Origin of the sequence: Paracoccus sp. PAR01 (genome assembly GCF_014851995.1) — a bacterium.
GTDB lineage: Bacteria > Pseudomonadota > Alphaproteobacteria > Rhodobacterales > Rhodobacteraceae > Paracoccus > Paracoccus litorisediminis.
This window is the reverse complement of sequence record NZ_JACVAW010000005.1, coordinates 1-115343: the sequence shown is the minus strand read 5'-3', so window position 1 is coordinate 115343 and position 115343 is coordinate 1. Positions and strand designations below refer to the sequence as shown.

At 64.0% G+C, this 115343-nt stretch carries 98 protein-coding genes (1 of these 98 running past the window's edge); 52 read left to right on the top strand and 46 right to left on the bottom strand.

Annotation, left to right across the window (positions count from 1 at the left end; genetic code table 11):
* From IB235_RS10790 to IB235_RS10750, 9 genes are all read right to left on the bottom strand, one after another.
* Positions 1-431 carry the start of a nucleoside hydrolase gene (locus IB235_RS10790; RefSeq protein WP_192336726.1) on the bottom strand. The gene continues 478 nt to the left of window position 1, outside the view, so 431 of the gene's 909 nt are visible here — the first part of the coding sequence; its start codon is at positions 429-431; its stop codon lies beyond the left edge, outside the window.
* Between the two features lie 51 nt (positions 432-482).
* Complete coding sequence (locus IB235_RS10785) at positions 483-8816, bottom strand: GH36-type glycosyl hydrolase domain-containing protein (protein ID WP_192336725.1); 8334 nt, start codon at positions 8814-8816, stop codon at positions 483-485.
* 127 nt (positions 8817-8943) lie between these two features.
* Entirely contained in the window at positions 8944-9693 is a 750-nt protein-coding gene (gene nagB / locus IB235_RS10780) for a glucosamine-6-phosphate deaminase (protein WP_192336724.1), read from the bottom strand.
* An 18-nt stretch (positions 9694-9711) separates the two neighbouring features.
* Positions 9712-10833: an ABC transporter ATP-binding protein gene (locus tag IB235_RS10775; RefSeq protein WP_192336723.1), complete on the bottom strand. Its 1122-nt coding sequence runs from the start codon at positions 10831-10833 to the stop codon at positions 9712-9714.
* A gap of 53 nt (positions 10834-10886) precedes the next feature.
* Entirely contained in the window at positions 10887-12095 is a 1209-nt protein-coding gene (locus IB235_RS10770; protein ID WP_192336722.1) for an extracellular solute-binding protein, read from the bottom strand.
* 34 nt (positions 12096-12129) lie between these two features.
* Positions 12130-12972 (bottom strand): carbohydrate ABC transporter permease, encoded by an 843-nt coding sequence (locus tag IB235_RS10765; protein ID WP_192336721.1) that lies wholly within the window; start codon positions 12970-12972, stop codon positions 12130-12132.
* Positions 12969-13847: a carbohydrate ABC transporter permease gene (locus IB235_RS10760; protein ID WP_192336720.1), complete on the bottom strand. Its 879-nt coding sequence runs from the start codon at positions 13845-13847 to the stop codon at positions 12969-12971. The genes IB235_RS10765 and IB235_RS10760 overlap by 4 nt, the downstream gene beginning before the upstream one ends.
* Complete coding sequence (locus IB235_RS10755) at positions 13844-15007, bottom strand: Gfo/Idh/MocA family protein (protein ID WP_225612206.1); 1164 nt, start codon at positions 15005-15007, stop codon at positions 13844-13846. Before IB235_RS10755 ends, IB235_RS10760 begins: the two co-directional genes overlap by 4 nt.
* Positions 15004-15747 (bottom strand): copper homeostasis protein CutC, encoded by a 744-nt coding sequence (locus IB235_RS10750; protein ID WP_192336719.1) that lies wholly within the window; start codon positions 15745-15747, stop codon positions 15004-15006. The genes IB235_RS10755 and IB235_RS10750 overlap by 4 nt, the downstream gene beginning before the upstream one ends.
* A gap of 162 nt (positions 15748-15909) precedes the next feature.
* Here IB235_RS10750 and IB235_RS10745 point away from each other — a divergent pair, with 162 nt between their 5' ends.
* The 18 genes from IB235_RS10745 to IB235_RS10660 all read left to right on the top strand — a co-directional run bounded on the left by IB235_RS10745 (position 15910) and on the right by IB235_RS10660 (position 37152).
* Positions 15910-16806, top strand: a complete 897-nt coding sequence (locus IB235_RS10745; protein ID WP_192336718.1) for a DeoR/GlpR family DNA-binding transcription regulator — start codon at positions 15910-15912, stop codon at positions 16804-16806.
* Positions 16803-17858 carry a phosphosugar isomerase gene (locus tag IB235_RS10740; protein WP_192336717.1) on the top strand — a complete coding sequence of 352 codons (1056 nt, stop codon included), beginning with the start codon at positions 16803-16805 and terminating at the stop codon, positions 17856-17858. The genes IB235_RS10745 and IB235_RS10740 overlap by 4 nt, the downstream gene beginning before the upstream one ends.
* On the top strand, positions 17846-18766 hold the full coding sequence (locus IB235_RS10735; protein WP_192336716.1) for an ROK family protein: 921 nt from the start codon (positions 17846-17848) through the stop codon (positions 18764-18766). Before IB235_RS10740 ends, IB235_RS10735 begins: the two co-directional genes overlap by 13 nt.
* Positions 18763-20016: a class II D-tagatose-bisphosphate aldolase non-catalytic subunit gene (locus IB235_RS10730; RefSeq protein WP_192336715.1), complete on the top strand. Its 1254-nt coding sequence runs from the start codon at positions 18763-18765 to the stop codon at positions 20014-20016. The genes IB235_RS10735 and IB235_RS10730 overlap by 4 nt, the downstream gene beginning before the upstream one ends.
* Positions 20010-21104, top strand: coding sequence for an N-acetylglucosamine-6-phosphate deacetylase (locus IB235_RS10725; protein ID WP_192336714.1), 1095 nt, complete (start codon positions 20010-20012; stop codon positions 21102-21104). The genes IB235_RS10730 and IB235_RS10725 overlap by 7 nt, the downstream gene beginning before the upstream one ends.
* Positions 21101-22981, top strand: a complete 1881-nt coding sequence (locus IB235_RS10720) for a beta-N-acetylhexosaminidase (protein WP_192336713.1) — start codon at positions 21101-21103, stop codon at positions 22979-22981. The genes IB235_RS10725 and IB235_RS10720 overlap by 4 nt, the downstream gene beginning before the upstream one ends.
* An 8-nt stretch (positions 22982-22989) precedes the next feature.
* Complete coding sequence (locus IB235_RS10715) at positions 22990-24369, top strand: M81 family metallopeptidase (protein ID WP_192336712.1); 1380 nt, start codon at positions 22990-22992, stop codon at positions 24367-24369.
* Between the two features lie 117 nt (positions 24370-24486).
* Positions 24487-25446 (top strand): galactofuranose ABC transporter, galactofuranose-binding protein YtfQ, encoded by a 960-nt coding sequence (gene ytfQ / locus IB235_RS10710; RefSeq protein WP_155040437.1) that lies wholly within the window; start codon positions 24487-24489, stop codon positions 25444-25446.
* Between the two features lie 55 nt (positions 25447-25501).
* The gene (locus tag IB235_RS10705) at positions 25502-27013 is read left to right on the top strand and encodes a sugar ABC transporter ATP-binding protein (RefSeq protein WP_192336711.1); all 1512 of its coding nucleotides are present in this window, start codon (positions 25502-25504) and stop codon (positions 27011-27013) included.
* Positions 27010-28008: an ABC transporter permease gene (locus IB235_RS10700; protein ID WP_192336710.1), complete on the top strand. Its 999-nt coding sequence runs from the start codon at positions 27010-27012 to the stop codon at positions 28006-28008. Before IB235_RS10705 ends, IB235_RS10700 begins: the two co-directional genes overlap by 4 nt.
* Complete coding sequence (yjfF, locus tag IB235_RS10695) at positions 28005-28988, top strand: galactofuranose ABC transporter, permease protein YjfF (RefSeq protein WP_225612204.1); 984 nt, start codon at positions 28005-28007, stop codon at positions 28986-28988. The genes IB235_RS10700 and yjfF overlap by 4 nt, the downstream gene beginning before the upstream one ends.
* Positions 28989-28990: 2 nt before the next feature.
* A complete protein-coding gene (locus IB235_RS10690) occupies positions 28991-29734 on the top strand; it encodes a FadR/GntR family transcriptional regulator (RefSeq protein ID WP_192336709.1) in 744 nt (247 codons plus the stop codon).
* Between the two features lie 56 nt (positions 29735-29790).
* Positions 29791-31074 carry a lytic murein transglycosylase gene (locus IB235_RS10685; protein ID WP_192336708.1) on the top strand — a complete coding sequence of 428 codons (1284 nt, stop codon included), beginning with the start codon at positions 29791-29793 and terminating at the stop codon, positions 31072-31074.
* Between the two features lie 183 nt (positions 31075-31257).
* Positions 31258-33126 (top strand): hypothetical protein, encoded by a 1869-nt coding sequence (locus IB235_RS10680; RefSeq protein WP_192336707.1) that lies wholly within the window; start codon positions 31258-31260, stop codon positions 33124-33126.
* Entirely contained in the window at positions 33123-34301 is a 1179-nt protein-coding gene (locus IB235_RS10675; protein WP_192336706.1) for a hypothetical protein, read from the top strand. The genes IB235_RS10680 and IB235_RS10675 overlap by 4 nt, the downstream gene beginning before the upstream one ends.
* Positions 34301-34981 (top strand): ABC transporter ATP-binding protein, encoded by a 681-nt coding sequence (locus IB235_RS10670; RefSeq protein WP_155040445.1) that lies wholly within the window; start codon positions 34301-34303, stop codon positions 34979-34981. Before IB235_RS10675 ends, IB235_RS10670 begins: the two co-directional genes overlap by 1 nt.
* Positions 34974-35774, top strand: coding sequence for an ABC transporter permease (locus IB235_RS10665; protein WP_192336705.1), 801 nt, complete (start codon positions 34974-34976; stop codon positions 35772-35774). Before IB235_RS10670 ends, IB235_RS10665 begins: the two co-directional genes overlap by 8 nt.
* A 145-nt stretch (positions 35775-35919) precedes the next feature.
* The gene (locus IB235_RS10660) at positions 35920-37152 is read left to right on the top strand and encodes a hypothetical protein (RefSeq protein ID WP_192336704.1); all 1233 of its coding nucleotides are present in this window, start codon (positions 35920-35922) and stop codon (positions 37150-37152) included.
* Here the strand turns inward: IB235_RS10660 and IB235_RS10655 are convergent.
* Together IB235_RS10655 and IB235_RS10650 are read right to left on the bottom strand one after the other, a co-directional pair.
* The gene (locus IB235_RS10655; protein WP_192336703.1) at positions 37121-37468 is read right to left on the bottom strand and encodes a cupin domain-containing protein; all 348 of its coding nucleotides are present in this window, start codon (positions 37466-37468) and stop codon (positions 37121-37123) included. The two genes, IB235_RS10660 and IB235_RS10655, sit on opposite strands and share 32 nt — an antisense overlap.
* A gap of 60 nt (positions 37469-37528) precedes the next feature.
* Entirely contained in the window at positions 37529-39253 is a 1725-nt protein-coding gene (locus IB235_RS10650) for a tetratricopeptide repeat protein (protein WP_370576875.1), read from the bottom strand.
* Positions 39254-39616: 363 nt separating this feature from the next.
* Between IB235_RS10650 and IB235_RS10645 the strand changes: the two genes are divergently transcribed.
* From IB235_RS10645 to IB235_RS25105, 4 genes are all read left to right on the top strand, one after another.
* Positions 39617-39988: a GNAT family N-acetyltransferase gene (locus IB235_RS10645; protein ID WP_192336702.1), complete on the top strand. Its 372-nt coding sequence runs from the start codon at positions 39617-39619 to the stop codon at positions 39986-39988.
* A gap of 57 nt (positions 39989-40045) precedes the next feature.
* Positions 40046-41284 (top strand): YcaO-like family protein, encoded by a 1239-nt coding sequence (locus IB235_RS10640; protein WP_192336701.1) that lies wholly within the window; start codon positions 40046-40048, stop codon positions 41282-41284.
* A complete protein-coding gene (locus tag IB235_RS10635; RefSeq protein ID WP_192336700.1) occupies positions 41281-42573 on the top strand; it encodes a TfuA-like protein in 1293 nt (430 codons plus the stop codon). Before IB235_RS10640 ends, IB235_RS10635 begins: the two co-directional genes overlap by 4 nt.
* Before the next feature lie 151 nt (positions 42574-42724).
* Positions 42725-43384 (top strand): hypothetical protein, encoded by a 660-nt coding sequence (locus IB235_RS25105; protein ID WP_225612200.1) that lies wholly within the window; start codon positions 42725-42727, stop codon positions 43382-43384.
* Between the two features lie 38 nt (positions 43385-43422).
* On the opposite strand, the gene IB235_RS10625 is transcribed toward IB235_RS25105, so the two are convergent.
* Positions 43423-44499, bottom strand: a complete 1077-nt coding sequence (locus tag IB235_RS10625; protein WP_192336699.1) for a hypothetical protein — start codon at positions 44497-44499, stop codon at positions 43423-43425.
* 162 nt (positions 44500-44661) lie between these two features.
* Between IB235_RS10625 and IB235_RS10620 the strand changes: the two genes are divergently transcribed.
* Positions 44662-45333 (top strand): Crp/Fnr family transcriptional regulator, encoded by a 672-nt coding sequence (locus IB235_RS10620; RefSeq protein ID WP_192336698.1) that lies wholly within the window; start codon positions 44662-44664, stop codon positions 45331-45333.
* Between the two features lie 54 nt (positions 45334-45387).
* Here IB235_RS10620 and cysN read toward each other — a convergent pair whose 3' ends face one another.
* Entirely contained in the window at positions 45388-47295 is a 1908-nt protein-coding gene (gene cysN, locus IB235_RS10615) for a sulfate adenylyltransferase subunit CysN (RefSeq protein ID WP_192336697.1), read from the bottom strand.
* Between the two features lie 48 nt (positions 47296-47343).
* Positions 47344-48249, bottom strand: a complete 906-nt coding sequence (cysD, locus tag IB235_RS10610) for a sulfate adenylyltransferase subunit CysD (protein WP_192336696.1) — start codon at positions 48247-48249, stop codon at positions 47344-47346.
* A 219-nt stretch (positions 48250-48468) separates the two neighbouring features.
* On the opposite strand from cysD, the gene IB235_RS10605 reads away from it, so the two are divergent.
* Entirely contained in the window at positions 48469-49344 is an 876-nt protein-coding gene (locus tag IB235_RS10605) for a hypothetical protein (RefSeq protein WP_192336695.1), read from the top strand.
* 2 nt (positions 49345-49346) lie between these two features.
* Here the strand turns inward: IB235_RS10605 and IB235_RS10600 are convergent, their stop codons facing one another.
* Both IB235_RS10600 and IB235_RS10595 read right to left on the bottom strand, forming a co-directional pair.
* Positions 49347-50195 (bottom strand): 2-keto-4-pentenoate hydratase, encoded by an 849-nt coding sequence (locus tag IB235_RS10600; protein WP_192336694.1) that lies wholly within the window; start codon positions 50193-50195, stop codon positions 49347-49349.
* 13 nt (positions 50196-50208) lie between these two features.
* Positions 50209-51321, bottom strand: coding sequence for an alpha/beta hydrolase (locus IB235_RS10595; protein WP_192336693.1), 1113 nt, complete (start codon positions 51319-51321; stop codon positions 50209-50211).
* Positions 51322-51548: 227 nt separating this feature from the next.
* Here IB235_RS10595 and IB235_RS10590 point away from each other — a divergent pair, with 227 nt between their 5' ends.
* Positions 51549-52760 carry an NnrS family protein gene (locus tag IB235_RS10590; RefSeq protein ID WP_192336692.1) on the top strand — a complete coding sequence of 404 codons (1212 nt, stop codon included), beginning with the start codon at positions 51549-51551 and terminating at the stop codon, positions 52758-52760.
* A 13-nt stretch (positions 52761-52773) separates the two neighbouring features.
* On the opposite strand, the gene IB235_RS10585 is transcribed toward IB235_RS10590, so the two are convergent.
* The 7 genes from IB235_RS10585 to IB235_RS10555 are packed head-to-tail and all read right to left on the bottom strand — an operon-like array spanning position 52774 to position 63504.
* Positions 52774-53286, bottom strand: a complete 513-nt coding sequence (locus IB235_RS10585; protein ID WP_155040461.1) for a DUF2478 domain-containing protein — start codon at positions 53284-53286, stop codon at positions 52774-52776.
* 11 nt (positions 53287-53297) lie between these two features.
* A complete protein-coding gene (locus tag IB235_RS10580; RefSeq protein ID WP_192336691.1) occupies positions 53298-54089 on the bottom strand; it encodes a peptidylprolyl isomerase in 792 nt (263 codons plus the stop codon).
* 6 nt (positions 54090-54095) lie between these two features.
* A complete protein-coding gene (gene narI / locus IB235_RS10575; RefSeq protein WP_155040463.1) occupies positions 54096-54782 on the bottom strand; it encodes a respiratory nitrate reductase subunit gamma in 687 nt (228 codons plus the stop codon).
* A gap of 13 nt (positions 54783-54795) precedes the next feature.
* Positions 54796-55485: a nitrate reductase molybdenum cofactor assembly chaperone gene (gene narJ, locus IB235_RS10570; protein ID WP_155040464.1), complete on the bottom strand. Its 690-nt coding sequence runs from the start codon at positions 55483-55485 to the stop codon at positions 54796-54798.
* The gene (narH, locus tag IB235_RS10565) at positions 55482-57005 is read right to left on the bottom strand and encodes a nitrate reductase subunit beta (protein WP_155040465.1); all 1524 of its coding nucleotides are present in this window, start codon (positions 57003-57005) and stop codon (positions 55482-55484) included. The genes narJ and narH overlap by 4 nt, the downstream gene beginning before the upstream one ends.
* The gene (locus IB235_RS10560; protein ID WP_192336690.1) at positions 57002-60766 is read right to left on the bottom strand and encodes a nitrate reductase subunit alpha; all 3765 of its coding nucleotides are present in this window, start codon (positions 60764-60766) and stop codon (positions 57002-57004) included. The genes narH and IB235_RS10560 overlap by 4 nt, the downstream gene beginning before the upstream one ends.
* 20 nt (positions 60767-60786) lie before the next feature.
* Positions 60787-63504: a nitrate/nitrite transporter gene (locus tag IB235_RS10555; protein WP_370576874.1), complete on the bottom strand. Its 2718-nt coding sequence runs from the start codon at positions 63502-63504 to the stop codon at positions 60787-60789.
* 279 nt (positions 63505-63783) lie between these two features.
* On the opposite strand from IB235_RS10555, the gene IB235_RS10550 reads away from it, so the two are divergent.
* Positions 63784-64458 carry a helix-turn-helix domain-containing protein gene (locus IB235_RS10550; protein WP_155040467.1) on the top strand — a complete coding sequence of 225 codons (675 nt, stop codon included), beginning with the start codon at positions 63784-63786 and terminating at the stop codon, positions 64456-64458.
* Here IB235_RS10550 and IB235_RS10545 read toward each other — a convergent pair.
* Positions 64455-65000, bottom strand: coding sequence for a cytochrome b (locus tag IB235_RS10545; RefSeq protein ID WP_192336689.1), 546 nt, complete (start codon positions 64998-65000; stop codon positions 64455-64457). The two genes, IB235_RS10550 and IB235_RS10545, sit on opposite strands and share 4 nt — an antisense overlap.
* 104 nt (positions 65001-65104) lie before the next feature.
* Here IB235_RS10545 and IB235_RS10540 point away from each other — a divergent pair, with 104 nt between their 5' ends.
* From IB235_RS10540 to IB235_RS10515, 6 genes are read left to right on the top strand one after another with little or no spacing between them, the layout of a single operon-like run.
* Positions 65105-65845: a CDP-alcohol phosphatidyltransferase family protein gene (locus tag IB235_RS10540; protein ID WP_225612198.1), complete on the top strand. Its 741-nt coding sequence runs from the start codon at positions 65105-65107 to the stop codon at positions 65843-65845.
* Complete coding sequence (locus tag IB235_RS10535) at positions 65842-67425, top strand: sulfatase-like hydrolase/transferase (protein ID WP_192336688.1); 1584 nt, start codon at positions 65842-65844, stop codon at positions 67423-67425. The genes IB235_RS10540 and IB235_RS10535 overlap by 4 nt, the downstream gene beginning before the upstream one ends.
* Positions 67426-67482: 57 nt before the next feature.
* Positions 67483-68463, top strand: coding sequence for an ABC transporter substrate-binding protein (locus IB235_RS10530; protein WP_192336687.1), 981 nt, complete (start codon positions 67483-67485; stop codon positions 68461-68463).
* On the top strand, positions 68453-69220 hold the full coding sequence (locus IB235_RS10525) for an ABC transporter ATP-binding protein (protein WP_192336686.1): 768 nt from the start codon (positions 68453-68455) through the stop codon (positions 69218-69220). Before IB235_RS10530 ends, IB235_RS10525 begins: the two co-directional genes overlap by 11 nt.
* Positions 69217-70767, top strand: a complete 1551-nt coding sequence (locus tag IB235_RS10520; RefSeq protein ID WP_192336685.1) for an ABC transporter permease — start codon at positions 69217-69219, stop codon at positions 70765-70767. Before IB235_RS10525 ends, IB235_RS10520 begins: the two co-directional genes overlap by 4 nt.
* Positions 70764-71813, top strand: coding sequence for a glycosyltransferase family 4 protein (locus IB235_RS10515; protein ID WP_192336684.1), 1050 nt, complete (start codon positions 70764-70766; stop codon positions 71811-71813). The genes IB235_RS10520 and IB235_RS10515 overlap by 4 nt, the downstream gene beginning before the upstream one ends.
* Here the strand turns inward: IB235_RS10515 and IB235_RS10510 are convergent.
* Positions 71810-73339, bottom strand: a complete 1530-nt coding sequence (locus tag IB235_RS10510; protein ID WP_225612196.1) for an MDR family MFS transporter — start codon at positions 73337-73339, stop codon at positions 71810-71812. The two genes, IB235_RS10515 and IB235_RS10510, sit on opposite strands and share 4 nt — an antisense overlap.
* A 108-nt stretch (positions 73340-73447) precedes the next feature.
* Here IB235_RS10510 and IB235_RS10505 point away from each other — a divergent pair, with 108 nt between their 5' ends.
* Positions 73448-73945: a MarR family winged helix-turn-helix transcriptional regulator gene (locus IB235_RS10505; RefSeq protein ID WP_192336683.1), complete on the top strand. Its 498-nt coding sequence runs from the start codon at positions 73448-73450 to the stop codon at positions 73943-73945.
* A gap of 3 nt (positions 73946-73948) precedes the next feature.
* On the opposite strand, the gene IB235_RS10500 is transcribed toward IB235_RS10505, so the two are convergent.
* The 3 genes from IB235_RS10500 to IB235_RS10490 form a co-directional block, all read right to left on the bottom strand.
* On the bottom strand, positions 73949-74599 hold the full coding sequence (locus IB235_RS10500; RefSeq protein ID WP_192336682.1) for a hypothetical protein: 651 nt from the start codon (positions 74597-74599) through the stop codon (positions 73949-73951).
* Positions 74600-74662: 63 nt separating this feature from the next.
* Entirely contained in the window at positions 74663-75496 is an 834-nt protein-coding gene (locus IB235_RS10495; protein WP_192336681.1) for a GNAT family N-acetyltransferase, read from the bottom strand.
* Entirely contained in the window at positions 75493-76176 is a 684-nt protein-coding gene (locus IB235_RS10490) for a GntR family transcriptional regulator (RefSeq protein WP_192336680.1), read from the bottom strand. The genes IB235_RS10495 and IB235_RS10490 overlap by 4 nt, the downstream gene beginning before the upstream one ends.
* A 231-nt stretch (positions 76177-76407) precedes the next feature.
* Between IB235_RS10490 and IB235_RS10485 the strand changes: the two genes are divergently transcribed.
* From IB235_RS10485 to IB235_RS10465, 5 genes are read left to right on the top strand one after another with little or no spacing between them, the layout of a single operon-like run.
* Positions 76408-77382, top strand: coding sequence for an ABC transporter ATP-binding protein (locus IB235_RS10485; RefSeq protein WP_192336679.1), 975 nt, complete (start codon positions 76408-76410; stop codon positions 77380-77382).
* A 38-nt stretch (positions 77383-77420) separates the two neighbouring features.
* A complete protein-coding gene (locus tag IB235_RS10480; protein ID WP_155040479.1) occupies positions 77421-78686 on the top strand; it encodes a PotD/PotF family extracellular solute-binding protein in 1266 nt (421 codons plus the stop codon).
* A 57-nt stretch (positions 78687-78743) separates the two neighbouring features.
* Positions 78744-79598, top strand: a complete 855-nt coding sequence (locus IB235_RS10475; RefSeq protein ID WP_192336678.1) for an ABC transporter permease — start codon at positions 78744-78746, stop codon at positions 79596-79598.
* A gap of 1 nt (position 79599) precedes the next feature.
* Entirely contained in the window at positions 79600-80418 is an 819-nt protein-coding gene (locus IB235_RS10470; protein WP_192336677.1) for an ABC transporter permease, read from the top strand.
* Complete coding sequence (locus IB235_RS10465; RefSeq protein ID WP_192336676.1) at positions 80418-81071, top strand: aspartate/glutamate racemase family protein; 654 nt, start codon at positions 80418-80420, stop codon at positions 81069-81071. The genes IB235_RS10470 and IB235_RS10465 overlap by 1 nt, the downstream gene beginning before the upstream one ends.
* Here the strand turns inward: IB235_RS10465 and aspT are convergent.
* From aspT to IB235_RS10410, 11 genes are all read right to left on the bottom strand, one after another.
* Positions 81068-82744 carry an aspartate-alanine antiporter gene (gene aspT / locus IB235_RS10460; protein ID WP_155040483.1) on the bottom strand — a complete coding sequence of 559 codons (1677 nt, stop codon included), beginning with the start codon at positions 82742-82744 and terminating at the stop codon, positions 81068-81070. The two genes, IB235_RS10465 and aspT, sit on opposite strands and share 4 nt — an antisense overlap.
* Before the next feature lie 169 nt (positions 82745-82913).
* Complete coding sequence (locus tag IB235_RS10455) at positions 82914-83873, bottom strand: dihydrodipicolinate synthase family protein (RefSeq protein ID WP_192336675.1); 960 nt, start codon at positions 83871-83873, stop codon at positions 82914-82916.
* 162 nt (positions 83874-84035) lie between these two features.
* The gene (locus IB235_RS10450) at positions 84036-84740 is read right to left on the bottom strand and encodes a GntR family transcriptional regulator (protein WP_155040485.1); all 705 of its coding nucleotides are present in this window, start codon (positions 84738-84740) and stop codon (positions 84036-84038) included.
* Positions 84741-84805: 65 nt separating this feature from the next.
* Positions 84806-85834, bottom strand: a complete 1029-nt coding sequence (locus IB235_RS10445) for a proline racemase family protein (protein ID WP_155040486.1) — start codon at positions 85832-85834, stop codon at positions 84806-84808.
* Positions 85835-85850: 16 nt separating this feature from the next.
* Entirely contained in the window at positions 85851-87530 is a 1680-nt protein-coding gene (locus IB235_RS10440; RefSeq protein WP_192336674.1) for an aconitase X, read from the bottom strand.
* Positions 87527-88528 carry a 4-hydroxyproline epimerase gene (locus IB235_RS10435; RefSeq protein WP_192336673.1) on the bottom strand — a complete coding sequence of 334 codons (1002 nt, stop codon included), beginning with the start codon at positions 88526-88528 and terminating at the stop codon, positions 87527-87529. The genes IB235_RS10440 and IB235_RS10435 overlap by 4 nt, the downstream gene beginning before the upstream one ends.
* 3 nt (positions 88529-88531) lie before the next feature.
* Positions 88532-89812, bottom strand: coding sequence for an FAD-binding oxidoreductase (locus IB235_RS10430; RefSeq protein ID WP_192336672.1), 1281 nt, complete (start codon positions 89810-89812; stop codon positions 88532-88534).
* Between the two features lie 2 nt (positions 89813-89814).
* Entirely contained in the window at positions 89815-90537 is a 723-nt protein-coding gene (locus IB235_RS10425; RefSeq protein WP_155040490.1) for an amino acid ABC transporter ATP-binding protein, read from the bottom strand.
* The gene (locus IB235_RS10420; protein ID WP_192336671.1) at positions 90530-91183 is read right to left on the bottom strand and encodes an amino acid ABC transporter permease; all 654 of its coding nucleotides are present in this window, start codon (positions 91181-91183) and stop codon (positions 90530-90532) included. The genes IB235_RS10425 and IB235_RS10420 overlap by 8 nt, the downstream gene beginning before the upstream one ends.
* Positions 91184-91194: 11 nt before the next feature.
* Positions 91195-91860: an amino acid ABC transporter permease gene (locus IB235_RS10415; RefSeq protein ID WP_192336670.1), complete on the bottom strand. Its 666-nt coding sequence runs from the start codon at positions 91858-91860 to the stop codon at positions 91195-91197.
* 72 nt (positions 91861-91932) lie between these two features.
* Complete coding sequence (locus tag IB235_RS10410; protein WP_155040493.1) at positions 91933-92739, bottom strand: transporter substrate-binding domain-containing protein; 807 nt, start codon at positions 92737-92739, stop codon at positions 91933-91935.
* A gap of 301 nt (positions 92740-93040) precedes the next feature.
* Here IB235_RS10410 and ilvD point away from each other — a divergent pair, with 301 nt between their 5' ends.
* Complete coding sequence (gene ilvD, locus IB235_RS10405; RefSeq protein ID WP_155040494.1) at positions 93041-94876, top strand: dihydroxy-acid dehydratase; 1836 nt, start codon at positions 93041-93043, stop codon at positions 94874-94876.
* A gap of 51 nt (positions 94877-94927) precedes the next feature.
* Here ilvD and IB235_RS10400 read toward each other — a convergent pair whose 3' ends face one another.
* The gene (locus tag IB235_RS10400) at positions 94928-95551 is read right to left on the bottom strand and encodes a TetR/AcrR family transcriptional regulator (protein WP_192336669.1); all 624 of its coding nucleotides are present in this window, start codon (positions 95549-95551) and stop codon (positions 94928-94930) included.
* A gap of 181 nt (positions 95552-95732) precedes the next feature.
* Here IB235_RS10400 and IB235_RS10395 point away from each other — a divergent pair, with 181 nt between their 5' ends.
* On the top strand, positions 95733-96944 hold the full coding sequence (locus IB235_RS10395) for an HlyD family secretion protein (RefSeq protein ID WP_192336668.1): 1212 nt from the start codon (positions 95733-95735) through the stop codon (positions 96942-96944).
* Positions 96945-96947: 3 nt separating this feature from the next.
* Positions 96948-98522 (top strand): DHA2 family efflux MFS transporter permease subunit, encoded by a 1575-nt coding sequence (locus IB235_RS10390; RefSeq protein ID WP_192336667.1) that lies wholly within the window; start codon positions 96948-96950, stop codon positions 98520-98522.
* A gap of 19 nt (positions 98523-98541) precedes the next feature.
* Here the strand turns inward: IB235_RS10390 and IB235_RS10385 are convergent, their stop codons facing one another.
* The gene (locus IB235_RS10385; RefSeq protein ID WP_192336666.1) at positions 98542-99012 is read right to left on the bottom strand and encodes a hypothetical protein; all 471 of its coding nucleotides are present in this window, start codon (positions 99010-99012) and stop codon (positions 98542-98544) included.
* A 240-nt stretch (positions 99013-99252) separates the two neighbouring features.
* Between IB235_RS10385 and IB235_RS10380 the strand changes: the two genes are divergently transcribed.
* Together IB235_RS10380 and IB235_RS25540 are read left to right on the top strand one after the other, a co-directional pair.
* A complete protein-coding gene (locus tag IB235_RS10380) occupies positions 99253-100083 on the top strand; it encodes an alpha/beta hydrolase (RefSeq protein ID WP_192336665.1) in 831 nt (276 codons plus the stop codon).
* Between the two features lie 933 nt (positions 100084-101016).
* Complete coding sequence (locus tag IB235_RS25540) at positions 101017-101142, top strand: hypothetical protein (RefSeq protein WP_255524319.1); 126 nt, start codon at positions 101017-101019, stop codon at positions 101140-101142.
* Between the two features lie 481 nt (positions 101143-101623).
* Here the strand turns inward: IB235_RS25540 and IB235_RS10375 are convergent, their stop codons facing one another.
* Positions 101624-102397: an IclR family transcriptional regulator gene (locus IB235_RS10375; protein WP_192336664.1), complete on the bottom strand. Its 774-nt coding sequence runs from the start codon at positions 102395-102397 to the stop codon at positions 101624-101626.
* Between the two features lie 109 nt (positions 102398-102506).
* Between IB235_RS10375 and IB235_RS10370 the strand changes: the two genes are divergently transcribed.
* The 7 genes from IB235_RS10370 (at position 102507) to IB235_RS10340 (ending at position 109713) form a co-directional block, all read left to right on the top strand.
* Entirely contained in the window at positions 102507-103244 is a 738-nt protein-coding gene (locus IB235_RS10370) for an SDR family oxidoreductase (RefSeq protein WP_192336663.1), read from the top strand.
* 33 nt (positions 103245-103277) lie between these two features.
* Positions 103278-104096 (top strand): amidohydrolase, encoded by an 819-nt coding sequence (locus IB235_RS10365; protein WP_192336662.1) that lies wholly within the window; start codon positions 103278-103280, stop codon positions 104094-104096.
* Positions 104093-105598 (top strand): sugar ABC transporter ATP-binding protein, encoded by a 1506-nt coding sequence (locus IB235_RS10360; RefSeq protein WP_192336661.1) that lies wholly within the window; start codon positions 104093-104095, stop codon positions 105596-105598. Before IB235_RS10365 ends, IB235_RS10360 begins: the two co-directional genes overlap by 4 nt.
* Positions 105599-105618: 20 nt before the next feature.
* Positions 105619-106596: an ABC transporter permease gene (locus IB235_RS10355; RefSeq protein WP_192336660.1), complete on the top strand. Its 978-nt coding sequence runs from the start codon at positions 105619-105621 to the stop codon at positions 106594-106596.
* A gap of 28 nt (positions 106597-106624) precedes the next feature.
* Positions 106625-107572 carry an ABC transporter substrate-binding protein gene (locus IB235_RS10350; protein WP_155040505.1) on the top strand — a complete coding sequence of 316 codons (948 nt, stop codon included), beginning with the start codon at positions 106625-106627 and terminating at the stop codon, positions 107570-107572.
* Positions 107573-107665: 93 nt separating this feature from the next.
* A complete protein-coding gene (locus IB235_RS10345; RefSeq protein ID WP_192336659.1) occupies positions 107666-108943 on the top strand; it encodes an L-fuconate dehydratase in 1278 nt (425 codons plus the stop codon).
* Entirely contained in the window at positions 108943-109713 is a 771-nt protein-coding gene (locus tag IB235_RS10340) for an SDR family oxidoreductase (protein WP_155040507.1), read from the top strand. Before IB235_RS10345 ends, IB235_RS10340 begins: the two co-directional genes overlap by 1 nt.
* On the opposite strand, the gene IB235_RS10335 is transcribed toward IB235_RS10340, so the two are convergent.
* Entirely contained in the window at positions 109710-110063 is a 354-nt protein-coding gene (locus IB235_RS10335; RefSeq protein ID WP_155040508.1) for a hypothetical protein, read from the bottom strand. The genes IB235_RS10340 and IB235_RS10335 overlap by 4 nt on opposite strands.
* Before the next feature lie 91 nt (positions 110064-110154).
* Here IB235_RS10335 and IB235_RS10330 point away from each other — a divergent pair, with 91 nt between their 5' ends.
* On the top strand, positions 110155-111069 hold the full coding sequence (locus IB235_RS10330; protein WP_170297683.1) for a LysR family transcriptional regulator: 915 nt from the start codon (positions 110155-110157) through the stop codon (positions 111067-111069).
* 15 nt (positions 111070-111084) lie between these two features.
* Here IB235_RS10330 and IB235_RS10325 read toward each other — a convergent pair whose 3' ends face one another.
* The 3 genes from IB235_RS10325 to IB235_RS10315 are packed head-to-tail and all read right to left on the bottom strand — an operon-like array spanning position 111085 to position 113961.
* Positions 111085-112404, bottom strand: a complete 1320-nt coding sequence (locus tag IB235_RS10325; protein WP_192336658.1) for a TRAP transporter large permease — start codon at positions 112402-112404, stop codon at positions 111085-111087.
* Positions 112401-112919, bottom strand: a complete 519-nt coding sequence (locus tag IB235_RS10320) for a TRAP transporter small permease (RefSeq protein ID WP_192336657.1) — start codon at positions 112917-112919, stop codon at positions 112401-112403. The genes IB235_RS10325 and IB235_RS10320 overlap by 4 nt, the downstream gene beginning before the upstream one ends.
* Before the next feature lie 16 nt (positions 112920-112935).
* The gene (locus IB235_RS10315) at positions 112936-113961 is read right to left on the bottom strand and encodes a TRAP transporter substrate-binding protein (RefSeq protein WP_192336656.1); all 1026 of its coding nucleotides are present in this window, start codon (positions 113959-113961) and stop codon (positions 112936-112938) included.
* Positions 113962-114236: 275 nt separating this feature from the next.
* Between IB235_RS10315 and pcaQ the strand changes: the two genes are divergently transcribed.
* The gene (pcaQ, locus tag IB235_RS10310) at positions 114237-115160 is read left to right on the top strand and encodes a pca operon transcription factor PcaQ (RefSeq protein ID WP_192336655.1); all 924 of its coding nucleotides are present in this window, start codon (positions 114237-114239) and stop codon (positions 115158-115160) included.
* Positions 115161-115343: the final 183 nt, after the last annotated feature.

Genomic DNA, 115343 nt, shown 5'->3' with positions numbered 1-115343 from the left:
CGGGCGATGTTGCGGGCGAAATCCGGGTCCAGCCGGATCGCCTCGGCTACGTTGGTGATCGGACCGATCGGGCAAAGCGTGATCTGACCGGGATTTTCGCGTGCCAGCCGGGTCATGAACGCGGCAGCGGATTCCGGGACCGCCTGCAGGGTCGGGGCCGTGGGCGGCAGATGGCCAAAACCCTCGGCGCCGTGGATATGGGCGGGAAAGTCGAAGGGCGGCAGGACCAGCGGTTGCGCCGCGCCCTGCGCCACCGGGACGTTCAGATCGCAATGCTCGACCAGTGCCAGTGCATTGCGGGTTGCGGTTTCCACCGGGACATTGCCGAAAACCGTGGTCAGGCCGACCAGCTCGATCCCCGGATGGCGGGCGGCAAAGATGATCGCCATGGCATCGTCGATGCCGGGGTCGGTGTCGATCAGAAGTTTCATCGGGTCATCCCTGCTGGTGAAGCGCCGGTTTAGCCCGTGGAGATTATGGGTTCAACGGATCTCGACGCGGGGCTGACCGTCGGCGTCGCGGCTGACCGTGACCTCGCGCAGCTTGCCCGCGACCATGATCCGCGCGCGGTAGCCCGGCCAATGCGAGGGCAAGGCAGGGCTGACCTGCAGCTCGGTTCCGCCACGGATGCGCAGGCCAAGGATATGCTCGACCGCGACCCGGTGCAGCCAACCTGCCGAACCAGTGTACCATGTCCAGCCCGCCCGCCCGGTCTTTTCATCCGCGCCATAGACATCAGCCGCGACGACATAGGGCTCGGCCCGGTAGATGCGCAGGGTTTCGGCATCGCTGGCATGGCTGATCGGATTCAGCATGTGGAACACCCGCCACGCATCGTCGGCGCGGCCTGCGATGCACAGGGCCTGCACCATCCAGATCGCGGCATGGGTATATTGGCCGCCATTCTCGCGCACGCCGGGGGGATAGCCCTTGATATAGCCGGGGTCCTGCGGCGTATGGGCAAAGGGCGGGGTGAACAGGCGCAGCAGCAGGCCTTCAGGGTCCAGAAGCTGCGCCAAGGCCGCGTCCACCGCGATCGGGCGGCGATCCTCGCGGCCGGCACCGGAAATCACCGACCAGCTTTGCGCGATGGAATCGATGCGGCATTCATCGGACCGGGCCGAGCCCAGGGGCGTGCCATCGTCATAGATGCCGCGCAGATACCAACCACCGTCCCATGCGTTGCGGTCGAGCGAATGGGACAGCGCAGCGCGATGCGCCCGCCAGCCGCTGGCCCGTTCCCATTCGCCGCGCGCCTCGGCGATCGGGGCCATCATGTCCAGCGTCTGCGACAGGAACCAGCCCAGCCAGACCGATTGGCCAAGTCCGCCTTCGCCGACACGGTTCATGCCGTCGTTCCAGTCGCCGCCCAGAAACAGCGGTAGCCCCTGTTCGCCCGTGCGCTGTACCGCCAGATCCAGCGCCAGCGCCGCATGTTCGTAAAGCGAGGCGCTGCGATTGAGGGTCTCGGGTGTCAGGAAGGCGTCATGTTCACCGGGGGCAAGGACGCGGCCCTGAATGAAGGGCAGGTCCAGATCAAGGATGGATTCGTCGCCGGTCACCTCAAGGTAGCGGCTCAGGCAATGTCCCAACCAGACCACGTCATCGGCGATCATCGTGCGCACGCCTGCGCCGCTGCCCGGCAGCCACCAATGCTGGACATCCCCTTCCGGGAACTGGCGCGAGGCTGCCTCGATCAGCTGCGCGCGGGCAAGGCCGGGATCATAGATCAGCATGGCCGAGGTATCCTGCAACTGGTCCCGGAACCCGTAGGCCCCGGATGCCTGATAAAACGCCGTCCGCGCCCTGATCCTGCAGGCAATGGCCTGATAGGGCAGCCACCGGTTCACCATCAGATCGAACGCAGGATCGGGCGTTTCGACCTGCAGCTGGCCAAAGACCTTTTGCCAGTCCTGTGCCTGTGCGGCGACGGCTTCCGCGGCGCTGGCCGAGGGCACGGTAGCGGGCGCATGATCGCCGATCCTGTCGGCGGAAAGGCGGAAGGTGATTTCCGTGCTGGCCCCCGGCTCGATCTCAAGCCGGGTTTCCAGCATCATCACCGGATCTCCGTCATGGCGGTGGACAAAACGATGCCCCAGCGTGGAATCGAACCATGCAGGCAGGCAGGTGTCGCGGTTGCGACCCTGCCAGATCAGGCGGGACAGGCACATGCCCGTAACCTCGCGGTCGACCGACAGCACCATGCGCTGCCCGGCATAGTCGATGGAGTAGGGGTTCACGCATTCGATGGCCTGCTCCTTGGGCAGGTAGCGCGGTTGCAGATAGGGCGCGGCCTTGGCGCGCGATCCCCCCATCACCGGATCAAGGAATTGCGCCACATCCAGCGTCAGGCGGCGTTCGGATCGGTTGATGAGGGTCAGCCCGATGATACGCAGGCGCGCATCGGGCAGCATGCTGTGGGTGGACCGCAGTTCCAGTTCGCCCGACCAGGCGGTGAATTCGGAAAACCCGGCGCCGTGTCGGCATTGGTAAAGCGCCGCGCGCTGGCTCGACAGCGCCGCATAGGGCGTATGGACCGCCCCGGTACCGACATCGCGGATCAGCAGCCCTTCTCCGGTCGGATTGCTGACCGGATCGTTGGACCATGGCGTCAGCTGATGATCGCGGGAATTCACCGACCATGAAAAACCCGCCCCCTCGGCCGAGATGTGAAAGCCGAAATCGCTGCGCGCGATGACGTTGATCCACGGGTTCGGCGTGGCTTGGCCATGGCGCAGACGGGTGACGTAATTGCCCGCCGCATCGAAACCGCCGGTGCCGTTCCAGAAACGCAGCTCCTCGGCCGGGAAATCATGGGTCTGGGTCGGACGCTGCAGGGGTCGGGGCGGAGGGCGCACGATGCCGCGTTGCAGCTCTGCCGTGGGCACCCGCCCGATCTGTTCCGCCAGCGAGCCGTTCTGCGCATGGATGACCACGCGCGATACGGCCAGCAGGGTTTCCAGCGTTTCGGTCGGGATGGTATTGGCATCGACGGCAAAGACCGAGGGGCGCGAGTGCAGCAGATGCATGCTGTGGCACAGGTTGTTCAGCGCATCATTCATGCTGGCCGCATAGCTGGCGCGCTGTTCGTTCAGGATCACCAGATCGCAATCCAGACCCCGCATGCGCAGGTATTCCTGCATGCGTATCGCCTGATGCGCGACCGGCATCAGGTCGGGATCATTGATGCGCAGCACCATGATCGGATTGTCGCCCGATACCGACATCGGCCACAGCGCCGATTGCCGCCCCATGGCGTGGCGGATCTGGTGGGGGTTCAGCATCTGGTTGGGATAGACCAGCAGGGCCGCATAGCGCCGGAACAAAGCGGCCTCTTCGGGGGTGATGTCGGCATGATGCAGTTGCACCTGACTGCGCGTCCACGCCATCTGATGTTCGTTGTCGAATGCGGTTTCGTCCGACAGCAGGTTGTGCGCGTCCTCAAGCATCTCGCGCGAGGTGGCGAATACGGTCCAGAAGGTGGCGACGGCCTCTTTGCCCGGTGCCAGCGTCAGCCGTCTTGTCAGGGAAAACACCGGGTCCAGCGTATAGCTTTCCCCCACAGGCGCGGCGGCCAGTTGCGAGGGATCGACCAGCCCGACCGGTTCGCGGATGGTGTGCCCGCGGCCGACGAAGCTGCGCCGGTCGGTGGCCGCCCCGACCACGATCCCCGCGCCTCCGGTCAGATGCAGCAGGTGGCGGTCGGGGTCATGCGGGTTGCGCTTGTTCCTGCGGGCAAAGATACGGGCGCGGTCGGGCTGGGCCTCGGTCGCGACGAACATGCGCGAGAAAGCGGTATGGGCACGGTCGGCAGCATTGTCGTCCAGAACGATCTCGCCAAAGCTGGTCAGCTCGATCTGGCGCGGATGGTCCGAGAAGTTGCGCAGCTTGACGCGGGTGCCACGCGCGTCCAGATCGTCGGACAGGATGATCTCGGTCTCGCAGAAGATGCCGTTTCCGGTGGCGGTGAAATTGGCCTTGTAGTCGAAAAGCCGCGCCGAATAGCTGATCTGGGGATCAAAGCCGGGGGCTGCCGTGGCCGACCACCAGCGCCCGCTGGAGGTGTCGCGCAGGAACAGGAACTCGCCCCAATGGTCCGAAGCAGGGTCGGGCCGCCAGCGCGTTACCGCCGTCGCACCCAGCCGCGACCGCCCCGCACCGCTGGCATCCAGCAGCAGCGATTGCCGCCCGTTCGACATGATCGCCACGGTATGGGGCGCGGCGCGGGCATCCTTGACCTCGACAATCTCGGTATGACCCTCGTCGCTGGTCTGGCCGGCCTTGCGCGTGGGCTGGATGCGCAGCAGCGGCGAAACCTCGCGCGGGGCCTTTTGCTGCAACAGGGTCGAGACACTTTCGATAACCGGATCGGCATGGAAGCGGTCGCGGTGGATGCCGTCCATCAGGCAATTGGCGATGGAAAGCAGGCTCATGCCCTGATGATGCGCCATGATATTGCAGACCACGACCGATCTGCGCCCCTCGGGCAGACGCGAGGGGGTGAAATCCACCGCATCGTAGAACCCGAACTCGCCGCGCGCGCCCAGCTTTGCCAGACGTTGCAGGTTCTTCAGGGCGCTGCTCGGGCGCAGGCCCGCGGCGATGAAGCTGGCATAGGGCGCCACGACCTGATCATCACGCAGCCAGCGGCGCAGTGCCAGTTCCGGCACGCCAAAGGCGTAATACTGATAGTTCATCATGCCGTCGCGGGCGCTATAGGCGCTTTCCGATACACCCCAAGGCCGTCCGTTCCGCGCGCCGTCGCGGATCTGCGCCTCGACCGCGACTTCACATGAGGAAAAAAGGATCGAGCCCGGCGGCTCATCCATGACCAGAGGCGCCATCATGTATTCGAACATCGAACCGGACCAGCTGACCAAGGTGCTGCCATAGGGCATGACGGTCATCGGACGGCCCAGCCGGTTCCAGTGTTCGGTCGGCAGGTCGCCCTTGGCGATCCCAAACAATGAGGCCAGCCGCGCCTCGGATGCCATCAGGTCGTAATAGGCATGGTCCAGCGTGCCTTCGTTGCAATTGTAGCCGATCGACAGCAGGTGGCGTTCGGGGTCGTAGAGAAAGCTGAAATCCATCTCAAAGGCGATGGCGCGGGCACGTTCGGCCAAGGCCTGCATCCGCAGCGACGACACCTGCACCAACGAAGGCTCGATCCGGCCAAGGGCCTCCATCTCGTCGCAGGTGGTGACCAGTCGGTTCGCCCACCAGTCCAGCTCGCGCAGCTGTGCCGTGGGAATTTCGGCCAGAAGGCCCTGAATCAGCATCTGCAGATCGGAACTGGCGCGGGCATAGGTCTGGACATGCAGCGGGGCCAGATGCGGCAGGATGCCGCTGGACATGCTGCGCCACAGCCCTTCGATACGCTCCTCGATCCGGCTGCGCAGCGGGTTCAGGCCGCGGCGTTCACTGGGGATCGCGGCATGCAGGCGGCGCATGATGGTCAGGATGTCCACCGCGCCCGACAGGTCGGGCAGCAGATAAAGCGAGGGGTTGCGCGCCCATTCGCGCAGCGTCGATGACAGCGTGATCAGGTGACCGGCAAGGTTGCCGCTATCCACGGCCGAGATGTAGCGCACCCCGATCGGTTGCAGAGTGTCGGTCGCGTACCAGTTGAACAGATGGCCGCGTTCGCGTTCCATCGCCTCGATACTGGTCAGCGTGGCCTCGATCCGGGTCAGGGTTTCGTTCAGCGTGATCCAGTTGAACTCGCGCGCGGTGACGGTCGACAGCAGATACAGGCCGATATTGGTCGGAGAGGTGCGCTCGGCCAGTTTCGGGGCGGGGTCGATCTGGTAATTGTCGGGCGGCAGGTGGTGGGTGCGTTCGTCGACAAAGGTTTCGAAAAAGCGCCAGATCAGCCGCGCCTCTGCCCGCCATGCCAGGATGTCCTGCGGATGCAGGGGCTGCGCGCCCTCATTCTTGATCGGGCGGGCGCTGACCCATGCGATCAGCGGTGCCCCCAGCCAGAGCAGGGTAAAGAACAGCGTGGGGCCGATGTTTTCGGGCCGCAGCATCGCGACCAGCAGCGTAAAGCCAAGCGCCAGCACGACGCCGCCCTGCATCAGCCGCAGATAGCCCAGAGGCGTTTCCGGCCCCTTGGTGGCCACGGCCTCGGTGGTTGTCCATTCCAGCAATTGCTGCCGCGACACGCGCAGGCGATAGATGGTGCGAAGGGCCGCGTCGGCCATGCTCCATGCCATCTGGGGCAACAGCGTCAATCGCATCATGAAGGCCATCAGCTGGTCGGTCAGCTCGCTTCCTATCACCATCAGGTGGCGCAGCGGCGCGACGCCCGACTGGCGCGGCATCAAGCCCATCAACCAGCCAAGCAGCTGGGCCAGACACATCGAGATCCCCAGCAGCGCCAGCCAGATCACCGCGTCATGGCGCGGCAACCCGACCAGTGCCAGCAATCCGGCCAGCATCAGGCAGATCGGCAGCAGGCTGCGGCGCAGGTTGTCGACCATGCGGAACCGCGCCAGCGCATCCAGCCCATTTCGCAGGTCCAGCAGATAGGGCAGCAATTGCCAGTCGCCACGTGCCCAGCGGTGCTGGCGTGACAGGTCGACGTCGAAGCGGCGGGGATATTCCTCGATGAAATGCACATCCGTCGCCAGAGCCGCGCGCAGCCATGCGCCCTCGATCAGGTCATGGCTAAGGACGCTGTTGGCGCGGACCCCGTCCTGCGCCGCGGCAGCAAAGGCATCGACGTCATAGATGCCCTTGCCGGTATAGGTCCCCTGATCGAACAGGTCCTGATAAAGGTCCGAGACGGTGAAGACATAGGGGTCCAGCCCGCCATCCTGCGACAGGATGCGCTGAAACGGCGAGGTCTGCCGCCCATGCGCCAGCAGCGCCGTGACCCGCGGCTGGATCAGCCCGTGGCCGCGGGTGATCCGGCGCAGGCTGGGATCGTAATGGGGGCGATTGACCGGATGGGCCATCATGCCGACCAGCGTCCGCACCGTCTCGCGCGGCATGCGGGTATCGGCGTCCAGCGTCACGACATAGCGGATATGGTTCCGGGGGCGTGAACCGGTATCGACGAAACTGGTGTCATTGCTGCCACGCAGCAGCGCGTTCAGCTCGACCAGCTTGCCGCGTTTCCGTTCCCACCCCATCCATTTGCCTTCCAGGGCATTCCACTGGCGGCGGCGGTGCAGCAGATAGAAGCGATGGCCGGTATGGGCATATTTGCCCGACAGCGCCTCGATCCCGTTCCGGGCATAGGCCAGAAGCTCGGCGTCGCGTTCGGTCGTCTCATCCGGGGCGTCGGTGAAGTCGGTCAGCAGGGCAAAGCTGATCGCCGGATCGGTATTGGCAAGGTAATGGACCTCAAGATTGTTCACCACATCGTCGATCGTATCCAACCCGGTCAGCAGGCAGGGGATGACGACCAGCGTCGCGTCTTCGGCAGGGATGCCGTCCTCATAGCCATAGGCGGGAAGCTGGGCTGGCGGGATCAGGCGACTTGCGACAAAGCGCAGCAGCGCCAATGAGGCCTCGACGAAGGCGGGCAGCGACAGCAGCAACAGGCACGTTGCCAGCAGCCAGCCGGTACGTTCGGGGACATAGGCAAGGCTGCTGATCAGCGCCAGCCCGACCAGCACCGTCAAGGGGACGATCAGACTGACAATGCCATGCCGACGCAGGAACTGGGTCAGCCGTTCGCGCCAGATCGGGCGATAGCCGCATTCGGCCTCAAAGCCTTGGGCCTCGTCGCTGAGCATGATGGTCGAAACGGGCACATTGCGATGCCCCGCGGCCGCCAGGGCGCGCTCGGCCACCTCGGGTTCGGACAGCCGGGAATGGCGGGCGATCATCTCGACCCGGTTGCGGATCAGGTTGCGGGTGCGGGGAGCAAGGCGCAGATGGTCGGGGTCCTCTCGCAGGATCGCCTCGGTCCGGCTGGTTGCCTCGAACCATTCGCGCCAGTTGATTTCCTCCAAACGTTTCAGCGCGCGAATGACATGGCCCGCGGTCACGTTGTTTGCGGTCTGGCGCGTCTGTTCGGCGATCAGGGCTTGCTCGACCGTGGTGCTGTGCAATTCCAGCCGCGCTGACAGATGTTCGGTCAGCCTATGGCTGCGCTCCAGCCGGGCATGCAGGCGGTAGATGACCTGCGCGACAAAGGCCGGATTCTGCAGCGCCTCTCTCGATACGGATTGATCGAAATCCTCAAGGCCGGGCTCGTTTTTTGCCATCAGCCTGTCGATGGCGGCATTGGCCTCGCGCCGACCCTGACGGGCAGTTTCGGTTTCCTCGCTCAGCCGCAGCATCCGCAGCAGCAGGACATAGCGCAGCATCGAGGGCAGCGACCACAATTCCCCGATGGTCAGCCAGTCGACCTGCTGCGCACCCGAGATGAAGTCGGAAAAGCTGCGCTCGCGCAGGTCGCCATCGGTCAGCGCGACGTAATCCCATGCCAAGGCAAGGACACGCGGGATGGTCTCGGCCCCCGCATAGCGACCGCGTGGCAGGGAACGCAGGAAGCCGGGGCTGAGGTCGCGATGCAGATGACGGAAGGTCTCGGCAATGGTGTGGTAATTGTCCAGAAGCCAGCGCGTCGCGGTGGTGATGTGTTCGCTTTCCGCATCGGCCTTCAGTGCGGCCTGATAGAACTGGCGCTGTTCGCGTTCGGTCTGCGAAATCTCGAACCGCGCCGCGCGCGGATCAAAGCCCGAGGTCTGGATCTGGCCATGCTCAAGGACCGATCTCCCGGCGGCCTCGAAACCCGAGGACGCGGCGGAAAAGGGGACGCCGTCATCCTCGGGGATGAAATCGCTTCCCTCAGCATTCATCACGCCGCCCTCCGCAATCCGCTCCCACAGTCAGAAGGCAGGTTTGCGGTCGGGGGTTCCCCGAAATCACGGTAAGTTGGAGTTGTTCCTTCGGCCTTTCGGCGCGATTGCCGTTTTCCGTGGCAGATCAGGCGGCGCTGGTTGCAGGAAGTTCGTGCAAAAGCGCGCCTGCCGCGCGGTCGGCAATCAGCGTGCAGGACGGATGCAGCCGCAGGTACGAGGCCGGGCAATCCGCGCTGACCGGCCCGTCCAGTGCTGCGGCCAATGCCTCGGCCTTGGCCCCACCGGTCGCCAATGCCACCACCTGCCGCGCCGAGAGGATGGCCGCTGTTCCCATCGTCACCGCATGAGAAGGGACGCTTTCCCCCGCGGCAAAGAAGCGCGCGTTGGCGCTGATCGTATCGGCCAGCAGTTCGACCACGCGGGTGGGGGCATCAAGCGGGGTGCCCGGTTCATTGAAACCGATATGACCGTTGGCACCGATCCCCAGCAATTGCAGGTCAACCGGCCCCAGCCGATCCAGCAGCGCCGAATATTCCGCCGCCGCGCGCTGGGGGTCGATTTCTCCGCGCGGGATGAAGATGTTCTCGGGGGTGACATCAACGTGGTCAAAGAAGTGACGGGCCATGTAGCTGTGATAGGAATTCGGATGGCGCGGATCGAGGCCGACATATTCGTCCAGATTGACCGTCCTGACCCGCGCGAAGCTGAGCCCGTCGCGATGGGCGGCGACCAGACGGGCGTACAGCGGCTCCATCGTGCCGCCTGTCGCCAGTCCCAGCACGGCGTCGGGCTGAGCGGTCACCAGATCGACGATCACCTGCGCTGCCGCGTCAATCGCGTCCTCGGTCTGGGGCAGCAGTTTCAGTTTCAGCATGCGCAACCTCATGGCAGTTCAGGCCGTGCGCGCGGTCGGGATGCGGTCCAGATCGACCGGCACATGGCGACGGGGCAGGGCGCGCCCGTTTTCGGTGAACAGATGCGCGGCCTTGGGATCGAAGCCCAGGCCGATCGCCTCACCGGGCGTGGCGCGGGTGCTGCCATCGGTGACCATGCAGATCTGGCCGCCGCCGGGGGCCACGCAATACAGCACCGTGCTGTTGCCCAGCCTTTCGACCACATCGACCCGGCAGGGCAGGCCGTCGGGATCGGGGCGAAGATCGTCGGGACGGATGCCAAGGCTGAGCGCTGCACCATTGGCGACGTTGCCCTCGACCGGGATCGTGACCCGAGGCCCGTTCTGAATCTGCAACGCGACGCCTTCGGGCGTGGTCCCAAGCCCGGTGGCGGGCAGGAAATTCATGTTCGGATTGCCGATGAAACCAGCGACGAAGCGGTTGACCGGGCGGTGGAACAGCTCGAGCGGGCTGCCGACCTGCTCGACGCGGCCCGCGTTCAGAACCACGATGCGGTCGGCCATGGTCATGGCCTCGATCTGGTCATGGGTGACGTAGATCATCGTGTTCGCCAGCTTTGCGTGAAGGCGCGAAAGCTCGACTCGCATTTCCCCGCGGAGCGCCGCGTCAAGGTTCGACAAGGGTTCGTCGAACAGAAAGACCGAGGGCTCGCGCACGATGGCCCGGCCGATGGCGACGCGCTGACGCTGGCCGCCGGATAGCTCTCCGGGCTTGTGTTGCAAGCGTTCGGTCAGCTTCAGCACCTCGGCGGCGGCGCCGACCTTCTGGCGGACCTCGGCCTCGGGGCGGCGATCGACGCGCAAGGGAAAGGCAATATTTTCATAGACATTCAGGTGCGGATATAGCGCGTAGCTTTGGAAGACCATCGCAATGCCGCGCTTGGATGGTGGCAGGTCGTTGACCTTTTTGCCGTCGATTTCCAGCGTGCCCGAGGTGATGTCCTCAAGCCCCGCGATCATGCGCAGCATGGTGGATTTGCCGCAGCCCGAGGGTCCGACGAAAACGGTGAATTCACCGTCGCGGATCTGCAGGTCGGTCGGGTGGATGACGCGTGCGGTCCCGAAATCCTTGGTCACGCCGGTCAGTTTCAGATCGCCCATCGGCTGCTCCTGCAAGGGAAAGGGGGGCGGGTGCGCCGCCCCCGGTAGGTTCATCAGTTCAGCGCGGACAGGCCGTCATTGATCGATTTCGCGGCTTCCTCGGGGGTTTCCTCATCCGAGATCAGCGCCTGAATGCCCTCGATCGCGGCGTCCTGCATGGCGATGTAGTCCTGCATCAAAGGTTCGGGGCCACCGGTCGGGACGGCGTCGATGAAGGGCTTCCAGTTCGGGTCCTTGGCGACCAGCGCATCGGCACCCGCACCGGCGCGGATCGGGGTCCAGCCGCCAGCCTCGTCAAAGGCGGATTGACGCTCGGGCGCGGTCAGGAACTTGATCAGGTTCTGGGTCGCTTCCTCGACCTTGGTGCCCTTGAAGACGACAAGGCTGTCGGTGATCAGCAGCGTCGAATGCTTGCCCGAGGGGCCAGCTGGGATCAGCGCCACGCCGAAATTCACGCCCTCGGCCTTGCCACGACCCCAGGCGCCCGAGGTATACATCGCGACCTGACCTTCCTTGAACAGCGGCTCGATCTTGCCGCGATCATAGGCGACGGGGCCTTCCTGCGAGTATTTCGCCAGTTCCTGGTAGAATTTCAGCGTCTCGACGTTGTTCTTGCTGTCGAAGGCGACCTTGCCATCGGCATCGACGACCTGACCGCCGTTGGAATACAGGAAGTTCAGGAATTCGTGGAAGGTGTTGTCCATGTCGGCGGCGGGCATCCCGAAACCGGCGGCCTTGGTCTTTTCCTTGATCGCCTTGGCGGCGGTCAGCATCTCGTCGAAGGTCGTCGGGCCGTTCGGCATGTCCAGACCCGCTTCCTTGAACAGGTCCTTGTTCCAGTACAGTGCCTTGGTCGAGAAGGCGCGCGGAAGACCCCAGACCTGACCGTCGAACTGCACGGTCGAGATGACCGAGGGCTCATAGGTCTTCAGCTCGTCCTCGGTCAGGGTGATCGGCAGGATCTGATCGGCGGCGGAAAGCTGTTTCAGCACGCGCGAGCCCATATAGGCGGCGGCGGGCGGCGTTCCGGCGGCGGCCAGCGTCAGGGTTTTTTCCTGGCACTGTTCCCAAGGCAGGAATTCAACGCGGACGGTGTAATCGGGGTTCGCCTTGACCCATTCGTCGATATGGGTCTGCTGGACCGGAGCCTGCGGTTCGTTATCGGCGCCGCAGTTGATCAGGTACAGCTCGGTCGCGGCATTGGCGGCGCTCGACAGGGCGAAAACCGCCGTGCTGGCCAGAATGATGGAACGGATCTTCAATTTTTGACTCCCTGTTTATATGCGACCGTAGCCGTCATTCCTTCACCGCGCCGGCGGTCAGCCCGGCGACGATGTATCGTTGCAGGAAGACGTAGAGCACCAGCACCGGCAGCACGCCGACGATGCTGGCGGCCATCAGTTCGTTCCAGCGAACTTCCTGATGGCCGAAAAACTGGTAAAGGCCGACCGGCAGCGGGTTCAGGTGGTTCTTCGAGTTGAAGGTCAACGCGAACAGGAACTGCTGGGCATAGGCCGTGATGAAGGTGGTGATGGCGACGACGACCATACCGGGTGCTGCAATCGGCAGGATCACCCGGCGCATGGTGTAAAGGCGGGATGCGCCATCGACATAGGCTGCTTCCTCAAGCTCGGCGGGGATGCGCATGAAATAGCTGCGCATCAGGAAGATGCCGGTCGGCACGGTGAAGGCCGCGCCCGGAATGATCATCGCGGCGTAGGTATTGAGCAGCCCCAGCGCCAGCATCAGCTTGTAAAGCGGGATGATCAGCACCGCCGCGCCGACCATCGACACCGCCAGAAACAGCGACAATAGCCCGTCGCGCAGCTTGAACTTGAAGCGGGCGAAGGCATAGGCGGCGGGGATCGAACAGCACATCGATAGGATCGTGACCGCCACCGCGATGCCGAAGCTGTTGATGATCCAGCGCCCCAGCATCGGCTGCGAGATCCAGATCTGGCGGTAATTGGCGAAACTCATCCCCTCGGCGAAGAAGCGATAGGGGATGCGGAAGACCTCGGCCAAGGGCCGCAGCGAGACCATGAAGGCTTCGACAAAGGGGGCCAGCATGAAGGTCAGGAACAGCGCCATGCCGGCATAGATCAGGACGAGTTCCCACCAGCGATAGCGGTTGATCATTTTGCGCGCCCTTTCCGGGTCAGGCGGTTCAGTAGCGCCAGATAGATCGCCGACAGCACCATCAGACAGATCAGGATCATCACCGCGCGGGCCGCGCCCTCGCCATAGCGGAAGCGGGAAATCGCGGTCTTGTAGGTGTCGATGATCATGGTCGTGGTCGAGCCGCGCGGGCCGCCCTCGGTCAGGATCCAGATGATTTCGAAGCTGTTGAAGGTCCAGATCGTGGACAGCAGCGCCATGGTGGTGATCGAGGGCATCAGAAGCGGCAGCGTCACCCGGCGGAAGCGGTAGAAGCGCCCGGCGCCATCGGTCCATGCGGCCTCATATAGGTCCTTGGGGATCGTCTGCATCGCCGCCAGCAGGTAAAGCGAGACCAGCGGCGTGCCGATCCAGACGTCGGTGACGACCGTCGCGATAAACGCCGCCTGCTTGTAGGCAAGGAACTCGAACGGCCCGGAAAACACCCCGAAACGCTGGCCAAGGCCGGAAATCATCCCGAACTGGCCGTTATACATCCACGCCCACATGAAGCAGCCGACAGCGACCGGTACCACCCATGGCGGCATGATCAGGATGCGAAACAGCGCACGTCCCGGCACGGCGGCATTCAGCAGCACCGCGCCCAGCAGACCCATGGCCAGCTTCAGGCTGACCGACAGCGTGGTCCAGACCAACGTCCGGCCTAGGATCGGCCAGAAGTCGCGCTGGAAGAACTTCAGGTAATTTTCGAAGCCGACATAGCTTTGCGTCTGCTTCATCGAGGCGTCGGTGAAGGACAGCCGGAAGGTCTCGACCAAGGGCCAAGCGGCGATGACACCGACCAGTAGAAGCGCCGGGATCAGCAGCAGATAGGGAAAGGAGTCCGTCCGTTTCATGCGACCGCCTTGGCCGAAAGGGCCGCGTCGAACTGTGCCCAGAAGGGGGCCAGATCGACCACGCGCCCCTCGCGCCGGGCTTGGTCCAGCGCCAAGGCGGTCACGCCTGCCTCCAGCGCGTCGGTGACGGTCAGCGGCAGGGCGGTCAGCTCTCCGCGCCAATGGGCGGCAAGATCGCGGCACATCGCCTCATCCGCGCCATAGTGATGGGTCATGTCGCCGGCCTTGCCGATGTTCGGGTCGTCAATCAGCACGGCGCTGTCATGGGCGCGGGTCAGCTTGAAGTAATTGCGGATGAAATCGCCCTCGGCCATCGCGTCGGTGCCGATCACGGCAAAGCGGCGGAACTCGTCGGGCGTGTTCATATTGGTATGAAAGGCCATGCTCGCGCCGTTCTGATATTCGATCAGCGCGGTCTGGTAATCGATCAGATCGCCCTGACCGGAATAGGCGTCGCGGGTGCCACCCCAGCGCGGCGACATGACGTTCAGGTAATCCGGCGCGTCGATGGGGCGATGCGCGGGCAGGTATTTCTTGCGCCCGCCAAAGCTCGCGACCCGAGCTGCCCGCGCCCCGACCGCGCCTTGGTACAGGTCCAGATCGTGGCAGCATTTTTCCAGCATGAAGCCGCCCGACAGCGCGGAATCGCGCCGCCAGTCGCGCATGAAGAAGCTGCCGTGATAGGGGGCGATATGCTCGGATGCCTCGATCGACATGACCTCGCCGATCTGCGGCGCGGCGGCACGCAGCGCGCGATATAGCGCCGAATAGCGTAGCACCATGCCGACAGCGACGCGGTTCACGCCGTCATGCGCGGCCAGCAGACGCGCGAGTTCCAGCGTCTCCTCCAGCGAGATCACCACCGGCTTTTCGGCAAAGATATGGGGCGTGTCACTGGCCAAAGCCTGCCGCAGGTGGTCCAGATGCAGGTGGTTCGGCGAGCCGATCAACAGCAGGTCGAAACGGTGGTTTCCCAGCATCTCGGCGGGGTCTGCATAGGTTTGGGCGGGGGCGGCATCACGCAGTCGCTCCTCATGCGCGGGGCCGGGATCGGCGACGGCGACAAGGTCCAGATCCGGGCAGCTTTCGCGCAGGAAAGGCAGGATCGCGGCAATGCGGTTGCCAAGGCCGATGATGCCGGTCTTCATCCCGTTTTTCATTGCGTCTGCTCCGTCGCCAGTTCCATCGCGTCGCGCAGGGCGCGGACGTTTTCGGCCAGCGTCTGGGGGCGGCTGGCGGCGATATTGATGCGGGTGGCGGGATAGGGGTCCTCGACCATGCTGGTGCAAGAGGCGTGCAACTCATGCACCCCCGCCGCCAGCAAGCGCGCCGCGTTCTCGGGCAGCACGCCTCCGCCTGCCAGAATGGTGATGCGGTCCCCGGCTTGTGCCGCAAGGCGGGCCAGCGTCTCGATGCCTTCGGGGGCGGCGCGGGTGCCACCTGCGGTCAGGATGCGGCTGACGCCCAGTTCAATGGCCTGTTCCAGCGATTTCTCAAGGTCGGGGCCAAGGTCAAAGGCGCGGTGGATGACCAGTTCAAGCCCGTCCGCCGCGTCGCGCAGGCGGGCCAGCGTGTCCAAATCCAGCCGCCCGTCCGGCAGGGTCGCGCCGGTCACGATGCCCGCAAGCCCCGCCGCCTTGACCGCCTTGATGTCATGGAAAGCCGCGTCGAGTTCCTCGGGCGAATAGATGAAGCCGCCGGGCCGGGGCCGGATCATCGCGCAGACCGGGATGGGCGATTCCGCTGCCTGCGCGATCAGACCGGGCGCGGGGGTCAGTCCGCTGACGGCCAGCGCCGCGCAAAGTTCGATCCGATCCGCGCCCCCTGCGATGGCCGCGGCAAGCCCCGCAGGGTCGTCCACACAGACTTCAAGAAGCGGGCGAGTAGGGCGGGCAGGCATCGGACCTCCGGGTCAGGTGATGAAACGAAGGCAACAACAAAACAAAACTTCTGTAAACATATTTTTCAGCACAGCTAACACATCTCTGTCTGGATTTTAGTTTGACAAACATTTCGTGCTGGAAAACATTGTGCAAAACACAGTTAGCCAATGGGACGCGGGATGCAGCAGGCGCCTGACGACAAGCCGCTTCACGGCGCAGCCCTATGGGCGGCGGTGCTTTCGGCCCGCGATTCCTTGCCCGCCAAGCTGCGTGCGATCGCGGCCTTCGTGGCCGAAGATCCGTCGGAATTCATCCGCATGACCTCGCGCGAGATCTGCGCCCGGCTGGGGACGTCCGAGCCGACGCTGATTCGCTTCTGCCGCAGTCTGGGCTTTGCGGGCTTGGCCGAATTCCGCATCGAATTGGCCTTGGCGCTGGCGGCACAAAGCACAGGCGCGGCGGTTCATCCGCAGGCCGCCGACCGCCGGCTGGCCAATCCCGAGGCCAAGCGCCGCATCGCCGCTGCCACGATGGAGCTGCTGGCGGATGACCGGGCGGTGCTGATCGACAATGGCTCGACCGTCGAGCTGGTGGCGGAATCGCTGGGCCAAAGTGACGATCATCCGGCCATGACCATCATGACTTCGGGGCTGATGGTGGCGCAGCACGCGATGCGGAACGGCCGCCATCGGGTAATGCTGACTGGGGGCGTTATCCGTCCCTCGACCGGCTCGCTGACCGGACGACTAGCCGAATCGAGCCTTGCGGGCATGAATTTCGACACCTTCGTCATGGGTGCGGACAGCATCGATCCGGAAGGGGGGCTGTCCACCTATTCCGAGGATGAGGCCCATGTCACCCGCGCCATGGTCGATGCGTCTTCCCGCGTGATCGTGCTGGCCGACCACACCAAATTCCGCGCCTCGCGCCTGCATCGCATCTGCGGGCTGTCGCGCGTGGCGATTCTGATCACCGACCGCGATCCCACCCCCGAGATCCGCGCCGCGCTGGATGCGGCGACGGTCCGGCTGATCGTCGCGAAAGCCGCCGGAATCGAACCGAAGGACAAGGCATGACCACTTTCACCGCCGAGGAAATCAACGCGCAGCCCGCGATCTGGCGCGACTGGGCCGGGCCGCTGGCCGAACAGGCCGCAATCATCCGCGACTGGATCGCGGCGCGCGCGCCGTCTGAAATCTGGCTGTCGGGTGCTGGAACCTCGGCCTATATCGGCGAGGTTCTGGCCCGCCAGTTGGGCGGCAATCTGCGGCCATGGCCGACGACGGATCTGGTCTCGGTGCCGGGGTTGGCCTTTGGCGTAAAGGGTCCGGTCCTGTCGATCCAGTTCGGGCGCAGCGGCGATAGTTCGGAATCCGTCGGGCTGATGGACCTGCTGGACGCGCATCGCCCGGACATCGACCGCTTGCAGATCACCTGTAACGCGGCAAGCGCGATGGGCACGCGCCAGGGGCCGGGGCCGGGAGAAACCCGCGCCCTGATCCTGCCCCCTGCCACGCATGATCGCGGCTTTGCCATGACTTCCAGCTTCACCACGATGTATCTGAGCGCGCTGGCCTGCCTTGATCCCAGCTTCGACGCGACCGATGTGCTGCCCCGCCTTGCCGATGCCGCCCAGCCGTTGCTGCCGCAGCTATGGAGCATCGAACACCCACGCCCCGAACGTGCGATTTTCCTTGGCTCGGGCGCTCTGACCGGGATTGCACGGGAATCGGCGCTGAAGGTTCTGGAACTGACAGCCGGGCAAACCATCACGCAATGGGACAGTACGCTGGGCTTTCGGCACGGGCCGAAGGCGGCGGTGGATCGCGGCACGGCGGTTTTCGTCATGGTCTCATCCGACCCGCAGGTCGCGCGCTATGACCGCGATCTGGCGGATGAGGTGCGGCGGCAATTCCCCGACGCTGACGTGGTGACCATCGGGCCGGGCTGCGACATCGACCTGACCCCCACAGGCACGTCCGCCGATCCGGTGCTTTACGTCCTGCCTGCGCAGATCCTTGCACATCGCTGGTCTCAGGCGCTTGGCCTGCCCGTGGACGATCCCTTCGCGGGTCGGAACCTGACCCGCGTGGTCTCGGGCGTGAAGCTTTACGGGTGGCAGCCTTGATCAGCGGCGCAATCGACCTCGGCGGGACCAAGATCGAGGCCCGGCTGTTCGACGCGTCCGCGAACACGCAAGGCATGCGCCGCGTGCCGACCCCACGCGACGATTTCGACAGCTTCCTTGCCGCGCTGGTCGGCCAGATCCGTTGGCTTGAAGAGCAGTCGGGCGATCCCGCGCTGCCGGTCGCGATCTCGATTGCCGGGTTGATCGACCCGAGGACAGGTATAGCCACGGCCTCGAATATCCCGGTCTCGGGGCGCAATCTAAGCCGCGAGCTGGGCGAGGCTCTGGGGCGCGACCTGCCGCTGATCAATGACTGTATGGCCTTCGCCTATTCCGAGGCGCATGGCGGCGCGGGCGAGGGGGCGGCCACGGTTCTGGGCCTGATCCTTGGCACCGGGGTCGGCGCGGGCTTCGTGATCCGGGGCGATCTGCCGCCGCGCCATGCGGGCCTTGCCGTGGAAATCGGCCATCTGGGCATGCCCGCCCGCGCGCTGACCCGACACGGCTTGCCGATCTGGCCCTGCGGCTGTGGGCGGGATGCCTGCAATGAAAATTATACCTCGGGAACGGGGCTGCGGCGGATCGCGGAATGGGCGGGGCTTTCGGATCCCGACCCGGTCCATGTGGCGGGCCGGGCGGCGACCGACCCGGAAGCCGCGCGGGTGATGGAGATCTGGGCCGACCTGACCGGAGAGATGCTTTACTCCGCGCAATTGATGCTGGACCCGCAGGTGATTGTCGTAGGCGGGGGACTGTCCAATATCCCCGGCCTGCCCGAGCGCCTGACCGGGGCGTTGAAGCGGCTGCGGCTGGGGCAGGTCAGCCTGCCCGATATTCGCGTGGCAGTGCATGGCGACAGTTCGGGCGCGCGCGGCGCAGCCCTGATGGCAAAGGCGGGCAAGGCATGAGCGACCTTCTGACACCGATCATCCGGGCCATGCGCAAGGGGATCGGCCCGGCCATCCCCTCGGTCTGCTCGGCCCATCCGGATGTGATCGCGGCGGGGCTGCGGCTGGCACGTGAGCACAACATGCCCGCGCTGATCGAGGCGACCTCGAACCAGGTCAACCAGTTCGGCGGCTATACCGGCATGACGCCCGCCGACTTCATCACCTTTGTCCTCGACATTGCCGCCGCGCATGGTCTGGGCGATGTGCCCGTGATCCTTGGCGGCGACCACCTTGGCCCGCAGGCATGGCGCAACCTTTCGTCCGATGCGGCAATGTCCCACGCCGAGGTGATGATTGCGGCCTATGTCCGCGCGGGTTTCACCAAGATCCATCTGGATTGCTCCGAAGGCTGTCAGGGCGAACCCGCGCAGGTCGGTGACGCCCTCGCCGCTGCCCGCGCGGCGCGGCTTGCCACTGTCGCCGAAGCTGCCGCCCCGGACCCCGAGGCACTGACCTATATCGTCGGGACCGAGGTTCCGCCGCCCGGCGGTGCGCGCCACGACGACGAAGGCATCCAGCCCACCCCTCCGGGCAATGCGCGCGCAACCCTTGCCGCGCATGAAGAGGCCTTTGCCGCCGCCGGTGCGTCTGCCGCATGGGCGCGCGTGCGCGGGCTGGTCGTCCAGCCGGGGCTGGAATTCGCCCCCGCATCCATCCACCGCTTCGACCTGTCGCAAGCCGATGCCCTCAGCCCGGTGCTGGGCGCGAATGACCTTCTGTGCTTCGAGGCGCATTCGACCGATTACCAATCGCCCGAGGTCTATGCCGATCTGACAATGCGCAATTTCGGCATCCTCAAGGTCGGCCCGGCGCTGACCTTCGCGTGGCGCGAGGCTTTATACGCGCTGTCCCATGTCCGCGCTTGGATCGACGGCAGCCCGCATATCAGCGAGCGGATGGAGGCGCTGATGCTGGAGCAGCCGAAATACTGGCAAGGCCATTATCACGGCGAGGGCGACAGCCTGCGGCTGATGCGGCATTTCGGCTATGCCGACCGTATCCGCTATTATTGGCCCCGCGCCGAGGCCGAGGTGCAGGGGCTATGTGCCGCGTTGGACGGGCCTTTGCCCGCGCCGCTGCTGCAGCAATACCTGCCGCCCGCCACACTGGAGCGCGCGGCCCGGCTTGACCTGCCACCGGCCCGCGCCATCCTTCAGGCCCATGTCGAACAGACCCTCGCTGCCTATTACCCGGAGGAAACATGCTGATCGCCGCCGAACGGCTGTGGACCGAGGGCCGTCTGGCCGAGGGGCTGGCGGTCGAAGCCGATGCAGGCCGGATCGTTGCGCTGCGCCCTTTGGGCCCCGACACGCCCGACCTGACCGTGTCGCTGCTGATGCCCGGCTGCACGGATTTGCAGGTGAATGGCGGTGGTGGCGTGCTGTTCAACGCCGATCCCACGCCCGAGGGCATTGCCGCGATCGCCGCCGCGCATCATCGGCTGGGCACGGCGCAGATCCTGCCCACGGTCATCACCGACGCCCCCGAAGTCATGGAAGCCGCCGCCGAGGCTGTCATCGCCGCGATGGGGCAGCCGGGCGTCGCGGGCATCCATATCGAGGGGCCGCATATCTCGCCCCCGCGTCGGGGCACCCATGACCCGCGCTTCATCCGTCCGCTGGACGAGCGCACGATGGCGGTCCTGCGCCGCTTGCGCAGGGCGGATGTGCCGGTCCTGCTGACCCTTGCCCCGGAACTGGCCGATCCCGCGCTGCTGCGCGAGGCGGCGGGTTTGGGGGTGGTGCTTTCGGCGGGCCATACGATGGCCACGGCTGCCCAGACACGCGCGGCAATGGCGGATGGCGTGACGATGTTCACCCATCTTTTCAACGCCATGCCGCAGATGACCTCGCGCGAGCCGGGGGTGATTGCCGCCGCGATCCTGTCGGAAGGCTGGTGCGGGCTGATCGCGGATGGCGTCCATGTCTCGGCCGAGATGCTTTCCGTGGCGCTGGCCGCCCGGCCGCGCCCGGATCGCTGCTTCCTAGTCTCGGATGCCATGCCGACGGTTGGGGGGCCGGATCGCTTCTCGCTTTACGGGATGGAAATCCATGTCGAGAACGGTGCTTTGGTGAATGCGCAAGGCTCACTGGCCGGGGCGCATATCGACATGCTGGAATCGCTGCGCAGACTGATCGCGATGACCGGAATGCCGCTGGAACGCGCCATTGCCATGGCAACTGACCTGCCTCGGCAGGCCATGGACTTGCCCGCGCTGGCCGTGGCACCGGGGACGCCCATGCGTGACCTGATCGCGCTGGACCGTGATCTGCATTTGCAGGACCTGCCGCGATGACCCTGTGGCTTCAGCAAAGCTGGTCGCCCGAGGGTGCGCCTGACAGCAAGGGCGGGATGTTCCGCCTGACCATCCACAATCGTGGCGATAAACCGGTCGCACCTGCGGCCCTGTGCATGTCGTCGATGACCCGCATCGCGGGGCCAGCCCAGATCGAGGGCGCGGCTTTGGATCGCCGCTTTGGCAATTACCACCGCCTGATCGCGCCCGAGGGCTTACTGATTGCTCCGGGCGAGGCATGGCTGATCCGCATTCTGTCCCTGACCCACCCGCCCAAAAACCGCAGCCAAGGGGTCATGTCGGCATGGATCGAGGCTGAGGACGGCGAAATCCCGCTGCTTCTGGGCGATCTTGAGCCACCTCCCGGCACGCCGCGAGGGCCGCTTGCACCGCTGCCCGAAGGGCGGCTGGACCTGCCCTTGGGCCTGCTGCCTTGGCCGCAGCACGTCGACATTGCGGAATGGGACGAGCCGGTCGGGCTGCTTCCCTCGGCTGAACTGACTGATGTCGCGGCGCTGCATCAGCGGCTTTTCCCCTTCGCGCGCGGGATTTTGTCGCGCGACGGTCGCCCGGTCCGGTTCCAGCCTGCGGAGCTTCCTACTGGGGGCTACCGACTGGATTTCACCCCCGATGCCATCACCCTGTCCCATGCCGATCCGGATGGGCGGCGGCACGGACTGGTTGCGCTGGCCCAGATCAGCCACGCGGCGCTAAGCGATCCGCGCTTTCGAGAGCCCCTGCGCGGCCGGATCGAGGATCACCCGCGCTTTCAATGGCGCGGGATGCATATGGACGTGGCGCGCAATTTCCGCACCATCGAGGAGGTCCGCCGCGCCGTCGATATCCTGGCGTGGCACCGGCTGAACCACCTGCATTGGCACCTGACCGATGACGAGGGCTGGCGGCTGGAGATCCCCTCGCTGCCGGACCTGACCCGGATCGGTGCGTGCCGGGGTGTGGGTCTGCCGCTTCTGCCGCAATATGCCGATCCGTCCGTAGGCCAAGCCGGTCACTATACCGGCAATGAGGCCCGCGCGCTGGTCGCGCATGCGGCAAGTCTTGGCATCGAGGTCCTACCCGAAATCGACATGCCGGGGCATCTGATCTCACTTCTTGCTGCCATTCCCGGGCTGACCGACCCGGATGAGGTTCCGGACAGCTATCGCTCGATCCAAGGCTATCCGAACAATGCGGTGAACCCGGCGGTGCCCGCCGTCTATGACATTCTGGGCAAGGTGCTGGACGAGGTCTGCGCGATTTTCCCCTCGCATCTGATCCATTTGGGCGGGGATGAGGTGAATGACCAATCGTGGCAGCAAAGCCCCGCCGCGATGACACTGGCCAAGGCCGAAGGCATCGCGGGCGAGGGCGTGACCCACCGCCTGCAGGCGCTGTTCATGCGCCGGATGCAGCAGATGTTGGCTGATCGCGGGCGGTCGCTGGCCGGTTGGGACGAATGCGCCGATGGCGGCGGGGTCAGCGCGCAGGGCACGCTGCTGTTCGCATGGCGCTCGGTCGAGAAAACCGCCGAGCTGATGCGGTCGGGCTACGACGTGATCGCGACGCCGGGGCAGGCCTATTACCTCGACATGACGCAATCGGCGGATTGGGACGCAATCGGGCTAAGCTGGGGCGGCGCAGTTCCGCCCGAAAAGACCTATCATTTCGAGCCGACCGAGGGGTTGCCCACGGATGCCGCTGGCCGCCTGATCGGCATACAGGCCGGGGTCTGGTCCGAAATGCTGTCCACCCGCCAGCGCTGGAACGCGATGGTGTTTCCGCGCCTGTCGGCGGTCGCGGAATCCGCCTGGACCCGTTACGAAGCCAAGGATTGGCGGCGCTTCTGCGCCCTCTCCCGTCTCATGCCACAACTGTAAGGAAGCCCATGCGCGTCGCCATCGGAGGCATTCATACCGAATGCTCGACCTATTCGCCGTTGATGCAGGTTGCGGCTGATTTCACCCGCACCGAGGGACAGGCGCTGCTGGATATGGCCGGGGTCGGCCCGGATTGGCACGGGGTCGAAGCGGTGCCGATCTTTCATGACCGATCGATCCCCGGCGGGCCGGTTTCTCCCGATCTGTTCGCCGCGCAATGCGATGAGTTCTGCGACAGGCTACGGGCAGCGCTACCCTTGGACGGGGTGCTGCTGATCATGCACGGCGCCTATTTCGTGCCGGGCATCGACGATCCCGAAGGGCATTTCGTTCAGCGCGTGCGCGAGGTTGTGGGCGCGCGGGCGGTGATTTCCTCGGCCTGGGACCTGCATGGCCAGATCACCGAAACGATTGTGAATACCGTCGATGCCTTTGCCGCCTTTCGCACCGCGCCTCATGTCGACCAGCCGCAGACGCGGACACGTGCGGCGCGAATGCTGCTGGACGCGCTGCGCGGTGGTCCGCGCCCCTGCGTGGTGCGGCGGGCCGTGCCGCTGCTGGTCTCGGGCGAGATGTCATCCACCTTTGTCGAGCCCTGTCTGGCGCTTTACGCGGCGCTGCCGGACTATGACGCCAAGCCGGGTGTCTGCGACACGAACCTGATGATCGGCTATGTCTGGGCCGACAGCCCCCGCGCCACGGCGACTGCGGTGGTCACCTGCACCGATCGCGCGGCCGGTCAGGCGGCGGCGGACGCGATCGCCCGCGCCTATTGGGATGTGCGCGAACAGCTTCTGCCCGACATGCATTCCGCGCCGCTGGAGTCGCTTCTGGATGGTCTGACCGGGCCAACGATCCTGGCCGATAGCGGCGACAACCCGACGGCGGGCGCGGTGGGGGATCGTGCGGACGTGCTGGCGGCGTTGATTGCGCGCGGCTGGGGGGCGGATGCCTCACGCCGGGCGATGATCGTGGGCATTGCCGCGCCGGGGGCGGTGGCAGCCCTGCGCCGCGGTGATGCGCAGATCCACGTCGGCGGCGAGTTGGGCGGGGGCGGCCCACAGCTCGAACTGATCCCCGATGCGATCCGCCTGACCGAAGGCGGGGCCGTTGTCACTTGTGGCGGCATTGCCTGTGTTCTGACCGAAAGACGCAGACCCTTTCACGATCTGGCCGACTTTGCCGCATTGGGACTGGACCCGATGCGTGCCGATCTGGTGGTGGTGAAATCCGGCTACCTGTCGCCCGACCTGCGTGAGCTGCCGCTGGCTCAGGTCATGGCCCTGACCGATGGCGCGGTGTCGCAGGACGTGCTGGCGCTGTCCAACAATCACCGGCCGCGCCCGACATGGCCTTTCCAGCGCGACGGGTTTGCCCATTTCATCTGACTTTTGCGGCCAGAAGCCCGCATAAAACTGTCCAAACGGTTTTGTTGACGGGTAATAAATCATACTTTATCCCTGATTCTTGAAGGTTGGAGGACCTTTGCAGGGAGAGTAAAAATCATGAAACGCAAGCTTCTGGCGGCCAGTTCGGTCGCCTGTCTGATGCTGTCCGGCGCCGCCTTTGCGGCTGATCTGACCGTCGGTTTTTCGCAGATCGGCTCGGAATCGGGCTGGCGCGCTGCGGAAACCACCGTGACCCAGCAGCAGGCCAAGGAACGTGGGATCGACCTGAAATTCGCCGATGCCCAGCAAAAGCAGGAAAACCAGATCAAGGCCGTCCGCGGCTTCATCGCACAGGGCGTCGATGCGATCCTGATCGCTCCGGTCGTCGCCACCGGCTGGGATGAGGTTCTGGGCGAGGCCAAGGAAGCCGAGATCCCGGTGATCCTGCTGGATCGCCAGATCGACGCGCCCGATGACCTGTATCTGACCGCCGTCACCTCGGATCAGGTCTTTGAAGGCAAGGTCGCCGGCGAATGGCTGGTCAAGGATGTGGGCGACAAGGCCTGCAAGGTGGTCGAGCTGCAAGGCACCACCGGCTCGTCGCCCGCGATCAACCGCAAGAAGGGCTTCGAGGAAGCCATTGCTGGCAAGTCGAACATCACCATCGCCCGCAGCCAGACCGGGGACTTCACCCGGACCAAGGGCAAGGAAGTGATGGAAAGCTTCATCAAGGCCGAGAATGGCGGCAAGGACATCTGCGCCGTCTATGCCCATAACGACGACATGGCTGTCGGCGCGATCCAGGCCATCAAGGAAGCGGGTCTGAAGCCCGGCACCGACATCAAGGTTGTCTCGATCGACGCCGTGCCGGACATCTTCCTGGCGATGCAGGCAGGTGAGGCCAATGCCACGGTCGAGCTGACCCCGAACATGGCGGGCCCGGCCTTTGACGTGCTGGAGAAATTCAAGGCGGACGGCACGCTCCCGCCGAAATGGATCCAGACGGAATCGAAGCTGTTCACTCAGGCGGATGACCCCAAGGGCGTCTACGAGTCCAAGAAAGACCTTGGCTACTGAGTGCTTGAGGGCGGGGGCCATAACCCCGCCCGACCTCCCTTTCGGGGAAAGACCGATGACACATGATGCGCTGCTTTCGGCGCAGGGAATCGACAAGTCGTTCTTTGGCGTGAAAGTGCTGGACGGCGTCGACTTCTCCCTGCGTGGCGGAGAGATTCATGCCCTGCTGGGCGAAAATGGGGCGGGCAAGTCCACGCTGGTCAAGATCCTGACCGGGGCCTATCGGCGCGATGCCGGGGCGATGTGGCTGGACGGCGCAGCCGTCGAGCCGCGCTCGGTCGCCGAGGCGCAGGCTTTGGGCATTGGCACGGTCTACCAAGAGGTCAACCTGCTGGACAATCTGACCGTGGCCGAGAACCTCTATCTGGGCCGCCAGCCGCGCCGGATGGGAATGATCGATCGCCGCCGGATGCGCGCCGATGCGGCCACGCTTCTGGCGCGGTATGGCGTCGGGGCCGACCCCGACGAAACCTTGGCCCATTACCCGGTCGCGGTGCGTCAGATCATCGCCATTGCCCGCGCCGTGGACCTGTCCGGCAAGGTGCTGTTTCTGGACGAGCCCACCGCCAGCCTTGACGCGCGCGAGGTGCAGGCTTTGTTCACCGTGCTGCGCCAATTGCGCGCGCAGGGTCTGGGCATCGTCATTATCACCCATTTTCTGGATCAGGTTTACCAGATCGCTGACCGCGTGACGGTTCTGCGCAATGGCCGCATGGTCGGCAGCCGCGCGATTGCCGATCTGCCGCGCCGCGATCTGGTCGCGATGATGCTGGGCCGCGAACTGGCCGAGGCCACCGCCCATCGCGGGTCCGGCGCGACCCAGCCCGACACGCCTGCCGCCTTCCTGTTCGAAGGCTATGGCAAGCGCGGCTCGATCGCACCTTTCGATCTGGATATCCGCCCCGGCGAGGTCGTTGGCATTGCCGGGCTGCTTGGCTCGGGCCGGACGGAAACCGCGCGGCTGATGTTCGGCATCGACCGCCCGGATAGCGGGCAGGCCACGGTGGATGGTCAGCCGGTCACCCTGCATTCGCCGCAGGACGCCATCGGGTATGGCTTCGGCATGTGTCCCGAGGAACGCAAGACCGACGGCATCGTCGGCGATCTGTCGGTACGCCAGAACATCGTTCTGGCCCTGCAGGCCAGTCGCGGCTGGTCACGCCCCATCCCCCGGCGCGAGGCTGATGCCTTGGCAGAACGCTATATCAAGGCGCTGGATATCCGCCCACCGGACCCGAACCGCCCGATCAAGTTCCTGTCCGGCGGCAACCAGCAAAAGGCGATCCTTGCGCGCTGGCTGGCCACCGATCCCCGCCTGCTGATCCTTGATGAGCCGACCCGGGGCATCGATATCGGCGCCCATGCCGAAATCATCAACCTGATCGAGAAACTGCGCGAGGACGGCATGGCTTTGGTGGTGATTTCCTCGGAAATCGAGGAACTCGTGGCGTTTTCCACCCGCGTTATCGTCCTTTCCGACCGACATCACGTCCGCGAGCTGCGCGGTGCCGAAATCACCGCCGAAGCCATTGTCGAGGCCATGGCCGTGCCCGGAGACGCCGCATGACCAAGCTGAAACAACTTCGCCCGCAGCTTCTGGCGCTAGCCGTGGTGCTGGTGTTGATCGCACTGATTTCACCGGGGTTTTTCTCGGTCACGGTGCAGAATGGGCGGCTTTACGGCAGCCTGATCGATGTCGGCGTGCGCGTGGCACCAGTCGCGCTTCTGGCGATCGGCATGACTTTGGTGATCGCGACCAAGGGGATCGATCTGTCGGTCGGCGCGGTCATGGCCATCACCGGGGCGGTGGCGGCGACGCTGGTGGCTGACGGCCATTCGGTGCCGGTGGTGCTGGCGGTGTCCCTGGCGCTGGGATTGGTCTGCGGCATCTGGAACGGCGTGCTGGTGGCGTTTCTGGATATCCAGCCGATCATCGCCACGCTGATCCTGATGGTGGCCGGACGTGGCATCGCGCAGTTGATCACCGGAGGCGTGATCCTGACCTTCAACGATCCGGCATTCTCCTTCATCGGCTCGGGTGCGGTGCTTGGCATTCCGATGCCGATCCTGATCTGGCTGGCGATGGGGCTGGCGGTCGGATTGCTGGTTCGCCGCTCGGCGCTTGGTCTGCTGATCGAGGCCGTGGGGATCAACCGCCGCGCCTCAATGCTGGTGGGGGTGCGCGCGCGCTTCCTGATCCTCGCGACCTATGCGATTTCCGGGCTTTGCGCGGCCATGGCGGGGATGATCGTCACCGCCGATATCCATGGTGCGGATGCCAACAATGCTGGGCTGTGGCTGGAGCTGGATGCCATTCTGGCCGTGGTCATCGGCGGCACCTCGCTGGCGGGCGGTCGCTTTTCGATCACTGCCTCGCTGATCGGGGCGCTGATCATTCAGGCCCTGAACACCGGCATCCTGATGTCGGGATGGCCACCCGAATTCAACCTGATCGTCAAGGCCGTCGTCATCGTGGCCATCCTGACGCTGCAATCCCCTGCCGTGGCTGACGAACTGTCGGTCCTGCGGGGCATGCTGCGCCGGAAAGGAGCCAAGTCATGATCCGTGCCCGCTATCTGCCTTTTGTCGCTACGGTGCTGATCTTTGTCGCGGCCTATGCGCTTTGCGCGCTGCAGTTCCCGAACATGCTGTCCTTCCGGGTGCTGGGGAACCTGCTGACCGACAATGCCTTTCTGGGGATTGCGGCGGTGGGCATGACATTCGTCATCCTGTCGGGCGGAATCGACCTGTCGATGGGGTCGGTCATCGCCTTTACCTCGGTCTTTGTCGCGGTGCTGGTGCGGGCTGGGGTGCATCCGGCGCTGGCCTTTGCCTTGGCACTGGCGGTGTCGACCAGCTTCGGCGCGCTGATGGGGCTGACCATCCATGCGTTGAAGATGCCGGCATTCGTTGTCACGCTGGCCGGGATGTTTCTTGCGCGCGGCGCGGCCTTTCTGATCTCGACCGATTCCGTGCCGATCAGCCATGATTTCCTGAAACAACTCAAGGGCATCTACATCCAGCTTCCGGATAAGGGAAAGCTCAGTTTTCTGGCCATCCTGATGCTGCTGGCTTTTCTCGTCGGCGTAATCCTGGCGCATCGCACCCGCTTTGGCGCGAATGTCTATGCGCTTGGCGGGTCCGAGCAATCGGCCGAGCTGATGGGCGTGCCCCTGCGCAAGACCATGATCCAGCTTTATGCCTTTTCGGGCTTCATGGCGGGGCTCGCGGGGTTGGCCTATACGCTTTACACCTCGGCGGGCTATTCGCTGGCGACGGTGGGGGTGGAACTGGACGCCATCGCAGCCGTGGTCGTGGGCGGCACGCTGCTGACCGGCGGCTCGGGGCTGGTTCTGGGCACACTGTTCGGGGTGCTGATCCAAGGTTTGATCCAGACCTATATCGTCTTTGACGGCACGCTGTCCTCATGGTGGACCAAGATCGTCATCGGGATGTTGCTGTTTGCCTTCATCGTGCTGCAACGCCTGATCCTGCTGGTGTCCGAGCGCCGCGCCGCGATCCGCGCATCCAGCGGGGGTTGATCATGGGTGTTCTGCGTCAGCGCATGTTCGGCAGTCAGCCGCGCTCCAGTCACGCCCGTGTGGTGGAGGAATTGGGTTCGGCCATCGTCACCGGCGAATTCCCGCAAGGCTCGACTCTGCCCGGCGATCCGCAACTGCTGGAGCGTTTCGGCGTGTCGCGCAGCGTGCTGCGCGAGGCGATGAAGACCTTGGCCGCCAAGGGGTTGGTTCGCGCGAAATCTCGGGTCGGGACCAAGGTCAATCCCAGCGAGGGTTGGAATTTCGTCGATTCCGATGTGATCATATGGAAGATGCGGGCGGGCATGGACCCGGAATTCGTCGACCATCTGCGCGACATGCGGTTGGCCTTCGAACCCGCCGCCGCCCGTCTGGCAGCGATGAACGCCACCGCCGAGGAAATCGTCAACCTGTTCAGCATCGCCGCGCGCATCGACAATCCCGAGCACAGCCGGGAATCCGTCGCGCAAGAGGATCTGAACTTTCACCTCGCCGTGGCGACCATGTCGCGCAATCCTTTCATGCGGTCGGTCACGACCTTGATCGAGGCGGCTCTGGCCGTGTCCTTCCAGATCTCGTCGCCCGCGCTTAGCCCCGAGGGGATTTCGCGCTGTGCATCGCAGCATCTGCGCATCGCCAGCGCCATTGCCGCCCGCGATCCCGAGGCGGCGGCTGCCGCGATGCGCGAGGTCGTGCTGGAAGGCGCCGACCGTGCGCGCGAGGCGCTGGGGCTGGACGACACGCATTAGGGCTTTCGACCTGCATCGTGCCGCGCTAGGATTCCTGAAAACAATCGGGGGCAGCGATGGGCATTTCACTGAAGAATACGGTCGGATTCGTGGCGCTGGCACTGGTGCTGGCGTCCTGCGGGGGTGGCAGCTATGGCCCCGGCGGGCGCGGTGTCACCCAGCAAAGCCAGGAAATCAAATGGGGCCGCAACCAGAACCCGCCAGCGGCCAAGGTCGCGGGCCTCAACAACTGGATCGAGGGCTTCAAGGGTCGCGCCCGCGCGCAAGGGATCAGCGATGCGACGCTGAGCTACGCTTTCCGCGATGTGACCTATAACCCCGAGGTGGTGCGCCGCAGCCAGAACCAGGCCGAATTCAAGAAATCGCTGTGGGAATATCTGGAGAACGCGGTTTCCGAAAAGCGCCAGACCAATGGCCGGGCGGCCTTGGCACAGTATAATGGCGTCCTCAGCCGTGTCGAGGCGACCTATGGCGTCGACAAGGAAGTCGTCACCGCCGTCTGGGGCATGGAGTCGACCTATGGCGAGCGGCGCGGCGACCTGCCGCTGATCGAGTCGCTGGCGACCCTCAGCTATGAGGGCTATCGCGGCGGCTTCTTCCAGAGCCAGCTGATGGCGGCCCTGCGCATCCTGCAAGCGGGCGATATCGATCCGGGCCACATGACCGGAAGCTGGGCGGGCGCGATGGGGCACACCCAGTTCATCCCGACCACCTATCTGTCCTATGCCGCCGATATCACCGGCGATGGGCGTCGCGACATCTGGTCGAACGATCCCAGCGATTCACTGGCGTCGACCGCGAACTATCTGGCGAAATCCGGCTGGCAGCGCGGGTTGCCCGCAGCGGTCGAGGTGACGCTGCCCGCAGGCTTCAACACGGGCCTTGCCGGCAAGGGCAAGCGTCGCTCGGTCGCGGAATGGCAGTCGATGGGCATCCGTCAGGCGACGTCGCGCCCGTTGCCCCCGGCTGGAACCTCGACCGAATTGCTGATCCCCGGCGGGCCGTCCGGCGCGGCCTTCCTGATCACCCGCAACTTCCATGCGATCCTGCGCTACAACAATGCCGACAGCTACGCGCTGGCCGTCGCGCTTTTGGCCGACCGGCTCAAGGGCTATCCGGGGCTGGCCAATCCCTGGCCCGCGAACCATCCCGGCATGCGGCTTGAGCAGCGCAAGGAAATGCAGCGTCTGCTGACTGCGCGCGGTTTCGACACGCAGGGGGTCGACGGCAATGTCGGCTCGAACACCACCAACGCGATCCGCGCTTATCAGCAATCGCGTGGTCTGCCGCTCACTGGCGAACCCAGTGCGGCGCTGCTGGACCAGTTGCGGCGCAGCTGAATCTGACCCTTGACGGGCGGGGCAATCCCCGCCCGTTTGCAGGAAATATCTTCTCTGACCGGCACGTTGCCAGCAAAGGCCTCCTCTTTAAGCAGGGACATTTGGAATGGCTAAAGCCCTTGCTCGCGCGGGATACTTAACCCGTATGGCCGGAACAGCCGGCCCGAGCGAGGGACGAGGGAATTGCTCAATCCAGACCTGATCAGCGCGACAGCGCCGGACGCCGACCTGCCATCCGTCGCGGATGTGGTGGTCTGCTCGTTTCACACGCCCGATGACTACTATGCGAGCGCCGCCACAAGGCTGCGCCAGTCTTTGGATGCACTGGGGATCGCCCATCATATCGTCGAGGTCGATAAGCAGCCGGATGAGGAGTGGCTGGAGATTTGCCGCAAGAAGGTTCCCTTCCTGCAATCCGTCTGCGAGGCCAACCCCGATTCCAAGGTCTTCTGGATCGACGTAGATTGCGACGTCGACTATCTTCCTGATTTCGTAAGAAATTTCTCGGCAGATATTATCGGTTTCCAGCGTGGCTTCGGCCATCCGCTGCGCATTGGCTATGCCAATAACTCGCGCTTCTGGGAGCCTTGCTTCTGGGGCATCAACACCACCGCTGCCGCCCGTGGCTTCATCGCCGATGCCAGCGCCGCCAGCGCCACCATGACCATCCGCGCCACGGATGACTATTTCTTTGAGGAAGCGTGGCGCAAGAATGCCGACCGGCTGTCTTTCCAGGTGATCCCCTCGAACATGCTGGTAGGGCGCGCCGACGGGGCTGTCGCCGAGGCGAGGCCGTTCTTCTATTTCGGCTCCAGCGGGAATGTCGCGACCTATAAGGGGATCGCGCAGCAGCACAGCCGCAACAAAACGGGACAGACCGCGTCTGGCGCCCCGCAGGTCCGCTCACTGACCTTGCGGGCCGCGCGCCGTGTGCAAAGCGCCCTGCCACCGCGCCTTGCCGTGCCGCTGCGGCGGTTGTCGGACCGGGCTGGGCTGACCGATTTCCTGTCACCTACGCCGCCCGCCGCCCGCCAGCTTTCCGCAAACAGCATCTATCGCATCATCCATGACGCCCGCGAAGGCGATGCGGATGCCGTGCGCACGCGCATTGCCGATGTCACCAGCCGCCGCCTGATGCGCGGCGCGGACAAGGCGGTGGTGAATGTGGCCGAGGCATTTCTGGACTATGCCGCCCCGGTTGAGGGCGCGCAGGGGGATGCCCTGCGGCTTTTGTGGTGGGACAAGCCCTATCCGGGGAATTATGGCGACTGGCTGTCGCCGTTGATCATTTCGTCGGTGTCGCGCCGACCGGTCATGTTCCAGCGCCATGACGAAATCGCGGCCCCACCGCATCTGATGTCGCTGGGCTCGATCGGGCGGTTTGCGCAGGCCTCGTCCATTCTGGTCGGCACCGGCATCAGCCGTAGCGACGCCGGGATCGATCCGGGCGCGCGTTTCATGTCGCTGCGCGGTCCCTATACCGCCGCGGCGTTGCGCGAGGCGGGCGGTCCATCGGTAGAACGCTTCGGCGATCCGGCGATCCTGCTGCCGCGTCTGTTCCCGACGCTGCGCCCGGCCTCGACCATTGGGCGCATCGCGCTGGTGCGCCATTTTGCCCATCGCAATGTGGCGCTGCGACTGCCCGAGGGGGTGGACGAATTTTCGGTCCTGCGTTCGGGGCGCGGGGATATCCTGTCGCTGATCCGGGACCTGCATGGCTATGACGCGGTGCTGACCAGTGCGATGCATGTCCATATCACCTGTCAGGCCTATGGCCTGCCGGTGGGTCTGGTGACATTCGAGGGTTTCGAGGATTCCGTCCATGGCGACGGCATCAAGTATCGTGACTATGCCGCCGGTGTGGACCTGCCTGAACGCATGCCGATCAGCCTTGGCCATGACCTGCGCCGCCGTGATCTGTCGAATCTGATCGAGCAGGATCGGGTCGGACAGGCGGCGATGGATTCCGTGCACTCAGCGCTGATTGACGCGATCGAGGCCCATGATCGTGCGCTGGCCGAACCCCGTCGCCGTTTCGCGGTGGCGCGATGAAGGATCTCGACAAGATTCTCGAACTGCCGCGTCAGGTCAAATCGGCCAATCCGCGGATTCCGCCGACCGTCGGGCGCGCGGGTTGGGCAAAACGGCACACCGTTGTCGTGGCCAGCTTCCTGCTGGGGTTTCTGCTGCCCGCCGTCGTGGTGACCGGCTACATGTTCGGGGTGGCCCGCGACCAATACGTGTCCGAGGTGTCCTTCGTGGTGCGCGATGATGAAACCGCGCAGATGGGGCTGCTGGCGGGCTTCGGCCTGACCTCGGCCGGGAACGCCACCACCGACGCCAAGATGCTGTACGAATACCTGCGCAGCCCGAATTTCGTGGCGGATGTGGATCGCGAGATCGACTTGCGTGCAATGTTCCTGCGCGCCAGCGGCGATCCGATCTTTGCGCTGAAAAGTGATGCCACGCAGGAGGATCTGATCGCCTATTGGCGCAAGATGGTGACGATCAGCGTCGACTCCGCCACTGGCATGATCGGGATCGAGGCACGTGCCTTTGACCCGCGCGATGCGCAGACAATTACCCTTGCGATCCATGACGCCGCAGGGCGGCTGGTCAATAACGTCTCGGATTCGGCACGCGACAATACCGTGCGCTATGCCGAACGCGACCTTGCCAAGACCGTGGCCCGTCTGCATGACGCTCGCGTGGCGATGGCGCGGTTTCGCGACAGCAACCGGCTGATGGACCCGCAGGCGGCGGTGAACATCAACTCGACCGTCATTGCCGGACTGTCGCAGGAATTGACCGAGGCGATGGTCGCGCTGGAAACCCTGCGCGCGCATGGCACGGCAGATGTGAAGCTGATTCAGGCTCAGACCCGTGTTGACGTGCTGAACCGCCGGATCGAGGAAGAGCAGCAGCGCTATGTCGGCCAGGACCGCGATGGGGTCAGTTTCAGCACGGTCATCGACGAATACACCAAGCTGGCACTGGACCTGGAGCTTGCGGAAAAGGCCTATAGCCTTGCCTTGGCCGGGGTCGAGGCGGCGCGTTCGAAGGCCGAGCAGGACACCCGCTATCTGGCCACCTTCGTCGAACCGACACTGCCCCAGACCGCGACGCGCCCGCGCCGCATGATGATTTCGGCTCTGGCGGTGATCTTCATCTTTATCGGCTGGCTCAGCTTTGTGCTGATCGGGTCGAGCAATCGCGACCGCTTCTGATGATCCATCTGGAAAACCTGTCGAAACGCTTCACCGTGAACGGACGCACCACGGTGGTTGCGCGCGACATCAACGTCACCTTCCCCAGCCACGAGGCCATCGGCCTGCTGGGCCATAACGGGGCGGGCAAATCGACGCTGCTGCGAATGATCGCGGGCGTGGTCCGGCCAGATCGCGGCGGCGTGCATACCACCGGCACGGTGTCCTGGCCGGTGGGTTTTTCGGGCAGCTTTCACCCTGACCTGACCGGCGCGCAGAACACGCGCTTCATTGCGCGGGTCTATGACGCGGATGCGGATGGATTGCTGCGCTTTGTCGAGGGCTTCGCCGATCTTGGCCATCACTTTCATCTGCCATTTCGCAACTATTCGTCCGGTATGCGGTCGCGGCTGGCCTTTGGTGTCTCGATGGGCATCCATTTCGACACCTATCTGGTCGATGAGGTGACCTCGGTCGGAGACGGCTATTTCCGGGAAAAGAGCAAGGCCTATTTCCGCAACCGACTGCTGAACAGCGGCGCGATCCTTGTGTCGCATTCGATGAGCATGATCCGGTCGATTTGCAGTTCGGCCGCCGTCCTGCACGCTGGGAACCTGACCTATTATACCGATGTCGAGGAAGCGATCCGCGTCCATCAGGACAATATGGGCGGCGCAGTCGATGAGGATGACGATGGCTGAACCCATCCGCTTCCGCCGACACCCGCTTGGTCGCTGGCCGGGGCTGCGCACCCTGCGTGCGCTGATCCTGCGCGAGATGGCGACATCCTACGGGCGCTCCCCGGGCGGGTTCCTGTGGACGGTGCTTGAGCCGGTGGGTGGGATTGCGCTGCTGACGGTGATCTTTTCGCTGGCGGTGCGGGTGCCGCCGATGGGGACCAGTTTCGCGCTGTTCTACGCGACCGGCCTGCTGCCCTTCCTGATGTTTCTGGACGTGAGCCGCAAGATCGCGCAGTCGCTGTCCTTTTCCAAACAGCTGCTGTTCTATCCCGGCGTGACCTTTACCGACGCGATCTTTGCCCGTCTGGTTCTGGCCTGCGTGGTGCATGCGTTGGTCTTCACCATCGTGTTGTTCGGGATCGTGATTTACGATCAGGTCGATGTCATCCTTGACCTGCCCGCTGTGGTCACGGCCTTTGCGCTGGCCGCCGCGCTGGGGCTGGGGACGGGCTGCATGAACTGCTTTCTGATGCGGCGCTTTCCGGTCTGGGCGAATGTCTGGTCGATCGCGACGCGGCCGCTGTTTCTGTTGTCCTGCATCTTCATGCCCTTCGACAGCGTGCCGACCGGCTTTCGCGACGTGCTGTGGTACAATCCGATCATCCATATCGTCGGCATGAACCGTTCGGCTTTCTATCCGACCTATCGGGCCGACTATGTCGATCCGGTCTATGTCCTGCTGATCGCGGCGATCCTGTTCGCCTTGGGGTTGAGCCTGCTGTTCAAATGGCATCGCGATCTGGTGCTGAGATAGCCGATCTCTGCACCCGGTTCGCCGTGGAAAATCAATGCCAAATTGGGGTGAATTTAACACGATAATATCTATCGTGTTTTAACGGGGCCAGGAATAGACTTGCTGCAAGGCCCGGGAGGACGGGCAAAATAGCGGGGCAAGCAGCATGTCGATCTCACGGATATCGCAGATCTATGAGCATGAGGGCATTCTGGGCTTCTATTCGCGGCTGCGCTTCCCAAAGGCGCGTCGCGAAGGGGCGCTGGTCGGGCCGATCACGCAAGAGGTCCAGATTCTGTCCCCGGATGGTCAGCGCGCGGATGTTCTGGCGCAGCTGCTTGATCTGGCCTCGCGCGATGTGGTGCCTGCGGATCAATCGGGCCTGCACACGCGCTTTCATCTGGATCCCGACATTTATTCCGGCCATCGCTACGCACCCAACGATGTCCTGATCCTGACCGACCGGACCAGCTATCACGCCGGGCAGTTGAAAGTCGTGGCCGAGCAATGCCATGCGATCATCGAGACCTCCGAGGCCCGCTTCCGCACCATTTCCGAAATGCAGGTGGCGGGCGGGCGGCTGTTTCTGGCACGGGCCGATGATGAAGGCTTCCGGCAGGGGATCTATCGCTTCCTGCTGTCAAGCGGCGCGATCGATTGGGACACGGCGGATTGGCGGCAGTTGCTGTCCGACACGCGGTCGGATGAGGTGCAGAAATTCTGCCTGAGCCTGCCCGAGACGCTCAGCCGCCGGCAGTCCTTTCTGGCACAGGGCCTGTCCGACTTCCGCATCCTTGACGGCATCAGACTGGAGCAGGGCTGGATCGGTGCGGCGCTTGGCTATCGCGCGCTGGCCGAGGCCTGCCTTGCCCGTGGCGTCCAGCAAGCCATTGTCTGCGAGGATGATGTCAGCGTTGCACCGGGTTTCCGTCAACGCCTCGATACGGTCAGGGAATATCTGGGCCGGGTCGAATGGGATGTGTTTTCCGGCCTGTCCAGTCATGTCGGGCCGGAATACCGCGTCACCCGCGTCGAGCACTACAAGGGCGAGACCTTCGTGCATCTGGATCGGACGACCGGCATGGTCTTCAACATTTATAACCGCCGGGCCTTGGCGCATCTGGCGGGCTGGCGGGTGGCTGAACATGGCGCGCAGGGCATTACCATCGACCGCCATCTGGAAGCGATGCCGAACATGCGGGTGGTGACGACGCTGCCCTTCCTTGTCGATCACAGCGACCATCTGGCATCCGCCGCATGGAGCTTTGACAACCGTCGCTACCGCTCGCTGATCTCGGCGAGCCAGCACCGGTTGACCCAGATGCTGGCCGAATTTGACGCGGGACCCTCGCTGGCCGGGTCGGGGCTTACGCCCCCTGCGCCAGCGGGTACGAGATGATCAGCACCAGTCCCTCGGCTCCGATCTGACGGATGCCGACGGTCTCGCCAGTGTAAAGATAGGCGGCCTGACCGGGGCCAAGGCGGCGGGTCTGGCCATCGGCAAAGACCTCGCCCTCGCCGCTGAGGACGTAATAGACCTCATCATGCTCGATCGGATGGGCGCCGATCTCGGCTCCGGGATGCAGGATGCGCTTGCGGAACTCCATGCTGCGGTTCGGAACCTGATCGGCAATGCGATAGGCCGTGCAGGTTCCGATCTTGCCATGCGGGGTCGGCTCCTCGCGCATGACGTCGCGTTCATCGATGATGACCATCGAACTCCTCCTTTAACGTGCTGACGTGATTGGTCGAGCCGGGCGCGAAAGGCAAGCGGATCAGTGCAGACCCGCCATGCGCAGCCCCTCGACATACAGATCCAGATCCTCGGTATGCTTCAGGGGCGGGACCTTGCGCCAATGCTCGATGGTGAAATTGGGATGGACGCGCATCACTTCCTGCGCATGGCTGCGGGCCTGATCCATCTGGCCCAGCATGGCATGGCTGGCGGCCAGCAGGCGATGGGCCTCGCTTTGATCGCGCATCTTCATCAGCGTCTCGACCGTGCGCTGGTAATCGCCCTTGTGGAAATAGGCGTCACCAAGGAACCAAAGATAGCTGTCCGGATGATAGGGATTCAGCCGGATGGCGCGTTCCAGCAGATTGACCGCGCGTTCCCCCTGCCGGACATAGGCCAGACAATCGCCCATATAGGCCAGAAGATCCGCGTCATTGGGATTGAGCGACAGCGCATGTTCATAGGCGGCCAGCGCCTCATCATGCTGTTTCTTGTAAAGATGGGCGAGCCCCATTTCCGAGAAACCGCGCGAATCCAGCCGGTCGCATTCGACCGCACGCTTGGCCAGTGTCAGCGCCTGATTGAGCGCGCCTTCCGGGTCCTTGGTCCAGTTGTAGCGCCATTCGACGTTGAAGGTGCGCGACATGGCGGCGTAGCTGCGCCCGTAACCGGGGTCCAGTTCGCGGGCCTGCTCGAACAGGCGGCGGGCATGCAGGTTCGAATCCGGCATGAAACGGAAGCCCATATCCTGCCCGCGCAGCACCAGCCCATAGGCGTAAAGCGCGGGATGGGCCTGCTCGGTCAGGCGGCGGCGTTCAACCGCGTCGATATGGATCGCCACGCGCGAGGCGGTCATGGCCGCGACGTCATCCTGAAAATCGAAGATGTCGGCCATGACCCCGTCATAGCGCTCGGACCAGATGGTATTTTCGCTGGCGGCTTCGATCAGGTCGACGGTAATGCGGATACGGTTGTCAGCCCGCCGGAAGCTGGCCGAGAGCAGATAGCGCACGCCCAGCCGCTGGGCGATCTCGCGCAGCGAACCGGCATTGGCGGCGGCCACAAAGGCCGAATGCCGGGCAATCACCATCAGATTGCGGAAGCGGCACAGGCTGGTGATCAGATCGGCGACGATGCCCTGACACAGATACAGATCGTCGGGCGCGCCCGAGATGTTTTCCATCGGCAGGACCGCCAGCGAGGCATCGGGCAGGCTGTCGGCCGCAGCGAATTGATGCATGGGCAGGGCGATTTCGGCGGGGCGGGGCATGGGCTGCGGCTGATCGACGGAAAAGATCTCGACCGGGGCCGAGACATTCTTCAGCCGCTTCGTGCCCAGAGACCGCAGCTGCAATTCGGAATTGCCGCGCAGGATCTGATAGACCGCATCGGTGACGCAGATGCCACCCGGCTCGGCAAAGGTCTGGATGCGGGCGGCAAGGTTCACGCTATGGCCGTAAACCCCGTCCCGCCCGGCAAAGATATCCCCGACCGAGATCCCGACCCGGAACTGGATCGGTGCCAGACCTTCGGACCACATCGCCTCTCGCGACAGCTCGCGCTGCATCTCAAGCCCGAAATGCAGTGCCTTCTGGACGCTTTCAAAAACCGCGACCAGCCCGTCGCCGGCGGTGTTCACCACCTCTCCGCCGTAATCGCTGACAAGGTTGCGGATCAGCGTCAGCGAACGGGTCAGCCGGGCGACAGTCCCGGCCTCGTCCAGTTCCAGCAGGCGGGTGTAGCCGTGGACGTCGGCATAAAGCACCGTGAGAAGCCGGGGACCGGCCAACTCAATATGCGGGCTTGTGGTAATGACGTCGTCCTCTCGTAGGGGCGGGGCCGGTTCTCCGGTCTCGTCACCGCCCGGTTGCACCCGGTAGCGCAGCCGTAGCTAAACGCCGCGGGTTGCGATTCTGTCAAGGCCACAGCCTTGCAGTTGTTCAGTTTCATCATGATTTCGTGAGAAAAAATGGGCAATCCCGAAAAGCATCGTGAGCAACGGTGACAGAAGCATATTTGCCCATATACTGCCGGCATGAAGCAATGCCCCCCATTCGTTCTGCGACCCGCATTACCCCAGGAATTTGCATTTGCCGAAGAGATTTACATCAATGCCATGAGACCGCTCATGCTGCAGCTGGACAACTGGGACGAGCCGATGCGCCGTGCCGCAATCCGGCGTTCTTTCAAAGCCGCCGACTCGCGTATCATCGTGCTGGAGGGCCGCGATATCGGCTGGACGCAGGTGACCGAGCGGGACGCCGATTACAACCTGGCCCAGATCCAGATTCTGGATGAATTCTGCGGGCTTGGCATCGGTTCTGCGATCATCCGCGACCTGCTGCGCCACGCCGCGCATGAGGGCAAGACCGTTTCGCTTTCGGCGGTTCGCACCAATCGCGCGATCGAGCTTTACAAGCGTTTGGGCTTTGTCATGATCGACCCGGACGCCACGCCGATCATCGACATGGTCTGGACGCCGCCGTCCCGGCAATCCTGACTTCCCACGCGCGGGCCGCGCCCCTAACATCGTGCCAATTGGCACGGTGGGGGACGGATGAGCTTGGACGAGTTGGGCAGCGGCTTGGGTCGCGGGGCCAAGGGACATCTGCGTGGCACCCATCGCGGGATCAGCCCGGCTGAAACCGTGGCCCGCGTCACGCCATTGATGGCGCAGATGGGCATTACCCGGATCGCGAATGTCACCGGGCTTGATCGGATCGGCGTGCCGGTGGTCATGGTCTGCCGACCCAATGCCCGCTCGCTGGCGGTGTCGCAGGGCAAGGGCTGTGATCTGGACGCGGCGACCGCCTCGGGGTTGATGGAGGCCGCCGAGCTGTACCACGCCGAGCATATCGAACTACCGCTGAAGCTGGGCAGCATGGCCGAGCTGGCCCATTCCCATGCCTTTGTCGATGTTTCCCGGCTGCCACGGATTTCGAACCGGTTTCACCGCGATCTGGTGATGCTTTGGGTCGAGGGGCAGGACCTGATCTCGGGTCAGGGGCGCTGGTTGCCCTTTGAAAGCGTGCGGACGAATTTCACCCTGCCGCCGCCGCCCGGAAGCGGCTGTTTCGATTGCAGCAGCAACGGGCTGGCTTCGGGCAACAGTCTGATCGAGGCGACCTGTCATGCGATCTGCGAGATCGTCGAACGCGACGCGACCTCGCTTTGGCATGCGAAGGGCGAAGAGGCGCGGGGCGAAACCGGGCTGGATTTGGACAGCATTGATGACCCTGCCTGTCGCGAGGTGCTGGCCCAGCTGGAGGCTGCGGATTTCGACGTGCATGTCTGGGAAACCACCACCGATGCCGGGATCGCGTGCTTCTACTGTCTGATCTCGGATCGGCGCGATCCGATGCAGCATCATGGCATCGGCGCGGGCTGTCATCCCACCCGTGCCATCGCGTTGTTGCGCGCCCTGACCGAGGCGGTTCAGGTCCGCACCACCTATATCTCGGGTGCCCGAGACGACCTGATGCCCGAGGAATATTCGGCCCGGGAACGCGCCAATAAAGCCCGGATTGCTGCCCGGATGCGTGCCATGCACCGCCCCTTGCGCCGCTTTGCGGATGCGCCGGATAAGGCCACGCCAAGCTTCGATCAGGATCTGAACTGGCTGCTGGCGCGGTTGCAGGCCATCGGCATTACCGAGGCGATTGCTGTCGATCTGGCCAAGCCCGCTTTGGGGCTGGGGGTTGTGCGGGTGGTGATTCCGGGGCTTGAGGGGCCGCATGATCACCCGGCCTATCTGCCCGGCCCGCGCGCCCGCCAAATCGCAGGGGTGGCGGGATGAGCGTGATCGTCTTTGCCGGGCCCTCGATCAGTGAAGCCGACCGGGCTGCGTTTCCCGAGTTCCGCTTTCTTCCCCCCGTCCGACAGGGTGAACTTTACGCCGCCGCCCGCAGCGCTCCCAAGGCTATTGGTATTATTGATGGCTATTTCGACGGCGTTCCGGCGGTCTGGCACAAGGAGGTGCTTTGGGCGCTGTCGGAGGGCATCGCGGTCTTTGGCGCGGCCAGCATGGGGGCACTGCGGGCGGCCGAATTGCATCCTTTCGGAATGACCGGGATCGGTCGCATCTTTGAGGATTTCCGGGACGGACGTCTGACCGATGACGACGAGGTCGCCTTGCAGCACGGACCCGCCGAGGCAGGCTATCTGGCGCTGAGTGAACCGATGGTGAATGTCCGCGCCACACTAACGCGTGCCGTGACAGATGGCGTGCTGGATGCTGACAGCGCCGAAAATCTGGCGCGGATCGCCAAGTCGCAATTCTATCAGCAGCGCAACTGGCCCGGCATTCTGGCCAAGGCGGATCTGCCGCCACCACAGAATGACGCGTTCAGGACTTGGCTGCGACAGGGCAAGGTTGATCAGAAGCGCGAAGATGCACGGGCGCTGTTGCAGGCAATGACCGATCACCTGCAACAGGGCGCGCCACGAGCCATCGCGAATTTCGCCTTTGAGCGGACCGAGGCGTGGCTGAACGCGCCTTGGCACGCGCAGCACGGGGGAACTGCCGACCCGGACGACGCCCTGATCCTCGACGAATTGCGGCTTGACGGAGACGCCTATCTGCAGACCCGCCGCGCCGCGTTGCTGCAGTCGTTGGCCAGCCAGAGCGCGCAGGTCATGGGGCTGGAACCGCAACCCGACGAGATTACCGCCTCGGTAGCGTCCTTCAGGCGAGGCCGGGGGCTGTTTCGGCAGCAACAGGTCGAAAACTGGGCCACCGAGAATGGTCTGGAGGGGCACGAGGTCCGACGGCTGGCAACCGGACATGCAGCCTCGGGGAAACTGGCACGACATCAGGACGAGGCCCTGCAGGGCGCAATCCTTGACGTGCTGCGTTTGGATGGTCGTTATCCCGTCCTGCGCGACCGGGCACGGGTAAGGGCGGGACTGACCAAGTCCGGCACGCCGCCATTGCCGCTGCTGGTCGCATGGTATTTCGAATCCCGGCTGGGCCGACCGGTTCCCGAGGATATTGACGCCTATGCCCGCGAGTTGGGTTTTTCCGGACAGGCGCGGCTGCTGGACCTTCTTGCGGGCGAATTCGCACTGGCGGCGCGCACGGATTAGGGCAATTTGACTGGTATTTCGCTGTCCACACAACGAGTTGTCGACAGCCTGATTCCGGTAAGCTAGCCTCTGGCACGGAATGCGCCCGGTGGGTCAGGACATGGCCCGCCGCGCTGTTTGACGGTTTTTCCTATTTTCTGGAGGTTCAAGAATGTCCGAGTCCTTGCTCAATCCCTCCGTTGTCCAGCTTTTCGGTCGTGTGATCGGGGATATTCAGATCAAATCCCCGGAACCGGAAGGGGCGGTTGCCGGCTATCTGGATCAGCAGTTGCACGCCCCGGATGCGAGTTTCGCGCGGATCTACGGTTTCGGCTATGAAGGGCATTATTACATCCTGCCCGGAACCGCGCTTTATCTGGTGCATGGGCCGGGCCAGCCTGCTGCCGAGGCACTGGGCAAATTGCATCTGCACACGGATGATCCGGGCGCGGCAACTGGAACGTCCGTACTGAGTCTGCCGAAAGACCTGGTGCTGTGGACCTATGACAAGGCAGATTTCACCATCCGTCTGGACATGCTGTCGGGCCAGTTCGACCAGCTTCTGGTTTGTCCCTCGGGTCCGGTGGTCGGCATGAGCTTCCACGGCATGAGTGTGCCCGGCATGAGTGCACAAGGGATGAGCGTCGGCGGCATGAGTGTGCCGGGGATGAGCGCGCAGGGCATGAGTGTCGGTGGCATGAGCGTGCCGGGGATGAGTGCCCAAGGCATGAGCGTGCAGGCCGTCAGCCTGTCGGGGATGAGCGCCCCCGGCATGAGTGCGCGGGGAATGAGCGCACAGGCACGGGGCGACAAGAAGGAAGACGAGGTCTGAATCGGAAGGGGCCGCCCGGTTAGGGCGGCCCCCTTGGGTCAGGCCCGGAGGGAGGAGGAAAGGCCCGGCCGCTTGCGCGGCGGCGTCCGAAGTTGGACCGAGGGATCGGGGCCGCCTTGGCTCAGCGACAGCGGTTCGCGAAGGGCCTGCATGGCCGCCCGCCAATCCCGTGCATCGCTGGCAATCCGGTTCAACGCTTGCTGTCTGCCGGTCGGGCGCGCCGACTTGCGGGCCAGTTTGCGGTATTCGCTTGCCATCACGCTGAACTGGCCGTCCAGCTCACGGAAGACATCCTCAAGCCGGCTGGTCATCACCGATTGCGCGCTGGCTTCGGTGGCAATCAACATGGCCTTGTCGAGTTCGGGCGACATCGCCCCAAGCGAACGGCGCTCATCCGTGAGATTCTCGATGATGCCGCGAATTTCGTCCATGCCATTGCAGAGGAAGTTGATCAGATCGACCCGCTCGGCATCCGAAATCTTTTTGCTGCCATCTTCCGAGGTGACGCGGATCAGGATGTCGCAAAGACGATTGCGGGTCTGCAGGGGCAGATCACTCGTCCCCTCCATCAGCGCATCCAGCGCCACGGCCAACTCGAATGCCAGTGACTCGATGCGGGCGCAACCACGCATCATCGGGCCTTCGGTCCCCTCGATGCGGTGCAGCTCGGCTGCCAGCACGCCCCACAGACGCTGCTCGCTCATCCGGATCATGCCGGTGACGCGCAGCGAAGAACGGGCATGGCCGCGCAGGATGATGCCGCAGCGGTCAAGCTCGGCCGCGATCGCGCCCAGTTCGGCCGACAGATCGGGTTCCGGATCGGCCGCCAGAGCGTCGATTGCCTCGGCGACCGTTTCCGCCTGAATCATCAGGCTGTGAATGCGGGGCACAAGCTGCTGCATGCAGTAGCGCGACATGGCGACCAGATTGCTGTGCAGGTCATTGCCTGCCCGCGCAATCGCGCCTTGCTGCTGAACAGCGGGGCCTTCCTGCGGCGCATGCATTTTCGCACGCGCTTGCAGGTGCAGTGAGGTGATGCCGACCCGGTGCAGGGCCTCTCCGACAGGAGAGAGAGAGGTCGTCGCAGCAGGGACACAAACCAATGAACTCGTCATTTTTCGGGCTTTTCCGGTTATGGAGGTCACGAGGAATTCACAGCCACATACTTGCCTATTGGGGCAGGTCTGGTCTGTGTCCGAGCGCACAAAGCTATTAACATTTCCGTCCGTCTGGCCCAGAAATGTTTTGATATCTAAGGACGTGCAGGAAAACGAAGCATGATCGGCCTCAAGGACCTGGTATGGTTCACCGGACTTTCGCCCTCAGAAGTGGAACGTATCGAATCGCTTGCGACGCGGCGGTTGTACGAGCAAGGCCAGCGCATCATCGAGCGCGGCGATCCGGGCGACACGGTGCTGTTCGTGCTGGCGGGTCAGGTTCTGGCGGTACAATGGACCGAGACCGGGCGTGAAATCGTCTATAGCGATATCGGCCCCGGCAGCGCTTTTGGTGAATTGTCGGTGATTTCGGGCAGCCCGCGGTCACTGTCGCTTTATGCCCGCACCAACTGCACCTTGCTGGAAATGCCGGGTGGGTTGCTGCTGGACCTGATCGACACCCATCCGCAGGTTCGGCGCGCGATCATGCGCGGGCTTGTCCGCCGTGTTCACGACCTGACCGAGCGGGTGCATGACCTGACTTCGCTGGGGGTGGAGGACCGGCTGCGCGCCTATTTGCTGCGGCTCGCGATCGAGCAGGGCGGGCTGGAGCCGGGGCGGACGCTGACCAATTTGCCGACCCACGCCGAGATCGCCAATATCGTTGGCGCCAATCGCGAGGCGGTCAGCCGCAACTTCGCCACGCTGAACCGCAAGGGGATCATCGAATCCAGCCGCAAGTTCCTGCGCATCCTGCAGCCCGACGCGCTGATGCCGGACGCGCCGCAGTAACAGGATTGAAACCAAACCGGGGCCCGCACATGGCAGGCCCCGGTGGCAAGCGGTTTAGGGGATCAGGCGCGCGATGATCAGGTCGGCAGCCTGTTCCGGGGTGATCTCGGTCGTATCGATGCGGATTTCCGGCGCTTCCGGCGCTTCATAGGGCGAATCGATCCCGGTGAAGTTCTTCAGCTGGCCAGCGCGCGCCTTGGCATAAAGCCCCTTCACGTCGCGCCCTTCGGCCACCGAAAGCGGCGTGTCGACAAAGACTTCGACGAATTCGCCCGGCTGCATCATGCCGCGCACCATGTCGCGTTCGGACCGGAACGGAGAGATGAAGGCGGTGATTACGATCAGCCCCGCATCGGTCATCAGCTTGGCGACCTCGCCGACGCGGCGGATGTTTTCGATCCGGTCGGCCTCGGTAAAGCCCAGATCCTTGTTCAGCCCGTGACGCACGTTGTCGCCGTCCAGCAGGAAGGTGTGGCGGTTCATCCGCGCCAGCTTCTTCTCGACGATATTGGCGATGGTCGATTTGCCCGAGCCGGACAGACCGGTCAGCCACAGCACGGCGGGCTTCTGGTGCTTCATGCCCGCGTGATGCTCGCGCCCGATATCGGTCGCCTGCCAGTGGATGTTCTGGGCGCGGCGCAGGGCGAAATGGATCATCCCGGCGGCAACGGTATGGTTCGTGATCTTGTCGATCAGAATGAAGCCGCCCAGATCGCGGTTGTCGTCATAGGGCGCGAAGGGGATTTCGCGGTCGGTGGTGATGTTGGCGACGCCGATCGCGTTCAGATCCAGCGTCTTGGTCGCCAGATGCTCCTGCGTGTTGACGTTCACCTCGTATTTCGGGGCGTGGACCGTGGCCGAGACGGTCTGCGTGCCGATCTTCAGCCAATAGGCGCGGCCGGGGACCAACTCGTGCTCATCCATCCAGACAAGGGTGGATTCGAACTGGTCGGCCACTTCCAGCGGCGATTGCGCCGCGACGATGACCTGACCGCGCGAGCAGTCGATCTCATCGGCAAAGGTCAGGGTGACCGATTCACCGGCCACGGCCAGATCGCGGTCGCCCTCAAGGCTGACAACACGGGCGATGGTCGAGGTCTTGCCCGAGGGCAGCACGCGGATCGCATCGCCGGGACGAACGGTGCCGCTGGCGACCAGACCGGCAAAGCCGCGGAAGTCCAGGTTCGGACGGTTCACCCATTGCACCGGCATGCGGAAAGGCTTGGCCTGATCCGCAGTCGTGTCCAGTTCCACCGTTTCCAGATGCGGCAGCAGCGCCGTGCCCTGATACCACGGGGTGTTTTCGCTGGGGCCGGTGATATTGTCGCCCTTGAAGCCCGAGATCGGGATCGCGGTGAAAGCATCGATGCCGATGCTGCGGGCGAATTCGCCATATTCCTCGACGATCTTGTCGAAGATCGCCTGATCATAGCCGACCAGATCCATCTTGTTCACCGCCAGCACGACATGGCGGATGCCCAGCAGGTTCACCAGATAGCTGTGGCGGCGGGTCTGGGTCAGTACGCCCTTGCGCGCGTCGATCAGGATCACCGCCACATCGGCGGTCGAGGCGCCGGTGACCATGTTGCGGGTATATTGTTCGTGGCCGGGGGTGTCGGCGACGATGAACTTGCGCTTTTCGGTGGCGAAGAAACGATAGGCGACATCGATGGTGATGCCCTGTTCGCGCTCGGCGGCAAGGCCGTCGACCAGCAGGGCGAAGTCGATTTCCTGCCCTTGGGTGCCGACGCGCTTGCTGTCGGCCTCCAGTGCGGCAAGCTGATCTTCGAAGATCATCTTGCTGTCGTAAAGCAGCCGCCCGATCAGGGTGGATTTGCCATCATCGACCGAGCCGCAGGTAATGAAGCGCAGCATGGTCTTGTGCTGATGCGCCTCAAGATAGGCGTCGATGTTTTCGGCGATCAGGGCGTCGGTCTTGTAGATCGGATCTTGGGTCGTCATGGGGTCACCTGTTTCGGTGGAATGGGCTGGGAGAGGCGGCAAAAGGGCTTAGAAATAGCCTTCCTGCTTCTTCTTCTCCATCGAGGCGGCCTGGTCATGGTCGATCGCGCGGCCCTGACGTTCCGAGGTCGTGGTCAGCAGCATTTCCTGAATGACCTCGGGCAGGGTGCGGGCCTCGGACTCGACAGCGCCGGTCAGTGGGTAGCAGCCCAAGGTGCGGAAGCGAACCGAGCGCGTCACGGGCGTCTCGCCTTCGGCCAGCGGGAAGCGCTCATCATCGACCATCAGGATCAACCCGTCGCGCTGAACCGTCGGACGCGGGGCCGAGAAATACAGCGGCACGATCTCAATGCCTTCGAGGTGGATGTATTGCCAGATGTCCAGCTCGGTCCAGTTCGAGATCGGAAAGACCCGGACGCTTTCGCCCTTGGCCTTGCGGGCATTGTACAGCCGCCACAGCTCGGGGCGCTGGCTTTTCGGGTCCCAGCGGTGATTGGCCGAGCGGAACGAGAAGACCCGTTCCTTGGCGCGGGATTTTTCCTCGTCGCGGCGGGCGCCGCCGAAGGCCACGTCAAAGCCGTATTTGTCCAGCGCCTGTTTCAGGCCCTCGGTCTTCCACATGTCGGTATGCAGCGAGCCGTGATCGAAGGGGTTGATGCCGCGGGCGACGGCCTCGGGGTTTTGATAGACCAGCAACTCCATGCCCGCATCCTTGGCGGCCTTGTCGCGCAGCGCGTACATGTCGCGGAACTTCCAGGTCGTGTCGACATGCAGCAGCGGGAAGGGCGGCGGGGCCGGGTAGAAGGCCTTTTTCGCCAGATGCAGCATCACGGCGCTGTCCTTGCCGACGCTGTACAGCATCACCGGGTTTTCGGCCTCGGCGACGACTTCGCGCATGATGTGGATGCTTTCAGCTTCAAGGCGCTGAAGATGGGTCAGGGATTTCTGGTTCATGCGAATTACTCTGTGAAAACCACGTTGACCCGGATGTAGCAAGGCGATTAGCTGAGTTAACCCCCCATATGGGGGTAATGTGCAATTTGGGGGAAATCCGTCATTCCGGCCGAGACCGAAATTCTGCGCGCGCTGGTCGCGACCGCCACCGGTGCGGGTGAGCTGTGGCCGGATTTTCTTGCGCTGCTATCCGGTCGGCTGCGGGCCGATGCCGCGCATTTGCATCTGCAACTGGATGGCGGGCGCGGCCATGTCTGGCGGCACGGCCAGATCGTGCCCTCCGATGCCGCGCTGATGCCACAAATGCGTTTCGACAGGGTCTATTCCCAAGGCGACCTGCCGGGGCTGGAAAACCGCAGGTTGCCGCTAAGGGCGCTGAAATGCGCAGCAGGACCAGCGGGTTACGCGGTGCTGGCCGTGCAGCGTGCCGGAAAGGAATTCCGCGCCGTCGATGGGTTGCAGCTGTCCGATCTGTCCCCGCATCTGGGGCAGGCTCTGTCCGTCTGGCGGGACCTGATGCGGGAACGCGCGCAGGCGACGCTGGATCGCCAGATCGCCTCGGATCTGGGCGGAGGCTGGGTGATCCTTGGACCTGCCGGAAATGTGCAGGACATAGCCCCGCAGGTCGCCATGTTGCTGGCAGAGTTGCCCGGCGTGACGCTGGGTCCGAATGGCTGGATTGAATTCGCCGACCCCGGAATCGCGCAGGATTTTCGGCATGCGGTGACAATGGCACAAGAAGGTCGGGAGCCGCCCGTTCCAGTGACGCTGTCGCGCGATCCTTCGGCCGAGATGATCCTGTCCTCGCGCATTTTGGCGGAAGAACAGGTGCTTGTCGGGCTGATCCGCCATCTGCGGCAGGGGCGCAGCCTGTCGGTCGAGCGTGTGGCCGCGCATTTCGACATCAGCCGCAGCGAGGCGCGGCTGGCAATCCTGCTTTGCGACGGTTTGTCGCTGCAGGATGCCGCCGCCGAACTTGGCTGGACGATTGAGACCGCGCGCAGCGGCTCAAAGCGGATCTTCGCGCGCATGGGGATCAGCGGCCAACCCGCGATCCTGCGCCGCGTGCTGACAAGCGCGGTCTGGCTGGGCTGAGGCTATTCGAAATTGACGCTGACCACGGGATCGCCGGGTAGGCCCAGATAGCTGACCTTGGCGCTTTGCCCCGGCTGCGGCACCAGAAGCGGCCCAAACGATCCGACGCTGACCCAATCACCGGCCTTGAAGCTGACGCCATTGTCGCGCAGCCACAGCACTGAATTCAGCGGATTTCCCAGAACCGCTGCCCCCGGCGCATGCGCCAATTCCTTGCCGCTGGCATCAGTGACCACCACCTGCATCGCGGCAAGCGCAGCCAGGAATTCCTCATCCTGCCGGACGGGGATCTCCTTGCCCAACACGCCCTGCCGCGCGCCGACATTGATCGCGGTAATGGTGGCGGGGGTCAGGGTCTTGGGATCGGCGACCACCAGATCGGGCAGCTCGATAAAGGGGTGGATCGCGGACAGATGCGCCAGAACCTCGGCGGGCGTCTTGGCCTGATTGATCGCGGCATCGGCGACGACAAGGATCAGGTCGGCCTCGAACCGGGGCAGGGCGGCGAATTTCGCGGGCAGGCTGGCCCCGTCGGACAGCATCATGTCCTTGTAAAGCACGCCGCGCACCGGCCCGCTGGCCTTGAAGGCCTCCTGCGCGGGTTTGCTGGTCAGGCCGGCTTTATATCCGGCGGGCGCGCCCCATTCCTTGCCCAGCAGCGCCACCAGCTTGTCCTGCGCGCACAGTGCATCCGTCATGTCGGTGACGGCGGGTGGAGTCGCCGGGGTCCGGGACAGGATGTCGGCGGCCAATGCGGCCATTGCGGCGTCGGAGGGACATTCGGCGGCGGCGGCCTGCGCGGCAAAGGTCAGGATCAGGGTGGCAATCAGGGCGGTGTCCGGCTTGCGCATCACGTTGCCTCCCTCACTGGGTGATGATGATCGGGACGTTCTCGAGCAGCCGGTCGAAGGCCGGAGTCCGGCCGCGTTCCAACCCGCCCGAACGGTTCAGACCAAGGCCGATCATCCGCACGACCTCGGGCGAGCCGGCGAACTTGGAATGGCTTCCGGAACTGGAATCGTTGATCGTTGAGAGGTCGATCACCGTCACGCCCATCCCCTCCAGCTCGACCGTGTTTGCGGCGCCGACGCGCGGCACCCCGCCCGCAAGCCGGCGCGATGCCAGCAGGGCCCGATCATCGCGGGATACCAGCAGGAAGATCTTCGAGCGGATCTCGGGCGGCAATTGCCGGATCTGCGTGCGAAACAGGTCGATGTCGATATCGGGCGAGGCGAGGACGATGTTGTTGATGGCGGTCCGATGGCCCAGCGTCCCGGCCTTCTGGGCATCGACCAGCCCTTCCATGGTCAGGAGCGTTCCCATCGAATGGGCGAAGATGTCCACGCTGTCGACATCCGTCCTGTGCAAGAGCGACGAGATTTCCTTCAGCTTGCCGCGCGCGATCAGGGCGCTGTTCAGGTCATAGACATAGCGCACCGGATTGGCGGCCGAGGCCCATGTCAGCAGCATCGGCACGCCCGGATAATTGGTGTCCTCGACGAATTGCGCCAGCCGCAGCGCGGCCTCGCTGAAATTGTTGTTGTAGCCATGCACGAATAGCATCATCCGGCGCGATCCGGCCGGTTGCCTGTCCAGTTCGCTGTCGATCGCCGAGATGAAGGATTGCTCGGAGCGATAGACCGTCGGCTCGATGACGGTGAACTCTGTGCGCGGGTCCGGGGGCAGCTTTTCCGGGCGCTCAAGCTCTCCGACCTTGTGGTTCGGCGGGACCGTCGCCACGACCGAGGCAAGCCCAAGCTCGGCTGCGCGCCCCGAGGAAAACAGCACCCCGGCCTCACCCGAATGGGTGCGGGTGGCGGCGACGAACATCTTGTGCTTGCGCAGCTCGGGCACCGCTGCGGTCGGGACGGCGGGGTTCACGACGCCGACGATCTCGGGTGCGCGGCCACAGGCGACGATCAGGAAAGCGGTGACAAAAGTGGCGATTCTCAAGGGCGTAATGCGCGAAGGGCTCATTCCGGGCTCTGCCTGCATGACTGCGTCAGGCGGAGCATGGCAATGCCGCGCCGCTCCCGCAAGGGACTTGTTGCGGCTTGCAAATTCGGCGCGAGGCGTTGTGGTGTCGCGGTGACAATCGGGGCGTCGCGGGACAATTTGCCACGGCGGCACAGGCAGCTTTGCCTTTGCCTGCGGTCACGCATCGCGCGTAACCTTGCGCCATAGAAATGCAGCACGAGGCGATCATGGCAGGCACGGCCGAGCGGATGAGAGACTATCGCGGCCCCGCAATCTTCAGCCACGGATTCCGATCTTTCTTTCTGCTGTCCGCGATCTGGGCGGCGGGGGCGATGATCCTGTGGATCTTGATGCTGACCGGGGCCGAGCCTCTGGCCAGTGCCTTTGATCCCTTCAGCTGGCACGCGCATGAGTTCCTGTTCGGCTATCTGGCGGCGGTCATCGGCGGCTTTGTCCTGACCGCCGTGCCGAACTGGACCGGTCGGCTGCCGGTCATGGGCTGGCCCTTGGTCGGGCTGGTCGGACTGTGGCTGGCCGGGCGGCTAGCCGTGGCCTGCTCGTCCCATCTGCCGTGGCAGGTGACCGCGCTGATCGACCTGTCGCTATACGTGGCGCTGGTGGGCTTCCTCGCGCGTGAGATCATCCGGGGCAAGAACTGGCGCAACCTGCCGGTGGTCGGGCTGATCGCGCTTTATGGCGTGGCCAATCTCATCTTCCATATCGAGGCTGCACGAGACGGCACCGCCTTCGAGGGGCTGGGCATGCGCCTTGGGCTGGGCACGACGTTGATGCTGATCGCGCTGATCGGCGGGCGGATCATTCCCAGCTTTACCCGCAACTGGCTGGCCGCCCGTGGCAGCGCCCAGTTGCCGCAACCTTTTGGCCGCGCGGATGCCATAGTCCTTGGCCTGACCGCGCTGGTGCTGCTGGGCTTTGTCGGCTTTCCCGATGCCGCGGTGACGCGCTGGCTGATGCTGATCGCGGGCGCGGCGCATCTGTGGCGGATGTCGCGCTGGTGCAGCGGTCAGATCCGGTCCGAGCCGCTGCTGTGGGTGCTGCATCTGGCCTATGCGCTGCTGGCGCTGGGTTTCGTGGCCGAAGGTGCGGCGGGCTTTGACCTGCTGCCGCTGCCCGCTGCGCGCCATGTCTGGCTGGCCGGAGCTATCGGGCTGATGACTTTGGGGGTGATGACCCGCGCCACTTTGGGCCATACCGGGCGGATGCTGCATGCGGGGCCTGCAACTGTCGCAATCTATCTGGCGCTGTTCGGATCGGTGGTGATGCGGCTGCTGGCAGGGATATTCGGCAACCCGACCGGGCTTTTGCACCTGTCGGGCGGGCTGTGGATCATGGCTTTTGCCGGATATGCGCTGGTCTATGGCCCGATGCTGCTGCAGCCGAGGCTGGCCAAGAAGCCCGTCTCGGGCGCCAAGACCTGATCGCGTCGCGCAATCAGGCGGCGGCGCGGGTGCAATGGGTCAGGCACCAGCCAAGAACGGCATCTTCCTCGGCGGGCAGGGCGGCGGCAAGGCCGCCCGCGAATTCCTCGAACGAGGGCAGGTTCAGGCCGTTGACTCCCAGCAGCACGGGTATTCCGCGCTCCAGCGCATCGGCGATGATCGGGGCAAGACCCCGCCCCTCGGCTTCTTGCTTGCCGTATTTGTTGACGATCAGCAGGTCGGCACCGGGCAATGAGCGGGTGACGCCCAGCACGGCAGCCTCGAGTGCGCCGGCGTCAAGACGACAGCCGCGCGCCAGATCGCCGCGATCCTCGCTGATGCGCAGGATCGGGCCATCGGGCAGGACAAGGATGTCCATGTCGCAGCGCGCCCGGTCGGCGCGCTCGACATTGCTTTGCACCGTGCCGGACAGCCTGACCCCCTTGGACTGAAGGCGTTCGGCGATCACGGCCAGAAAACGGTCATTCGCGCCGCGACCGGGCAGGCTGACATAGGCAAGGTGCATGGCATTCCTCCTCAGGATTTCAGGTCGATCCCGTCGATCTCGGCCTTTCCGACCAGTCCGTCGACATAGGCGCGGCTTGCCCGCAACCATGCGGCCTTTTCATGCGCCTCGACAAGCTGGGGCATGACGGCCTCGAAGGGCAGGACCGCACCATCGGCGCGCGCATCAAGGCGGATCACATGGATGCCGTAGCGCGATTTGCAGATCGCAAACTCGCCCTCTTTCATCGAGGCCATCATGGCTTCGAATTCGGGGACGGTATCGCCCGAGGTCAACTGCCCCAGCACGCCTCCATTGGCTTTCGACGAGCAGGCGCTGTTCTGGACGGCAAGCTCGGCAAAGCGCCGGGGTTCGGCTTGCACGGTCTGTAGCAGCCCTTCGGCCGCCTGAAGCGCCTTGGCACGGGCCACGGGGTCCTCGGGCGCGGCGGCCAGAAGGATATGGGCGGCCTCGAACAGGGACGGGGCGCGGAAGCGTTCGGGATGCGTGTCATAGATGGTGCGCAGCCGGGCTTCGTCGGCGGGTTCGGGCACGACCTCCTGATCCAGCACTTGCCGGATCAGGGCCTCGTCTTCGGTTTCCCATTGACCGGGGGCGGTTTCGGTCGGGTCTGCCGCGATCCCGACCGTTTTCGCCCGCTGCAGAAGCAGTTCGCGGATGGCCAGGGCGCGGGCGGCAGATTTCCATGCGTGACCCGGCTTGCCCTTGGGGGCGGGGTGGTTCTGGGCCTCGTCCGCAATGCGGCCGGGGTCCAGGGTTACGCCATTCACCGTGACCGGAGGCAGGAGCGGTTTGACTTCCATTATGCTTTACTCCGCCGGGTTCCGTTTGGTGCGCACGATCTGGTAGCCGGGACGCCACAGGTAGCGCACCGGGGCCGAGATCATGTGGACCAGACGGGTGAAGGGGAACAGCAGGAAGATCGTCAGCCCAAGGAAGATGTGCAGCTTGAACAGGATGTTCACATCGGCCATGTGCTCGGCCGCGCCAGCTTTGAGGTAGACGATGCTTTGCGCCCAGTTCATCAGCTTGGTCATTTCATGCCCGTCCAGATGCTGCATCGAGACGATGATGGTCAGCAGGCCCAGCACCAGTTGGACCAGCAGCAGGATCAGGATGCCGGTATCGGCGACGGTCGAATTGGCGCGGATGCGCGGATCGGTCAGCCGGCGATGCAGCAGGATCGCACCGCCCGCCAGCGCCATCAGACCGGCGATGCCGCCTGCGGTCATGGCCAGCACCTGTTTCGCCGAGTGGCTGACGCCAAGCGCGTCAAAGACCGCGATCGGGGTCAGCAGGCCGACGAAATGGCCCATCAGGATGAAAAGCACGCCGACATGGAACAGGACCGAGCCGATGACGAACTGTTTCTTGCGCAGGATCTGGCTGGATTTCGACTTCCAGGTAAAGGGATCGCGCTCGTATCGGGCAATGGACCCCAGGATCATCACGGTGATGGCGATATAGGGGTAGATGCCGAAAAGCAGATTGTTCATCTGAACCTCCTGTTCATTCTGCCGGATGGGCCGCGCCGGCGCGCGGATCCATCTTGGCAAGGATGTCGCGGCTGACGGGGCAGCCGGCATTGGGATCGGGGCCGAAGGTCACCTGGGATTCCTCCCACACGGCATCAAGCGCCGCCAGATCCTCGGGGTCCTCGTCGGGGACGTCGGCCAGTTCGGCAGGGATATCGCCATCGACCTCGGCCAGATGCACCAGCGTCGACATGACTGCCGCATAGGACGAGCCGCGTTTCATCAGCCGGTCGGCCAGTGCCGCGATGATATGCCCGGCATCGGCCAGCATGCTGCGCGCCTCATCCAGCGGCAGGGTCGAGACATATTCCAGAACCACCGGCAGATGGTCGGGAAGCTCGCTTCCAGCCAGATCGAAGCCGCCCGCGCGGTAGGTTTCCAGCAGGTCGACCATGGCGCCGCCACGGTCGCGGCTCTCGCCATGGACATGCTCGAACAGGTTCAGCGACAAGGTGCGCGAGCGGTCGAACAGCAGGACATAGCGTTCCTGCAGGTCGTAAAGGTCGCCCGTTTCCAGTTCATGCAGCAAGGGTGCCAGATCGCGGTGACGCTGGGGGCCAAGCAGGCCCTCATCGTGCAGGAGCTGCTTGATGTCGGGGATCGCGGCGATCAGCTCGGCCGAAGGATAGCTGAGCAGCGCGGAAAGTGCCTTGAAGGTTTTCATGGTTGAATGAACTCCTGCGGGCTGCGGAACTTCTTGCCACCGAACAGCGAGCCCTTGTTGCTACCCGACGAGCAGCCGTTGCCGTCGGTGAAGCCGCAGCCGCCGCGCAGGTCATAGGCATCCTCGACCAGCTCGCGATGCGTCGTCGGGATGACGAAGCGATCCTCGTAATTGGCGATGGCTAGCAGCTGATACATCTCGTCGATTTGCAGCGGCGTCATGCCGACGCGCTTGGCGACGCCCAGATTGACCACGCCATCGATGGATTTCGACCGCATGTAGCTGCGCATGGCCAGCATCCGTTCCAGCGCCAGCGCCACCGGGGCCTCGTCGCCCGCGGTCAGCATATTGGCAAGGTAACGCAGCGGGATGCGCAGGCTTTTCACATCCGGCATGTCGTCCTGAGCCGAGATCTTGCCAGCTTCGGCGGCGTTCTGGATCGGCGACAGCGGCGGCACATACCAGACCATCGGCAGGGTGCGGTATTCCGGGTGCAGCGGGAAGGCGATTTTCCATTCCATCGCCAGCTTCCAGATCGGCGAGTTCTGCGCGCCGCGGATCCAGTCCTCGGGGACGCCCTCGGCACGAGCGGCCGCGATCACCTCGGGGTCGTTCGGATCAAGGAAGACGCCCAGTTGCGCGTCATACAGATCCTGCTCGCTTTCGGTCGCTGCCGCTTCCGAGATCTTGTCGGCGTCATACAGCATCACGCCCAGATAGCGGATGCGGCCGACGCAGGTTTCCGAGCAGACCGTGGGCTGGCCGGATTCCAGGCGCGGATAGCAGAACACGCATTTCTCGGATTTGCCGGTCGACCAGTTGTAATAGATCTTCTTGTAGGGGCAGCCGGACACGCACATCCGCCAGCCGCGGCACTTCTCTTGGTCGATCAGGACGACGCCGTCATCCTCGCGCTTGTAGATCGCGCCCGAGGGGCACGAGGCGACACAGGCCGGGTTAAGGCAGTGTTCGCACAGGCGCGGCAGATACATCATGAAGGTGTTTTCGTATTCACCGTAGATTTCTTTCTGCACGCCCTCGAAGTTGTAGTCCTTGGAGCGCTTCTCGAATTCGCCGCCCAGGATTTCCTCCCAGTTCGGACCCCATTCGATCTTTTCCATCCGCTCGCCCGAGATCAGCGAACGCGGACGCGCGGTCGGGAAGGCCTGCGATTCCGGCGCGGATTTAAGATGGTCGTAGTCGAAGGTGAACGGCTCATAGAAGTCGTCGATCTCGGGCAGATCCGGGTTGGCAAAGATATTCGCCAGGATCCGCCACTTGCCGCCCTGTTTGGGGCGCAGGTGGCCAGCCTTGGTCCGGGTCCAGCCGCCATTCCAGCGCTTCTGGTTTTCCCAGTCTTTGGGATAACCGATGCCGGGCTTGGTTTCGACGTTGTTGAACCATGCATATTCAACGCCCTCGCGCGAGGTCCAGACGTTCTTGCAGGTGACCGAGCAAGTGTGACACCCGATACATTTATCGAGGTTCAGCACCATGCCGATTTGCGCACGTACTTTCATTCCGCTGCCTCCGGAGCTTGGGTTGCGGTCTCGTTCAGCGGACCTTCCAGCCAGTCCACCTTGTTCATCTTGCGCACGATGACGAATTCGTCGCGGTTCGAACCAACCGTGCCATAGTAGTTGAAGCCGTAGGACAGCTGCGCATAGCCGCCGATCATGTGAGTTGGCTTCAGCACGACCCGGGTGACCGAGTTGTGGATGCCGCCGCGCAGATTGGTGATCTGGCTGCCGGGAGTGTTCACGATCTTTTCCTGAGCGTGATACATGAAGGCAGTGCCTTCCTTCATCCGCTGGCTGACCACCGCGCGGGCGGTGATGACGCCGTTGGTATTGAAGACCTCGATCCAGTCATTGTCGACCAGACCGGCTTTCCGCGCGTCCACTTCCGAAATCCACACCACCGGGCCGCCACGGTTCAGCGTCAGCATGTGCAGGTTGTCGGAATAGGTCGAGTGGATGCCCCATTTCTGGTGCGGGGTGATGAAGTTCAGCGTCACGTGCTTTTCGCTGGAACCCAGCGATTTGCGCGCCTGCGCCCCCACGGTCTTCAGGTCCACCGGCGGACGCCATGTCACGAAGCCCTCACCAAAGGCGCGCATCCATTCATGGTCCTGATAGATCGACTGGCGGCCGGTCAGGGTGCGCCACGGGATCAGCTCATGGACGTTGGTCCAGCCGGCGTTGTAGCAGACCTCCTCGCTTTCGATGCCCGACCAGGTGGGGCTGGAGATGATCTTGCGCGGCTGGGCGGCGATGTCGCGGAAGCGGATCTTTTCGTCTTCCTTGACCTCGGCCAGATGCTTGTGGCTGATGCCGGTGAAGTTGCTTAGCGCGTCCCAGGCCTTGACGGCGACTTCGCCGTTGGTTTCCGGGGCCAGCATCAGCACGACCTCGGCGGCGTCGATCGCAGTCTCGATCTTGGCCATGCCTTTGGTCACACCTTCGTCGGTGACGGTGCCGTTCAGCGCCTTCAGGTGATGCACCTCGGTCTTGGTGTCCCAGCTGATGCCCTTACCACCATTGCCGATCTTTTCAAGCAGCGGACCGACAGCGGTGAAGCGCTTGTAAAGGTTCGGATAATCGCGTGTCACCTCGATATAGTCGGGTGCGGTTTCGCCGGGGATCAGGTCACAACCATCCTGTTTCCAGTCGCGCACGAAGGGCTGGGCGATCTCGCTGGCCGTATCGTGTTGCAGCGGATGCTGGATGATGTCGGTTTCCTCGCCCAGAACTTCAGGCGCGACCTCCGAGAACTTCTTGGCGATCGACTTGAAGATCTCCCAGTCGGATTTGGATTCATACGCCGGGTCAACCGCCGCCTGCAGCGGGTGGATGAACGGGTGCATGTCCGAAGTGTTCATGTCGTCCTTTTCGTACCAGGACGCGGTCGGCAGAACGATGTCGGAATAGACGGCGGTGGTCGACATCCGGAAGTCCAGCGTGACCAGCAGGTCCAGCTTTCCTTCGGGGGCGTCGTCACGCCAGACGGCCTCGATCGGTTTCTGGCGGCCCTCCTCACCCAGATCCTTGCCAAGGACGCCGTGATCGGTGCCCAGCAGGTGCTTGAGGAAGTATTCATGCCCCTTGCCCGAGGAACCCAGCAGGTTCGAACGCCAGACGAACAGGTTACGCGGCCAGTTTTCCGGCGCGTCCGGGTCTTCGCAGGACATCTGCAATTCGCCCGATTTCAGACGCTCCGCGACATAGTCCTTGACCGGGATACCAGCCTTTTTCGCGGCGCGACCGATTTCCAGCGGGTTCTGCTTCAGCTGCGGGGCCGAAGGCAGCCAGCCCATCCGCTCGGCGCGGATATTGTAGTCGATCAGGCTGAGCTTGTCCCAGTCGCCTTTCGGCGCGGTGGGGGACAGCAGTTCGGTCGAGCTGACGGTTTCATAGCGCCATTGGTCGGTATGAGCATACCATGCGCTGGTCGCGTTCATGTGACGCGGCGGGCGCTGCCAGTCCAAGGCAAAGGCCAAAGCCGTCCAGCCGGTCTGCGGGCGCAGTTTTTCCTGACCCACATAATGTGACCAGCCGCCGCCGGACTGACCGATGCAGCCGCACATGATCAGCATGTTGATCGCGGCGCGATAGTTCATGTCCATGTGGAACCAATGGTTCATTGCCGCGCCGATGATGATCATCGAACGGCCATTGGTCTTTTCGGCATTATTGGCGAATTCGCGGGCGACCTGAATGATCTTGTCGCGACGCACGCCGGTGATGCGCTCGGCCCAAGCGGGGGTGAAGGGCACATCGGCGTCATAGTCATTGGCGACATGCTCGCCGCCCAGACCGCGATCAAGGCTGTAATTGGCGCACATCAGGTCGAAGACCGTGGCGACCAGCGCCTCGGAGCCATCGGCCAAGGTCAGTTTCTTGACCGGCACATTGCGGGTCAGCACATCGCCGCGGCTATCGACCTCGAACCCGTTCGAGGCCATGGCCCCGAAGAAGGGAAAATCGACGGCGGCGACATCGTCATGATCCTCGTCAAGGACCAGGCTCATCTTCAGGCGGACATCGGCATCGCCCGCCTTTTCCTCAAGGTTCCAGCTGCCCTTTTCATCGGCCCAGCGGAAGCCGACCGAGCCGTTTGGCACGACCAGTTCATCGGCATTCTCGTCGATGGCGACCGTTTTCCATTCGGCATTAGCCTTTTGGCCCAGCCCGTCCGCCAGATCCGAGGCGCGCAGCTGCCGACCCGGAACCAGACGACCTTCCTGCTGATCAAGACGGACCAGCATGGGCATGTCGCTGTAGCGGCGGCAGTAATCCTCGAAATAGGGCACCTGACGGTCCAGGTGGAACTCGCGCAGGATGACGTGGCCAAAGGCCATGCCAAGCGCCGCGTCGGTGCCTTGCTTCACGTTCAGCCAGATGTCGCCGAATTTCGCGGCCTCGGAATAGTCCGGGCAGATGACGGCGGATTTGGTGCCTTTGTAACGGGCCTCGGTGTAGAAGTGCGCGTCGGGCGTCCGGGTCTGCGGCACGTTCGAGCCCCACAGCATCAGGTAGCCCGCATTGTACCAATCGGCCGATTCCGGCACGTCGGTCTGTTCGCCCCAGACCTGCGGCGAGGCCGGCGGAAGGTCGCAATACCAGTCATAGAAGGACATGCAGGTCCCGCCCAGCAGCGACAGGTAGCGCGTGCCCGCGGCATAGGAAATCATCGACATGGCCGGAATCGGCGAGAAGCCAAAGACCCGGTCGGGGCCATATTTCTTGGCGGTATAGGCATTGGCGGCAGCGACCATCTCGGTCACTTCGTCCCAGTTGGCACGTACGAAGCCGCCCTTGCCGCGGATGCGGGTGTAGCTTTCGCGGGCGGCGGGATCGGTCTGGATCGCCTCCCATGCGGCGACCGGGGTCAGGGTGGCGCGTTTCTCGCGCCACAGTTTCATCAGGCGTCCGCGGATCAGCGGGTTCTTCACGCGGTTGGCGCTATACAGGTACCAGCTGTAGCTGGCGCCACGGGCGCAGCCGCGCGGTTCGTGGTTGGGCAGGTCGGGCCGGGTGCGGGGATAGTCGGTCTGCTGTGTTTCCCAGGTCACGATCCCCGATTTCACATAGATCTTCCACGAGCAGGACCCGGTGCAGTTCACACCATGGGTCGAGCGGACGATCTTGTCGTGCCGCCAGCGCGAACGATAGGTGTCCTCCCAATCGCGGTTTTCGGTCGTGGTCTGCCCATGGCCTTCCGAAAAAGTGTCCTTGCGGTTGCTTTTCAGGAAGTTCAGGCGGTCCAGAAGATGGCTCATGTCGCTTTCTCCTTTGAATTTCAGGCGGTTTTCGGCGCGGAAAGCGGCGCACGACCGCGTTCGATGTCATGCAGCAGGCCACCGGGGCGGGTGTAGAACACCCAGGTGACGATCAGGCACAGCACGTAGAAGCCCATAAAGGCCCACAGCGCGCCGACGGCGGAACCCGTCATGCTGATCGAGCTGCCATAGGCTTTCGGGATGAAGAACCCGCCATAGGCCCCGATCGCGCTGGTAAAGGCGATGATGGCGGCGGATTCGCGGTCGGACTGGCGACGGCGCTCGTCCGCGTCCAGACCGGGTTCGAGGCGGGGGATTTCCTTGCCCATGATCACGGGGATCATCTGATTGGTCGAGGCATTGCCGACGCCGGTGAAGAAGAACAGCAGCATGAAGCCCGCAAAGAAGCCCCAGAAGGACAGCCCTTTCAGCGAGAAGATCACCACAAGGACACTAAGGATCATGCCGATAAAAACCCAGAAGGTGACGCGCCCACCGCCGACACGGTCGGACAGCCAGCCCGTGCCCGCACGGCTCAGTGCACCGACCAGCGGGCCAAGGAACACGAATTGCAGCGCGTTGACCTCGGGGAAGGACAGTTTCGACAGCAGCGGGAAGCCCGCCGAGAAGCCGATGAAGCTGCCGAAGGTGCCGACATAAAGCACGCACATCAGCCAGTTGTGCTTGCGGGTAAAGATCACCGCCTGCTCGCGGAAGCTGGATTTGGCGTCGGCGATGTCATTCATGCCAAGCCATGCGGCGATGGTCGCCATGACGATGAAGGGAACCCAGACAAAGCCCGCGTTCTGCATCCACAGCTTGCCGCCGTCCGTCAGCTCCTGCGGAGCGCCACCCAGCGCGCCAAAGACGCCTGCGGTGATGACCATCGGCACCAGGAACTGCATGACCGAGACGCCAAGGTTGCCCAGGCCAGCGTTCAGTGCCAGCGCATTGCCCTTTTCCGCCTTGGGAAAGAAGAAGCTGATATTGGCCATGGACGAGGCGAAGTTGCCGCCGCCCAGCCCGCATAGCAGCGCCAGCACCACAAAGATGATGTAGGGGGTTTGCGGGTTCTGCACCGCATAGCCGATGCCCATGGCCGGGATCAGCAGCGAGGCGGTCGACAGCGTGGTCCACAGGCGACCACCAAAGATCGGCACCATGAAGCTGTAGAAGATGCGCAATGTTGCGCCCGATAGGGCGGGCAGCGCCGCCAGCCAGAACAGCTGGTCCTGACTGAAGTTGAAGCCGATCGAAGGCAGGCGCGCGATCACCACCGACCAGACCATCCAGATCGCAAAGGCCAGCAGCAAAGCCGGGATCGAGATCCACAGGTTGCGGCGGGCAACCTTGCGGCCCTTTTCGGCCCAGAAGGTCGGGTCTTCGGGATGCCAGTCGTCCAGCAGGCGTGGCATGACGGTTTGGTCGGGGTCGTGGACCTCGGCCAGTTCGGGGAAGCTTGGCAGACGGCCAAGGGCGGTGCCCTGCGCCTGCTGCTCCATCCGGCGGATCGACATGTGCATCCATGCGGCCGAGACGATCACGACCAGAAGCAGCAGCGCGAAGCACGAGGTATAAATGCCGGTCAGGTCCAGCAGCGCGCCAAAGACGATGGGCAGGATGAAGCCGCCAAGACCGCCGATCATGCCCACAAGCCCGCCGACCGCGCCGACATGGTTGGGGTAATAGACCGGGATATGTTTGAAGACGGCCGCCTTGCCAAGGCTCATGAAGAAGCCAAGCGCGAACAGCGTGACCACGAAGGGCACCAGATCCATATCGGTCGAGAACGCGATCGGGCCGTTCTTGCCCTGAATGACGTAATCGGTCGGCGGATAGGCCAGCATGAACAGCAGGATCGCCGAGAAGCCGAACACCCAATACATCACCGAACGCGCGCCGAAACGGTCCGACAGCATGCCGCCATAAGCGCGGAAAACGCTGGCCGACAGGCTGAAGGCCGCGGCGCAAAGGCCGGCGACGCGCAGGTCGACGCCATAGACCTCGGTCAGGTAATGCGGCAGCCACAGGGCCAGCGCGACAAAACCGCCGAAGACAAAGAAGTAATACAGGGCGAAGCGCCAGACCTGCAGTTTTTTCAGGGGCGCGAATTGCTCGGCCAGCGAGGGGGATTTGATGCCCTGCTGCTTGCGAGCGATGAAATCGGGATCGTCACGCGCGATCAGGAAAAAGGCCACGCCCATGATGATCATGGCGGCGGCCCAGATATGGGCGACGGCCTCCCAGCCCCAGGCGACCATGACGAAGGGTGCAAGGAACTTGGTCACCGCGGCGCCGACATTGCCCATGCCGAAGAAGCCAAGCGCAGTCCCCTGACGCGAGGCCGGGAACCATTTCGACACATAGGCCACGCCGATGATGAACGATCCACCGGCAAGCCCGATCCCCAATGCGGCCAGCAGGAAGGTCGGATAGCTGTCGGCCCAGGTCAGGACCCAGGTCGCAAGCCCGGTCAGGATCATTTGCAGCGAAAAGACCAGCCGACCGCCGAAGCGCTCTGTCCAGACGCCCAGGATCAACCGGGTCAGCGATCCGCTAAGGATCGGGGTCGCGATCAGCAGACCATACTGGAACTCGGACAGGCCCAGCTGATCCTTGATCGCAAGGCCAATGATGGAAAAAATCGTCCATACGGCGAAACAAAGCGTGAAGGCGAAGGTGCTAAGCCACAGCGCCTTTTTCTGTTCAGTCGCGGACGCCACTATGTTTGGTGACACGTTGGCTGCTCCAATTGCCCTGCATTGGCAAGGCTTCGAGGGGATACCAACATGACGGGGAGTTGCCCGGTTTGATCTGCGTCAAGAAATCGACCGGTTTTGCGGACCAACGCCAATCTCTGGGAAAGCCTTGTTTTTTCTGGGGTCAGCGTAGAATAGATGTGGTGCATCGACTTGACCTGATGATATGCGTGTCTTGACAAATATCAATTTTAGTCAGTGCTGGCGTGACACCATCAGACAGCATTTATTTAAAATGTCCAGATTCGGTGAATCACAATGCGCGACCAAGACTTGAACGATATCCAGCGCCTGCCGCTATTCAGTGGAATGGCCACCGAACATTTCAGTCAGATGCTGCGCGCGGCCTATGCGCAGGATTTTCCGGCCCAGTTGCAGCTGTTTCGGCAGGATGATCGCGCCGATTTCCTGCATGTCCTGATGGAAGGCACCGTCGCGCTTTTCGCGCAATCCGGGGGGCGCGAGGCGACGATGGCGATCATTCGTCCGGTCAGCAGCTTCATTCTGGCCGCCTGCATGCTGGATCAGCCGTTACTGATGTCGGCGCGCACGATGTCTCGCAGCCGAATCGTCCTGATTCCCGCGACAGATGTGCGCAAGGCCTTCCGCGCCGATCCGGAATTCGCAGTAGCCGCGAACCGCCAGCTCGCCATGGGTTTTCGCGATATGGTCGGACAGGCCAAAAGCCTCAAGCTGCGCAAATCGAATGAACGGTTGGTGGACTACCTGCTGACCGAGCTTGAGGTGCAGGGGACGGCGGGTCGCGTTCTGATCAGCGCCGAGAAGCGCGTCCTTGCGTCCTTTCTGGGCATGACCCCCGAAAGCCTGTCGCGCGCCTTCAAGTCGCTGGAAGCGGCAGGGGTCCGGGTTTCAGGCTCTCAGGTTGCCATTCCCGATCCGCAGCGGCTGCGTGCGCTGCTGGATGACGCCTAGCCCCTTGGCGGCCACATCCCCGGCCAGACCGAATCCTTGCGGATCAGCGCATGGTGCACGGTCGCCGCGACATGCAAGGTCAGCAGGGCGATCAGGCACATTGCGCCCGCGTAATGCAGCCCCTGCGCCATCTTGGCCAGCGTTTCGGACTTGCCGATCCATGGGCCAAAGCCCAGCCAGTCCAGCAGCTCGATTGGGAAGCCTCCGGCGCGGACACGGGTAAAGCCGCTAAGCGGCATCAGGATCAGCAGGGTATAAAGCAACACATGCGACAGCCGCGCGATCCGCTTTTGCCAGTCGGGCATGCTGTCGGGCAAGGGCGGCGGTGGATGGGTCAGCCGGTAAGCCAGCCGGGCAAGGATGAACGGGAACAGCAGCACACCCAGATTCTTGTGAAAGATGAACAGCGTGTCCTGAAGCGGGCGGCTTAGCCCTTCGCGCGTCATGGTCAACCCGGCCGGGATCATCAGCAGCACCGCAAGCGCGATGCCCCAGTGAAACATCCGGGCGGGAACTCGATAACCCTGTGGCCGGTCGGGCATGATGTCACCCTCCTGCCGGTCAGATTATGCCTGTTCCGGGCTTCTGCCTAGCACCTGTCGCAGCGGGGCTTGACGTAGGGCCGGGGCGGCATAGCCTAAAGCCGATGCGCGACACCGAGTCCGCCCCTTTGCCCCCATCCCATGCCCGCTTCGGCGAGGGCATCCCGTTGCGATTTGCCTTGGCGGTCCTGTCGGGCTTGATCCTGATCCATGCGTTAAGGCTTGGCCTGCTTGCGGGACCAGAGCGGGCATGGCTTGCGGTCTCGGCGCTGTTCCTGCTGGCCAGTCTGGCAGTGGCGAGGCTGATGCGACGGGCCTATCCCCATGCCCGGCTGGGCGGCTGCAATGTGGTCACGCTGATGCGGGTCGCGATGACCTGCGCGCTGCTGGCGCCGTTGCTGATCGGCAAGGCGGGAGGAGCCTATGTCGCCTTGATTGCCGGGGTGGCGCTGGCGCTTGACGGGGTCGATGGTTGGCTGGCGCGGCGCAGCGGGCTGGTCTCCAGCTTTGGCGCGCGCTTCGATATCGAGGCCGACGCGGCATTGGCGCTGGTCCTGTCGCTGCACGTCCTTGTCGCTGGGACAGTAGGGCCGGTGGTCCTGTTGCTGGGGTTGATGCGTTACGCATTCGTCGTCGCCGGTCTGTTCTGGGGTTGGCTGACGGCCCCGCTGCCGCCCAGCCTGCGACGCAAGGCGGTCTGTGTTCTGCAGATTGCGGCGCTGATCCTGCTGCAATTGCCGTTCCTGCCCGACACGGTGCCCCAGTTGCTGGCATGGGGCGCGGTGTTGGCGCTGTCCTGGTCCTTTGCCACCGACATCCTGTGGCTGGCGAGGGCGCGAAAATGACCCGCAGGTATGGCCTGCCGCTGGCCGCCCTGCTGATACTGCTGGTGCTGATCCTGCCAGCGGACCTCAGCCAAACGCGACGTTTCCTGCTGGCAGCACCACTTGAGCTTGCGTTGGTGCTGGCGCTGCTTTGCCTTGGCGGTAGGGTGGCAAGATGGGTGCTGGCGGCGATCCTGTCGCTGCTGGGAATGCTGAAGCTGGCCGATCTGGCGATGATTTCGGCGCTAGGCAGGCCGTTCAACCCTTTGGCCGATCTGACGCTGATCGATGCGGCGTTCCGCCTGCTTTCGGGCAGTTTCGGAACTGGCGCGGCCTTCGGTGCGGGGCTGGCAGCGGTGCTTCTGGCCGTGGGGATTGTAGTGGCGATGGTCTGGGCGACAGGGGTCTGGGCAAGGGGGCCGTGGCAGCACCGACCCGCCGCCGTCGCGGTCGTGCTGCTGGCGGTTCTGCCTGCGGCCTTTGCGGACGACACCACGGGCGGTAGCGGGCGCTATCTGATGGCGCGGTTCGAACTGGTCTGGCGCACCGGGGTCGAGCTGCGGGATTTGCGCGCGGCAGCGACCCGCGACCCGTTTCGGGGTCAAACCGGGATGCTGGCGGCCATCGACCGCGACGTGCTGGTGATCTTTGTCGAAAGCTATGGCCGCAGCAGTTTTGTCAGCCCCTATTACGCCGAACGCCATCTGGCCACATTGCGTCGTGCGCAGTTGGATCTGGCCGCCAAGGGTCTGACGATGCGATCGGGCTTCCTGAACTCTCCGACGCAGGGCGGGCAAAGCTGGCTTGCCCATGCCAGCGTCGCGAATGGCCTGCGGATCGGCGATCAGGCAGCCTATCAGGCTGTGCTGGCCAGCGGGCGTCAAAGCCTGTTCCACCATGCGCGGCGCATGGGTTTTGCAACGGCGGCGGTCATGCCCGGCATCACCCGCCCCTGGCCCGAGGCCGCGCATATGGGCTTTGACCGGGTGCTGGCGGCGGCGGATCTGGGTTATCACGGTCAGCCATTCGATTGGGTCACCATGCCCGACCAGTTCACTCTTGCTGCCATGGACCGGCTTTTGCTGGCGCGGTCGCCCCGACCCCGGACGATGGTGCAGGTCGCGCTGCTGTCGTCCCATGCGCCGTGGACCCCGCTGGCCCGGATACTGCCATGGGACCAGATCGGCGACGGCACCGAGTTCGACGTTATGGCCCGATCCGGAGAGCGCCCCGAGGTCATCTGGCGCGACCCGGAACGCGTCCGCGCCAGCTACCGGGATGCGCTGGATTATTCGCTGCAGGCCGTGACCTCCTATGCGGCCCGCCATGCCGGGGATGCGCCGCTGATCCTGATTCTGGGCGACCATCAGGCCGCACCCGGAATTGCCCTGGACGGCGGAACCGATGTGCCGCTGCATGTCATCGGTCCACCAGAACTGGTCGAGCGCACGGCGGCCTGGGGGTTGCAGCCGGGCCTGATTCCGTCCTCCGATCTCAAAGCCCTGCCGATGGAGGGTTTGCGTGACCTGATCCTTGGCGGTTTCGATGCCGGGGCGGTGCCTTGCCGTGCGGCCGACCGGACCTCTCAGGAAAGATGTTGATTTCATGGCCTCGGTTGCCCGAGGCTGCGCGCAGGAGGACCGGTGATGACAGCAGGCATGACGAGACGCGGCCTAGTGGCGGGGGGCATGGCGGGTCTGGCGATGGGTGGGTTGGGCCTGCCGCGCCGTGCTGCGGCCAATACGCCAGTCGGCTTCCAACTGTCATGGCTGCATTCGGTGCAATTCGCCGGCAGCTATATCGCACTGGACAAGGGTTGGTGGCGCGAGGTGGGGCTGGACGTCACCCTGATGCAGGGCGGGCCGAATGCGCCGGTCGAACCGCCGGTGGTGGCGGGAACGGCGCTGGTCGGGATCTCGGCTGCCGATTACACCGCCAGCGCCGTGGCGCAGGGGGCGAAGTTCAAGATCATTGGCGTCGCGATGCAGAAGAATCCTTTCGTCATCGCCTCGCTGCCCGATAACCCGGTCAAGACGCCCGCCGATCTGCCCGGCAAGCGCATCGGCATGGCCATTGCCAATACGCCGGTGCTGCGGGCGCTATGCAGCCTGAACAATGTCGATTTCGACGCGATCACCATCGTGCCGACGCAATATTCCGCCCAACCCCTGATCGCGCATGAGGTCGATTGCCTGCTGTGTTGGGAAACCGACCTGCCGGTGGCGATGGCGGTGAACGGAATCGAATCTGTGACCATGCTGATGGCAGATCACGGCTATTCGGTGCATTCCCAGACCTATATCGCGACCGAGGACAGTCTTGCCTCGCGTCGCAAGGAACTGGTTGGGTTGATGTCGGGCGAGGTTCGCGGCTGGCAGGACTATCGCGCCGATACCGCCGCCGCGACCGATCTGACCCTGCGCATGTTCCCCGATGCGGGGCTGGACCGAAAGACCCAGCTTTTGCAGGCCGAACGGCAGGTGCCCTTGATGTTCTCGACCCTGACCGATGCGCATGGCTTCGGCTGGTGGGATGAGGAAAGCGTCTCTGCCAATATCGAAACGCTGGCGCTGCTGGGCTACAAGGTTACGCCCGACCTGTGGGACCGCTCGATCCTAGACGAGATCCATGCCGGATAGCATCGGGTCCGAGGCGATCATCTGCACCGGCCTTGCCAAGACCCATCCCGGCGGGATCGAGGCGGTCGCCCCGATTGACCTGCGGCTGGTGGCCGGGCAGACGACGGCGCTGATCGGCCCCTCGGGCTGTGGGAAATCGACGCTGCTGCGGTTGATCGCGGGGCTGGATCAGCCGGATGCGGGGCAGGTCATCATCCTTGGAATGACGCCTGAACAGGCACGGCGGCGGGCTGCAATCTCGGTCGCATTTCAGGACCCGTCGCTGCTGCCTTGGCTGACCGTGTGCGGCAATCTGGGATTGGCCCGCCGGTTGGCGCGGCAGCGGCCCGACCCGGCCCGGACCCTGCGATTGATCGAGCTGGTCGGACTGGCAGGCTTTGCGGACACCCGTCCGGCTGCGCTGTCCGGTGGCATGCGCCAACGCGCCGCCATCGCGCGGGCCTTGGTGACCCAGCCACAGGTGCTGCTGCTGGACGAGCCGTTCGGCGCGGTGGACGAACTGACACGCAGGCAGCTTGCCCGCGACCTGCCGCCCTTGTGGCAGGAGGCGGGGACGACGACCCTGCTGGTCACCCATTCCATCGCCGAGGCCGTGACCCTGTCCGATCGCATCATCGTCCTGTCCTCGCGCCCGGCGCGGATCGTTGCGGATATAGACGTGCCCTTGCCCCGGCCCCGGCCCGCCGATCTGGCCGAGGATGCCGGTTTCCGCGCCATTGCCGCCAAGGCCCTTGCGGCGCTCAGCGCGCTGACATGAGGCAGGGTGCGCGGGTGGTCGGGTGGATGCTGGGCGTCGCCATCCTGCTGATCGGCTGGCAGATGCTGGCGCAGGCGCTGTATCAAGGGCGCCTGATCGCCGGCCCGGTCGGGATTGTCGAATGGCTGGGCCGCGATCCGGGGCTTGCCTTGCGGGCACTGGTGCGGACCTTGGGCAATGCGGCTGCGGGTTTTGCGCTTGGCAATCTGGCCGCAATCCTGCTGGCCGGGACCGCCTTCCTTTGGCCGCGTCTGCAGGATCTGGTTACGGGCCTTGCGCTGGTGGCCTTCTGCCTGCCGCTGATCGCCACGGGCCCGATCCTGCGCGTGCTGATGGGGCCGGGTGAGGGGCCGCAGATCGTCCTTGCCGCGCTGGCTGTCCAATATACCACGCTGATCCCGCTGCTGACCGGGCTGCGCGCCGTCCCGGCAGCGTGGTTGGACCTGATCCACAGCTATGGCCGTGGCCGCTGGTCCGAGCTGGCCCATGTCCGGGCACGTGCCGCGCTGCCCTATCTGTTCGCGGGGCTGCAGATCGGGGCTCCGGCAGCGGTTCTGGGCGCGATGGTGGGTGAGTTCACCGGGGCCGAGCGTGGTCTGGGCGTGCTGACCATCCGCTACATGCGCGACTTGGACGTGCCCGCGCTGTGGGGTGTGGCGCTTCTTGCGGCTGGCGCCTCGCTGGCGGCCTATTGGGCCATCGGAGGGCTGGCGCGGCTGGTTCTGGATATGCGTCCACCGGTGCTGTTGGCCCCGCCAATGCGGCAGCTCAGGACGGGCAGGGTGGTCGGGGGCTTGACGCTGGCCCTTGCCGTATTGCTGCTCTGGTGGGGAGGTCTCTGGCTGACGGGGTTGAACCCGTTCCTTGCCAAGGGGCCGTGGGATGTGCTGGCCGCTCTGGTCTGGGCACCCGACGCCGCGCAGATGCGTGCGGCACTGTTCGGGGCACTGCGCGAAAGCGCCGGGCTGGCCGTGCCCGGCTATCTGGCCGGTCTTGCGGCAGGGGCGGGTCTGGCGATCCTGCTGACATTGCTGCCGGGCGCGGGTCCGCTGGTCATGCCTGTCGCGGTGGCTTTGCGCGCCATCCCGATCGTGACCACCGGGCCGCTGATCGTGCTGGTTCTGGGGCGCGGGGCGCTTGGGACGATCACTTTGGTTGCGGTGATGGTGTTTTTCCCGACGCTGGTCGCCTGCCTGCACGGGTTGCGTCAGGCGCCGGGCCATATCCTTGACCTGTTGCGGGTCCATGCAGCCGGGCCGCTGTCGCAGATGATCCATGTCCGCATCCCCGCGATGCTGCCCGCGCTATTTGCCGCCGCAAGGATCAGCGTGCCCACGGCGATCCTTGCCGTGACCGTGGTCGAGTGGCTGGCCACCGGGCGCGGTCTGGGCAGCCTGATGGCGCTGGCGGCCTCGACTTCGGACTTCAGGATGCTGTGGTCGGCCGTCGCGCTGATCACCCTGCTTGCGGTCCTTTGCCATGCGGTAGTGGCGGGGCTGGAACGGCGGGTGCTGGCCCGCTACGCACCCGAGCAGTTGCGCCAATGACCCCGCGCCCCGCCGCCTTCGCCATTCCCGGCGACATCGCCACGCTGACCGGCGGCTATATCTATGAGCGGCGTCTGCTGGAGGGGCTGCGCGGCCTTGGCCATGACATGCAGCACCTGATCCTGCCCGCCAGCTTTCCCGACCCCATGCCCACTGAAATGGGACAGGCTGTCGCGGCGCTTGAGGCCGTCGATCCTGCCCGGCCGCTGATCCTTGACGGGCTGGTCTTTGGCGCGATCCGGACCGAGGGGCTGGCCCGCGTTCGCGCCCCGATCATCGCGATGATCCATCACCCGCTGGCGCTGGAAAGCGATCTGTCCGCGCCACGACGTGCGTATCTGTTTCAGACCGAGCGGGACAATCTGCGCCTTGCCCGTCATGTGCTTGTTCCCAGCCCGCATACGAAGGCCATTCTGACAGGACGCTATGACGTGCCCGACGACCGGATCACCATCGCGACTCCGGGAGTTGATCCGCCCGGTCCTGCCCGCGAAAGGGCTGCCCCGCCGCTAATCCTCTCGGTCGGTATCCTGCATCCGCGCAAGGGCCATGACATCCTGATTGATGCCCTTGCCCAGCTTGCGGATCTGGACTGGCAGGCGGTGATCGTCGGGAACCCGTGGGACGCGACGCATGCGGCGGCGCTGGCGGGGCAGATCGGTCGATCATCGGTCGGGGCGCGGGTCCGGCTGGCCGGACGTGTCCCGGCCTGCGAACTCGAACGGCTTTATGCGCAGGCCGGCATCTTTGCACTGGCCACCCGCTATGAAGGCTATGGCATCGTCTTCGGCGAGGCGCTGGTGCGGGGGCTGCCCATCGTCAGCTGCCGGGTCGGCGCTGTTCCCGACACCGTGCCGCCGGGCGCGGGATTGCTGGTCCCACCCGAGGATGCCGGGGCCTTCGCCGACGGTTTGCGCAAGCTGCTGATCGATCCCGCGATGCGTGAAGGCATGGCCTTGGCCGCGCTGACCGCTGGCCGCCACCTGCCCGATTGGACCGGCACAGCGCGGATCGCCAGTCGTGTCATCGACGGGTTGCAAGGTTAAGCGGGTTTGGCCTCGGCCGCAGCAGGGGGCGGGGTTTGCGGCTGCAGCAGCACCGGGCGCAGCAGCGCCGCCGCCAGACAGCCCGTCGCGGCAAAAATCACCGCAGCCAGATAAACCCAATCGAAGGCCCCGCGATAAGCGGCAGCCACCGATTCCTGCGCGGCGGCGGGTAGGGCGGCCATCCGGTCGGGCGTCATCTGGGCAATCGGCCCGGCCCCTTCGATCACGGCATGCATCAGCCGGTCGGTCAGAATCGCGCCATAGACCGAGATCGCCAGTGCCGCACCGCCCATGCGCGCCAGCGTCACCGCTCCGGTCGCCGCGCCGATATCGCGTGCAGGGGCGGCGATCTGCGCGCCGATCACCGGGCTTTGCTGGCCAAGGCCGATGGCGACGCCCATCGCCAACAGCAGCCCGCCGACCGCCCAGAAGGGCGCATGCAGCGGCAGCAGCGCCAGCCCCGAGAGGCACAGCACCGCCAGCGACTGGCCCATGACCAGCCAAGGCTTGTAACGCCCCGTGCGAGAGATCAGCCGCCCTGCCGTCAGCGACCCCATGGTGATGCCGCCGGTGATCGCGATGAAGAACAGCCCGGCATGGGCCGGCGACAGCCCGGTGGTCATCTGCAGGAACAGCGCGTGGTAATTGACCATGCCGATACCGATGCCGCCGCTGACGACCGCCACGATCAGCAGCAGCGAAAAGTTGCGGTCCTTAAACAGGGTCAGGGGGATGATCGGCTCGGGCGCGCGGCGCTCGATCAGGGTCCACAGGACCAGCGCGGCGACCGCGATCACCGGCAAGGCCAGTGCCGGGGCCGACCAAGCCGAGCCGAACAGCGACTGGCTGTCCGCCCACAGCACCACGCATGCCACCGCGATGGCCAGCGTAATCGCGCCCAGATAATCGACCTTGGGTTGCCGCTCGGGGCGGCGATAGGGCAGCAGAAGCATTAAGGCGACCAGTGCCACCAGCCCGATCGGCAGGTTGATCAGAAAGATCGAGCGCCAGCCCAGATATTGGCTCATCGTGCCGCCCAGCGTCGGCCCGATCGACCCCGAGGCCATCAGCACAAGGCTGGAAAAGCTTTGGTAGCGGGCGCGTTCGCGTGGCTCGAACAGATCGGCATTGATCGAGAATATCGTGACCATGATCCCACCCGCCCCCAGACCCTGAAAGGCCCGTGCCGCGATCAGGCTGTCCATCGACCATGCCAACCCGCACAGGACCGAGCCCAGCGTGAACAGCGCCACCGCAAAGATCATCACGTATTTGCGCCCGAACAGGTCGCCCAGCTTGCCATAGACCGGCATGATCGCGCTTTGCGCCAGCAGATAGGCCGAACCGATCCAGCCGAAACGCTCGATCGCGCCGAATTCGCCGATGATGGTGGGCAGGGCGGTCGAGACGACCTGATTGTCTAGCGTCGCCATGAACATGGCCAGCATCAGGAAACAGAAGATCACCTTGCGGCGACGATGGGTCAGGCCGGACGGGCCGGCGAAAGGCGGCAATTCTTGGGACATCGGTGGGGGAACCCGTTATCAGCAGGGTGATTGCAGGACGGCATCTTTCGCCATATATGTGCTAAGAGCATATATATGTCAATCGCACAGATGAGGGGACTTACAGCAATGGCCGGTTCAGACAGGCAAGCCGGGATCGATCGGATCTCGTCGGCGATGGGGCGCTTTCGGGTGCTGATCGGGCGACGGGTGATCAGCCGGATGGCGCTGTCGAATGTCGCCCCGGCGCTGGATCTGTCGGACCTTGACGTGTTGGTTCTGGTCCCTGCGGCTGAGGCGGGCGAGGGCGTATCGGTTGGCGACATCGCCCGGCAATTGCGTATCGACCCCTCGCGCGCCAGCCGTCTGGTGGCGGGGCTGGTCGAGCAGGGCTTCCTGATCCGGGCCGTCGCGCAAAGCGATGCCCGCCGCGCCGTCCTGCTGCGCAGCGCTACGGGCGACCGCATCTTTGCCGAGATCCGCCGCGTCAAGACCGAGTTGATCCGCGAAATCGTCGGTGACTGGCCCGAGGACCAACTGAGCGCTTTCGCCGAAAGCTTCGACAGTTTCACCACCGCGCTGGACGCCCGGCTGGGCGCCAACCCCGACACCGGGCCGACGGGTTAGGGGTTACTCATCGTCCCCGTGGTGGATGCCCATCCCCATTCCCATGCCGCCGCCCATGCCACCCATCCCTCCGCCGCCGCCACCGCTGCTGCCGCCCTCTTTCTGGCCGGATGCGCGGCTTGTGCTGCCGCCGGGCCGCGCCGGTCCCTGACGCGGGATCTGCACATCAGCGGGAACCGGGGCCAGACCCAGCGCCTCGCGGATGAAGTCGCGCAATGAGACGACCAGTTCCGCGGTGTGGATCGGGCGTCCCTCGGCCATGTCGGCTGCGGCGCGGCTGGCCAGACGCACCTGATCCTCGGTCCCCAGCAGGATAATGTCCGACAGCGCTGCCTCGACCGCGTCGCGGATGCGCCGCATCCGGTCCGAGCCGGTGGCCGGCAGGTCGATGCCTTCGTCGGTCTGGCGCTGGCGCAGCTCGCGCAGATGGGACGGATCAACCTCAAGCTGTCCGGTGAACGACCCGCCAAGCGCCTTGTAGGCGGCGATCAGCGCCCGCAGTCTTTCGTTGATCTGGCGGTTCATCCGTTGCTGGCGCTGCTGGATGGTCAGCAGCATCAGCATCCGGATGCCGACACCGACAAGCGTGAAAACCGCAAGTCCCAGCAGGGTCGAAAACACCCCCTGCCATGAGCTGAAGTCGAAATAGCGCATCGCTCCTCCGATCCGAGCCGCCAGACTGTGCGCCCGCGCCCGCGCCGTCAATGATGCAGCGCGCTAGCCCAGTTCCATCGAGGCAATGGCATGAAGCTGCGCAGAAGTTGCGGGGGCAGGACCGCGATACATCCGCGCAGTGGCGAAGCCCGGCGACAGGCCTGCAGCCAGCAGCCGCGCGCGGAAATTCCCCGCGCTTTCGGGCAGGTCGATGGCCACCACCGGGGCCGGGCATTGCACCAACGCCGCACGGGCAAGCCGCAGCGCTGTGTCAGCATCCGGCGCGATGATGGGGCCGATCTTGACCCCCTCACGGCATTGCCGGATCGTGGCAAAGCCAATGGGATGTTCGGCGTCCTCGGCGATCACGGTCAGGCGACTGTCCGAGGCGGTCAGCCATGCCGACAGGAAATCCGGTCGGGTATAGCCGTTCGCTGCTGTATCCAATGCGTAGATCGCGGGAACGTCCTCGGCCCGTAGCGGCCGGATGTTGTCATCGGGCGCGGCTGCCAACGCCCCGAGATACCGCGTCGTGCTGCCCGCCAGCGTGAAACCCGAACGCGCATAATTCGCCTGTTGTGCCGCCACCCCGTCCAATCCGACGGTTCTGTGCCCTGCATGTTCCATCGCGTGCCGCCACAGGCCAAAGCCGATCCCCTGTCCGCGAAACTCGGGTCGGCACAGATACAGGCCCAGAAACGCGAAGCCAGGGCCGTGATTGACCACCGAAATCGCGGCAACCGGGGTCTGGTCGATAGAGGCCATAAAGAAGCCCTTCGGATCGGCGGCAAGGAAAGCGGCGGCATCGTCGCGGCCCGGATTCCAGCCCTCGGCTGCTGCCCAGTCCAGCACAAGGGCCAGATCGTCGCGGGTCATGTTGCGGTAGGTTGCGCTCATCCCCGCAGCGCCTCGCGCAGCGAGGTGGGGACGGCATTGCGTCCGCGCAGGTCAAGCGAGGTCATCAGCGTCACCAGATGCTCCTTCATCAGGTCCTCGGCCCGCGCGCCGTCCCGCGCGGCAAGGGCGCGCAGCAGGGCATGATGGGCATGGCTTTCGCAAAGCGCCGCGCGCCGCTGCCAGTATAACGCAATCACCAAGGATGAGCGGGCAACCAGCTGTGTGATGAACTCGGCCACGGTTGCCTGATCCGCGATGCGCGCGATCTCGACGTGGAATTGGCCCGACAGATACAGCGCCCGCCCGGTCAGGCCCTTGTCCAAAGCCTCATGCTCATCGGCGATGTGGCGTTCGAGAATGGCAATATCGGCCTGAGTGATCCTCTCGGCGGCAGAGCGCGCGGTGCGAGGTTCCAACAGGGCGCGGGCCTCAAAGACCTCGCGGGCCTCGCGCAGACTGGGCTGGGCGACAAAGGCCCCGTGATTGCGCTTGAGCTCCACCAGCCGACTGTGGCTCAACCGTTGCAATGCCGCCCGCACGACGGTGCGTGACACGCCGAAAATCTCACCCACCTCGTCCTCGGACAGCTTCGATCCCGGCGCCAGTCGATGTTCATGGATCGCATGGGCCAGCGAGGCTGCAATCTCATCTGCGCTGTTTTCCATGCGGGGCCGGGTCATCGCGGTTCTCCTTCTCCCATTTAAGTGTTTCGGGTGGGTCTGACAGGCAAGGCCGGGCACTGGAACACATGATTGTATACAACTTTGGATGAAATTCCGGGCGGTATCCCAGGTGTCGCGATCAAAAGCCGCGCAGAGTCACAAATTCCGGCCGAAATCGCTGGAAAAAACCTCGCTCCTGCAAAAATCGTCGCAGCCTTGGACGCATCAGCCGGACTTGAAGGAATGCGAATGCGCACCCCCAACGATCTTGAGCTTGCCAAGCTGACCAAGCGCTACGGCGACACTGTGGCGGTCGACGGCATCAGTCATATCTTTGCCCCCGCCAGCTATGTCTGCTTGCTTGGCCCCTCGGGCTGCGGAAAGTCCACGACGCTGCGGATGATTGCCGGGCATGAAAGCGTCTCGGACGGCAATATCGTGCTGGAGGGCAAGGAAATCTCGCATCTCGCGCCAGCGCAGCGCGGCACGGCGATGATGTTCCAAAGCTATGCGCTGTTCCCGCATCTGTCGGTGCGCGACAATGTGGCCTTCAGTTTGAAGATGAAGGGCGTCGACAAGTCCACGCGTTTGGCCCGTGCGCAAAAGCTGCTGGAACTGGTGGCGATGGACAAGCTGGCGGAACGGATGCCGGCGCAACTGTCCGGCGGTCAGCAGCAGCGCGTTGCCCTAGCCCGTGCGCTCATTACCGAACCACGCGTGCTGCTGCTGGATGAGCCGCTTTCGGCGCTGGACCCCTTCCTGCGCATTCGGATGCGGGCGGAACTCAAGCGTCTGCAACGCGAGCTGGAAATCACCTTCATCCATGTCACCCATGGTCAGGACGAGGCGCTGGCCTTGGCCGATGAGGTCGTGGTGATGAACAACGCCGTCATCGAACAGGCTGGCCCCCCGCGCGATGTCTGGGGCAAACCACGCACCGAATTCGTCGCGCGTTTCATGGGTGGGCATAATGTCGTCACCGTCGATGGCGGGCGCTATGCGATCCGTTCTGACGTGATCCGTATCGGCGCGGACGGTCTGCCGGCGACCACAACCGGGGTCGAATATCAGGGCGACCGCGTCGCCGTGACCACCCGCACCGCCGCTGACGAGGAAATCGTGGCCCTGCTGCCCGAGGAGACCTTCTTCGGTCAGCCGATCAATCCCGGCGATGCCGTCCGGCTGGGTTGGGATGCCCGCTGGCAGCACCCGCTGGAAGCCTGAATGAACCACCAACAAAAAACCGACAGAGAGGAAATGCCATGTCCCGAATGAGATTTTCCCGCCGTTCTCTGCTGAAGACCGGAGGCGCGGCGCTGGCCGCCTCGGCCTTGCCCGCGCCGATGATCTGGGCGCAGGAAATCAAGGACGTGACCCTGCGCCAGTTCGGCACCGGCGTCTCGAACCTGAACGAGGTGGCCCAAAAGGTGAAGGAAGACCTGGGCTTCACGCTGGAAATGACGGCGCTTGACAGCGACAGCGTCACCCAGCGCGCCGCGACCCAGCCCGACAGCTTCGACATTGCCGATATCGAATACTGGATCTGCAAGAAGGTCTGGCCGACCGGCAACCTTCAGGCGATGGATACCAGCAAGATCAAGAATTACGACAAGATCGTCGGCATCTTCAAGGATGGCAAGCTGACCCCGGAAAGCGTCATCGCCCAAGGCACCGCGCCGCATTCTGTCGGTTTCGTCGAAGGCCCGGACAGCAAGACCTTCGCCAAGGAACAGACGCAGTGGATGACGCTGATCCCCACGATCTACAACGCCGACACGCTGGGCATCCGGCCTGACCTGATCGGGCGCCCGATCTCGACCTGGGCCGAGCTGCTGAACCCGGAATTCAAGGGCAAGGCCTCGCTTCTGGATATTTCCTCGATCGGGATCATGGACATGGCCATGGTCTGCGAGTCGATGGGCGAGATCAAATATGGCGACAAGGGCAACATGACCAAGGAAGAGATCGACAAGACGATCGCGATCTTTACCGAGGCCAAGAAGAACGGCCAGTTCCGCGCCTTTTGGAAGTCATTCGATGAAAGCGTGAACCTGATGGCCTCGGGCGAGGTGGTGATCCAGTCGATGTGGTCGCCCGCCATCACCGCCGTCAAGACCCGTGGCATCCCCTGCGTCTATCAGCCGTTGAAGGAGGGCTATCGCAGCTGGGGCGGCGGCATCGGCCTGTCGAAGTCGCTGAACGGCATCGCGCTGGATGCGGCTTATGAATATATCAACTGGTATCTGTCGGGCTGGGTCGGCGGTTTCCTGATGCGTCAGGGCTATTATTCCGCCGTGCCAGAAACCTCGAAGGAATTCATGACCCCGAACGAATGGGGCTATTGGTTCGAGGGCAAGCCCGCCGCCGAGGACATCGCCAACCCCTTCGGCGATCTTCTGGCCAAGGCCGGGGAAAGCCGCGATGGCGGGTCCTTCTATGATCGCATGGGCGCGGTCGCCTGCTGGAACTCGGTCATGGATGAGAACCAGTACATGGTCCGCAAATGGAACGAGTTCATCGCCGCCTGACGCATTGACCGGAAGGCGGGCGCGGCCTGCCTTCCCCGCAACTCCGGGACGATGCTGATGAAAAAATCCGCCACGCTCAAAGGCTGGGCGCTGGCCTCGCCATTGTTGCTGGTGCTGCTGGCTTTCCTGCTGCTGCCGATCGCGATGATCGTCGTGGTCAGCTTCTGGCAGGCGACCGAATTCACCATCGTCCCGGCCTTTTCCTTCGAGAATTACCAATTTCTGTTCAGCTCGCCCGTGACCTACAAGGTGTTCTGGGCGACGCTGCGCTACGCGCTGATCACCTGGGCGCTGACGCTGCTGATCGGCTTTACCGTCGCCTATTATCTGGCGTTCCATATCCGTTCGAACGCGGCGCAGACGGCGCTGTTTCTGGTCTGCACCATTCCGTTCCTGACCTCGAACATCATCCGCATGATCTCGTGGATTCCGTTTCTGGGGCGGAACGGCATCGCCAATCAGACGCTGATCGGGATGGGGGTGATCGAGCAGCCGCTGGAATGGCTGCTTTATTCGGATTTCTCGGTGATCCTTGCCTTCGTGCATCTTTACACGTTGTTCATGATCGTGCCGATCTTCAACACGATGATGCGGATCGACCGCGCGCTGATCGAGGCGGCACGCGACAATGGTGCCTCGGGCTGGCAGATCCTGACCAATGTGATCATCCCGCTGTCCAAGCCCGGCATCATGATCGGCACGATCTTCGTCCTGACGCTGGTGATGGGCGATTTCATCACCGTGCGGTTCATGTCGGGATCGCAATCGGCCAATGTCGGGCGGCTGATCTCGAATGACATCGCGCTGCTGCAATACCCTTCGGCCTCGGCCACTTCGGTCGTGCTGCTGGTTACGGTGCTTCTGATCATCGGCGCGCTGATGCGCTTCGTGAACATCCGCAAGGAGCTTTGACATGGAACCGCGCCCGCGCAGCTTCTATGCGCTGACCGCCTTTTTCATCCTGTTCGTGGTCTTTCTTTACGGGCCGACGATCACCATCGGCATCCTGAGCTTTCAGGGACCGCAGGGCGGGCTGACCTTCCCGATGAACGGGGTCTCGACCTACTGGTTCCACAACCTGTTCCAACAGCAGGCCGTGGGCGATATCTGGGGCGCGTTCCGGCGATCATTCGCGCTGGGACTGATGGTCATGATCGCGACGGTGGTCATTTCGGTCATGGCCGGGCTGGCGTTTCGCAAGCGCTTCACGGGTTCGGGGGCGCTGTTCTATCTGACCATTGCCTCGCTGGTGATCCCGTCGATCTTAGTGTCGCTGGGGGTGGGGCTGATCTTCAACCAGATCGGGGCCAAGGTGCATTGGTCGACATCCGGTTTCGGCGCGCAGCTGACATGGACGCTGCCCTTTGGCTTGCTCATCATGTTCGCGGTCTTCAACCGCTTCGACAAACGCTTTGAGGAGGCCGCCCGTGACCAAGGCGCGACACCGTGGCAGACGATCCGCCATGTCGTGTTGCCGATCATCGCGCCCTCGGTTGTGGGGGTGGCGCTGTTTGGCTTCTCGCTGTCCTATGACGAATTCGCGCGCACCCTGCTGACGGCGGGCAGCCATAACACCCTGCCGCTGGAGATCTTTGGCATGACGACCAATGTCACCAAGCCGGTGATCTTTGCGCTGGGAACGCTGACCACGGTGTTTTCCTTTGCCATCATTCTGGCCTTCCTTGGCACGCTCTGGGTTCTTGGCAAACGCCGCGCAAGACGGGCCGGCTGATGAAGCTGCTATATCTGAACCCAAATTCATCGGCGCATATGACCGACGGTATCGTCGCAGTGGCACGTCAGGCCCTGCCCAAGGCCGAAATCCTCGGCTGGACAAACCATGGTGCCCCGCCCGCGATTCAGGGCCCCGAGGATGGTGCGGCGGCCATCCCCGGTCTGCTGGCGCAGCTTCCCGCGGCGAGGGAGGCTGGGGCGGATGCCATCGTTATCGCCTGTTTCGACGATGTCGGTCTGGACCAGATGCGCATGGCCGCGCATTGCCCGGTTCTGGGCATCGGGCAGTCTGCCTTTGCCACCGCGACCCTTCTGGGGCTGCGCTATTCGGTGATCACTACGCTGGCCGTCTCGGTCCCGGTGATCGAGGGGAATATCCGCGCCTCCGGCTATGACACGCTGTGCCGGGGCGTGCGGCCATCGGGACTGCCGGTCCTGACCGTTGAGGCCGGTGGCGAGGAAGTTTGCCAAAGGCTCGCCGATGAGATGCGACAGGCACGCGACCATGACCAAGCGCAGGCCGCCATTCTGGGCTGCGCTGGGATGGCGGGACTAAAAGCCGAGCTTGCGCGCCGCACGACATTGCAGGTGATCGACGGGGTCGAAGCCTCGGCCCGGCTGGCGGCGGCATTGGCCCAGATGGCGGTCTAACCGGACAAGGCGTGCGCCAGATTGACGATGATTGGCCCGGTCAGCGGCAGCAGCACATTGGCCACGGCATAGGTGACGGTATAGCCGATGACCGGCGTCGCATTGCCTGCCAGATTGACCAGCGCACTGATCGCGGGCGTGCTGCAATGCTGGCCGGCGATGGCCCCCAGCAGGATCGGCAGCGGCACGCGCATCAGCTTCAGGCCGACGAACAGCGACACGAAGGCGGGCGCGGTCGATAGCAGGATGCCCAGCACCGGAAAGACCAGACCATATTCCTTGATCAGCTTGATCGCGTCGGGTCCGGCACCCAAACCGATGGCCGCGATAAAGACGGTCAGGCCGAAATCCTTGGCGAAATGCGCGGCAGCCTCGGGGAAGGCGCCGTGGCGCGGAAAGCGCATGTTGAGCCAGCCGAACAGCAGCCCCGAGAGCAGCGCGCCGCCCCCCAGACCCAGCGTCAGGTCCAGCGCGCCCATCCGGAAGCTGAGATGGCCGATCAGCAGACCCACAAGGATGCCAAGGCCAAGGAAGGTAAAATCGGTGACCTCGTCGGGGGGAAGCGGCTCGCCCAGACCCTTGACCGCGCGCTTGACCGATTCCTCGGGGCCGAACAGGGTCAGGACGTCGCCTTCCTGCAGGATGGTCTTGGGCAGGGCCGGGATATCATGCCCCATGCGGCGGATCTGGGTGACAAAGATCCCGCGCTGATCCTCGGGGCGGGCAAGGCGGCGCAATTCGCGCGACTCGCGGCCAAAGACCTCGCGCCGGGACAGGATGACCTCGGCGGTGGTGACGGGAAAGCCGGTGGCCTCGGCGTATTGAACCTCGCGGCCCAGAATCTTGCCGGCGGCAATCAGGGTGCTGCGTCGTCCGCGCAGCAGCACGATATCGTCGGGCTGGATCACGAAATCTAGATCCACGGGCAGCAGCTTGCCGTCACGCTTGACCCCCTGGATCACCACGGTCCAGTGGCGTTTTTCCTCGAATTCGCGGGCCGTCTGACCGGCCAGGTCGCCCGCCTCAAAGGCGCGCTCGACGATGACGGGCAGGGAGGTGTCGACCCCTTCCTCGCCGCCGCCCAGCTTGTCCAGCAGGGCAGCAGCCTCGGCCCGCACGTTTCGGCGCAACATGGCTGGGGCGATCTGGGTCACGAAAACCACGATCGAGATCAGCCCGAACAGGTAAGTCAGGCTGTAGGCGGTGGCGATATTGGCCAGCATTTCCTCGGATTGGACGGGGTCCAGATCCAGCTTGGAAATCGCCTCCGAGGCGGTGCCCAGTACCGCCGATTCCGTGGCCGAACCTGCGAAAAGCCCCGCTGCCGTGCCTGCATCCAGCTGGAAGAAAGCGACCGCCGCCAAGGTCAGTGACAGGGCAACCGTCACCTCGATCAGCGGAAACACGGCATAGCGCGCCCCGCCCCGGATATTGGCAAAGAATTGCGGCCCGGCCGTGAAGCCAAGCGCATAGATGAACAGTGCGAAGGCCGTGTCCTTCAGCTCAACCGGCAGGCGGACGCCGAACTGGCCAAGGGCAAGTGCCACGAACAATGTGCCGCAGACGCCGCCGATGGCGACCGGACCGATCCGCAAGCGGCCGATCAGATGTCCGAGTCCTAGGCAGATGAAAAGCGCGGCGACTGGATCGGTTAGGTATGAAAATAGCGACATGATCACCGTCAGTTGCGATGGTTCAGCCTTCTGAGGCGAAGGGAACCACGGCTTGGGCGGTCAGCGCAAGGGCTTCCTTGGGGAAGCCTGACTTTGGAGGTGGGCGTGTTCGCCGTGCCGCGGGGGCGGGCGCCGCCGGAATGGCGACGCCCTTGAGTTCAAGGCGTGATCAGGCGGCGTATTTCAGGGCGCTCGGCTGTTTCGACCAATCGGCATACCAGCCGTCGAACAGTTTCAGCTGGGCCTCGGCATAGCCGCGCTGGCTGTCGCTGAGCGCGTCGGTCTCGATGAAGTGCAGGAGGTATTCCGGGTTCCCCTTCAGCACCATCATGTGCTTGAAGTACAGGACCAGATCCGGGCCTTCGTCGAACGAGGACAGCACGGCCAGTGCGGCTTCCAGCTCCAGCGCGCGCTGACGGGCCTCGACATCGCCTTTCGCAGCCGCTTCGCACAGCGCGACCAGATGCAGCACTTCCTTGGGCAGGACGCAGCCGATGCCGGTGATCGCGCCTTTGGCGCCGCAATTGACGAAACCGTGGAAGACGCAGGTGTCGACGCCGATCATCAGGGTCACGCCGTCATCGCGGCTGGTGATGTTTTCGGCGGCATAGCGCATATCGGCGGGGCCACCGAATTCCTTGAAGCCGATCAGGTTCGGATGTTCGGCGCGAAGGGAGAAGAACAGGTCGGCCTTGGTTGCGAAACCGTAATAGGGGCTGTTGTAGATGACCGCCGGAAGGTTCGGCGCGGCGGCGAGGATCGCCTTGAAATGGTGGCGCTGCGCGGAGATCGAGGGGCCGCGTGACAGCACGCGGGGAATGACCATCAGGCCATGCGCGCCGACTTTCTGGGCATGGGCGGCCAGTACCACGGCCTTGGCGGTGTTGATCGCGCCGGTGCCGACGATGACCGGAACCCCGGCCTTGACCAGACGCTCGACGCCTTCCATGCGCTCTTCGTCCGAGATCAGCGGCCAATCCCCCATCGAGCCGCAATAGACCACTGCCGACATGCCCGCAGCGATCAGTTCCTTGCCCTTGCGCACCAGCGCATCGAAGTCAGGGCGGCGGTCCTCGGTGCAGGGGGTCATCAGGGCCGGGATGCAGCCGGAAAAGATCTGGGCGTTCATGGGTCGTTTCTCCTGTCGGGATTCGTGGCGAGAGGCCCCGAATCGGCTTTCGGTCGACTTTCACAATATCATTTGTATTTTTCTTGTCGACAAGTTTTCGACCGCCCATGCAAAAGCCCGCCGACGACAGGCGCACGGCGGGCTTGAGCGATTTGGGCCGGGTTAAAGCGCGATCTGCTGGCGGCGGTCGCGGGCCATCATCTGCCGGATCTGGTTGACGATCTGGTCGGCATGTTGCGCGGCCAGCCGGTCGGCAAGGGCAATGTCGCGGGCCTCGATCGCGGCGACAAGTCCGTCATGTTCATCGACATATTGCTGCGGCAAGCGGTCGTCGAAGGACGAATAGTAGATCCGCAGCATCCGCCGCCCTTCGTCCAGCAGACGCAGGAACAGTCCGAGGTAATAGGGATTGCGCCCGGCCTCGGCGATGGCGGCATGAAACTCGCGATTGGTTGAGATCATCGCCAGCGCGTCCTGTGTTTCGACCGCATGGGCGAATTCGGCCTGACGGCTGCGGATCACCTCAAGATCGGCAGGGCTGCGATATTCGGCGGCCAGCCGGGTGGTGACGCGATACATCAGCGTCAGCGCGTCAAAGAAGGTGTGCAGGTTCAGGAAGTCGATATTCGACACCACGGTCGAGCGGTTGGGCAGTGTCGTGACCAGCCCTTCGCCCGCCAGCCGGACCAGCGCCTCGCGGATGGGGGTGCGCGACATGGACAGGCGTTCGGCCAGCTGGATTTCGTCGATCGGGCTGCCCGGCGGCAGGACGAGGTCGATGATTTCGTCGCGCAGGATCTCGTAGACGAATTTCACCCCTTCGCCGCGCTTGCGCTCGGTGGCCGGAGATGAAGGTTGCTTGGTCATAGGCGCGGGTTTCCTGTCGTTGAAAGAACGGGCCTTCTGGTGGTTTGTCCGGGTGGGCGCAAGCGTCACCGCGCCCCCCAGCTATCGGCCAGCCGGTAACCCTGCGGCCAAGGGTCCGAGGGGTCCAGCATGTGCTGATGGATGCCGGTGACCCAGCCCCGGCCCGAGATCTCGGGCAGGATCGCCGGGGTGTCGCCGACCTGCGTTGTGCCCAGGATGCGGCCCTGAAAGGTCGAGCCGATCAGCGAAACGGCGGTCAGGCTGTCGTCCATCGTCATCTGGCCACGCGCATGCAGCACCGCCATGCGGGCCGAAAGCGCGGTGCCGGTGGGCGAGCGGTCGACCTTGCCCGGCTGGATCGCAACTGCGGCACCTGCACGCAGACCTTCGGGACCGCGTTCGAGCGGACCGGCGAACAAGCAGAACGAAAAATGCTTCCAGTCAGGCAGTGTCGGGTGCTGGAAGCGCAAGGCGGCGTTCGCCGCATCGGTGATGCGCACGCCAAGGCGGGCGATGTCATGGGCCTCGGCCTCGACCAGCGAAAAACCCATGGCCTGCGCATCGACAATGACAAAGCTGTCGCCGCCAAAGGCGGTGTCGACGGTCAATGTGCCTAAGCCCTCGACCTCCAGCTTCTGGTCGAGGTCGCCGGCGAAGCTCGGCAGGTTCTGGACAAAGATGCGCTCGGCCTTGCCGTTCCGGCATTCGGCGCGGACGCGGACCAGCCCGCCGGGGGCCTCAAGGGTCAGGTGGGTTTCCGGTTCCTGCATCGGGATCAGCCCGCCATCCAGCAGCACCGTCGACACGCAGATCGAGTTCGACCCGGACATCGGTGGCGTGTCCTCGGGTTCCATGATGATGAAGGCGGCGTCGGCCTCGGGGTGTTTCGGCGGGACCAGCAGGTTTACATGGCGAAAGACGCCGCCGCGCGGCTCGTTCAGGACGAAATTGCGCAGGGTCTGGTCGCGGGCGATCCAGCGGCTTTGTTCCCAGATGGTGTCGCCGGGTGGGGGCAGGACGCCCCCCACGATCACGTCGCCCACCTCGCCCTCGGCATGGGCGGAAATCACGTGGATGGTCTTGCTGCTGCGCATGCCTTTGGTCCTTTGGTCATTCTAGCCATGCCGGGCGCGGCGATGCGCTTGCGGTCATGGCGGCTGTCACGCAATCGGCGAGGCTGCCGAAGCGCATGTCCCGGCCGGAAAGTCCCGGCCCGTAATGGGCGTATTTGCCGGAATTGGTCATCACCACGCGGGCGGCGGGCGGAAAGACGGGCTCCGAGATCGAGCACCAGCACAGGTCGGGGATCACCTGCACCCCCGCCTGTTCCAACCGGGCCAACGTCCCATCGTCGCGCAGCGCGGATATGACCTGACGGCCCGCAGTGACGATGACAGGGATGCGGATGGTGCGCCCCGACAGCAGATCCGCCAGCGCCCGGCATTCGGGGGCCGAGGCATGGGGGCTGCCGATGGCGATCAGGTCGACCCCAGACGGACCGTGGTTCAGCAGGTCCCAGCCCTTGGCCAGATCGGCGCGGGTGATCTGCTGGCTTGGCGCATCGGGCAGGGCGGCGCCGTCAGCCTCGGGCGTCACGCCGTCGATATGCAACATGGGCGCGGCCGAGGTCGTGCCAAAAGCCGCGCAAAGTGCCTTGAGGTCGTCGGGGTTTCGCTGCGCCCCGGACAGTCCCCGCAGCAGCGGAATACGGTCGGGGCATAGCCGCCCGGCCAGATAGCCGATCAGTGGCCAGATCGACTCATCCGCGCCTTGGGGGAGGTCGACATCGAGAATGGCGGCGGCCTTGCGCCCCGCGTCCAGATAGACACCGGAAAGTGGCGCGCGTCCCGTGACCGCCATGCAGAATTCCAGAAAATCCGGATGTTTGGGGCTGCGCGCGCCCAACACGCTATTGGCATAGATGACGGCGTTCGATTCCGCCCAGGCCAGCGCCTCACCCTGTTCGGGGGCGTCTTCCAGCAGATAGGGCGCGCAGGTGAAGCTGGGCTGGCAGCCCATGCGGACATAGGCATCGGCCAGCCGCGCGGCCGGGTTGCCAAAGACCGGCGGCACGCCCTGCGCTTGCCAGTTCTGGCGGTCGACCGAGATGGCGTTCATCGTGGTCGGCACCCGGACACGTGCGCCAAGCGCCAGCATTTCCTCGGCGAAAGTCAGGTTGGCGGGGCTGGCATAGATGCAGCCATCGACATGGCCGCGTGTGATGTCGATCAGTGCATGCGCGCCTTGCTGGCGGGCCATGGCGCAGATGATCCGCATGGCCAGCGCCGTGGCGTTGCCGTCGTGCCCGTCCAGCATGGCGCGGTCAGCGTCCGTCAGGTCCAGCGCCTCGGGCGCGGGGATGGTGACGGGGATGCTGATACCGTCGCCCGTGATCGCGTCGGGGCCGATCCGCAGGAAAGATGCTGCGGCCAGCCGGGCCATGACTGCGGGGGACACCCGCAACACGGGCAGGGGGCGCTGAAACATCTCGGCTGCGATCAGCGTGCCAAGGGTCAGCACGTCCTCGGCTTCGGAAAAGATCAGCGCGGCGGGCGCACGCCCCGACAGCGCCATGTCGAGGATCACGCCCGAGCCAGAGCACGAGCCCCGGCTGGTCGGCATCAGCAGCACCTTGCCCGCGATATCTGCGCCATGCGCAGGGTGATGCGTGTCGATCACCCGCGCCGTGGCCGGATCGACGCCGCCCCAGAAGCTGAGCCCCTCGGCCAAAGCCAGAACCGGCCCTTCAGCCGTGCCGGAGAGGATGGACAGGGCGGCGTCGTTTGTCATTTCACCACGAAGCCATGCGCAAAGGGATCGCGTTCGTCGATGAAGATGGTGTTATAGCCGGTCATCCGCGCCCAGCCCGCGATCGACGGGATGATCGCCGGGCGGTTCGCCACGGTGGTCTCGGCCTCGACCCGGCCCTTGAAGATCGAGCCGATGATGGATTCGTGCCAGAATTCGTCGCCCGTCTTCAGTTCCCCTTTGGCGGCAAGCTGCGCCATGCGGGCCGAGGTTCCGGTGCCGCAGGGGCTGCGGTCGATGGCCTTTTCGCCGTAGAAGACGGCGTTGCGGGCGTGGGCGCCCTCGACCGTCGGCGCGCCGGTCCATTGGATATGGGAAAGGCCGTTGATCTCGGGGTGTTCGGGATGGACGAATTCGTATTTCGCGTTCAGCGCGGCGCGCAGTTTTGGCGACCAACCGACCAGCTCGGTCGCGGTATGGTCGGCCATGTCGCGGAAGTTCTTCTGAGGCTCGACGATGGCGTAGAAATTGCCGCCATAGGCCACGTCTACCACGATCTCGCCCAGACCCTCGACCTCGGCGGTCAGGCCCTCGGCGTAAAGGAAGCCCGGCACGTTGGTCAGGCGGACTTCCTCGACGAAGCGGCCCTCTTGGCGATAGGTGATATCGACCTTGCCAGCGGGGGCGTCGATCGACAGCTTGCCCGGCTCGCGCGGCTGGATCAGGCCGTTTTCGATGGCCATGGTGATGGTGCCGATGGTGCCGTGGCCGCACATCGGCAGGCAGCCCGAGGTTTCGATGAACAGCACCGCCACGTCGCAATCGGGGCGGGTCGGCGGGTAAAGGATGCTGCCCGACATCATGTCATGGCCGCGCGGTTCATACATCAGGCCGGTGCGGACCCAGTCGAATTCGCGCAGGAAATGCGCGCGCCGTTCCAGCATGTTCGCGCCCTCAAGGCGCGGGCCACCGCCCGAAACGAGGCGCACGGGATTGCCGCAGGTATGCCCGTCGATGCAGGAAAAAGTATGGGTCGTCATGGGTCAGAACCTTTGGGGCGAGAAGGGAGTAAGGTCGATGGCGGGACGGTGGCCCGTCACCAGTTCGGCGACAAGGCGCGCGGTGCCCGCCGATTGCGTCAGGCCCAGATGGCCGTGGCCAAAGGCATAGGTCACGCGCCGCGTCGCGCGGGCATGGCCGATCACCGGCAGGCTGTCGGGCAGCGACGGACGGAAGCCCATCCATTGCGCGCCCCCTTCGGTGTCGAGGCCGGGCAGGAAGGCCTTGGCCTTGGCCAGCATCGCGTCCGAGCGTTTGAAGTTCGGCGGCAGTTCCAGCCCGCCCAGTTCGACCGCACCGCCGACGCGGATGCCGGTCGACAGGTTCGAGACGACAAAGCCATGCCCGCCAAAGGTGATCTGCGTGCGCAGATCCAGCGCGCCGGGCGGCAGGGTGGTGTTGTAGCCGCGTTCGGTTTCCAGCGGGATGTTTTCGCCAAGGCTGCGCGCGATGCGATGCGAGAAGGCCCCCGCCGCGACGACGACATGGCTGGCAAGGCGCGTGCCGTCGATCTCGACGCCGCCTTCGACGGGGCGCAGCGAGGTCACGCCCGCCTGCTCGATCACGCCGCCCTGGGCACGGAAATGCTGGGCCAGGGCAAGGGTGTAAAGCCGCGGATCGGCGATGGAATGCCAACCGGGTGTGAAGGTACCCTTGATGAAGCGCGGCGCGATTCCCGGCTGCAGCGCGGCCATCTGGTCCGCGTCCATGTGCTGGAACTCGATCCCGTGGCGGGCGCGGGCCTGCCAACCGGGCAGCGCGGCTTGAAATTCGGCCTCGGTTTCATAGACCTGCAGGTTGCCATCCTTGCGCAGCATAGGCAGCGTGCCCGAGGCGGCGAGGAATGGCTCAAGCTCGGCCCGCGACAGGTCCATCAGCGCGGTCTGGGCAGCCGTCGAATGGGCGACACGGGCGGGCGAACAGGCGCGCCAGAAGCGGTACATCCATGGCGCGATCGTCAGCGCGTAGGATGGCGGCACCGAAAGCGGCCCCAGCGGGTCCAGCAGCCATTTCGGGGCCTTCTTCAGGATGCCCGGTGAAGCCATGGGCAGAATGTCGGTGAAGGCGAAAGCGCCGGCATTGCCGGCCGAGGCACCCGCTGCCGGACCTTCGCGGTCAAGGACGGTGACGGTCAGGCCGCGCGATTGCAGGGCGATGGCGGTGGACAGGCCCACGACACCCGCGCCGATGACGATGACATCCGTCTGCGGCGGGGTTCCACCCCGCACCCCGGGGTATTTGGGAAACGATGAAGTCTGGTTCATGTTCAATGTGTCGCCGCGAGGAATTTCTGCAGCTCGGGGTCCTTGGGTGCGCCGAAAAGCTCGGCCGGGGGGGCGATTTCGGCCATGACGCCCTTATGGAAGAAGGCGACCCGGTCCGAGACTTCGCGGGCGAATTTCATCTCATGCGTGACGCAGATCATGGTCATTCCTTCGGAGGCGAGCATGCGCAGGGTGTCCAGAACCTCGCCCACAAGCTGCGGGTCAAGCGCCGACGTGACCTCATCGAACAACATGTAATCGGGCGACATGGCCAAGGCACGCGCAATGGCCATGCGCTGCTGCTGGCCACCCGACATCCGGGTCGGATAGACACCCAGCTTGTCGGCAAGGCCGACATGGGTCAGCTGCTTGACGGCGATTTCCTCGGCGCGGGCTTTGGGGATGCCCAGCACCTTGCGCGGGGCCAGCATGACGTTTTCCAGCACGGTCAGATGCGGGAAGGCGTTCCATTGCTGGAAGACGATCCCGATTTTCTGGCGCAGCTTGTTGAGGTCGGTGGCTTTGGCATGGACCTCGGTTCCGTCGACCAGGATCTTGCCGGAATCGATCGGCTCGAGCCCGTTGATGCAGGTCAGAAGCGTCGATTTACCCGAGCCCGAGCCGCCGATGATGGTCAGCACCTCGCCCTTGGCGACAGTCAGGTCGATGCCCTTGAGGACCTCCAGCGAGCCGAAGGATTTGCGGACGTTCTGGATCTCAATCATGGGACCACCGTTTCTCCAGATAGCCGCCGAAACGGGCGATGGGGAAGGAAATAAGGAAGTAGAAGGCACCGCAGACCATCAGCAGGAACAGCGGTTCTTGCAGGCGGGTGATCAGAATCTGGGTCGATTTCAGCAGCTCGACCACCTGCACGATATAGACCAGCGCCGAGTCCTTCATCACGCCAAGCGCAAGCCCGATCCAAGACGGCAGCGCCACGCGGGTCGCCAGCGGCATGACGATATTGGTCATGTCCTGACGCCAGCTAAGGCCCAGCGAGCGCGCCGCGCGACGCAGGGTCAGCGGCACGGATTCGATGCCGCCGCGCACGATTTCCGCGCAATAGGCGGCGGTGTAAAGCGACAGCACCCCGCAGGCGACGGTGAAGCCCGAGATGCGGATCCCCAGCACCGTCGTGACAAAGGCGTTGGCCAGCACCAGTTGGATCAGCAAGGGGATCGAGCGGAAGACATCCAGAACGAAGGTCAAAGGTGCGGCCCACCAAGGCCCTACCTGATAGCGGAAGACCCCGAAGACGATGCCAAGCACCGTGCCGAAAAAGACCGAGATCGCGGTGACGATCAGCGTCATCCCCGCACCCTTGGCGAGGAAGATCAGATCGTTGGCGTTCAAAGCAGTATCGAACATCGCGGCCCCCTTCAGTAACGGAACAGCCGGGCCGCAAGGACGCGGGCCGAAAGGGTGATCGCCTTGGTGATCACATAGAAGATCACGGCGGCGATGGCGAAAAGCTCGAAGGTGCGGAAGGTGCGCGCGTTCAGCTCACTGGTGACGCCGTAAAGGTCGGTATTCATCGCGACGACCGCGCCCAGCGAGGTCATCAGGATCGCCCAGACCATCTGGTTGGTCATCGGCAGGAACGAGATCCGCAGCATCTGCGGCATCACGACATGGCGGAAGGCCTTGCCCGCGCTCATCCCCAGCGAGCGCGCCGCGCGTGCTTGGGTGTCGGGAATGGCTTTCAGCGCGCCGCGGAAGTTCTCGGCCAGATAGCCTGCATTGTTGAAGGCGATACCGATCAGCAGGGACAGGAACGGGCTAAGATGGATGCCGAAGTCGCCAAGCCCGAAATGCACCATGTAGATCTGGAACAGCGCGGGCGTGTTGCGGGCGATCTCGACCCAAGTTGTGGCGATGGCGGAAAGGATGCGGTTTCCCGACAGTCGGAAGACGGTCAGAAGGATCGCGACCGCAATGCCGATCAGCATCGACAGCAGCGCGATCTCGATGGTCACAAGCGCACCTTCCAGCATCTGCGGAAGGGAATTCAGCGCCTGATTCCAGCGGAAATTGTAATTGAACATGACCGCCTCATGGCTTTGAGCGGTGATGCGATGCGGGGCGCGCAGGCCCCGCACCGCGAACAGGCGGAAGGATCAGCGATAGACGCCCTGAATCGTCAGGTTCGCGGGCTCACCCTCGCCGACCCATTTCTTGTAAAGCTCGGCATAGCGGCCGGTGCGGACCTGCTGGTTGATGAACAGGTTCATGTAGTTGATCAGGCCGTATTCCTCGCGCAGCGTGATCAGTGCGACATAGTCGGGCACCATCGGGGCCTTGTCGACGATCTTGATGCCCTTGAAATTGCCCGATTTCACATTGGCCTCGGCGACTTCGACGGTCGAGACGGTGGCGTCCAGCTGACCCTGCGACAGTGCCAGGAACACATCGGCCTGGTTCTGGTAAGGACGGAATTCGCCCGCGCCCCATTCCTTGACCTTGCCCTCAAGCCAGATCGCCTCATAGGTGCCGGCGGTGGCGCCGACGGTCTTGCCCTTCATGCCTTCCCAATTCGCCATGTCCAGCCCCTCGCGCGAGACGACGGCGTTTTCAAAGGCGTAATAGGGGATCGAGAAGCCGACGGTCTTGGCGCGTTCCAGCGTGTCCGAGGTCGAGGCGACGGCGACATCGACCGAACCCGACATAAGTGCGGGGATACGCTCGGGGAAGGTGGTCTCGACCACTTCGGCGGTGACGCCCAGCGATTTCGCCAGATCGTTGCAGTAATCCACGTCGAAGCCCTGCGGATTGTTATTCGCGTCACGCGAACCCATCGGAGGGAAATCCAGCACGACGGCACAGCGCAGAGTGCCTGCGGCGATGATGTCATCAAGCTTGTCAGCAAGCGCCGGACCGGCCAGCGTGGTTGCCACGGCGGCAAGGGCAAGAAGCGAGGTCTTCATTATTGTCTCCCGTGTTGGTGTTCGGGTCTTTGAGTGACCGTTGACTCAATTTGTATCCTCGCAGTCGACACAAAAATCAAATAAAAAAATACATAAAGTATATAACATGCGCATGCAGTGGGTTGCAGGGAGTTCGGCAGGCGCTCGGGACAGAAAGTTTCGTGACGGACCGGGCTCACGATGTTTTTGTTGCAGAATCGGGCGGAATTTGACGTCCGGCTCTGGCAACTTGCCTGCGATAAGTGGTAACCCTGCCGCAGACGGGCCGCCAGCGGTCCAGATCCACACGGGAATTTCGAACATGCCAGCCTATCGCTCTCGCACGACTACCCATGGACGCAATATGGCAGGGGCCCGTGGCCTCTGGCGCGCCACGGGGATGAAGGACGGGGACTTCGGCAAGCCGATCATCGCGGTCGTCAACTCGTTCACGCAATTCGTGCCGGGCCATGTCCACCTCAAGGACCTTGGCCAGCTGGTCGCGCGCGAGATCGAGGCCGCGGGCGGCGTCGCGAAGGAGTTCAACACCATCGCGGTCGATGACGGCATCGCCATGGGCCATGACGGCATGCTGTATTCGCTGCCCTCGCGCGAAATCATCGCCGACAGCGTCGAATACATGGTCAATGCCCATTGCGCCGATGCGATGGTCTGCATCTCGAACTGCGACAAGATCACCCCCGGCATGCTGAACGCGGCGATGCGGCTGAACATCCCGGCGGTTTTCGTTTCCGGCGGGCCGATGGAGGCCGGCAAGGTCGTCATGCATGGCAAGACCCATGCGCTGGATCTGGTCGATGCCATGGTCGCCGCCGCAGACGACTCGGTTTCGGACGAGGACGTTCAGGTCATCGAGCGTTCGGCCTGTCCGACCTGTGGCTCCTGCTCGGGCATGTTCACGGCGAACTCGATGAACTGCCTGACCGAGGCGCTGGGTCTGTCGCTGCCGGGCAATGGCTCGACGCTGGCGACCCATTCCGATCGCAAGCGTCTGTTTGTCGAGGCTGGCCATCTGATCGTCGATCTGGCCCGCCGCCATTATGAGCAGAACGATTACAGCGTCCTGCCGCGCAATGTCGCCAACAAGAAGGCGTTTGAAAACGCCATGTCGCTGGACATCGCGATGGGCGGTTCGACCAACACGGTGCTGCATATCCTTGCCGCCGCGCATGAGGGTGGGATCGATTTCGACCTGAAGGATATCGACCAGCTCAGCCGAAAGGTGCCCTGCCTGTCCAAGGTCGCCCCGGCCAAGCAGGACGTGCATATGGAGGATGTCCACCGCGCGGGCGGGATCATGGCGATCCTTGGTCAGCTGGAGCGGGGTGGCCTGATCCATCGCGACACGCCGACCGTCCACACCCCCACGCTGGGTGAGGCGATCGACCGCTGGGACATCAGCCGGACCGACAGCGAGACCGTGCACAACTTCTTCCGCGCAGCTCCGGGCGGTGTGCCGACGCAGGTTGCCTTCTCGCAGAGCGCCCGTTGGGATGAGCTGGACCTTGACCGGCAGAATGGCGTGATCCGCTCGGTCAACTCGCCCTTCACGGCAGATGGCGGCCTCGCCGTCCTGAAAGGCAATATCGCGCTGGACGGCTGCATCGTGAAGACGGCGGGTGTCGATGAATCGATCCTGAAATTCACCGGCCCGGCCGTGGTCTTTGAAAGCCAGGACGCGGCGGTCAGCGGCATTCTGGGCAACAAGGTCAAGGCGGGCGATGTGGTCGTCATCCGCTACGAAGGCCCCAAGGGTGGGCCCGGCATGCAGGAAATGCTGTATCCGACCAGCTACCTGAAATCGAAGGGGCTGGGCAAAGCCTGCGCGCTGATCACCGATGGCCGCTTCTCGGGCGGGACCTCGGGCCTGTCGATCGGTCATGCTTCGCCCGAGGCGGCGCAGGGTGGCTTGATCGGGCTGGTCAAGAATGGCGACACGATCGCCATCGACATCCCGAACCGCACCATCGACCTGCTGGTGGATGAGGCCGAATTGGCAACGCGTCGCGCCGCGCAGGATGAACTGGGCTGGAAACCGGCCGAACCGCGCAAGCGCAATGTCACCACCGCGCTGAAAGCCTATGCGGCCTTCGCGTCGTCGGCCGACAGGGGTGCGGTTCGTATCCTGCCAGAGTAAAACCATCGCCCCCGCCCGCATCACGCAAGATGCGGGCGGGGGCTGACCAGCTCAGGCGCTGTAACCTTTCAGGAACAGCCCGACCCGACGCGTGATGTATTCCTCAAGCGCGTCGTCCGGCAGCGGCGGCATCATCAGCAGGCCGCGGCGCTGCTGGCCCGACAGGACCAGATCGATGAATTCGCTGCTGGCAGCCTCGCAATTGTCGATCTGCAAATCGCCACGCTCGACACGCTTGGTCAGATATTCGGCCAATGTGCGGGCCGAGCGCATCGGGCCGGCCTGATAGACGGTTCGGGCCAGTTCGGGGAATTTCTCGCCAGTGCCAATGACCATGCGCATGGCGCGCATGACTTCGGTCTGCAGAAGCGTTTGCAGCATCTGGCGGGCAATCGCATGCAATTCGTCGCTGACCGCTCCGGTGCCCGAGGCCATCTGGCGGATGACGGCTTGCAGGCGACTGCATTCGCCCATCACCAGCGCCTGAAACATCGCTTCCTTGCTGTCGAAATAAACGTAGAGCGTGCCCTTGGACACGCCTGCGGCGCGGGCGACATCCTGCATGGATGCCGCGTCGAAGCCTTTCGTCATGAACATCTTTCTTGCGCCATCAAGGATTTGCTGGCGCTTGGGACTGTCCTCGACGGCAAGGGCTGTTTCCGCGATCTCGGTCATTCTGGTCCGTTTCCGAATTCTGGTGACATTACCCCATTGAAATGGGGCTGCGCAGACCCAATTTCTAGATTGACCGAACGGTTCGGTCAATATTATTCTACCGCCTTCCCGGCCCGCGGAATCAGGGCCGCGCCCTCCCCATGCATGCCGATTTGCGGCACATCACGAAAAAGGCCGGATCATGGCAGTCTCCGATGACCAAATCACGCCCGCGCAAACCCCTGCGCCCAAGGCAAAGACGGGCAAGGCCAAGCGCATCCTGTCGGTCCTCGCGATCGCGGTGCTGGCCTTGGCCGGATATGAGGGCTGGCACTGGTTCAGCTATGGCCGTTTCCACGAGGAAACGGATGACGCCTATCTGCAGGCTGACCTGATCCAGCTGCAGGCCCGCGCAACCGGCTATGTCTCGGATATCATGGTCGAGCCGAACGCGCAGGTGGTCAAAGGGCAGGTAATCGCCCGCATCGACCCCGAGGATTATCAGCTGGCGCTGGAGCGGGCGCAGAACAGTCTGGCCACCGCGAAAAGCGCCGAAAGCCAGTTGCAGGCGCAGATCACCGCGGGCAAGGCCAGCATCGCGCAGGCCGACGCCGCGATCCTTGCCGCAGGGGCCACGAATGACGGCGCGCAGAAATCCTATCACCGCGCCAAGGATCTCAAGAGTAGCTCGGCCGGGACGCAGGCTGCGCTGGACGCGGCCGAGGCGACCGCCAAATCCGCCGCAGCTCAGGTGAAAAGCGCCGAGGCCGCCCTGTCGCAAGCGCAGGCAGAATTGACCGTGCTGCATGCCAAGGTGGACACCGCCCGTCTGGACGTGCGTTCGGCGGAAACCGCCGTGCGTCAGGCGCAGCGCGATCTGGGCTTTACCGAAATTCGCGCGCCCTTTGATGGCGTGATGACCGAACGGCAGGTGGAAGTCGGTTCCTTCGTGACCACCGGCAGCCGCATCGGGACGCTGGTTCCGGTCAGCAAGGTCTATGTCGAGGCGAATTTCAAGGAAACGCAGATCGCGGATATCCATCCCGGCGCGCAGGTCTCGATCAGTGTCGATGCATGGCCGGATAAGCCGCTGAAAGGCAGCGTGGTCAGCATGACGGCGGGGACGGGTCAGGTCTTCAGCCTGCTGCCCGCGTCGAACGCGACCGGGAACTTCACCAAGGTCGTGCAGCGTGTGCCCGTCCGCATCGAGATCGATCCCGCCGACCGCGAGCACCTGCCGCTGCGTCCCGGCATGTCGGTCATCGCCCAGATCGATATCCGCACGGGTGAGCCGATGGCGGTGCTGCCTGCAACCCCGGCGCATCAGGATCAGCCTGACCTGCCACAGGGCGATGCGATCAGCCAGAATCCGGCCCGACCCACCGACCAGCAGGTCGCCCGGACCGGAGGCTGACCGATGGCCGCCCCGGCCACCGCGGGCGGCGCGCCCGCTCAGGACCAGATTGATCCCCGCCGCCTGATCACCTTCCTGCTGATGGTGCTGGGGATGTTCATGGCGATTCTGGACATCCAGATCGTCTCGGCCTCGCTGCCAGAAATTCAGGCCGGGCTGGCCGCTTCGGGCGACGAGATCCAGTGGATCCAGACATCCTACCTGATTGCCGAGGTCATCATGATCCCGCTGTCGGGCTATCTGTCGCGGATGCTGTCGACGCGCTGGGTCTTTACCATCTCGGCGGGCGGGTTCACGTTGATGAGCCTGCTTTGCGGGCTGTCGACCTCAATCGGGGAAATGATCCTGTGGCGCTCGTTGCAGGGTTTTCTGGGCGGCGCGATGATCCCCACGGTCTTTGCCTGCGCCTATACGATCTTTCCGCGCTCCAAGATGCATATCGTCTCGCCGATGATCGGGCTGGTGGCGACGCTGGCGCCGACCATCGGGCCGACGCTGGGCGGCTATCTGACCGAGTTCCTCAGCTGGCACTGGCTGTTCTTCATCAACATCATCCCCGGCATCATAGTCACCGTCGCGGCCTTCACCCTGATCGACTTCGACAAGCCCGACCTGAGCCTGCTGAACAAGTTCGACTGGTGGGGCTTCTTGGGCCTCGCGCTGTTTCTGGGCGCGATGGAATATGTGCTGGAGGAAGGCGCGGGCGACGACTGGTTCGCCGATCATGTGATCGTCATCATGACCGCAGTGATGGTGGTGGGCGGGTTCCTGTTCTTCTGGCGGGCCTTTACCGCAGATGAGCCGATCGTCCGGCTGGACGCCTTCGCCGACCGCAACTTTGCCATGGGGTCGCTGTTCTCATTCGGTCTGGGGATCGGGCTTTACGGGCTGATCTATATCTTCCCGGTCTATCTCTCGGCGGTGCGCGGTTATAACTCGCTGCAGATCGGTGAGACGATGATGGTCTCGGGGATCGCCATGTTCCTGACGGCACCGATTGCCGGGCGCTTCTCGCAGACATCTGACCCGCGGATCATGATGGGCATCGGCTTTGTCATGTTCTCGCTTAGCTGCTGGATGATGACCGGGCTGACCGAGGATTGGGATTATTGGGAGATCTTCGTGCCGCAGATCCTGCGCGGCGTGTCCCTGATGCTGTGCATGGTCCCGGTGTCGAACATCGCGCTGGGGATGCTGCCGCCCGATAAGGTCAAGAACGCCTCGGGTCTGTTCAACCTGACGCGGAACCTTGGCGGTGCGGTCGGTCTGGCGCTGATCAACACCATCCTGACCAACCGTCAGGACTTCCACTTTGCCCGTCTGGCCGAAGGGGTCAGCGTGACCAGCGACGCGGCCCAAAAGGCGATCGGGATGCTGGAGCAGGCCTATTCCACGCTGGGCGATGCGGCCCATACCGCCGCCCTGTCGACGATTACCAGCATGGCCAAGCTGCAGGCCGTGGTCATGTCGCTGTCGGACATCTTCCTGATCCTGGCGATATTGTTCCTGTCGCTGGGCGGGCTGCTGTTCTTTGTCGACAAGCCTGCCGCTGGCGGAGGAGGCGGCGACGCCCACTAAAGGGCGCCGCCGTTCAGGCTTAGCGGGCCATGCCGCCCAGGCTTTGCATCAGCTGCACCATGCTCAGGACGTTCATGATCTTCTGGGTCTTGTTGTCGACCTGATAGATGCTGTTGTTGTCCTGATAGTACTGGTACCCGGACTGCTGCTGCAGGTTGTACAGGCCCGGATTGCTGACGCGGCGATACTGGCGCGGGTCGAAGCGGTCGCCGGCACGCAGAGCGCGGTCGCGCTTGACATGGCCGGGGCGCAGGCATTCGCCCTTATGCGCGACCAGACCGGGCGGGCAGCCACGTTCCCATTCGCGGCGGGCCTGACGCCGCTTCCATTCGCGGTATTCCTCCTCGCTGCGATATTCGCGGCGGTCGTCGCGACGACGGTCATAACGATCATCGTCATAGCGGCGATCATAGCGGTGCTTGTGGTCGTGCTTGTCGTGACCGCGGCCATGACCGTCGGCGGAAGCGGTTCCGGCGAGGGTTGCGATCAAAAGGGCAGAACCGAGAATGCGGCGAAGATTCATGATGGTTGTACAGACATAGAGTTGATGTGTGGCCTTCGTGACGCAAGCGCCTGCCACTGGCAATGTGTCTTGATATTGCCCGGACATGCCTCGGCAATTCCCCGCCTGTCGTCATGGATCAGCCGTCGACCCGAACGCGATGAAGGGATTGATGCGGCAGCGTTTCTTTGAAACACATCGACCCGCTGGCCTGTCTGGGGGACAAGAATGCTGCAGGGAATTGCCGACTGGGACGCGGTTTACAAGAACGCCGAGAATATCGCTGACGGCGCATCGTGGCCGGGCCGCTGGGTCGAGCCCGCCCGGCTGCTGCGCGAGCGGCTTGAAGCTGAAGGGCGGGCCCGTCTGGGTCTGTCCTATGGACCGAAACCCCGTAACCGGTTTGATCTTTTCCTGCCCTTGGGCGCGCCAAGGGGGCTGGTCGTCTTTGTCCATGGCGGCTTCTGGCTGGCGTTGGACCGCAGCTACTGGTCGCATATGGCGCAGGGACCGCTGGCGCATGGCTTTGCAGTGGCCATTCCCGAATATACCCTATGCCCCGAGGCCCGGATCAGCCAGATCACGCATGAGATCGGTGCAGCTATCACGGCGGCTGCGGCCAAGGTCGAGGGGCCGCTGCTGCTGGCCGGGCATTCCGCCGGGGGGCATCTGGTCAGCCGTATGGGCTGCGCGGATTCGCCTTTGGTGGACGATATCCGATCGCGGCTTGCGCATGTGATGTCGGTCTCGGGGCTACACGATCTGAGGCCGCTGCAGCGCACCAGATACCGCGATCCGCTGCGCCTCGACGATGCCGAGGCCCTGCGCGAAAGCCCGGTTCTGCTTGATCCGTTGGAAGGGCTGCGTATCACCTGCTGGGTCGGAGGCATGGAGACATCCGAATTCCGCCGCCAATCTGCACTTCTGGCGAATATCTGGCGGGGAATGGGCGCGGCGACCGATCTGGTCGAGGAACCCGACCGGCATCATTTCAACATTCTCGACGGGTTGGCCCACGCGGACCACCCGATCACGCGCAGCCTGCTGACGCCGGCCTGATCGCGGTTGTGGTTCGTTCTGCGGATCCATTCGCGCGGGGTCTGGACCATTTCGCAGAAGATGGGGCTGAAGATCATCCCGGCCACCGGCTGCATGATCGTGCCGCGAGCGACCACAAGTCCCCGCGACACCCGGTTCGCCGCCCTTCCGCCCGTCGAAAACGTTACGACAGTGCTAGATTGCAGTTGTTGTGGCGGTAAGGTGCGCCCAGCCCCCGGCTGGGCCTGATTGCACACAGGGGTACCGACCCTCCAGCATGGTTGTGCGCAAAGTGCTAAAGGCTTGGGCGATTTTGCAGCGCTTGCGCCAGTCCGTCCGACGAGCGGCCTTGGCATTCTAGTGTATTTTGAAACCAGTTAGCGAGGACTCGGAAGCAGATAACGAGCGCATGCCAGAATGGTGACGGCGGAGTTAATATCGCCCCGGCGCCCATGTCTGACGGCGAGCTAACGAAAACGGGACAGCCAGGCAAAGCTGCGCTCGACAACCCAGGGATGCTGCGTGTGATACGGCGCTAGAGCCCCGTTTAGCGCAAGCCCGGATGCAGCAGGGATAGTCGCAACTTTCGTCGGCATTTAGCTTTCCGGGCCGATGACGCGATCTGCCACGCAGCGGTCCAAGCTTCGGGCTGTCGTGGATATATTTCCCACTCAGGCGCACCGTCAGCGTAGTGCCGCGACTTTCGGTGACGAGATAACGCTTCCTTTCGGGGCCCCGCAATCCTTCGGGTTAGTTGCGCTTGCGCACGTTGACGCTGCAGCGGCGGGTCTCCCCGGGCAGTCGTGTTGAGGCCATTTTGCACATCGATTTGCGCCAGGGGGTATAGGTGCTGATTTCTGATATGATCAGGTATAGCTGCCGCTGCTGTCCGACTTCGTGGGTATGTAGGTACTGCCGTCTCCCCCCTTTACCTGCGATGCGATGAATAGGGTGATGGAACCGCGTACGGTATCTGCGCTGGAGCTGGAAATGTTCACGCTTACCGACACCTTGCGGGCGGCGACGTCGGAATATTACTCGATCGGCATGACCTCCAGCGTCAGCCGTCAATCCAACTGACAACCCGCGAGTGTGGCCGCTGGATGAAAAGTTGCGGTCCGTATCGCCTCATCTCCATGAGCCGAAGACATTTCTGGAGCATGTCGGCCTTGACGTTGGTGCCTTCCTTAAGCTCGGTCGATGACGATCCTTGCTCGCTATTCGCATTCTTAGCCTCGATGTCATTTCAATGAGCAGATTGCCCGTTTCATGATAGCGCCGTGGGCGCACATAGCAGCGGCGATCCATGCCGAGGTGACCGGTTGGAGAGTCGCCTTTTGTTTGGTCTCGATTGCAGTGGAGTGGGCGGACTCGGGCTGAGCAGTGCGGACGGTCCGGACTGGGGCGTGTCGCAGATGCCTGGCAGCAATACGGATTGAATAAGGGGGTACAATAACGCGAGGCGGCATATCGTCGGCGGTTCCATCCGCGCGCCAAAGCTGTGGGTGGCTTAATGCGAACGCCGATTAAACATCTTTCGCAAGGAAAGCCATTGAGGCGCTCATGCCCCCGACGAAATTGTACTGGCCAGACTGCGTAGCGCTGCCAATGCTTGGATGCGTTGATCGCCGCTGGCCTCGTCGGGGTGCTCGATATAGGCGCAGGTCAGCACACCGTAAGCATCCTGCCCCGGCCCCAGCAGGGGCACGCTGATATCCGTCACGCCCATCATCTGGCCCGAAGGCTCCATGCGGAAACCCTGCGCGCGGACATGGTCCAGATGCGGCAAAACCGAGGTCAGCCGCGAATCGGCCTGTTGCACGCCCCAATGGCCCAGCGTCTGGGTCAGCCGCTCGGGGTGCTGGAAGGCCAGCAGGGTCAGGCCTGAACTGGTGGTGAACAGATTGACCTGACCGCCAAGGCGGGCGCGGAACTCCCAATGCCCGGTCGGGCTGGCCTGCGCCACGACGATTCCGCTGCCTTGTTCAGGCACGACAAGGTGGCAAGACTGGCGCTGCGCGCGCGCGAACTCGTCCATCAATGGCTGGGCCTCGGCCACCAGACGGCGCAGCGGCGGATGGCGGGTCGCCAGCAGGAACAGCCGCATGGTCAGGGCATAGCGGTCGCCACCCTCGATCCTTGTGACATAGCCCCGCGCGACCAGACGCTCCAGCATTCGATAGATTTGAGAAGGGCTTAGCCCTAGTTCCTTGACAATTTCGGCCCGTGTCAACCCGCGCGCCTGATCGGCCAGCACCTCAAGGATATCCAACCCCTTGTCCAGCGCGGGGGCGCGATAGCGGTCAACCGCAATGTCTTCGCTGTCCTCGGTCATTCCCGGCCCTCCCCTGCCAGTTGGCCCTCAGAAAAGGCTTGCCACAAATATTCATATGTGGATAGCATGTTCATATAAGAACTAAGCAAAAGACAGGGGGAGGTGTCTGATGCGGCTGAAGGACAAGGTCATTCTGGTGACCGCCGCCGGGCAGGGGATTGGTCGTGCCGCGGCGCAGGCTATGGCTGCCGAAGGTGCAAGGGTCATTGCCACCGACATCAACGCCGACCTTCTGAAGGGCCTCGACGGGATCGAAACCGCCGTTCTGGACGTGACCGATGCCGAGGCGATCAAGGCCATCGCGGCCAAGGTCGGGCCGCTGGACGGGCTGTTCAATTGCGCGGGCGTCGTCCATAACGGCGCGCTGCTGGATATCGACGACAAGGACTGGGATTTCGCCTTTTCCCTGAACGTCACCGCGATGATGCGTCTGTGCCGCGCGGTGCTGCCGGGCATGCTGGAGCGCGCCGGGCAGACCGGTACGGCGTCCATCGTGAACATGGCCTCGATGGCCAGCTCGATCAAAGGCTTTGCCAACCGCACCGCCTATGGCGCGTCGAAGGCCGCCGTGATCGGCCTGACCAAGGCCATTGCCGCCGATTACGTCAAGCAGGGCATCCGCTGCAACGCGCTTTGCCCTGGCACTGTCGACACGCCCAGCTTGCGTGGACGGATCGCGGCCTCGGCCGATCCGGTGCAGGCGGAAAAGGACTTCATCGCCCGTCAGCCGATGGGACGACTGGCCACGGTCGAGGACATCGCGCCGATGGTCGTCTATCTTCTGTCGGATGAAAGCCGCTTCGTCTCGGGGCAGGCCATGCTGGTCGACGGAGGCGTGACGATCTGATCCACCCGTTTCGCAGCCAGGGGAGGGGCGGCGATGCAGAGACTGGACGCACATTGCCACTTCTGGCGGCTGGACCGGGGCGATTACGGCTGGCTTGACGGACAGGGTGCGCCGCTACAGCCCATCCGCCGCGATTTCGCGCCCAAGGATCATCCGGGGGGCGGGTCGGTCATCGCTGTTCAGGCCGCGCCGACGCTGGCCGAGACCGACTATCTGCTGTCGCTACCCGATCCGCGCATTGTCGGCGTGGTGGGCTGGGTCGATTTGGCCTCTGCTGCCGCTGTGGACGACCTGACCGCGCGGGCGGCGAATCCTCGGTTCCGGGGCATCCGTCCGATGCTGCAGGACATCGCCGAAACCGAATGGCTGCTGACCGCGCCGCGTGCGGATGCGCTGGCGGCGCTGCCCCGGCTGGGTCTGACCTTTGATGCCTTGGTGACAGAACGTCATTTGCCGATGTTGGCGCGTTTTGCCGATGCCAATCCGGATCTGGCCATTGTCATCGACCATGCCGCGAAACCTCAGCCCGGCGACCGTCCGGAGTGGGAGGCTGGGATGAAGAAGCTGGCCGGGCAGGGGCATCATTGCAAACTGTCGGGCCTGATGACCGAGCTTTCGCCCGAAGGGTTGCGCGATCCGCTGGCGGCGCTGCGGTCGATCGTCGGGCAATTGCTGGACTGGTTCGGTCCTGATCGCCTGATCTGGGGCAGCGACTGGCCGGTGCTGACCCTGGCCGCGCCCTATCCCGACTGGCTGGCACTGACCGATGAACTTCTGGACCAACTGACGCCCGCGGAACGGGTGGCGATCATGGGCGGAAACGCCATGCGCTTTTACGGGGTGGAACCATGACCGAACTGGTGCGGATGGAGGGGATCGACAAGCGCTTTCCCGGCGTCCATGCCCTGAAATCCGTCGGCTTCGACCTGCGCGCGGGCGAGGTCCACGCGCTGATGGGCGAAAACGGCGCGGGTAAATCGACGCTGATGAAGATCCTGTCGGGTGTCTATCACCCGGATGAGGGCCGCATTCTGGTCGACGGGACCGAGGTTGCGGTGCCCACGCCCCGCGCCGCGCAGGATCTGGGCATCGGTATCATCCATCAGGAACTGGCGCTGATGCGCGACCTGACCGTGGCGCAAAACATCTGGATCGGGCGCGAGCCGCGCCTGTCCTTTGGCCGTCTGGATGAGGCCAAGCTGAACGCCGATGCCGCCGCGATCTTTGACGCCATGCATATCCGCATGGACCCGCGCGCCATCGTCGGTGGGCTGACCATTGCACGCCAACAGATGGTCGAGATCGCCAAGGCGCTCAGCTACCGCTCTCGTGTGCTGATCATGGATGAGCCGACTGCCGCCCTGAACGATGCCGAGATCGCCGAGCTGTTCGCCATCATCCGCAAGCTCAAGGCCGAGGGCGTTGGCGTCATCTATATCAGCCACAAGATGGATGAGATCAAACGCATCTCGGACCGGGTGACGGTGATGCGCGACGGTGCCTATGTCGGCACGGTCGAGGCTGCCGATACGCCGATTTCCACGATCATCTCGATGATGGTAGGCCGCGAGCTCAGCGATGAGACGGCCATTATTCCCGACCTGTCCGGCGCGGAAACCGCGCTGGAGGTCAGCCACCTGTCCCGAGGGCATGAGCTGAAGGACATCAGCTTTTCTCTTAAAAAAGGCGAGATTCTGGGCTTTGCCGGGCTGATGGGGGCAGGGCGGACGGAATTGGCCCGCGCAATCTTCGGTGCGGAACCGGCCGATCACGGCGAAATCCGCGTCCACGGCAAGGCTCAGCAGATCCGCACCCCGGCCGATGCGGTCGGCGCGGGCATCGGCTATCTGTCCGAAGATCGCAAGCATTACGGTCTGGCGCTGGGGATGGATGTGCGGGCCAATATCGCCATGGCCAGCCTGCCACGATACGCTGATCGCTTCGGCCGTATCGATGAGCCCGAACTGGGCCGCATTGCCCGCCGCTACATCCAGACGCTCAGCATCCGGACCCCCGGCGACCGGCAGGAATTGCGGCTGCTGTCAGGCGGCAACCAGCAAAAGGTGGTCATCGCGAAATGGCTGCTGCGCGATTGCGATATCCTGATCTTTGACGAACCCACACGCGGCATCGACGTGGGCGCCAAGGCCGAAATCTATCGGTTGCTCAATGAACTGGCCGCATCGGGCAAGGCGATCATCGTCATCTCCAGCGAATTGCCCGAGGTCCTGCGTCTGTCGCACCGGATCGCGGTGATGTGCGAAGGGCGGCTGACCGGCATCCTGCCCGGCGGCGCCTCGCAAGAGGAAATCATGGCTCTGGCCACCAAACGAGAGGGGCTTGCCGCAGAATGACGCTCGAGGACACCACAAACATGAGCGAGAAGCAGGTCCGCCGTGGCGCGGCCCAACAAAAGCTGCTGGCCTTTGCCAGCCTGATCGTGCTGGTCATCGGCTTTTCGCTGGCCAGTCCGCGCTTCTTTCAGATCGACAATATCATGTCGATCCTGCAGGCCACCTCGGTCAACGGGGTGCTGGCGGTGGGGGTGACGATGATCATCATCACCGGCGGCATCGACCTGTCTATCGGGACGTTGATGACCTTCTGCGCGGTGATGACGGGGGTGGTGCTGACATGGATGGGCGCGCCGCTGCTGGTCGGGGTCGCCACCGGCATGGCCACGGGCGCGCTTTGCGGGCTGATTTCCGGCACGCTGGTCGCCAAGGCCAAGATCCCGCCCTTCATCGCCACATTGGGGATGATGCTGGTCCTCAAGGGCATGTCGCTGATCGTGACCGGCACCAAACCGATCTATTTCAACGATACCGAGGGTTATACCGACATCTCGACCGGTTCGCTGGTCGGCATGGTGATCCCGCAATTCCCGCTGCCGAATGGGGTGCTGATCCTGTTCGTGGTCGCGGGCATCATCGCATGGGTGCTGGGCCGCACCGTGCTGGGCCGCTACACCTTTGCGCTGGGTTCCAACGAAGAGGCCGTCCGCCTGTCCGGCGTCAACACCGACCGCTGGAAAATGGCGATCTATGCGCTGGCCGGGGCGATCTGCGGCATCGCGGGCATTCTGATCTCTAGCCGGTTGAACTCGGCCCAGCCCGCGCTGGGTCTGGGATACGAACTTGAGGCCATCGCGGCGGTGGTTATCGGCGGCACCTCGCTTTCCGGCGGGCGCGGCACGATCACCGGCACGCTGATCGGCGCGCTGATCATGTCTGTGCTGACCAACGGCTTGCGCGTGCTGTCGGTCGCGCCCGAATGGCAGACCGTCGTCACCGGCATCATCATCATTGTCGCCGTCTATGCCGACCAGCTTCGCCGCCGCTCGGCCAACTGATTTCACCGTGAACATCAGGGAGGAAAACATGTTCACAAGACGCAGACTGATCGGCGCGGCTACCGCGCTGGCATTGATGGCCGGGGCGGGTCAAGGCGCGCTTGCCCAGGACAAGCTGTATATCCCGCTGATTTCCAAGGGGTTCCAGCATCAATTCTGGCAGGCGGTCAAGCTGGGGGCCGACAAGGCCGGGGCGGAACTTGGGGTCGATGTGACCTTCGAGGGGCCGGATAACGAAACCCAGGTCGACAAGCAGATCGACATGCTGGCTGCGGCTTTGGCCAAGCAGCCCGCCGCCGTCGGCATCGCCGCACTGGACAGCCAGGCCGTGATCCCGCTGCTGAAGAAGGCGCAAGAGGCCAAGATCCCGGTGATCGCCTTCGACTCGGGTGTGGACAGCGATATTCCGGTTGCCACCGCCTCGACCGACAACATGGCCGCTGCCGCGATGGCCGCCGACAAGATGGGCGAACTGATCGGTGGCGAAGGCAAGATCGCCGTCGTGGCCCACAGCCAGACCTCGCTGACCGGCGTGCATCGCCGCGACGGCTTCGTGAACGAGATCAAGGAGAAATTCCCCAAGATCGAGATCGTGACCGTCGAATATGGCGATGGCGACCATCTGAAATCGACCGAGATCACCAAGGCGATCCTGGCCGCCAACCCCGATATCAAGGGCATCTTCGGCTCGAACGAAGGCTCGGCCATCGGCGTGCTGAACGGCGTGCGCGAGATGGGGGCCAAGGTCGTGGTGATCGGCTTCGACTCGGGCAAGGCGCAGAAGGATGCGATCCGCTCGGGCGAGATGGCCGGTGCCATTACCCAGAACCCGGTCGGAATTGGCTATGAAACCGTCAAGGCCGCCGTCGCTGTCTCGAAAGGCGAAACCGTGCCGAAAAACGTCGATACCGGCTTCTACTGGTACGACAAGTCGAACATCGACGCGCCGGAAATCGCGGCGGTCCTTTACGACTGATACCCCTCGCCGGGGGCGTCCTGCCCCCGGCCCATTCCATGAGGACAAGATGAAGCTTCCGAGCAACGGCCAGCTTGGCCGAGAGGTGAAGGCATGACCAAGATCACCGGCCTGCGCACCGTCGATGTGCGTTTCCCGACCAGCCAGCATCTGGACGGCTCGGACGCGATGAACCCGGACCCGGACTATTCCGCCGCCTATGTCGTGCTGGAAACCGATGGGCCGCATGAGGGCCACGGCCTGACCTTCACCATCGGTCGCGGCAACGAAATCTGCGTGGCCTCGATCGAGGCGCTGCGCCCCATCGTCACCGGCCTTGATCTGGGCTGGATCGCGCAGGATATGGGGCGGTTCTGGCGGCACATCACCTCGGACAGCCAGTTGCGCTGGATAGGCCCGGACAAGGGCGCGATCCATCTGGCGACCGGTGCGGTGGTAAATGCTGTCTGGGATCTATGGGCAAAATCCGAAGGCAAGCCGGTCTGGCAGTTGGTGGCCGAGATGTCGCCTGCTGAGCTGGTCCGCTGCATCGATTTCCGCTACCTGACCGATTGCATCACCCCCGAATGGGCGCTGGATTTTCTGACCGCGCAGGCGGCGGGCAAGGCGGATCGCATCGCGACCCTCAAGGCCGAGGGCTATCCCTGCTACACGACCAGCGCGGGCTGGCTTGGCTATGACGATGCGAAGCTGCGCCGCCTGTGCCGCGAGGCCGTCGATGCCGGTTTCCGCCATATCAAGATGAAGGTCGGCCGCGATCTGGACGACGACATCCGCCGCCTGACCATCGCCCGCGATGAGATCGGCCCGGACGTCAACCTGATGATCGACGCCAACCAAGTCTGGGAGGTGGATCAGGCCATCGACTGGGTCGGCAAGCTGTCCTTCGCCAAGCCGTGGTTCATCGAGGAACCGACCAGCCCCGATGATGTCGAGGGTCATCGCAAGATCCGTGAGGGCGTGGCCCCGGTTCAGGTCGCCACCGGCGAGATGTGCCAGAACCGGATCATGTTCAAGCAGTTCATCATGCGCGGTGCCATCGACGTGGTGCAGATAGACTCATGCCGCATGGGTGGCTTGAACGAGGTGCTGGCCGTCATGCTGATGGCCGCGAAATACGGCCTCAAGGTCTGCCCCCATGCCGGAGGCGTGGGCCTGTGCGAATATGTCCAGCACATGTCGATGATCGACTACCTGTGCATCGCGGGCACGCGCGAGGGGCGGGTCATCGAATATGTCGACCACCTGCATGAGCATTTCCTTGATCCCTGCACGATTGTCGACGCGGCCTATATGCCGCCGTCCATGCCCGGCTTTTCCATCGAGATGAAGCCGGAAAGCCTTGAAACCTATCGATTCAAGGGGGCGTGATGGATCTGCATCTGCAAGGCAAGGTAATCGTCGTCACCGGTGGCGGCTCGGGCATCGGCGCGGGCATCACCGAGGTTCTGTCCGAGGAGGGGGCGCGGGTGGTGATCGTCGCCCGCCGCGCGCCTGATGCCGAATGGCTGGCGCAGCGAGGGGCGGATTTCGTGCAGGCCGAACTGTCGGATGATGCCGCCTGCCGCGCTGCGGTGGACACCATCCATCAGCGACATGGCAAGGTTTACGGTTTGGTGAACAATGCTGGTGCGAATGACGGGGTGGGGCTGGACAAGGGGCCGGACGCCTTCCGCGCCAGCCTCGACCAGAACCTGATCCATTACTACATGATGGTGCATCTGCTGCGGGACGACCTGCGCGCCACGACCGGCGCCGTGGTCAATATCAGCTCCAAGACCGCGCTGACCGGGCAGGGGGGAACCTCGGCCTATGTGGCAGCCAAGGCGGCGCAATTGGGCATGACCCGCGAATGGGCAGTGGAATTCCTGCCCGATGGCGTGCGCGTCAACGCCATCGTCGTGGCCGAGGTGATGACGCCGCTATATCGTCGGTGGCTGGACACAATGCCTGACCCGGATACGCGGCTGGCCGAGATCACCCGTAATATCCCGCTGGGCGGTCGCATGACCACCGCGCGCGAGATTGCGGATTGCTGCGCCTTTTTGCTGTCGGACCGCGCCAGCCACATGACAGGGCAGTGGCTGCACCCGGATGGCGGCTATGTGCATCTGGACCGGGCGGTGCAACCCTTGGCTTAACTGGCCTTGCCGGGCAGTTCCGCCGTGACCAGCTCATTGCTGACGCTCAGCGTGTCGCCGTTGCGCGAGAAGCAATAGCTTTCGCCCTTGTGGCCGGGCAGCGAGAAGCTGACCGCGTCGCCGTCATGCAGCTCCATCTCCACCCGCTTGGGCTGGCCTTCGGCGTCCTTGCCAATATAGGCGGCATGGACCCGATAGCCGGCATCCCGCGATTTGGTGAAATAAACCGCCATGTCTGTTTCGGTGCCGGGCAGGGTCGCGCCCTGCAGGGGCTTGTTCAAGGTGATTTCCCCGGCATTGGCGGCAAAGGGGGCAAGGGCGATGGCCAAGGCAAGGATAGCGGGCTTCACGTCATTCTCCTGATTTGTAGGTCTTGCTGGACAGGTGGCGCGATGTGCCGCAAAACTCAAATCGATCCAAGCTATGACGGACATAAGCGGAATGGATTTTCAGCCCCGGGACCTTGGTTTGCTGGTGTCGCTGGATGTGCTGCTGGCGGAACGTAGCGTCACTTTGGCGGCGCGAAGGCTGGGGATCAGCCAACCCGCGATGTCAGCGCAGCTGTCGCGACTGCGGCAGGTCTTTGGCGATGACCTGCTGGTCGGCAATGCGCATGGCATGTCGCTGACCCTGCGGGCCGAAAATATGCGCCAGCCTCTGGGCGAGGCGATCGACAAGCTGCGGACGCTGGTCTCGCGCGAGTCAAGCTTCGATCCCGAAACCGACAGCCGGCATTTCCGCATCTCGGGGACGGATCTGTCGCTCAGCGTGCTTCTGCCGCGCCTGATGTCGGAACTGGCCGCTCGCGCGCCCGGTGTCACCATCGAGGCCGTGCCGATGGCGCTTGACCTGTTGGCCGGCCGCATGGAGCGGGGCGAACTGGATTTTGCCGTCACCAGCGCCGAGAATGCGCCGCAGCACTTCCCGGCACGCCTTCTGGCCGAGGAGCATTTCCGCGTGATCTGGAGCGCCGATCATCCCGAGTTGCGTGGCCCACCTGATCTGGAACAGTTCTGCCGGTTGCAGCATGTCGTGGCGCTGGCTCCGGGCGGCGGCATTCGCGATGAGGTGGATGATGCCCTGTTCCGCATCGGCAAGACGCGCGAGGTCGGCGCGCGCGTGCCAAGCTTCCTGCTGGTGCTGCCGATCATCCGCGCGACCCGGATGATTGCGGTGGTGCCGGGGCGGTTGGTCGAATCCCAGCCCGAAGGACTGAACATCGCTGCTCCGCCCCTTGATCTGCCGAATTTTCAGGTTTTCCTCAGCTGGCATCGCCGATTGCATCAGGATGCCGCCTGCCAGTGGTTTCGCCGCCTGATTGCCGAAACGGTGGCGGGTGGCCCGGTCGAGGACTGACCGGGCCAGTGGCGGTCAACTAAGCAGGTGCACCAACCACAGGGTAATGACCGGGAAGGCGACAAGGATCACGATCCGCACCATGTCGCTGATCAGGAAGGGCAGCACGCCACGGAAGCTTTCCAGCATTGGGACATCCTTGGCCATGCCGTTGATGACAAAGACGTTCATCCCGACGGGCGGGGTAATCAGCCCGACCTCGACCACGACCACGGCCAGAATGCCAAACCAGATCAGAGTGTCCTCGCGGCTCATGCCGAAATCGAGGCCCGCGATGATCGGGTAAAAGATCGGGATGGTCAGCAGCAGCATGGACATGGAATCCATCACGCAGCCAAGCGCCAAATACAGCAGCAGGATCGCGCCCAGCACCAGCATCGGCGACAGGCCCATGTTCTGGATCGCCTGCGCCGCCAGCATCGGGGTCTGGGTCTGGGCAAGGAAGGCGTTGAACATCTCGGCCCCCAGCATGATCAGAAAGATCATCCCCGAGGTCTGGGCAGTTCCGCGCAGGCAGGCCATCAGCTCGTTCAGCCGCATGCCGCCATGCAGGATCGCCAGCACGCCCGCGCCGAATGCGCCGACCGCCGCACCCTCGGTGGGCGTGAACCAGCCGCGATACATGCCGACGATGACCAGTGCAAAGATCAGGATGATCGACCATGTCTCGCGCAGCGCGGCAATGCGTTCGGGCCACGCGACGCGGGGACCGGCAGGGCCTTCCTCGGGGCGATAGCGGACATAGATCGCGACGGCGATCATGTAGCCGATGGCCGCCAGCACGCCGGGGATCATTGCGGCCACGAACATCTTGGCGATGCTCTGTTCGGCCATCAGCGCGTAAAGCACCAGGATGACCGAGGGCGGGATCAGGATGCCCAAGGTGCCGCCCGCCGCCAGCGATCCGGTCGACAGCGCGCCCGAGTAATTGTAGCGCCGCATCTCGGGAAGGGCGACCTGACCCATGGTGGCGGCGGTCGCGAGCGAACTGCCGCAGATCGCGCCAAAGGCCGCGCAGCCGCCGATCGAAGCCATGGCAAGGCCCCCCTTGCGATGGCCAAGAAAGGCTGCGGCGGTGCGAAACAGCGCGCGGCTCATCCCGGCTTTGGTCGCGAATTCGCCCATCAGCACGAACAGCGGAATGACCGACAGCGAATAGGTCGAGAACTGATAATAGGTCGAGGTTTTCAGGAAGGCGAGCAGCGGCATCGCACCGGTGAACAACGCATAGCCCCCGCTCCCCACCGACAGCATCGCGACCCCGATAGGGATGCGGATGGCCATCAACGCAAGCAGCGCGGCAAAGCCCATCAGCCCGGCGGCGATCCCGGTCATGCCCGCGCCCCCCGGATATGGCCGAGGAATGTCGCGGCGCAGGTTGCCACCAGCAGCGTCATGGCGGGCAGGATCACGGTGAAACTGATCCAGATCGGCAGGCGCAATACCATGGTCTGTTCGCCATATTGGCGCATCTCGGCCGCGCCGTGACACAGCCGCCACAGCAGCAGCGCGGCGATCAGCAGGTAAAGCAGGTCGCCAATGGCCTCAAGGATGTGGTTCACGCGCGGCCCGGTCTTCTGGGTGAAAAAATCGACCAGCACATTGCCGCCATTCACCTGACACCATGGCAAAAAGCAGAAGATCGCAACGGCGCTGCCCACCTCGACCAGCTCAAAATCGCCGGGGATGGGTTTGCCGGTGGCTGCGCGCAGGATGACGCTGGTGACGGTCATCAGCATCATCGCCAGCAGCGTTGCTCCGCCCAGCCCGGCGAAGAACCGGCAAAGGGCGGCCAGCCAGCCGGGCACCGCGACGGATTGCGCGTGTTCGGTCAGTGTCTCGGCTGTCATGCCGCCCTCCGTCACGTCACTTGCCCTTGGCCGCAGCCAGCATGGCGCGGGCGTCGTCCAGCATCGCCTGACCGTCATGACCGGCATCGGTCATCGACCTCACCCAGGTATCGACGACAGGCTGGGTAGCACCCTGCCATTCGGCCAGATCGGCCTCGGGGATGACGGTGATCTTGCCACCCGCATCGATCGCCTTCTGGCGCTCGGCTGCTTCGGCTGCGTCAAAGGCCTTGCCTGCCATGTCGGCCAGCGCCGCACCCGTGTTTTCGTCGATGACCTTCTTCAGATCGTCGGGCAGGGCGTCATACTTGGCCTGGTTCATCACCAGCGCCATGACCGAGGTGGACAGCCCACCATTCTCGGCCCCGAATTCGGCATGATCCTTGGTCACGCTTTCGATCCGAAGCGAGCCAAAGACCTCCCACGGGATCACCGCGCCATCGATGACGCCGGTGGTCAGGGCCTGCGCGATTTCCGGCACCGGCATACCGATGGGGTTCGCGCCAAGCGCCGCCAGCCCGTCCGTCATCATCCGCGAAGGGGTGCGGATCTTCAGCCCACCCAGATCGGCTTGGGCCGCGACCGGCTTGTCCTTGGTATGGACCTTATAGGCGGCCGGGGCGTGGATCAGCAGCGGATGCACGTCCTTCAACTCGTCGCCCATGTATTTCGCCTGATACTGCTGCAGCGCCGCAGTGGTCTGGGTGGCGCTGCCGGACAGGAAGGGCAGCTCGAACACCTCTGACACCGGGAAGCGGCCCGGCGTATAGCCCAGCAGCGTCCACGAAATATCGACGACGCCGTCGCGTGCCTGATCGAAAAGCTGTGGCGGCTTGCCCCCCAGCTGCATCGAGGGGAACAGCTGGACATCGATCCGGCCACCCGATTTTTCCTCGATCAGCTTTTCCCACGGCGCTAGCACGTCTTTGTGCATCGGCGCCTCGGCCGACAGGAAGTGATGCACGCGCAGCGTGACCTCCTGCGCGGTGGCAGATCCGGCAACCGCAATCGCGGCAATCCCGGCAAGCAGGATCGTTTTCATCCTCAGTTCCTCCCTCTTGTCCTGATTATTCTGGGGTTCCCGCGTGGTCCCGCGTCATGGCGGCGATGGGACCCGTAAGGCCACCGGGCATGGCTATGGCTGCCACGCTTCGGTGCGCGTTCAGCGCCACAAGCTGCCTGCATCCGACAATGCAAGATTGCGCAGATTGCACCTTTTTCTTCCTCCCTATGAAAGGATTGCATGTAGCGAATGAAATGTAAAATGCGGTAATCGACAGTTTGATTATCAAAATTGGCAAGCAACGGACCCAAACCATGGACCGCCGTATCAAGCTTCGACACTTGCAGGCCTTCGTCGAAATCGTGCGCTGCCGCAGCCTCAAGCGCGCGGCCGAAGGGCTGCATCTGACCCAGCCCGCGATCTCTCGCGCATTGTCAGAACTTGAGGAGATCGTCGGTGCGGCGCTGCTGGTTCGGGGGCGGGCAGGGGTGACACTGACCCCGCAGGGCGAGTTGCTGCATAACTTCGTCCAGGCCAGCCTGACCTCGCTGGAACAGGGTTTGGCGGGGTTGCGCGGTTTTGCCCCCGAAACGGATACGTCGCTGCGCATTGGCGCGCTGCCGTCGGTGGCGGCGCGCTTGCTGCCGCAGGTGGTGTTGGAGATTGCCTCGGTTGCGCCGGGACTGCGGCTGAACATCATCGATGGCTCGCACCTGCACCTGACGCGCCTGCTCAATGACAAGGAGCTGGACATGGTCATCGGCCGCATGGGCGAGCCCGAGGCGATGCGCGGCCTGAGTTTCACCCAGCTTTACATGGAGGAAGTCGCGATCGTCGTCCGGCCCGGCCATCCGATCCTGAACGCGCCGGACCTGCGCCGGATTGGCGATTGGCCGGTGATCTATCCGCCGCAATCGGCGGCGATCCGTCCGATCGTGCGGCGTCTGTTGATCTCGCAGGGGGTGGCGTTGCCGCATAACCGGATTGAAAGCGTGTCGGTCGGCTTCGGGCGGGCGCATGTGCTGGGCAGCGACGCGATCTGGTTCATCTCGGCCGGAGTGGTCGCGCGCGAGATTGCCGAGGGGCAATTGGTGCGTCTGCCGGTCGATACCAGCGCGACACGGGGCGCGGTCGGGCTGATGATGCGGGCAGGCGATCCCGATACCACGGAACGGCGACTGTTTGCGCAGGCCATCGACCGGGTGATCCGCCGGTTGGGGCTGGCGCGAAATGTCTAGAGCTCCGGCGGAATTTCGCGCCCGCAAGCGGCGCAACCGGCGATGCTCCGCCCAGTTCCTGTTCGTGATGGACGCGGGTTTTTTGTCGGTCTAGGGTTGTCATCAAAATCCGGACTGCGGGCTGTTCGCGTTCGGGATAACAGGCAGAGACAGGCGTGCAGTCACAGCGAAGCGAGGCGACCG

What these genes read in the sequence shown, in the direction of transcription:
- IB235_RS10785 (WP_192336725.1), bottom strand. Translation starts at nt 8,816, where the DNA reads ATGAATGCTGAGGGAAGCGATTTCATCCCCGAGGATGACGGCGTCCCC.
- nagB (WP_192336724.1), bottom strand. Translation starts at nt 9,693, where the DNA reads ATGCTGAAACTGAAACTGCTGCCCCAGACCGAGGACGCGATTGACGCG.
- IB235_RS10775 (WP_192336723.1), bottom strand. Translation starts at nt 10,833, where the DNA reads ATGGGCGATCTGAAACTGACCGGCGTGACCAAGGATTTCGGGACCGCA.
- IB235_RS10765 (WP_192336721.1), bottom strand. Translation starts at nt 12,972, where the DNA reads ATGATCAACCGCTATCGCTGGTGGGAACTCGTCCTGATCTATGCCGGC.
- IB235_RS10760 (WP_192336720.1), bottom strand. Translation starts at nt 13,847, where the DNA reads ATGAAACGGACGGACTCCTTTCCCTATCTGCTGCTGATCCCGGCGCTT.
- IB235_RS10755 (WP_225612206.1), bottom strand. Translation starts at nt 15,007, where the DNA reads ATGAAAAACGGGATGAAGACCGGCATCATCGGCCTTGGCAACCGCATT.
- IB235_RS10750 (WP_192336719.1), bottom strand. Translation starts at nt 15,747, where the DNA reads ATGCCTGCCCGCCCTACTCGCCCGCTTCTTGAAGTCTGTGTGGACGAC.
- IB235_RS10745 (WP_192336718.1), top strand. Translation starts at nt 15,910, where the DNA reads ATGCAGCAGGCGCCTGACGACAAGCCGCTTCACGGCGCAGCCCTATGG.
- IB235_RS10740 (WP_192336717.1), top strand. Translation starts at nt 16,803, where the DNA reads ATGACCACTTTCACCGCCGAGGAAATCAACGCGCAGCCCGCGATCTGG.
- IB235_RS10730 (WP_192336715.1), top strand. Translation starts at nt 18,763, where the DNA reads ATGAGCGACCTTCTGACACCGATCATCCGGGCCATGCGCAAGGGGATC.
- IB235_RS10725 (WP_192336714.1), top strand. Translation starts at nt 20,010, where the DNA reads ATGCTGATCGCCGCCGAACGGCTGTGGACCGAGGGCCGTCTGGCCGAG.
- IB235_RS10720 (WP_192336713.1), top strand. Translation starts at nt 21,101, where the DNA reads ATGACCCTGTGGCTTCAGCAAAGCTGGTCGCCCGAGGGTGCGCCTGAC.
- IB235_RS10715 (WP_192336712.1), top strand. Translation starts at nt 22,990, where the DNA reads ATGCGCGTCGCCATCGGAGGCATTCATACCGAATGCTCGACCTATTCG.
- ytfQ (WP_155040437.1), top strand. Translation starts at nt 24,487, where the DNA reads ATGAAACGCAAGCTTCTGGCGGCCAGTTCGGTCGCCTGTCTGATGCTG.
- IB235_RS10705 (WP_192336711.1), top strand. Translation starts at nt 25,502, where the DNA reads ATGACACATGATGCGCTGCTTTCGGCGCAGGGAATCGACAAGTCGTTC.
- IB235_RS10700 (WP_192336710.1), top strand. Translation starts at nt 27,010, where the DNA reads ATGACCAAGCTGAAACAACTTCGCCCGCAGCTTCTGGCGCTAGCCGTG.
- yjfF (WP_225612204.1), top strand. Translation starts at nt 28,005, where the DNA reads ATGATCCGTGCCCGCTATCTGCCTTTTGTCGCTACGGTGCTGATCTTT.
- IB235_RS10690 (WP_192336709.1), top strand. Translation starts at nt 28,991, where the DNA reads ATGGGTGTTCTGCGTCAGCGCATGTTCGGCAGTCAGCCGCGCTCCAGT.
- IB235_RS10685 (WP_192336708.1), top strand. Translation starts at nt 29,791, where the DNA reads ATGGGCATTTCACTGAAGAATACGGTCGGATTCGTGGCGCTGGCACTG.
- IB235_RS10675 (WP_192336706.1), top strand. Translation starts at nt 33,123, where the DNA reads ATGAAGGATCTCGACAAGATTCTCGAACTGCCGCGTCAGGTCAAATCG.
- IB235_RS10670 (WP_155040445.1), top strand. Translation starts at nt 34,301, where the DNA reads ATGATCCATCTGGAAAACCTGTCGAAACGCTTCACCGTGAACGGACGC.
- IB235_RS10665 (WP_192336705.1), top strand. Translation starts at nt 34,974, where the DNA reads ATGGCTGAACCCATCCGCTTCCGCCGACACCCGCTTGGTCGCTGGCCG.
- IB235_RS10660 (WP_192336704.1), top strand. Translation starts at nt 35,920, where the DNA reads ATGTCGATCTCACGGATATCGCAGATCTATGAGCATGAGGGCATTCTG.
- IB235_RS10655 (WP_192336703.1), bottom strand. Translation starts at nt 37,468, where the DNA reads ATGGTCATCATCGATGAACGCGACGTCATGCGCGAGGAGCCGACCCCG.
- IB235_RS10645 (WP_192336702.1), top strand. Translation starts at nt 39,617, where the DNA reads ATGCTGCAGCTGGACAACTGGGACGAGCCGATGCGCCGTGCCGCAATC.
- IB235_RS10640 (WP_192336701.1), top strand. Translation starts at nt 40,046, where the DNA reads ATGAGCTTGGACGAGTTGGGCAGCGGCTTGGGTCGCGGGGCCAAGGGA.
- IB235_RS10635 (WP_192336700.1), top strand. Translation starts at nt 41,281, where the DNA reads ATGAGCGTGATCGTCTTTGCCGGGCCCTCGATCAGTGAAGCCGACCGG.
- IB235_RS25105 (WP_225612200.1), top strand. Translation starts at nt 42,725, where the DNA reads ATGTCCGAGTCCTTGCTCAATCCCTCCGTTGTCCAGCTTTTCGGTCGT.
- IB235_RS10625 (WP_192336699.1), bottom strand. Translation starts at nt 44,499, where the DNA reads ATGACGAGTTCATTGGTTTGTGTCCCTGCTGCGACGACCTCTCTCTCT.
- IB235_RS10620 (WP_192336698.1), top strand. Translation starts at nt 44,662, where the DNA reads ATGATCGGCCTCAAGGACCTGGTATGGTTCACCGGACTTTCGCCCTCA.
- cysN (WP_192336697.1), bottom strand. Translation starts at nt 47,295, where the DNA reads ATGACGACCCAAGATCCGATCTACAAGACCGACGCCCTGATCGCCGAA.
- cysD (WP_192336696.1), bottom strand. Translation starts at nt 48,249, where the DNA reads ATGAACCAGAAATCCCTGACCCATCTTCAGCGCCTTGAAGCTGAAAGC.
- IB235_RS10600 (WP_192336694.1), bottom strand. Translation starts at nt 50,195, where the DNA reads ATGCGCAAGCCGGACACCGCCCTGATTGCCACCCTGATCCTGACCTTT.
- IB235_RS10595 (WP_192336693.1), bottom strand. Translation starts at nt 51,321, where the DNA reads ATGAGCCCTTCGCGCATTACGCCCTTGAGAATCGCCACTTTTGTCACC.
- IB235_RS10590 (WP_192336692.1), top strand. Translation starts at nt 51,549, where the DNA reads ATGGCAGGCACGGCCGAGCGGATGAGAGACTATCGCGGCCCCGCAATC.
- IB235_RS10585 (WP_155040461.1), bottom strand. Translation starts at nt 53,286, where the DNA reads ATGCACCTTGCCTATGTCAGCCTGCCCGGTCGCGGCGCGAATGACCGT.
- IB235_RS10580 (WP_192336691.1), bottom strand. Translation starts at nt 54,089, where the DNA reads ATGGAAGTCAAACCGCTCCTGCCTCCGGTCACGGTGAATGGCGTAACC.
- narI (WP_155040463.1), bottom strand. Translation starts at nt 54,782, where the DNA reads ATGAACAATCTGCTTTTCGGCATCTACCCCTATATCGCCATCACCGTG.
- narJ (WP_155040464.1), bottom strand. Translation starts at nt 55,485, where the DNA reads ATGAAAACCTTCAAGGCACTTTCCGCGCTGCTCAGCTATCCTTCGGCC.
- narH (WP_155040465.1), bottom strand. Translation starts at nt 57,005, where the DNA reads ATGAAAGTACGTGCGCAAATCGGCATGGTGCTGAACCTCGATAAATGT.
- IB235_RS10560 (WP_192336690.1), bottom strand. Translation starts at nt 60,766, where the DNA reads ATGAGCCATCTTCTGGACCGCCTGAACTTCCTGAAAAGCAACCGCAAG.
- IB235_RS10550 (WP_155040467.1), top strand. Translation starts at nt 63,784, where the DNA reads ATGCGCGACCAAGACTTGAACGATATCCAGCGCCTGCCGCTATTCAGT.
- IB235_RS10545 (WP_192336689.1), bottom strand. Translation starts at nt 65,000, where the DNA reads ATGCCCGACCGGCCACAGGGTTATCGAGTTCCCGCCCGGATGTTTCAC.
- IB235_RS10540 (WP_225612198.1), top strand. Translation starts at nt 65,105, where the DNA reads ATGCGCGACACCGAGTCCGCCCCTTTGCCCCCATCCCATGCCCGCTTC.
- IB235_RS10535 (WP_192336688.1), top strand. Translation starts at nt 65,842, where the DNA reads ATGACCCGCAGGTATGGCCTGCCGCTGGCCGCCCTGCTGATACTGCTG.
- IB235_RS10530 (WP_192336687.1), top strand. Translation starts at nt 67,483, where the DNA reads ATGACGAGACGCGGCCTAGTGGCGGGGGGCATGGCGGGTCTGGCGATG.
- IB235_RS10525 (WP_192336686.1), top strand. Translation starts at nt 68,453, where the DNA reads ATGCCGGATAGCATCGGGTCCGAGGCGATCATCTGCACCGGCCTTGCC.
- IB235_RS10520 (WP_192336685.1), top strand. Translation starts at nt 69,217, where the DNA reads ATGAGGCAGGGTGCGCGGGTGGTCGGGTGGATGCTGGGCGTCGCCATC.
- IB235_RS10515 (WP_192336684.1), top strand. Translation starts at nt 70,764, where the DNA reads ATGACCCCGCGCCCCGCCGCCTTCGCCATTCCCGGCGACATCGCCACG.
- IB235_RS10510 (WP_225612196.1), bottom strand. Translation starts at nt 73,339, where the DNA reads ATGTCCCAAGAATTGCCGCCTTTCGCCGGCCCGTCCGGCCTGACCCAT.
- IB235_RS10505 (WP_192336683.1), top strand. Translation starts at nt 73,448, where the DNA reads ATGGCCGGTTCAGACAGGCAAGCCGGGATCGATCGGATCTCGTCGGCG.
- IB235_RS10500 (WP_192336682.1), bottom strand. Translation starts at nt 74,599, where the DNA reads ATGCGCTATTTCGACTTCAGCTCATGGCAGGGGGTGTTTTCGACCCTG.
- IB235_RS10495 (WP_192336681.1), bottom strand. Translation starts at nt 75,496, where the DNA reads ATGAGCGCAACCTACCGCAACATGACCCGCGACGATCTGGCCCTTGTG.
- IB235_RS10490 (WP_192336680.1), bottom strand. Translation starts at nt 76,176, where the DNA reads ATGACCCGGCCCCGCATGGAAAACAGCGCAGATGAGATTGCAGCCTCG.
- IB235_RS10485 (WP_192336679.1), top strand. Translation starts at nt 76,408, where the DNA reads ATGCGCACCCCCAACGATCTTGAGCTTGCCAAGCTGACCAAGCGCTAC.
- IB235_RS10480 (WP_155040479.1), top strand. Translation starts at nt 77,421, where the DNA reads ATGTCCCGAATGAGATTTTCCCGCCGTTCTCTGCTGAAGACCGGAGGC.
- IB235_RS10475 (WP_192336678.1), top strand. Translation starts at nt 78,744, where the DNA reads ATGAAAAAATCCGCCACGCTCAAAGGCTGGGCGCTGGCCTCGCCATTG.
- IB235_RS10470 (WP_192336677.1), top strand. Translation starts at nt 79,600, where the DNA reads ATGGAACCGCGCCCGCGCAGCTTCTATGCGCTGACCGCCTTTTTCATC.
- IB235_RS10465 (WP_192336676.1), top strand. Translation starts at nt 80,418, where the DNA reads ATGAAGCTGCTATATCTGAACCCAAATTCATCGGCGCATATGACCGAC.
- aspT (WP_155040483.1), bottom strand. Translation starts at nt 82,744, where the DNA reads ATGTCGCTATTTTCATACCTAACCGATCCAGTCGCCGCGCTTTTCATC.
- IB235_RS10455 (WP_192336675.1), bottom strand. Translation starts at nt 83,873, where the DNA reads ATGAACGCCCAGATCTTTTCCGGCTGCATCCCGGCCCTGATGACCCCC.
- IB235_RS10450 (WP_155040485.1), bottom strand. Translation starts at nt 84,740, where the DNA reads ATGACCAAGCAACCTTCATCTCCGGCCACCGAGCGCAAGCGCGGCGAA.
- IB235_RS10445 (WP_155040486.1), bottom strand. Translation starts at nt 85,834, where the DNA reads ATGCGCAGCAGCAAGACCATCCACGTGATTTCCGCCCATGCCGAGGGC.
- IB235_RS10440 (WP_192336674.1), bottom strand. Translation starts at nt 87,530, where the DNA reads ATGACAAACGACGCCGCCCTGTCCATCCTCTCCGGCACGGCTGAAGGG.
- IB235_RS10435 (WP_192336673.1), bottom strand. Translation starts at nt 88,528, where the DNA reads ATGACGACCCATACTTTTTCCTGCATCGACGGGCATACCTGCGGCAAT.
- IB235_RS10430 (WP_192336672.1), bottom strand. Translation starts at nt 89,812, where the DNA reads ATGAACCAGACTTCATCGTTTCCCAAATACCCCGGGGTGCGGGGTGGA.
- IB235_RS10425 (WP_155040490.1), bottom strand. Translation starts at nt 90,537, where the DNA reads ATGATTGAGATCCAGAACGTCCGCAAATCCTTCGGCTCGCTGGAGGTC.
- IB235_RS10420 (WP_192336671.1), bottom strand. Translation starts at nt 91,183, where the DNA reads ATGTTCGATACTGCTTTGAACGCCAACGATCTGATCTTCCTCGCCAAG.
- IB235_RS10415 (WP_192336670.1), bottom strand. Translation starts at nt 91,860, where the DNA reads ATGTTCAATTACAATTTCCGCTGGAATCAGGCGCTGAATTCCCTTCCG.
- IB235_RS10410 (WP_155040493.1), bottom strand. Translation starts at nt 92,739, where the DNA reads ATGAAGACCTCGCTTCTTGCCCTTGCCGCCGTGGCAACCACGCTGGCC.
- ilvD (WP_155040494.1), top strand. Translation starts at nt 93,041, where the DNA reads ATGCCAGCCTATCGCTCTCGCACGACTACCCATGGACGCAATATGGCA.
- IB235_RS10400 (WP_192336669.1), bottom strand. Translation starts at nt 95,551, where the DNA reads ATGACCGAGATCGCGGAAACAGCCCTTGCCGTCGAGGACAGTCCCAAG.
- IB235_RS10395 (WP_192336668.1), top strand. Translation starts at nt 95,733, where the DNA reads ATGGCAGTCTCCGATGACCAAATCACGCCCGCGCAAACCCCTGCGCCC.
- IB235_RS10390 (WP_192336667.1), top strand. Translation starts at nt 96,948, where the DNA reads ATGGCCGCCCCGGCCACCGCGGGCGGCGCGCCCGCTCAGGACCAGATT.
- IB235_RS10380 (WP_192336665.1), top strand. Translation starts at nt 99,253, where the DNA reads ATGCTGCAGGGAATTGCCGACTGGGACGCGGTTTACAAGAACGCCGAG.
- IB235_RS25540 (WP_255524319.1), top strand. Translation starts at nt 101,017, where the DNA reads ATGGAACCGCGTACGGTATCTGCGCTGGAGCTGGAAATGTTCACGCTT.
- IB235_RS10375 (WP_192336664.1), bottom strand. Translation starts at nt 102,397, where the DNA reads ATGACCGAGGACAGCGAAGACATTGCGGTTGACCGCTATCGCGCCCCC.
- IB235_RS10370 (WP_192336663.1), top strand. Translation starts at nt 102,507, where the DNA reads ATGCGGCTGAAGGACAAGGTCATTCTGGTGACCGCCGCCGGGCAGGGG.
- IB235_RS10365 (WP_192336662.1), top strand. Translation starts at nt 103,278, where the DNA reads ATGCAGAGACTGGACGCACATTGCCACTTCTGGCGGCTGGACCGGGGC.
- IB235_RS10360 (WP_192336661.1), top strand. Translation starts at nt 104,093, where the DNA reads ATGACCGAACTGGTGCGGATGGAGGGGATCGACAAGCGCTTTCCCGGC.
- IB235_RS10355 (WP_192336660.1), top strand. Translation starts at nt 105,619, where the DNA reads ATGAGCGAGAAGCAGGTCCGCCGTGGCGCGGCCCAACAAAAGCTGCTG.
- IB235_RS10350 (WP_155040505.1), top strand. Translation starts at nt 106,625, where the DNA reads ATGTTCACAAGACGCAGACTGATCGGCGCGGCTACCGCGCTGGCATTG.
- IB235_RS10345 (WP_192336659.1), top strand. Translation starts at nt 107,666, where the DNA reads ATGACCAAGATCACCGGCCTGCGCACCGTCGATGTGCGTTTCCCGACC.
- IB235_RS10340 (WP_155040507.1), top strand. Translation starts at nt 108,943, where the DNA reads ATGGATCTGCATCTGCAAGGCAAGGTAATCGTCGTCACCGGTGGCGGC.
- IB235_RS10330 (WP_170297683.1), top strand. Translation starts at nt 110,155, where the DNA reads ATGGATTTTCAGCCCCGGGACCTTGGTTTGCTGGTGTCGCTGGATGTG.
- IB235_RS10325 (WP_192336658.1), bottom strand. Translation starts at nt 112,404, where the DNA reads ATGACCGGGATCGCCGCCGGGCTGATGGGCTTTGCCGCGCTGCTTGCG.
- IB235_RS10320 (WP_192336657.1), bottom strand. Translation starts at nt 112,919, where the DNA reads ATGACAGCCGAGACACTGACCGAACACGCGCAATCCGTCGCGGTGCCC.
- IB235_RS10315 (WP_192336656.1), bottom strand. Translation starts at nt 113,961, where the DNA reads ATGAAAACGATCCTGCTTGCCGGGATTGCCGCGATTGCGGTTGCCGGA.
- pcaQ (WP_192336655.1), top strand. Translation starts at nt 114,237, where the DNA reads ATGGACCGCCGTATCAAGCTTCGACACTTGCAGGCCTTCGTCGAAATC.